Annotated in this window: 106 protein-coding genes and 1 pseudogene (1 of these 107 only partly in view); 62 read left to right on the top strand and 45 right to left on the bottom strand. The window is 72.3% G+C overall.

Annotation, left to right across the window (positions count from 1 at the left end):
- The 3 genes in view from OO68_RS29605 to OO68_RS29595 are tightly spaced (at most 46 nt apart) and all read right to left on the bottom strand, a layout consistent with a single transcriptional unit that may run on beyond the window.
- On the bottom strand, positions 1–113 hold the 5' portion of the coding sequence (locus tag OO68_RS29605; protein WP_033312249.1) for an SRPBCC family protein. 352 nt of this gene lie to the left of the window's left edge; only the first 113 of its 465 coding nucleotides appear in the window; its start codon is at positions 111–113; its stop codon lies beyond the left edge, outside the window.
- A 36-nt stretch (positions 114–149) separates the two neighbouring features.
- Positions 150–1,082, bottom strand: coding sequence for an N-acetylmuramic acid 6-phosphate etherase (gene murQ / locus OO68_RS29600; protein ID WP_033312248.1), 933 nt, complete (start codon positions 1,080–1,082; stop codon positions 150–152).
- Between the two features lie 46 nt (positions 1,083–1,128).
- Positions 1,129–2,064: a MurR/RpiR family transcriptional regulator gene (locus tag OO68_RS29595; protein WP_033312247.1), complete on the bottom strand. Its 936-nt coding sequence runs from the start codon at positions 2,062–2,064 to the stop codon at positions 1,129–1,131.
- A gap of 55 nt (positions 2,065–2,119) precedes the next feature.
- On the opposite strand from OO68_RS29595, the gene OO68_RS29590 reads away from it, so the two are divergent.
- On the top strand, positions 2,120–2,503 hold the full coding sequence (locus OO68_RS29590) for a DUF8819 family protein (protein ID WP_033312246.1): 384 nt from the start codon (positions 2,120–2,122) through the stop codon (positions 2,501–2,503).
- A gap of 7 nt (positions 2,504–2,510) precedes the next feature.
- Positions 2,511–2,798, top strand: a complete 288-nt coding sequence (locus OO68_RS29585) for a DUF4031 domain-containing protein (protein WP_033312245.1) — start codon at positions 2,511–2,513, stop codon at positions 2,796–2,798.
- Here the strand turns inward: OO68_RS29585 and OO68_RS29580 are convergent.
- Together OO68_RS29580 and OO68_RS29575 are read right to left on the bottom strand one after the other, a co-directional pair.
- Positions 2,768–3,847, bottom strand: coding sequence for a GNAT family N-acetyltransferase (locus OO68_RS29580; protein ID WP_245237213.1), 1,080 nt, complete (start codon positions 3,845–3,847; stop codon positions 2,768–2,770). The genes OO68_RS29585 and OO68_RS29580 overlap by 31 nt on opposite strands.
- 10 nt (positions 3,848–3,857) lie before the next feature.
- Positions 3,858–4,520 (bottom strand): HD domain-containing protein, encoded by a 663-nt coding sequence (locus OO68_RS29575; RefSeq protein ID WP_033312243.1) that lies wholly within the window; start codon positions 4,518–4,520, stop codon positions 3,858–3,860.
- Positions 4,521–4,567: 47 nt separating this feature from the next.
- On the opposite strand from OO68_RS29575, the gene OO68_RS29570 reads away from it, so the two are divergent.
- The gene (locus OO68_RS29570; protein WP_033312242.1) at positions 4,568–5,248 is read left to right on the top strand and encodes a maleylpyruvate isomerase family mycothiol-dependent enzyme; all 681 of its coding nucleotides are present in this window, start codon (positions 4,568–4,570) and stop codon (positions 5,246–5,248) included.
- A gap of 102 nt (positions 5,249–5,350) precedes the next feature.
- Entirely contained in the window at positions 5,351–6,043 is a 693-nt protein-coding gene (locus OO68_RS29565) for a copper homeostasis protein CutC (RefSeq protein ID WP_033312241.1), read from the top strand.
- Between the two features lie 93 nt (positions 6,044–6,136).
- On the opposite strand, the gene OO68_RS29560 is transcribed toward OO68_RS29565, so the two are convergent.
- Positions 6,137–6,793 carry a maleylpyruvate isomerase family mycothiol-dependent enzyme gene (locus OO68_RS29560; protein WP_033312240.1) on the bottom strand — a complete coding sequence of 219 codons (657 nt, stop codon included), beginning with the start codon at positions 6,791–6,793 and terminating at the stop codon, positions 6,137–6,139.
- An 88-nt stretch (positions 6,794–6,881) separates the two neighbouring features.
- Entirely contained in the window at positions 6,882–8,921 is a 2,040-nt protein-coding gene (locus tag OO68_RS29555; RefSeq protein ID WP_033312239.1) for a HelD family protein, read from the bottom strand.
- Between the two features lie 320 nt (positions 8,922–9,241).
- On the opposite strand from OO68_RS29555, the gene OO68_RS29550 reads away from it, so the two are divergent.
- On the top strand, positions 9,242–9,430 hold the full coding sequence (locus tag OO68_RS29550) for a hypothetical protein (protein ID WP_033312238.1): 189 nt from the start codon (positions 9,242–9,244) through the stop codon (positions 9,428–9,430).
- A 13-nt stretch (positions 9,431–9,443) separates the two neighbouring features.
- Here the strand turns inward: OO68_RS29550 and OO68_RS29545 are convergent, their stop codons facing one another.
- A complete protein-coding gene (locus tag OO68_RS29545) occupies positions 9,444–11,087 on the bottom strand; it encodes a DNA repair helicase XPB (protein WP_033312237.1) in 1,644 nt (547 codons plus the stop codon).
- 188 nt (positions 11,088–11,275) lie between these two features.
- Here OO68_RS29545 and istB point away from each other — a divergent pair, with 188 nt between their 5' ends.
- Entirely contained in the window at positions 11,276–12,496 is a 1,221-nt protein-coding gene (gene istB / locus OO68_RS29540) for an IS21-like element helper ATPase IstB (RefSeq protein ID WP_245237211.1), read from the top strand.
- On the opposite strand, the gene OO68_RS29535 is transcribed toward istB, so the two are convergent.
- From OO68_RS29535 to OO68_RS29530, 3 genes are all read right to left on the bottom strand, one after another.
- Complete coding sequence (locus OO68_RS29535) at positions 12,477–12,662, bottom strand: hypothetical protein (protein WP_033312235.1); 186 nt, start codon at positions 12,660–12,662, stop codon at positions 12,477–12,479. The two genes, istB and OO68_RS29535, sit on opposite strands and share 20 nt — an antisense overlap.
- Positions 12,663–12,758: 96 nt before the next feature.
- Positions 12,759–12,890 carry a hypothetical protein gene (locus OO68_RS48345; RefSeq protein ID WP_257784341.1) on the bottom strand — a complete coding sequence of 44 codons (132 nt, stop codon included), beginning with the start codon at positions 12,888–12,890 and terminating at the stop codon, positions 12,759–12,761.
- Positions 12,891–13,057: 167 nt separating this feature from the next.
- Positions 13,058–15,598, bottom strand: coding sequence for a helicase C-terminal domain-containing protein (locus OO68_RS29530; RefSeq protein ID WP_033312234.1), 2,541 nt, complete (start codon positions 15,596–15,598; stop codon positions 13,058–13,060).
- A gap of 153 nt (positions 15,599–15,751) precedes the next feature.
- Between OO68_RS29530 and OO68_RS29525 the strand changes: the two genes are divergently transcribed.
- Complete coding sequence (locus OO68_RS29525) at positions 15,752–16,741, top strand: hypothetical protein (protein WP_033312403.1); 990 nt, start codon at positions 15,752–15,754, stop codon at positions 16,739–16,741.
- Between the two features lie 43 nt (positions 16,742–16,784).
- Positions 16,785–17,408: an HAD family hydrolase gene (locus tag OO68_RS29520; protein ID WP_033312233.1), complete on the top strand. Its 624-nt coding sequence runs from the start codon at positions 16,785–16,787 to the stop codon at positions 17,406–17,408.
- Here the strand turns inward: OO68_RS29520 and OO68_RS29515 are convergent.
- Positions 17,387–17,635: a hypothetical protein gene (locus OO68_RS29515; RefSeq protein ID WP_033312232.1), complete on the bottom strand. Its 249-nt coding sequence runs from the start codon at positions 17,633–17,635 to the stop codon at positions 17,387–17,389. The genes OO68_RS29520 and OO68_RS29515 overlap by 22 nt on opposite strands.
- A 164-nt stretch (positions 17,636–17,799) precedes the next feature.
- Here OO68_RS29515 and OO68_RS48340 point away from each other — a divergent pair, with 164 nt between their 5' ends.
- Positions 17,800–18,183, top strand: coding sequence for a cold-shock protein (locus tag OO68_RS48340; RefSeq protein WP_033312231.1), 384 nt, complete (start codon positions 17,800–17,802; stop codon positions 18,181–18,183).
- 5 nt (positions 18,184–18,188) lie between these two features.
- Here OO68_RS48340 and OO68_RS29505 read toward each other — a convergent pair whose 3' ends face one another.
- From OO68_RS29505 to OO68_RS29490, 4 genes are all read right to left on the bottom strand, one after another.
- Positions 18,189–19,037 (bottom strand): 1,4-dihydroxy-6-naphtoate synthase, encoded by an 849-nt coding sequence (locus OO68_RS29505; RefSeq protein WP_033312230.1) that lies wholly within the window; start codon positions 19,035–19,037, stop codon positions 18,189–18,191.
- Positions 19,027–19,737 (bottom strand): futalosine hydrolase, encoded by a 711-nt coding sequence (locus OO68_RS29500; RefSeq protein ID WP_078625540.1) that lies wholly within the window; start codon positions 19,735–19,737, stop codon positions 19,027–19,029. Before OO68_RS29500 ends, OO68_RS29505 begins: the two co-directional genes overlap by 11 nt.
- Positions 19,707–20,180 carry a hypothetical protein gene (locus tag OO68_RS29495; RefSeq protein ID WP_033312229.1) on the bottom strand — a complete coding sequence of 158 codons (474 nt, stop codon included), beginning with the start codon at positions 20,178–20,180 and terminating at the stop codon, positions 19,707–19,709. The genes OO68_RS29500 and OO68_RS29495 overlap by 31 nt, the downstream gene beginning before the upstream one ends.
- A 76-nt stretch (positions 20,181–20,256) precedes the next feature.
- On the bottom strand, positions 20,257–21,690 hold the full coding sequence (locus OO68_RS29490; RefSeq protein WP_033312228.1) for an MFS transporter: 1,434 nt from the start codon (positions 21,688–21,690) through the stop codon (positions 20,257–20,259).
- A 272-nt stretch (positions 21,691–21,962) separates the two neighbouring features.
- On the opposite strand from OO68_RS29490, the gene OO68_RS29485 reads away from it, so the two are divergent.
- From OO68_RS29485 to OO68_RS29470, 4 genes are all read left to right on the top strand, one after another.
- The gene (locus tag OO68_RS29485) at positions 21,963–22,889 is read left to right on the top strand and encodes a DUF3027 domain-containing protein (protein WP_033312227.1); all 927 of its coding nucleotides are present in this window, start codon (positions 21,963–21,965) and stop codon (positions 22,887–22,889) included.
- A gap of 88 nt (positions 22,890–22,977) precedes the next feature.
- Entirely contained in the window at positions 22,978–26,112 is a 3,135-nt protein-coding gene (locus OO68_RS29480) for a sacsin N-terminal ATP-binding-like domain-containing protein (protein WP_033312226.1), read from the top strand.
- Between the two features lie 184 nt (positions 26,113–26,296).
- Positions 26,297–27,205 carry a hypothetical protein gene (locus OO68_RS29475; RefSeq protein WP_033312225.1) on the top strand — a complete coding sequence of 303 codons (909 nt, stop codon included), beginning with the start codon at positions 26,297–26,299 and terminating at the stop codon, positions 27,203–27,205.
- A 216-nt stretch (positions 27,206–27,421) separates the two neighbouring features.
- Positions 27,422–28,267, top strand: coding sequence for a hypothetical protein (locus OO68_RS29470; protein WP_033312224.1), 846 nt, complete (start codon positions 27,422–27,424; stop codon positions 28,265–28,267).
- Positions 28,268–28,273: 6 nt separating this feature from the next.
- Here the strand turns inward: OO68_RS29470 and OO68_RS29465 are convergent, their stop codons facing one another.
- From OO68_RS29465 to OO68_RS29455, 3 genes are all read right to left on the bottom strand, one after another.
- Complete coding sequence (locus OO68_RS29465) at positions 28,274–30,667, bottom strand: HAD-IC family P-type ATPase (RefSeq protein WP_033312223.1); 2,394 nt, start codon at positions 30,665–30,667, stop codon at positions 28,274–28,276.
- A gap of 157 nt (positions 30,668–30,824) precedes the next feature.
- Positions 30,825–31,670: a class I SAM-dependent methyltransferase gene (locus OO68_RS29460; protein ID WP_033312222.1), complete on the bottom strand. Its 846-nt coding sequence runs from the start codon at positions 31,668–31,670 to the stop codon at positions 30,825–30,827.
- Between the two features lie 299 nt (positions 31,671–31,969).
- Positions 31,970–32,245, bottom strand: coding sequence for a DUF2530 domain-containing protein (locus OO68_RS29455; protein WP_078625512.1), 276 nt, complete (start codon positions 32,243–32,245; stop codon positions 31,970–31,972).
- Between the two features lie 116 nt (positions 32,246–32,361).
- Here OO68_RS29455 and OO68_RS29450 point away from each other — a divergent pair, with 116 nt between their 5' ends.
- The gene (locus OO68_RS29450; RefSeq protein WP_033312220.1) at positions 32,362–33,813 is read left to right on the top strand and encodes an NCS2 family permease; all 1,452 of its coding nucleotides are present in this window, start codon (positions 32,362–32,364) and stop codon (positions 33,811–33,813) included.
- Here OO68_RS29450 and OO68_RS29445 read toward each other — a convergent pair.
- Positions 33,783–34,010 (bottom strand): ribbon-helix-helix protein, CopG family, encoded by a 228-nt coding sequence (locus OO68_RS29445; protein WP_051814866.1) that lies wholly within the window; start codon positions 34,008–34,010, stop codon positions 33,783–33,785. The genes OO68_RS29450 and OO68_RS29445 overlap by 31 nt on opposite strands.
- Before the next feature lie 155 nt (positions 34,011–34,165).
- Between OO68_RS29445 and OO68_RS29440 the strand changes: the two genes are divergently transcribed.
- Together OO68_RS29440 and OO68_RS29435 are read left to right on the top strand one after the other, a co-directional pair.
- Entirely contained in the window at positions 34,166–34,603 is a 438-nt protein-coding gene (locus OO68_RS29440; RefSeq protein WP_033312219.1) for a MarR family winged helix-turn-helix transcriptional regulator, read from the top strand.
- Between the two features lie 27 nt (positions 34,604–34,630).
- Positions 34,631–36,010 carry an MFS transporter gene (locus OO68_RS29435; protein WP_033312218.1) on the top strand — a complete coding sequence of 460 codons (1,380 nt, stop codon included), beginning with the start codon at positions 34,631–34,633 and terminating at the stop codon, positions 36,008–36,010.
- 9 nt (positions 36,011–36,019) lie between these two features.
- Here the strand turns inward: OO68_RS29435 and OO68_RS29430 are convergent, their stop codons facing one another.
- Positions 36,020–36,607 carry a Uma2 family endonuclease gene (locus OO68_RS29430; RefSeq protein WP_033312217.1) on the bottom strand — a complete coding sequence of 196 codons (588 nt, stop codon included), beginning with the start codon at positions 36,605–36,607 and terminating at the stop codon, positions 36,020–36,022.
- A 96-nt stretch (positions 36,608–36,703) separates the two neighbouring features.
- A complete protein-coding gene (locus tag OO68_RS29425) occupies positions 36,704–37,225 on the bottom strand; it encodes a GNAT family N-acetyltransferase (RefSeq protein ID WP_033312216.1) in 522 nt (173 codons plus the stop codon).
- 25 nt (positions 37,226–37,250) lie between these two features.
- Here OO68_RS29425 and thpR point away from each other — a divergent pair, with 25 nt between their 5' ends.
- Positions 37,251–37,823, top strand: a complete 573-nt coding sequence (gene thpR / locus OO68_RS29420) for an RNA 2',3'-cyclic phosphodiesterase (RefSeq protein WP_033312400.1) — start codon at positions 37,251–37,253, stop codon at positions 37,821–37,823.
- Positions 37,824–38,039: 216 nt separating this feature from the next.
- On the opposite strand, the gene OO68_RS29415 is transcribed toward thpR, so the two are convergent.
- Positions 38,040–39,032, bottom strand: a complete 993-nt coding sequence (locus OO68_RS29415; protein WP_033312215.1) for an aldo/keto reductase — start codon at positions 39,030–39,032, stop codon at positions 38,040–38,042.
- Between the two features lie 93 nt (positions 39,033–39,125).
- Here OO68_RS29415 and OO68_RS29410 point away from each other — a divergent pair, with 93 nt between their 5' ends.
- Complete coding sequence (locus OO68_RS29410; protein WP_033312214.1) at positions 39,126–39,878, top strand: aminoglycoside nucleotidyltransferase ANT9; 753 nt, start codon at positions 39,126–39,128, stop codon at positions 39,876–39,878.
- Here OO68_RS29410 and OO68_RS29405 read toward each other — a convergent pair.
- Positions 39,866–40,540, bottom strand: coding sequence for a GDSL-type esterase/lipase family protein (locus OO68_RS29405; protein WP_033312213.1), 675 nt, complete (start codon positions 40,538–40,540; stop codon positions 39,866–39,868). The two genes, OO68_RS29410 and OO68_RS29405, sit on opposite strands and share 13 nt — an antisense overlap.
- Before the next feature lie 131 nt (positions 40,541–40,671).
- Here OO68_RS29405 and OO68_RS29400 point away from each other — a divergent pair, with 131 nt between their 5' ends.
- Entirely contained in the window at positions 40,672–41,646 is a 975-nt protein-coding gene (locus tag OO68_RS29400) for a thiol-disulfide oxidoreductase DCC family protein (RefSeq protein WP_033312212.1), read from the top strand.
- Between the two features lie 58 nt (positions 41,647–41,704).
- On the opposite strand, the gene OO68_RS29395 is transcribed toward OO68_RS29400, so the two are convergent.
- A complete protein-coding gene (locus tag OO68_RS29395) occupies positions 41,705–42,172 on the bottom strand; it encodes a MarR family winged helix-turn-helix transcriptional regulator (RefSeq protein WP_051814848.1) in 468 nt (155 codons plus the stop codon).
- 81 nt (positions 42,173–42,253) lie between these two features.
- Here OO68_RS29395 and OO68_RS29390 point away from each other — a divergent pair, with 81 nt between their 5' ends.
- Positions 42,254–42,715: an ester cyclase gene (locus OO68_RS29390; RefSeq protein ID WP_033312211.1), complete on the top strand. Its 462-nt coding sequence runs from the start codon at positions 42,254–42,256 to the stop codon at positions 42,713–42,715.
- Positions 42,716–42,727: 12 nt separating this feature from the next.
- On the opposite strand, the gene OO68_RS29385 is transcribed toward OO68_RS29390, so the two are convergent.
- The gene (locus OO68_RS29385) at positions 42,728–43,501 is read right to left on the bottom strand and encodes a TetR/AcrR family transcriptional regulator (protein ID WP_033312210.1); all 774 of its coding nucleotides are present in this window, start codon (positions 43,499–43,501) and stop codon (positions 42,728–42,730) included.
- Positions 43,502–43,609: 108 nt separating this feature from the next.
- Between OO68_RS29385 and OO68_RS29380 the strand changes: the two genes are divergently transcribed.
- From OO68_RS29380 to OO68_RS29365, 4 genes are all read left to right on the top strand, one after another.
- The gene (locus OO68_RS29380) at positions 43,610–44,569 is read left to right on the top strand and encodes a daunorubicin resistance protein DrrA family ABC transporter ATP-binding protein (protein ID WP_033312209.1); all 960 of its coding nucleotides are present in this window, start codon (positions 43,610–43,612) and stop codon (positions 44,567–44,569) included.
- Positions 44,566–45,384: an ABC transporter permease gene (locus OO68_RS29375; RefSeq protein ID WP_033312208.1), complete on the top strand. Its 819-nt coding sequence runs from the start codon at positions 44,566–44,568 to the stop codon at positions 45,382–45,384. The genes OO68_RS29380 and OO68_RS29375 overlap by 4 nt, the downstream gene beginning before the upstream one ends.
- A 148-nt stretch (positions 45,385–45,532) precedes the next feature.
- Positions 45,533–47,044 (top strand): cellulase family glycosylhydrolase, encoded by a 1,512-nt coding sequence (locus OO68_RS29370; protein WP_033312207.1) that lies wholly within the window; start codon positions 45,533–45,535, stop codon positions 47,042–47,044.
- Positions 47,045–47,271: 227 nt separating this feature from the next.
- On the top strand, positions 47,272–48,879 hold the full coding sequence (locus OO68_RS29365; protein WP_033312206.1) for an alpha/beta hydrolase: 1,608 nt from the start codon (positions 47,272–47,274) through the stop codon (positions 48,877–48,879).
- Positions 48,880–48,965: 86 nt separating this feature from the next.
- Here the strand turns inward: OO68_RS29365 and OO68_RS46955 are convergent, their stop codons facing one another.
- The 3 genes from OO68_RS46955 to OO68_RS29350 form a co-directional block, all read right to left on the bottom strand.
- Positions 48,966–51,158 carry a hypothetical protein gene (locus tag OO68_RS46955; protein WP_167345923.1) on the bottom strand — a complete coding sequence of 731 codons (2,193 nt, stop codon included), beginning with the start codon at positions 51,156–51,158 and terminating at the stop codon, positions 48,966–48,968.
- Positions 51,155–51,838, bottom strand: a complete 684-nt coding sequence (locus OO68_RS29355; protein WP_033312204.1) for an ABC transporter ATP-binding protein — start codon at positions 51,836–51,838, stop codon at positions 51,155–51,157. Before OO68_RS29355 ends, OO68_RS46955 begins: the two co-directional genes overlap by 4 nt.
- Positions 51,839–51,919: 81 nt before the next feature.
- The gene (locus OO68_RS29350) at positions 51,920–52,294 is read right to left on the bottom strand and encodes a hypothetical protein (protein ID WP_157852759.1); all 375 of its coding nucleotides are present in this window, start codon (positions 52,292–52,294) and stop codon (positions 51,920–51,922) included.
- 211 nt (positions 52,295–52,505) lie between these two features.
- Here OO68_RS29350 and OO68_RS29345 point away from each other — a divergent pair, with 211 nt between their 5' ends.
- The gene (locus tag OO68_RS29345) at positions 52,506–53,177 is read left to right on the top strand and encodes a formylglycine-generating enzyme family protein (protein ID WP_106974452.1); all 672 of its coding nucleotides are present in this window, start codon (positions 52,506–52,508) and stop codon (positions 53,175–53,177) included.
- A 59-nt stretch (positions 53,178–53,236) separates the two neighbouring features.
- Here the strand turns inward: OO68_RS29345 and serC are convergent, their stop codons facing one another.
- On the bottom strand, positions 53,237–54,355 hold the full coding sequence (serC, locus tag OO68_RS29340) for a phosphoserine transaminase (protein WP_033312201.1): 1,119 nt from the start codon (positions 54,353–54,355) through the stop codon (positions 53,237–53,239).
- Positions 54,356–54,427: 72 nt separating this feature from the next.
- Positions 54,428–55,777, bottom strand: coding sequence for a glycoside hydrolase family protein (locus OO68_RS29335; RefSeq protein ID WP_033312200.1), 1,350 nt, complete (start codon positions 55,775–55,777; stop codon positions 54,428–54,430).
- A gap of 206 nt (positions 55,778–55,983) precedes the next feature.
- Between OO68_RS29335 and OO68_RS29330 the strand changes: the two genes are divergently transcribed.
- The 18 genes from OO68_RS29330 (at position 55,984) to OO68_RS29245 (ending at position 77,300) form a co-directional block, all read left to right on the top strand.
- The gene (locus OO68_RS29330; protein WP_033312199.1) at positions 55,984–57,003 is read left to right on the top strand and encodes a LacI family DNA-binding transcriptional regulator; all 1,020 of its coding nucleotides are present in this window, start codon (positions 55,984–55,986) and stop codon (positions 57,001–57,003) included.
- Positions 57,004–57,086: 83 nt separating this feature from the next.
- Complete coding sequence (locus tag OO68_RS29325) at positions 57,087–58,430, top strand: ABC transporter substrate-binding protein (protein WP_033312198.1); 1,344 nt, start codon at positions 57,087–57,089, stop codon at positions 58,428–58,430.
- Positions 58,431–58,525: 95 nt separating this feature from the next.
- The gene (locus tag OO68_RS29320; protein ID WP_033312197.1) at positions 58,526–59,518 is read left to right on the top strand and encodes a carbohydrate ABC transporter permease; all 993 of its coding nucleotides are present in this window, start codon (positions 58,526–58,528) and stop codon (positions 59,516–59,518) included.
- 7 nt (positions 59,519–59,525) lie between these two features.
- Positions 59,526–60,368, top strand: coding sequence for a carbohydrate ABC transporter permease (locus OO68_RS29315; protein ID WP_033312196.1), 843 nt, complete (start codon positions 59,526–59,528; stop codon positions 60,366–60,368).
- A gap of 22 nt (positions 60,369–60,390) precedes the next feature.
- The gene (locus OO68_RS29310; protein ID WP_033312195.1) at positions 60,391–63,276 is read left to right on the top strand and encodes an FAD-binding and (Fe-S)-binding domain-containing protein; all 2,886 of its coding nucleotides are present in this window, start codon (positions 60,391–60,393) and stop codon (positions 63,274–63,276) included.
- A gap of 120 nt (positions 63,277–63,396) precedes the next feature.
- On the top strand, positions 63,397–64,533 hold the full coding sequence (locus OO68_RS29305) for a lipid II:glycine glycyltransferase FemX (RefSeq protein WP_033312194.1): 1,137 nt from the start codon (positions 63,397–63,399) through the stop codon (positions 64,531–64,533).
- 161 nt (positions 64,534–64,694) lie between these two features.
- On the top strand, positions 64,695–65,654 hold the full coding sequence (locus OO68_RS29300; protein WP_033312193.1) for an EamA family transporter: 960 nt from the start codon (positions 64,695–64,697) through the stop codon (positions 65,652–65,654).
- 72 nt (positions 65,655–65,726) lie between these two features.
- Positions 65,727–66,329: a DinB family protein gene (locus OO68_RS29295; RefSeq protein ID WP_033312192.1), complete on the top strand. Its 603-nt coding sequence runs from the start codon at positions 65,727–65,729 to the stop codon at positions 66,327–66,329.
- 202 nt (positions 66,330–66,531) lie between these two features.
- Entirely contained in the window at positions 66,532–67,326 is a 795-nt protein-coding gene (locus OO68_RS29290) for a TIGR03084 family metal-binding protein (protein WP_033312191.1), read from the top strand.
- 31 nt (positions 67,327–67,357) lie between these two features.
- Positions 67,358–69,028 (top strand): acyclic terpene utilization AtuA family protein, encoded by a 1,671-nt coding sequence (locus tag OO68_RS29285; protein ID WP_033312190.1) that lies wholly within the window; start codon positions 67,358–67,360, stop codon positions 69,026–69,028.
- Positions 69,025–70,623, top strand: a complete 1,599-nt coding sequence (locus OO68_RS29280) for an acyl-CoA carboxylase subunit beta (RefSeq protein ID WP_033312189.1) — start codon at positions 69,025–69,027, stop codon at positions 70,621–70,623. Before OO68_RS29285 ends, OO68_RS29280 begins: the two co-directional genes overlap by 4 nt.
- An 11-nt stretch (positions 70,624–70,634) precedes the next feature.
- On the top strand, positions 70,635–72,485 hold the full coding sequence (locus OO68_RS29275; protein WP_033312188.1) for an acetyl/propionyl/methylcrotonyl-CoA carboxylase subunit alpha: 1,851 nt from the start codon (positions 70,635–70,637) through the stop codon (positions 72,483–72,485).
- 55 nt (positions 72,486–72,540) lie between these two features.
- Positions 72,541–73,662, top strand: a complete 1,122-nt coding sequence (locus OO68_RS29270; protein ID WP_033312187.1) for an acyl-CoA dehydrogenase family protein — start codon at positions 72,541–72,543, stop codon at positions 73,660–73,662.
- A gap of 39 nt (positions 73,663–73,701) precedes the next feature.
- A complete protein-coding gene (locus tag OO68_RS29265; protein WP_033312186.1) occupies positions 73,702–75,270 on the top strand; it encodes a 4-coumarate--CoA ligase family protein in 1,569 nt (522 codons plus the stop codon).
- Positions 75,267–76,001: an enoyl-CoA hydratase family protein gene (locus OO68_RS29260; protein ID WP_033312185.1), complete on the top strand. Its 735-nt coding sequence runs from the start codon at positions 75,267–75,269 to the stop codon at positions 75,999–76,001. Before OO68_RS29265 ends, OO68_RS29260 begins: the two co-directional genes overlap by 4 nt.
- Positions 75,989–76,600: a TetR/AcrR family transcriptional regulator gene (locus OO68_RS29255; protein ID WP_033312184.1), complete on the top strand. Its 612-nt coding sequence runs from the start codon at positions 75,989–75,991 to the stop codon at positions 76,598–76,600. The genes OO68_RS29260 and OO68_RS29255 overlap by 13 nt, the downstream gene beginning before the upstream one ends.
- 53 nt (positions 76,601–76,653) lie before the next feature.
- Positions 76,654–76,902: a type II toxin-antitoxin system CcdA family antitoxin gene (locus OO68_RS29250; protein WP_031106279.1), complete on the top strand. Its 249-nt coding sequence runs from the start codon at positions 76,654–76,656 to the stop codon at positions 76,900–76,902.
- On the top strand, positions 76,899–77,300 hold the full coding sequence (locus tag OO68_RS29245; RefSeq protein WP_033312183.1) for a hypothetical protein: 402 nt from the start codon (positions 76,899–76,901) through the stop codon (positions 77,298–77,300). The genes OO68_RS29250 and OO68_RS29245 overlap by 4 nt, the downstream gene beginning before the upstream one ends.
- Positions 77,301–77,303: 3 nt before the next feature.
- On the opposite strand, the gene pdxH is transcribed toward OO68_RS29245, so the two are convergent.
- On the bottom strand, positions 77,304–77,972 hold the full coding sequence (gene pdxH, locus OO68_RS29240; protein WP_033312182.1) for a pyridoxamine 5'-phosphate oxidase: 669 nt from the start codon (positions 77,970–77,972) through the stop codon (positions 77,304–77,306).
- A 285-nt stretch (positions 77,973–78,257) separates the two neighbouring features.
- On the opposite strand from pdxH, the gene OO68_RS29235 reads away from it, so the two are divergent.
- Positions 78,258–79,358 (top strand): citrate synthase 2, encoded by a 1,101-nt coding sequence (locus tag OO68_RS29235; protein ID WP_033312181.1) that lies wholly within the window; start codon positions 78,258–78,260, stop codon positions 79,356–79,358.
- Between the two features lie 18 nt (positions 79,359–79,376).
- Here OO68_RS29235 and OO68_RS29230 read toward each other — a convergent pair whose 3' ends face one another.
- The gene (locus OO68_RS29230; protein WP_033312180.1) at positions 79,377–79,886 is read right to left on the bottom strand and encodes an HIT family protein; all 510 of its coding nucleotides are present in this window, start codon (positions 79,884–79,886) and stop codon (positions 79,377–79,379) included.
- A 300-nt stretch (positions 79,887–80,186) separates the two neighbouring features.
- Between OO68_RS29230 and OO68_RS29225 the strand changes: the two genes are divergently transcribed.
- A complete protein-coding gene (locus OO68_RS29225) occupies positions 80,187–80,600 on the top strand; it encodes a RidA family protein (protein ID WP_033312179.1) in 414 nt (137 codons plus the stop codon).
- A 128-nt stretch (positions 80,601–80,728) separates the two neighbouring features.
- Positions 80,729–82,186, top strand: coding sequence for a PAS domain-containing protein (locus tag OO68_RS29220; protein WP_078625511.1), 1,458 nt, complete (start codon positions 80,729–80,731; stop codon positions 82,184–82,186).
- A 22-nt stretch (positions 82,187–82,208) separates the two neighbouring features.
- Here OO68_RS29220 and OO68_RS29215 read toward each other — a convergent pair whose 3' ends face one another.
- On the bottom strand, positions 82,209–82,964 hold the full coding sequence (locus tag OO68_RS29215) for an SIS domain-containing protein (RefSeq protein ID WP_033312177.1): 756 nt from the start codon (positions 82,962–82,964) through the stop codon (positions 82,209–82,211).
- Between the two features lie 270 nt (positions 82,965–83,234).
- Between OO68_RS29215 and OO68_RS29210 the strand changes: the two genes are divergently transcribed.
- Entirely contained in the window at positions 83,235–83,927 is a 693-nt protein-coding gene (locus OO68_RS29210; RefSeq protein WP_020276329.1) for an iron-dependent transcriptional repressor DtxR, read from the top strand.
- Positions 83,928–84,555: 628 nt separating this feature from the next.
- Positions 84,556–85,455, top strand: coding sequence for an alpha/beta fold hydrolase (locus tag OO68_RS29205; protein ID WP_033312176.1), 900 nt, complete (start codon positions 84,556–84,558; stop codon positions 85,453–85,455).
- Positions 85,456–85,682: 227 nt separating this feature from the next.
- Here OO68_RS29205 and OO68_RS29200 read toward each other — a convergent pair whose 3' ends face one another.
- The 3 genes from OO68_RS29200 to OO68_RS29190 form a co-directional block, all read right to left on the bottom strand.
- The gene (locus tag OO68_RS29200) at positions 85,683–87,275 is read right to left on the bottom strand and encodes a hypothetical protein (RefSeq protein ID WP_033312175.1); all 1,593 of its coding nucleotides are present in this window, start codon (positions 87,273–87,275) and stop codon (positions 85,683–85,685) included.
- A complete protein-coding gene (locus OO68_RS29195; protein WP_033312174.1) occupies positions 87,272–88,063 on the bottom strand; it encodes an ABC transporter ATP-binding protein in 792 nt (263 codons plus the stop codon). The genes OO68_RS29200 and OO68_RS29195 overlap by 4 nt, the downstream gene beginning before the upstream one ends.
- A gap of 113 nt (positions 88,064–88,176) precedes the next feature.
- Positions 88,177–88,839, bottom strand: coding sequence for a bifunctional DNA primase/polymerase (locus OO68_RS29190; protein WP_106974451.1), 663 nt, complete (start codon positions 88,837–88,839; stop codon positions 88,177–88,179).
- A gap of 305 nt (positions 88,840–89,144) precedes the next feature.
- Between OO68_RS29190 and OO68_RS29185 the strand changes: the two genes are divergently transcribed.
- Positions 89,145–90,530 (top strand): NsdA family TPR-like regulatory protein, encoded by a 1,386-nt coding sequence (locus OO68_RS29185; RefSeq protein WP_033312173.1) that lies wholly within the window; start codon positions 89,145–89,147, stop codon positions 90,528–90,530.
- A 297-nt stretch (positions 90,531–90,827) separates the two neighbouring features.
- Positions 90,828–92,705 carry a hypothetical protein gene (locus tag OO68_RS29180; RefSeq protein ID WP_403551777.1) on the top strand — a complete coding sequence of 626 codons (1,878 nt, stop codon included), beginning with the start codon at positions 90,828–90,830 and terminating at the stop codon, positions 92,703–92,705.
- Between the two features lie 43 nt (positions 92,706–92,748).
- Here OO68_RS29180 and OO68_RS29175 read toward each other — a convergent pair whose 3' ends face one another.
- A complete protein-coding gene (locus tag OO68_RS29175; RefSeq protein WP_033312171.1) occupies positions 92,749–94,059 on the bottom strand; it encodes an ABC transporter substrate-binding protein in 1,311 nt (436 codons plus the stop codon).
- 117 nt (positions 94,060–94,176) lie between these two features.
- Here OO68_RS29175 and OO68_RS29170 point away from each other — a divergent pair, with 117 nt between their 5' ends.
- Positions 94,177–94,677, top strand: a complete 501-nt coding sequence (locus OO68_RS29170; RefSeq protein WP_033312170.1) for an SCO4402 family protein — start codon at positions 94,177–94,179, stop codon at positions 94,675–94,677.
- A gap of 68 nt (positions 94,678–94,745) precedes the next feature.
- Entirely contained in the window at positions 94,746–95,627 is an 882-nt protein-coding gene (gene purU, locus OO68_RS29165) for a formyltetrahydrofolate deformylase (protein WP_033312169.1), read from the top strand.
- 104 nt (positions 95,628–95,731) lie between these two features.
- Here purU and OO68_RS29160 read toward each other — a convergent pair whose 3' ends face one another.
- Both OO68_RS29160 and OO68_RS29155 read right to left on the bottom strand, forming a co-directional pair.
- Positions 95,732–97,045 (bottom strand): zf-HC2 domain-containing protein, encoded by a 1,314-nt coding sequence (locus OO68_RS29160; protein ID WP_033312168.1) that lies wholly within the window; start codon positions 97,043–97,045, stop codon positions 95,732–95,734.
- Complete coding sequence (locus OO68_RS29155; protein ID WP_033312167.1) at positions 97,042–97,623, bottom strand: sigma-70 family RNA polymerase sigma factor; 582 nt, start codon at positions 97,621–97,623, stop codon at positions 97,042–97,044. Before OO68_RS29155 ends, OO68_RS29160 begins: the two co-directional genes overlap by 4 nt.
- A 361-nt stretch (positions 97,624–97,984) precedes the next feature.
- On the opposite strand from OO68_RS29155, the gene OO68_RS29150 reads away from it, so the two are divergent.
- Together OO68_RS29150 and OO68_RS29145 are read left to right on the top strand one after the other, a co-directional pair.
- Entirely contained in the window at positions 97,985–98,365 is a 381-nt protein-coding gene (locus OO68_RS29150; RefSeq protein ID WP_033312166.1) for an STAS domain-containing protein, read from the top strand.
- 168 nt (positions 98,366–98,533) lie between these two features.
- Positions 98,534–99,046 (top strand): EF-hand domain-containing protein, encoded by a 513-nt coding sequence (locus tag OO68_RS29145; RefSeq protein WP_033312165.1) that lies wholly within the window; start codon positions 98,534–98,536, stop codon positions 99,044–99,046.
- A gap of 91 nt (positions 99,047–99,137) precedes the next feature.
- Here the strand turns inward: OO68_RS29145 and OO68_RS29140 are convergent, their stop codons facing one another.
- Positions 99,138–100,640 (bottom strand): class I adenylate-forming enzyme family protein, encoded by a 1,503-nt coding sequence (locus tag OO68_RS29140; RefSeq protein ID WP_033312164.1) that lies wholly within the window; start codon positions 100,638–100,640, stop codon positions 99,138–99,140.
- A gap of 89 nt (positions 100,641–100,729) precedes the next feature.
- Here OO68_RS29140 and OO68_RS29135 point away from each other — a divergent pair, with 89 nt between their 5' ends.
- The 4 genes from OO68_RS29135 to OO68_RS29120 all read left to right on the top strand — a co-directional run bounded on the left by OO68_RS29135 (position 100,730) and on the right by OO68_RS29120 (position 105,094).
- Entirely contained in the window at positions 100,730–101,926 is a 1,197-nt protein-coding gene (locus OO68_RS29135) for an amidohydrolase family protein (protein WP_033312163.1), read from the top strand.
- Positions 101,926–103,059 (top strand): acyl-CoA dehydrogenase family protein, encoded by a 1,134-nt coding sequence (locus OO68_RS29130; protein WP_033312162.1) that lies wholly within the window; start codon positions 101,926–101,928, stop codon positions 103,057–103,059. Before OO68_RS29135 ends, OO68_RS29130 begins: the two co-directional genes overlap by 1 nt.
- Positions 103,060–103,229: 170 nt before the next feature.
- Positions 103,230–104,174: an acyl-CoA dehydrogenase family protein gene (locus OO68_RS29125; protein WP_078625535.1), complete on the top strand. Its 945-nt coding sequence runs from the start codon at positions 103,230–103,232 to the stop codon at positions 104,172–104,174.
- Positions 104,175–104,617: 443 nt separating this feature from the next.
- Positions 104,618–105,094: an ATP-binding protein gene (locus OO68_RS29120; protein ID WP_033312161.1), complete on the top strand. Its 477-nt coding sequence runs from the start codon at positions 104,618–104,620 to the stop codon at positions 105,092–105,094.
- A 484-nt stretch (positions 105,095–105,578) separates the two neighbouring features.
- Here the strand turns inward: OO68_RS29120 and OO68_RS29115 are convergent, their stop codons facing one another.
- Positions 105,579–106,505 (bottom strand): cyclase family protein, encoded by a 927-nt coding sequence (locus tag OO68_RS29115; protein ID WP_033312160.1) that lies wholly within the window; start codon positions 106,503–106,505, stop codon positions 105,579–105,581.
- Positions 106,506–106,610: 105 nt separating this feature from the next.
- On the opposite strand from OO68_RS29115, the gene OO68_RS29110 reads away from it, so the two are divergent.
- The 3 genes from OO68_RS29110 to OO68_RS29100 all read left to right on the top strand — a co-directional run bounded on the left by OO68_RS29110 (position 106,611) and on the right by OO68_RS29100 (position 109,833).
- Entirely contained in the window at positions 106,611–107,525 is a 915-nt protein-coding gene (locus OO68_RS29110) for an SDR family NAD(P)-dependent oxidoreductase (protein WP_033312159.1), read from the top strand.
- Between the two features lie 110 nt (positions 107,526–107,635).
- Positions 107,636–108,784: an acyl-CoA dehydrogenase family protein gene (locus OO68_RS29105; RefSeq protein ID WP_033312158.1), complete on the top strand. Its 1,149-nt coding sequence runs from the start codon at positions 107,636–107,638 to the stop codon at positions 108,782–108,784.
- Entirely contained in the window at positions 108,784–109,833 is a 1,050-nt protein-coding gene (locus tag OO68_RS29100; RefSeq protein WP_033312157.1) for a Zn-dependent alcohol dehydrogenase, read from the top strand. The genes OO68_RS29105 and OO68_RS29100 overlap by 1 nt, the downstream gene beginning before the upstream one ends.
- On the opposite strand, the gene OO68_RS29095 is transcribed toward OO68_RS29100, so the two are convergent.
- On the bottom strand, positions 109,823–110,872 hold the full coding sequence (locus OO68_RS29095; protein ID WP_051814847.1) for a GlxA family transcriptional regulator: 1,050 nt from the start codon (positions 110,870–110,872) through the stop codon (positions 109,823–109,825). The two genes, OO68_RS29100 and OO68_RS29095, sit on opposite strands and share 11 nt — an antisense overlap.
- A gap of 71 nt (positions 110,873–110,943) precedes the next feature.
- On the opposite strand from OO68_RS29095, the gene OO68_RS29090 reads away from it, so the two are divergent.
- Positions 110,944–112,245: an MFS transporter gene (locus tag OO68_RS29090; protein ID WP_033312395.1), complete on the top strand. Its 1,302-nt coding sequence runs from the start codon at positions 110,944–110,946 to the stop codon at positions 112,243–112,245.
- Between the two features lie 20 nt (positions 112,246–112,265).
- Here the strand turns inward: OO68_RS29090 and OO68_RS29085 are convergent, their stop codons facing one another.
- Complete coding sequence (locus tag OO68_RS29085; protein ID WP_033312156.1) at positions 112,266–112,733, bottom strand: hypothetical protein; 468 nt, start codon at positions 112,731–112,733, stop codon at positions 112,266–112,268.
- A gap of 247 nt (positions 112,734–112,980) precedes the next feature.
- A pseudogene (locus OO68_RS29080) lies at positions 112,981–113,250 on the bottom strand (IS200/IS605 family accessory protein TnpB-related protein); the annotation flags it as partial.

The following is a 113,250-nucleotide window of genomic DNA, read 5'->3' as shown; positions in this document are numbered from 1 at the left end:
CTTGTGACCCCGCTGAGCATGCGCTCCATACCCCCGAGGTCCGTCAGGGCCTCCCACACCACACCCTGCCCGGCGGCGATCCGCCGCTCCACGACGACACCTCTGCTGCTCATGCCCCCATGAAAGCACCGGGGTCTGACAACCGCCCCTCAGACGTGCGAGTCGAGCGCCGCCCGCAGGTGCCCGCCGGACTCCTCCAGCAGTCGGGCGGCCGTCGGGCCGTCGACGTCGGCCAGGAGGGCGAGGATCGCGTTCTTGACCTCGCCGTCCGTGGCGGTCAGGGCCCGCTCGATGTCCTCCTCGGCGGCTCCGGTGGCGAGGGCGACGATGCGGTGGGAGCGGGCCCGGAGCTTGTCGTTCGACGCGCGGACGTCGACCATCAGGTTCCCGTAGGTCTTGCCCAGCCGGATCATCGTGATCGTCGAGAGCATGTTGAGGACGAGCTTCTGCGCCGTGCCGGCCTTCAGGCGGGTGGAGCCGGTGAGCAGTTCGGGGCCCACGACGATCTCGATGCCGTGGTCGGCGGCGGCCGCGAGCGGGCTGCCCGGGTTGCAGGCGAGGCCGATGGTGAGGGAGCGGCGGGCGCGGGCGTGTTCGACCGCGCCGATGGCGTACGGGGTGCGGCCGGAGGCGGAGATGCCGACCACCGTGTCGTCGGGGGTCAGGGCGAGGGCCTTCAGGTCCGCCTCGGCCAGTTCCCGGGAGTCCTCCGCGCCCTCCACCGAGGTGACCACGGCGTCCCGGCCGCCCGCGATCAGGCCCACGACCCGGGAGGGGTCGGTGTTGAACGTGGGCGGGCACTCGGAGGCGTCCAGGACGCCCATCCGGCCCGCCGTGCCCGCGCCCGCGTAGACCAGGCGGCCGCCCCGGGCCATCCGCTCGGCGACGGCGTCGATCGCGGCGGCGATCTGCGGCAGCCGGGCCGCGACCGCCCCGGCCACGGTGGCGTCCTCGCCGTTCATCAGCCGGGCGATGTCGAGGGTGGGCAGCCGGTCGATGTCCGCGAGTTCCGGCCGGAAGGCCTCGGTGGTCAGGGACTCCAACTCGGTCCTGAGGTCACGGGGGCTGGAGGTGGAGGTCATGGACGGCTCTTTCCGTGTCTTTCCGGTGCTGGGCGGGGCGGCTGCCTCAGGAACGGTGCCGGTGGGCCAGCGCCTCGTACGAGGCCGACAGCGCCGGCGCCGCCGTCTCGTACGTCCGCTGCGCCACCCCCACGAACAGGCAGTCCACCACGAGGAGCTGCCCCGTCCGGGACGACATCGCCGCCGGACGCAGCTCGCTCTCGCGTGCGGTGGACGTGGTGAGGACGTGGTCGGCGTACTGCGTGACCGGGCCGTCCGGGCGGCCGGTGATCGCCACCGTCGTCGCGCCGCGCTCGAAGGCGACCCGCAGAGGCTCGATGACGTCCCCCGTCGACCCGGAGTGGGTGACGGCGACCGCGACATCGCCCGCGCGCAGTTGCACGGCGTTGGTGACGGCGAGGTGCGGGTCGCTGTGGGCGTGGGCTATGAGCCCTATGCGCAGCAGCTTCTGTGTGAGGTCCTGGGCGACCAGGCCGGACGCTCCGACGCCGTACACGTCGGTGCGGCGGGCCGTGGTCAGGGCGGCGACGGCCGCACCCAGTTGGACGGTGTCGAGGCCGGCGGCGGTGTCGGCGAGGGTCTGCTGCTCGTCGTAGGCGAGCTTGGCGACCACGTCGGCGATCGGGTCGTCCACCGCGATGTCCGTCGTGATGGCCGGGGCGCGGCCCGACTGCTGCTGAGCGGCGAGGCCGGCGAGCGCCAGGCGCAGGTCCCGGTAACCCGGATAGCCCAGCAGGCGGGCGGTGCGTACGACGGTCGCCTCGCTGGTGCCGGTGAGCTCGGCGAGGCCGGTGACCGTGAGGGCCGCGCAGCCGGCCGGGTCGCCCGCGACGGCCTCGGCGACGCGCTGCATGGAGCGCGTCATCGAGGGTCCCAGCGTGCGGACCTTGGCCGCGAGGGCGGCGGGGGCGGGCGGGGCGCCGCTCGCCCCGGAGGAGCCGCTCCGCTCGCGGGCGAAAATTTCCTTCACGTCTCGGGTCACGATTGAAAGATATTTTCGGGGCGGCGGCGGGGTCAAGAGTGCGCACAATGGGTGCATGGAACCCATCAGCCCCCTGGAGCAGGCGCTGCACGCCGCGCGCGCCCTCGTGCTGGCCGACCTCGTCGCGGGCCGCGTCGCCGACGCGGATGTCGTGTCGCTGGTCGAGGAGTCCGTCAAGGAGCGCCGGTGGTGGGTCGAGCAGTGGCCCGAGGGCGCGCGGTACGTGGCCGGTCTGGTCGCGCAGGACGTCCAGGACGCCCTGCTGGAGCGGTACGGCCGCTGGCCGCTGTGCCCGGTGTGCGGGGCCGGCGAGCCGCACGCGCTCGACGTGGAACCGGAGTTGGGGCCCGACCCGCACTGGGTGTGCAGCGAGGCGGGCGTGAAGGTCGCCGCGGTGGGATCGCTGGGCGAGGCCATCGGCGGGCCGGCGTCCTCGTGAGGCCTTCGTGACGATCTACGTCGACCCGCCGACCTGGCCCGGCCACGGCCGCATGTGGTCCCACCTCGTCAGCGACGTCTCCTACGACGAGCTCCACACCTTCGCCGCGCGCCTCGGCGTCCCCCGCCGGGCCTTCGAGCGCGACCACTACGACATCCCCGACGAGCGGTACGCCGACGTGGTGGCCGCCGGGGCCGTGGAGGTCAGCAGCCGCGAGGTGGTGCGGCTGCTGTACGCGGCGGGGCTGCGGCGGCCCAAGGGGCGCTATCCCTCGCGGGGTTCGCGCAGCTCGTAGGTCAGGAGCTCGGGGTCCTCGGCGACCTGGGTGAAGCCGGCCCGCGCGAGCACGTTCTGCGAGGGCTGGTTGCCCCGCTCGACGTTCGCGACCACGGTCCGCACCTCGTCCCGCTCCAGCGCCCAGGCCGACAGCGTGCGCAGCGCCTCGGTGGCGTAGCCGTGGCCGCGGGCGCCCTCGACCAGGTCGTAGCCGATCTCGACCCGCCCGGCCTCGTCCGGGACGCCGTGGAAGCCCATCGCGCCGAGCGCGCGGCCGTCCTCGCGCCGGACGAGCACGTACATGCCCCACTCCGGCCGGTGGACCCCGTCCTCGTACTGCTTGTACACCAGCCCGGCGCCGACCCGGGTGCCCTCGACCGGGCCGCCCTCGATCCACGCGAAGCCGCCGTCGCCGACCGTGGACAGGTCGGTGGCCGCCGCGGGCGTGACGCCCTCCAGGGTGAGCCGCTCGGCGTCGATCACCAGGTTGTTGTTCCAGCGCCACTCGGTGAGCGGGACGCGGCCTGGCAGTTCCCCGCGGCCGGTGGCCCACAGCAGGGTCGGCCACGGGGTGGGGCCGGGCTGGACGTGCGGGAAGAGCCGGGTGAGCACGAAGTCGCACAGCTCGGGCGCCGGTTCGTACGACAGGCCCAGCCCCTCGCAGATGTCGTGCGTGTGCAGCAGCACCTCGACCACGCCCATCGCGGCGAACCCCTCACGGTTCGCGCTGCGGAACGGGTACGGGTGGAAGGCCCGCACGTGCCGCGGGGCGGTACGGATCGCGGCCGCGAGCAGGGCCCCCGTCGTGCGGATCACCCGCAGCACGTCCGCGTTGCCGGTGTTCTCCTCCATCGACAGCTCGAACGGCGACCACCCGTCCTGCTCCCGCCCCGCCAGCTGCCCCGCGTACGCGATGAGGACCTCGGCGGTGTGCACCGCCGTCTGCCGGCAGTCCCAGTCGAGCCGCCCCGCCCGTACGCCTTCCCACTCCCACTCGGCGACCGCCCCCAGCAGGCTCACGCACTCGGCGACGGCCTGCTCCACCTGTTCCGCTCCCGTTGTCCACATGGTGGGGAGGCTACGAGGCGTCCTGGGGCGGGAGCGACAGCATTTCCAGCTCGGCGGTGAGGTTGTAGCGGGCCGTGGCCTCCCACTCGGTGGTGCCGTGCGGTGTCCTGAACAGGCGCGGGAGGTCGAGGAGTTGGCGCAGGATTGCGGCGCGGCCCTCGCGGAAGGCGTCGCTGGGGACGAAGTGGTACTCCTCGCGGACGGCCGCGGTGTAGGCGGCGTACGCCGACGGGGGCGAGGCGAGGATGGCGAGGTCGGCGTCGCACAGGACCTGGCCGTCGGGGTCGTCGTCGGCGGGGTCGTGGGTGACGGTGAGGCGGACCAGGCGGGCCACCTCGGCGGTCTTCGCGTCGGGAACGCCGGCCTCGGCGAGGGCGCGTTCGGCGAGGCGGGCCGAGCGCTCCTCGTTCTCGGAGCGGTCGGGCAGGTAGACCGCGTCGTGGAACCAGGCGGCCAGCCGCACCACGTCCGGGTCGTCCGCGTACCGCTCCAGCTCGTCGACGCGGTCGAGGACCGCCGTGAGGTGCCCGACCGTGTGGTACCGGCGCTGGGGCTCCTGCCAGCGGGTGAGCAGGGCATCGGCGTACGGCGCCGGGTCCGGGCCGCCGGCCGGGCCCCGGGCCGCTTCCAGGGTGCGGGCGAAGCGGGTGCGCAGGGAGTCGAGATCGGCCATGGGGGCATTCTCCCGCCGAGCGGGGTCGGGCACCTAGCGTGGGGGGCATGACGACACCTGCTGATGTTCCTGACGTACGGGACCCCGAGCAGCCCGGGCGGCTGCTGACGATCGAACGTGACGTGCTGATCCCGCTGCTGCGGGACCGGGCCGGGGAGGACTTCGCGCTGCCTGTCGCCGCGTGCCCGGGCTGGACGGTGCGGGACGTGCTGGCGCACTGCTCGGCCGCGCTGACCCGGGTGGCGGAGGGCAGGTTCGAGGAGGGCGTGTTCTCACCCGAGTCCAACGACCGGGACATCGCGGACCGGGCCGACTGGAGCGACGCGCAGGTCCTCGACGAGCTGGAGCGGGGGATGGGCGCGGCCGGGCCCGCGATCGCCGGGGCCGGCGGCAGGCTGGACGGCCTCGCCCTGGGAGAGTGGGTGCACGCCGAGGACGTCCGCGAGGCCCTCGGCGAGCCGGGGGCGTACGGCGGGGCCGGGCTGCCGGACGCGCTCGCGCTGCTCGCCCGGATCACCCGCGAGCGGGGGCACGTGCCGCTGCACGCCGACCTCGACGACCTGGACGAGCCGCTGCGACTGGGGGAGAGCGGCGGGGAGCGGCCCCCGGGCCGTTTCATCGGGGACGGGCCGACGCTCGTACGGCTGTACACGGGGCGGCCGGTGGACGGGGCGCCGGCGTTCGAGCTGGCCGGGGTGGAGGCGAAGGAGCTCAACATCTACGGCTGAGCGGGGCCCGGGGGCTTCGGATTCCGCGGGAGTGGGCAGCGTAGTCTTTGATTGGACTAGACCTGTCGCCGATCGCCGACGCCCATCCGACGAAGGGGCCCCATGAGCAAGCGTGCAGTCCTGGAGGTGATCGCCCTCGGCGTCGAGGACGCGGTCGCCGCCCAGGCGGGAGGCGCGGACCGCCTTGAGCTGGTCACCGACATGGCGGCCGACGGGCTCACGCCGTCGGCCGCCACCGTCGCCGGGATCCGGCGTGCGGTCGACATCTCCCTGCGGGTGATGATCCGGTTGGCGGACGGGTTCGCGGCGGGGGATGTCGACCGGCTCGCCGATACGGCCGCAGAGCTGCGGGAGGCCGGGGCGGAGGAGTTCGTGCTGGGGTTCCTCGACGCAGGGGGTGCGGTTGATCTGGCCGCCGTGGAGCGGGTGGTCGCGGTGCTGGACGGATGCCCCTGGACGTTCCACCGGGCCATCGACCGGGCCGCGGACCGGGACGCCCTGCGCAAGCAGTTGGACGGGATGCCGGGGCTGGACACGTATCTGACGGCCGGGGCATCGGGTGGGGTCGATGAGGGGCTGCCTGTGCTGCTCGCGGAGGCCGGGCGGGGCGGGGAGCCCGGGTATGAGCAGCGGTTGCTCGTGGGGGGTGGGTTGCGGCTCGATCACGTCCCGGTGCTGCTGAAGGCCGGGGTCGACGGGTTCCACATCGGCGGGGCGGCCCGGCCGGGGGGCTGGGACGAGCCGGTGTCCGCGGAGGCTGTCGCGGAGTGGCGGGCTGCGCTGGACGGCTCTTGAGGGGGCTGCCCGACTCGGCGAGGGCCGACTGGGTGCGCGGCCCGGCCCGAGGGGGCGCGGCTGCGCCCACCCGGGCCGCCCTCAGTTCGCTCCTCAACCCGAGCGCAGGCGGGCGCGCAGGACGGCCACACCGTCCCCCTCAAGGTCCTCACAGGCCGCTGCACGGCCTGCCATGCCCATCACCAGTGAGAGGGTCGGCCCCCGGAGCAGATCCCCGGAGCCGGTGCTGAACGGTCCATCAGTGGCCTCGACCCGCAAGCCCGCGATGGCAGTGTTGCTGGAGACGGTGAAATCGCGACCGGCGAAGAACCGGGCCACGGCGGTCGTCGTGGCCACGGGGGGCGTCCTCACGAGCCCCAACGGCCGACGGATGTCCTCGCTGTGGACGACGATTTCGCCCAGCCAGGCCGCAGTATGTCCGCTCGGCCCGGCAGGCCCGTCGACGACTTCGCGAAAGCGCCGCAAGGTCTCTTCAGGTGTGGCGCCACGGTGCTGTGCGAGTCGTCGGTCGTTGTGCAGACCGGAGTCGAACCGAGCGGCCACCATGCTCAGCAGCCACCGCCACATCCTCGTGCTCGCCCCCGCCGTGAGATGGGCTACGACCTCCTCGACGGTCCAGCGTTCGCACAGTGATGCTTTCGCCCACTGAGCATCGCTGAGCCCGACGAGGTCTTGAGCGAGCGCGGACCGCTCGACTCGGATCGCCCTTTCCAGAGCTTCCCGGGTTTCCAGAACGTGTGGTTCAGCCATGGGGCGGCCTCCAGAGAACGGATGTCCTGCATCAGACTCCTGCCGCCGCCCGAACTCATCGGCCGCGTCCACGGGGCGCGTGGCGCGGCTAAGCCAGCTGGTCCGGCAGCGGGGCCATGTGGGTCACCGTCAGGCCCGATACCGCCCTCGTCAGGGCCACGTACAGGCGGCGTAGGCCCGTTCGTTCGTCCGGCTCGCCGTCGACGACTGCCCGGGGGTCGTCCAGGACCACGTAGTCGTACTCCAGGCCCTTCGCCAGGGACGCCGGGACCAGGGTCAGGCGGGTGTCCTGGGTGGTCTCCTCGCCGGGGCCGAGATAGGGGATGCCGGCCTCCGTCAAGGCCTCGGCCAGTTCGGGCACGCGGGCGTCCGCCGCGATCAGGCCCGTCGAGCCCTCGTGGCGCAGCGACTCGCGGCAGGCCTCGACCACGTCCTTGGAGCCGGAGACCGGCCGGACCTCGAAGTGGCCCGGGTTCTCGCGGATCGACACCACCGGGGTGAGCCCCGGGGCGATGTGCGGGAGCAGCCGGGAGGCGTAGGTGATGACGTCCGTCGGGACACGGAAACCGGCCGTCAGTTCCTCCACCAGGGCGTCATGCTTGCCGAGGTGTGCCAGTGCCTCCTGCCAGCTCCGGGTCGCCCAGGGCGTCGTGCCCTGCGCCAGGTCGCCGAGGACGGTGGCGCTGCCGGTGGTGCAGCGGCGGCCGACCGCCCGGTACTGCATGGGGGAGAGGTCCTGCGCCTCGTCGAGGACGACGTGGCCGAGGGAGTGCGTGCGCTGGATCAGGTCGGTGGCCTCGTCGATCAGGACGGCGTCCGCCGTCGACCACTTGGCCGACTTCACACTGCGAGCCGGCTTCGCCCAGAGGATCGCCTTCTGCTCGTCCTCGTCGAGGATCCCCTCGGCGTGCACGGCGAGGAACTCCGCGTCCGACAGCAGCCGCAGCACCAGCTTCGCCGGGTCGACCGCCGGCCAGACCGCCTTCACCGCCGCCTTGACCGCGCTGTTGCGGGCGACCGCGTCCTGCACCCGGTCGTCCGGCGCCTCACCCGACCGTTCCATCTGCACCAGCACGGCGTGCGCGATGCGCTGCGGCAGGGCCTCGCGGGCAGCGCCGTAGCGGATGTCGCGGTCGAGCAACTCGCGGACGAGCTCCTCCAGTTCGTAGGCCGGGACCCGCCAGCGGCGGGAGCCGCGCACGACCACGACCGGCTCGGTGGGCATCGTGACGTGCGAGTAGAGCGCCCTGCGCAGCACCCGCGCCAGCCGGGCGTCGCCCTTGACGACGGCGGCCGTCGCGTCGTCCGTGCCCTTGATCTCGACGTGGGCGACGAGGTCGTCGACGGTGGCCTGCTGGACGGCCAGCTCGCCCAGCGCGGGCAGGACTTGCTCGATGTAGTGCAGGAAGGACCGGTTCGGGCCGATGACCAGCGTGCCGGTACGGGCGAGCCGCTCACGGTGGGCGTAGAGGAGGTAGGCGACCCGGTGCAGGCCGACGGCGGTCTTCCCGGTGCCCGGGCCGCCCTGCACGCACACCGTGCCGGAGAGGCCGGACCGGACGATCTCGTCCTGCTCGGGCTGGATCGTCGCGACGATGTCCCGCATCGGGCCGACGCGCGGCCGCTCGATCTCCCGCTGGAGGAGCTTGCTGGTTCGGGCCGCCTCCGCCGGGTCCGACAGGTGCTCGTCCTCGTACGCCGTGAGGTCGCCGCCCGTGTAGCCGAAGCGGCGGCGCAGCGCGATGTCCATCGGGTCCTTCTTGGAGGCCCGGTAGAACGGCTGCGAGACCGGCGCGCGCCAGTCGATGACCATGGGGTCGCCGTCGTGGTCGTGTACATGGCGGCGACCGATGTAGAAACGCTCCCCCTCCGCGCCCTCCGCCGCTTCCGCGCCCGGCGCGTGCAGGTAGTCGAGCCGGCCGAAGAACAGCGGGGTGCCGCTGAGGTCGGCCAGTGCCTTGATGCGCTCCTCGATCTGGTGGGCCAGCGCCTCGGCGTTGACCCAGTTCGCGGTGACGTCGCTGATGTCGAGGGCCTCGACGCCCTCGCGCATGGCGCGCAGGGCGGAACGGGACGCGGAGAGGTGGGAGCGCTCACGCGCGAGCGGGTCGTCGACGGGCGTGGACAAGGGGGTGCCTCCGGAGGGACCTGCTGAAGAGTGGGTGGTGAGATGCCGGCCGGTTTCCGTCCGGTCGGCGGCACTCCGTGAGGGAGGCGGGCAAGAGCGGAGATCCTAGAGGAGCGGGGCGCCGACCGCGAACGGTTTTTCTCCGCCCCTCCTCTTCTTCTCTCCCTCTTCTTCTCTTCCCCCTCTCTTCCCTCATCCCCTAGGGGACAGGGCCCTCCTCCCTGAGGGGGCCGGGTCGGTCCACGGGCGTACGCGGAGCACCGCACAGTTCGGTCCAGAGACCGACGCAGGCTTTACGGGCGAAAACGCACCATGGAGACATGAGCGCAGCAACCATCTCCCCCGCCCCGGCACCGGGCCGCCCGCCCGGCGCCACCGCCGTGGTCGGCAGTCACCGCCACCGCCTCGGCGATGCCCTGCGCGCCGTCAAGGTCTTCGCGGGCGCCGCCTTCGACGTGGTCGTCCTCGGTCAGTACGGAGAGGAAGTCGGCGTCGTCCGCCGCAAGTGAGCGGACCGGCCCGTCAGCTCTCCGCCAGCAGCTCGTCCGCGTCCATGATCCGGTACGCGTAGCCCTGCTCCGCCAGGAAGCGCTGGCGATGGGCCGCGAAGTCCTGGTCGATGGTGTCCCGGGCGACCACGGAGTAGAAGTGAGCCTGGTGGCCGTCGGACTTGGGGCGCAGGACCCGGCCAAGGCGCTGGGCCTCCTCCTGCCGGGAGCCGAAGGTGCCCGAGACCTGGATGGCGACCGTCGCCTCCGGCAGGTCGATCGAGAAGTTCGCGACCTTGGACACCACGAGCACGCTGATCTCGCCCTCGCGGAAGGCGTCGAAGAGCTTCTCCCGCTGCGCGTTCGACGTCTCACCCTTGATCACGGGCGCGCCCAGATGCTCCCCGAGCTCGTCGAGCTGGTCGATGTACTGCCCGATGACGAGGATCTGCTGCCCGGCGAACTTCCGCACGATCGCCTCGGTCACCTTCCGCTTCGTCGCGGTCGTCGCGCAGAAGCGGTACTTCTCCTCCGTCTCGGCCGTGGCGTACGCGAGCCGCTCGGAGTCGGTCAGATTGACCCGGACCTCGACGCAGTCGGCGGGCGCGATGTAGCCCTGTGCCTCGATCTCCTTCCACGGCGCGTCGAACCGCTTGGGGCCGATCAGGGAGAACACGTCCGACTCGCGGCCGTCCTCGCGGACCAGGGTGGCGGTCAGGCCGAGCCGCCGCCGCGCCTGGAGGTCGGCGGTGAACTTGAAGACCGGCGCGGGCAGCAGGTGCACCTCGTCGTAGACGATCAGCCCCCAGTCCCGCGAGTCGAACAGCTCCAGGTGCGGGTAGACGCCCTTCCGCCGGGTCGTCAGCACCTGGTACGTGGCGATCGTGACGGGCCGGATCTCCTTCTTCGTCCCGCTGTACTCGCCGATCTCGTCCTCGGTGAGCGACGTCCGCTTCACCAGCTCGTGCTTCCACTGCCGGGCCGAGACGGTGTTCGTGACGAGAATGAGGGTGGTCGACTTCGCCTGCGCCATCGACCCGGCCCCGACCAGCGTCTTCCCGGCGCCGCAGGGCAGGACGACGACGCCCGAGCCGCCGTGCCAGAAGTTCTCGACGGCCTGCTTCTGGTACGGCCGGAGCGCCCAGCCGTCCTCGGCCAGCTCGATCTGGTGCGCCTCGCCGTCGACGTACCCGGCGAGGTCCTCGGCGGGCCAGCCCAGCTTCAGCAGCGTCTGCTTGATCTGCCCGCGCTCGGAGGGGTGCACGACGACCGTGTCCGGGTCGATACGGGCGCCGACCAGCGGCGTGATCCGCTTCGACCGCAGGATCTCCTCCAGCACCGGGCGGTCGGTCGTGGTCAGCACCAGCCCGTGCGCCGGGTGTTTGGACAGGGTGAGACGGCCGTAGCGGTCCATCGTCTCGGCGATGTCCACGAGCAGCGCGTGCGGCACCGGGTAGCGGCTGTACTGCACGAGCGCGTCCACGACCTGCTCGGCGTCATGCCCCGCCGCCCGCGCGTTCCACAGGCCCAGCGGGGTCACGCGGTAGGTGTGGATGTGCTCCGGCGCCCGCTCCAGTTCGGCGAACGGGGCGATGGCCCGGCGGCAGTCGTCGGCCTGCTCGTGGTCGACTTCCAGGAGCAGGGTCTTGTCTGACTGGACGATCAGCGGACCATTCACGCGGCACCCTTTCTGTGGCCGGAGGGCTCGGACGGCTCGACAGCGCGATGCCTCGGCCAAACGTCCAGTGTGCCTGATCGACCGCGTCAGGTGGTGTGATCTGCGCGCCCGGTCGTACTGAATGCCTATTCATCCCAACGTGTGGTGTGAATTCAGTTTTTCCGGTGCGGCCCCGAAGAATGGCGCAGGTGCAGAACCCGACGACCACCACCCTCGGATACGCTCTGTTCGCCACCCGCTGGCTCCAGGCCCCGCTGTACTTCGGGCTGGTGGCGGCCCAGGGCGTCTACGTCTACAAGTTCTTCAAGGAGCTCTGGACCTTAATCCTGATGTGCGTGAGCGGGCACGCCACCGAGACGTACGTGATGCTCGCGGTGCTCAAGCTGGTCGACGTCGTCATGATCGCCAACCTGCTGATCATGGTGATCGTCGGCGGCTACGAGACGTTCGTCTCGCGCATCGGCCTCCAGGGCCACCGTGACCAGCCGGAATGGCTCTCGCACGTCAACTCCAACGTGCTGAAGGTCAAGCTCGCCACGGCGATCGTGGGCATCTCCTCCGTGCACCTGCTCCAGATGTTCGTGGACGTCCACCACACCTCCCGGCACGCCCTGCTGTGGGGGACGGTGATCCACATGGCGTTCATCGCCTCGGCCGCGATCCTCGCCTACATGTCGGGCCCGATGGTCGCCCACACCGACCGCGCCCACACCGACCGCGCGCCGGCCGCGCCCGCGCAGGCCCCCGACCACGGAAGCCGGCAGCACACGGAACCGGAATCCGAGAGGCACCGGGCCGCCGCCATCCCCCCGCAACCCGCCCCCGACACCGACGCCGAAGCCCGGATCCATGCCGCCGGGTTCCCGGCGCGCAAGGTGCTGGAGGAGTTCGACCAGCAGCATCCCCGCGGCTTGGACCGGGACGTCCTCGCGCGGCTCGGCAAGGCGGACTTCGTCGACGCCCGGCGGAACGTGGTCTTCGTCGGGCCGCCCGGCACCGGCAAGACCCACCTGGCCGTCGCCCTGGGCATGCGGGCCTGTCAGGCCGGGCACCGGGTGTTGTTCGCGACCGCCGCCGAGTGGGCCGCCCGGCTCGCAGGCGCCCGGGCCGCCGGCCGGCTCGACGCGGAGCTGGCCGCTCTCGACGATCACCCCCTCCTGATCGTCGACGAGGTCGGCTACACGCCCCTCGACGCGGCGAGCGCGGGCCTGTTCTTCCAGCTCGTCTCGCATCGCTACGAGCGGGCCTCGCTGATCGTGACCAGCGACCGCCCGCTCGGCCGCTGGGACGAGGTCTTCGGCCCGTCCGCCCCGGCGCTGACGGACCGTCTCGCCCATCACGCCGAGATCGTGCGGCTGGACGGCGACAGCTACCGGACGCGCCGCGCTGCTACAGCGTGGGCAGACTGACGTTCTGGACGAGCGGGCCTTCGATGGAGACCCCCTCGGTGACCAGCGGCTCCACCGCGGTGACCGGCAGCGGCAGGGGCGGCGGAGCGGCCGCGGCGGCGGAGGGCGCGAGCACCCCCACGATCGCGGCGGCACAGACGGCGACGGCGGGAAGGTTCTCACGCATGAGGACGGCAGGGCCTTTCCAGGACTGAGGGACGGGACACCGCAGCGCGGGCCGGTCCGGAGCGCCCGGCCCGGCCCGACGGGTACGCGGGGCGGATCAGATCTGCGGTGTCTCCAGGACGAGGCCGGCGACATCGATGCTCACCGCGGAGGCCGGGGTGGCGAGCCCCCCGAACGTCATCAGGGCGGCGGTGGCGAGGACGGCGGCGACGCGACGGACAACGCGCATGCGGAGGACTTCCTTTCGGCGGAGCTCACAGGACACCCGGTGGCTGCCCCCGCGCACCCGGCGTGATGCGGCACGCCCGGGAAGGTCGCCCGAGCGTGGGACATCCCCGGCGTGGCGTGCATGAACGCCCGCCTGCACCCGAACGGGTGACGCGGGCCGAGCCGCCGTCAGCCCGCGTCGTCGGCGAGCTCCGCGACCCCGGTGATCCGGTGCAGCGGATACGTGCGGACCTCGTCCGCGGTGTGGTCGTACGCCGTGACGAAGCCGCCCTCGACGCGGACCGGCGCGATGACCCGCTGGCTGGCGGCCCCCTCGGCGTTGACGTAGCCGATCCACAGGGCCTCGCCGGTGAGGACGGCGGCCTGCATGGTGGCCAGGGTCTCGGCGGCGCCGGTGCGGGGCAGCTCGCCGTTGCCCGCCGGGGCCGTGCCGGGCTTGCGCGGGGTGGTGGAGGCGAGGTCGCCGGCCCGGATGGCGCGCAGCGCGGCCGCCAGGAGGGTGTCGTCGGGGACCGGCGGGCCGTCCGGCACCGGCTCGGGCGCGGTGCGCGGCGGGGTGCGGTGGGCGAGGGCGCGGGTGATCAGCACGTCGCCCTCGGCGGACTCGGCGGCCGGCGCGAACCCCATCGCCCGCAGGCCTTCCAGCAGCCCCGCCGGGTCGGCCTGCGCGGCCAGCACGGTCGGGGCGAGCCGGCGCAGCCCGAGGCCGGCGGCCCGCTTGTCGGCGAGGATCTCGCTGAGCACCGCGTCGTCGTCGCAGCGCACGTAGGCCGAGGCCGCGCCGACGCGCAGATGGCCGTGCCGGCGGGCCACGTCGTCGATCAGGTACGCCAGCGGCTGCGGCACCGGCGTGCGGGAGTGCGCGGCGAGGAAGGCGTGCAGGTCGGAGGCGGCCTGCCCGGCGTCCAGCGCCCGCCGCACCGAGCCGGGCGTGAACCGGTAGACGGTCGCCCCGCCCTTGGACTCGACGTCCGCCAGCACCCCCAGCATGTCCGCGAGCGGCCGTTGCAGGGGCCCGGGCGCCACGGCCGTCAGGTCGGCCTGGAGCAGCACGTGGTCCAGCGGCTCGGGCAGCAGCGGCGCGAGCAGCCGGGCCGCGGCGGCCGAGGCGACGGCCTGCTCGGCGGGGGAGAGGGGAGCGAGCGGGGCGGGGCGGTGATGGTGGTGGACGGGCAGCTTGTCCCCCGGCCCGGAGGGCTCCCCCTCCGGGCCCGGCGCGGGAGCCGCGGGCGCGCCCAGCAGCGCCCGGCCCTGGGCCGACAGCGCGCCCCGGCCCGTGACACCCAGCAGCTCCGCCTCGGACAGGGCCCACTCGGCGAGCCGGCCGCGCAGGTCGTCCTCGCGCCGGTCGCCGCGCAGGGGCCGCTCCCAGCGCAGCCGGGCCAGCACCGTCCCGGCGACCGGAGCGGCGCCCTCCGGCAGCCCGGCCAGCAGCGCCAGCACCCGGTGCCGTACCTCGGGCGCCGCCGAGCGGTCCAGGCCCGGCCCGAGGGCCGACAACGTACGGTCCTTGGCGTCCCGCCCGCCCACCAGACCCGCCGTGCGGGTGGCCGCGAGCCAGGCCGTGACCAGCCGCGACCAGCGCTCGGCGGGCGGCTGCTCCAGCCACTCGTCATACGCCGGGGTCGCCGCGTACCGCTCGTCGGCCTCGCCGTCCGAGGCGATCAGGCCCGCCGCGTACGCCAGCTCCACCCAGAACGCGGCGGCCGGCTCGGGCACGTCCAGGGCGACCGCGGTCCGCTTGAGGTCCCGCACGCTCAGCCCACCGGCCCGCAGCACCGCCGGCCCGCCCTCGTCCCAGTCCTTCAGCAGCTCCTCGACGGTCGCGAGCGCGGTGTACGCCTGCCCGGCCGCGGCACTGTCCACAACCTGTGGACGATGGACGGCGGCCGCCTCCACGACCGGCGGCACGGGCTCGGGCGCGCGGTGCGCCAGGCCCCGCCGCAGGTGCAGGGCCACCTCGCGCGGCAGGACGACCGTCCCGGGCGCCGTCGGCAGCAGCAGGCCGCGGTCCAGCAGCCAGCGCAGCCGGGGCGCCGGATCGTGCGTGACCTGCCCGTACGGCGGTCCCCACACCAGGCGTTCCAGCACGTCGAGTGAGTCGGCAGTGGCGTCGGCCAGCAGCGCGGTCATCCGGGCCCGGTCCGTGAACAGTCCGGCCAGGGCGGTCACCGCGGAGACGGAGTCGTGCGTCGAGGCCAGTCCGGCGGCCGTGACGATCTCCTGGATCCGGCCCGGTGACATCCCGGCGGTGCCCTCCTGCACGGTCGGGCCGAGCCCGGTCGGTGAGGGGTGCTGCGGCGAGGGGGCCAGCAGCTCACGCGCCGTGCGGACCAGCCGCAGCCGGTCGTCGTCGCCCCACACCAGGGCCTGCTCGCGCAGCAGGCCGAGGGCGTGCGGCAGGGCCGCGACGACGGCCGGGTCGGCGTCGTCCCCGGCCATGAGCCCGAGCAGTTCGCCGTAGGTCGCCGGGTCCGCCGCCACGGCCAGCGCCTGCGCCGTCTGCAGCGCGAACCGGTCCAGCCGCTCCAGGGCCCGCACGACCGAGGCGCGGGTGCCGGCGCGGGTCGCGAGCTGGGTGAGGTCGGTGGGGACGGGCGTGATGAGATCCGGGCGGCTGCGCAGGAGCGCGCCCAGCGCGGCGTCGCCCCGCGCGCGGAGCGCTTCCGCGAGGGAGCGGGGGGCCGGGGGCCTGTCCTCGGTGCTCATCCGGTCCACGGTAGCGGGTCGCCCACGGCGGCCGGGCCGACTGTGAGCGGCCTCGCCCCCCGAACGCGGGACGGGCTTTTGGCCGCCCCGCCGGTCCTCGCGGTACCGTCGTGCGACGGCGTCACGCAACGCACCCGCCCCGGAGGGGACTTCGTGGGGATTGAGAGCGACCAGGTCGTTTACGAGTATCTGAGCCGCGTCGGCGACGTGGCCCAGCAGCGGCAGTTGTCGTCGGCCACCCGTATGCGACTGGTCGCGGACCTGCGCAACGAGATCGACAAACGCCGTGCGAAGGCCACCGTCGACTCGCCCGCGGCCGTCCGCCGCATCCTGTCCCGGCTGGGCAGTCCCGACGACATCGTGACCGCAGCGGCGGGCGGCACGGCCGGTGAGCCGTACGGCGCCGCTCCCGCCTCCGTCCCCGTGCAGCGTGAGGCCGAACCGCAGGAGCGGGCGAAGGGCGTCATGCGCCGCGTCGTACCGCGTCCCCGCCCGGGGCGGTCCGCCGAGGAGCCGCAGCCCGCGCCCTCCGACGGCCCGGCCCCGCCGCATCTGGCCGCCGGGCACGAGCTGGGTGACAGTGCGGTCCAGCCGGACTGGTGGCGGGTGGACAGCAGCCCCTTCGGCGTGGGCGACGAGGTGCCGGGCTTCGTGGGCGGCGTGGAACTGCCGGAACTGCTGAAGCCCCCGGCGCCGCGGAAGGCGGTGAAGGAGAAGCCGCACGCCGAGGAGGCGGAGCCGGTCGTCGAGGCGGCGGAGGTGGCCGGGAAAGAGGGCCGCAGCCGTCTTCCGCGCCTTCCCGCCGGGAACTGGAGCAACCCGCTCCTGCTGGTCGCCGCGGGCCTGCTCGTCGCCGGGGCCGTGCTCGGCAACTGGTTCGTCCTCCTGCTCGGCTGGCTCATCGCCTACGCGTCCCGCCGCCTGACCCAGGCCGAGACGAAGTGGGCGGTCGTGGTCCTGCCGGGCCTCTCCGTGGCCGGGGGCCTGGTGTGGCTGTGGGGCCGGATGAACGGCCGCTGGGGCGACCCCATCGCCGAGGGGCACATGAACGCCGCGGTGGCCGAGACCTGGCCCTGGGTGGTGCGGGGCGCTGCGATCGCGTCGGCCCTGTTCCTGGTGTGGCGTTCACAGCGCTCGCGCTAGCCCGCCACGGCCGGACGTCTGCCGTTCACACCGCCTGGGCACAATGGCCCATATGGCACTCACCGTCGGCTTCGACCTCGACATGACCCTCATCGACTCCCGGCCCGGCATCCGCGCCTGCTACCAGGCGCTGTCCGAGCGGACGGGGACGTACATCGACGCCGACCTGGCGGTCACGCGGCTCGGGCCGCCGCTGGCGGAGGAGCTGATCAACTGGTTCCCGGCCGAGGACATCGCGGCCATGGCCGACCTGTACCGGGAGATGTACCCGGCCATCGCCATCACCGCGACCCCGGCGATGACCGGCGCCCGCGAGGCCATCGCGGCCGTACGGGAAGCCGGCGGACGCGCGATAGTCGTCACCGCCAAGTACGAGCCCAACGCCAAACTGCACCTCGCCCACCTGCGCATCGAGCCCGACGCGGTCATCGGCGACCTGTGGGCCGAGCAGAAGGCGGAGGCGCTGCGCGAGCACGACGCGGGCGTCTACGTCGGCGACCACGTCGGGGACGTGCGCGGCGCCCGCACCGCCGGGGCGCTCTCGGTCGCGGTGGCCACCGGCCCCTGCCCTGCGGAGGAACTGCGCGCGGCGGGCGCGGACGTCGTCCTCACCGATCTGACGGAATTCCCGCGGTGGCTTTCGGACTACCGTCCCGCGCGCGCCTGACGGCGTCCCGCCGCCACGGAACGCAGCACTCCCGCGCCGGCCATCAGGAATCCGACCGCCATGAGCATGCTCAATCCGAACATGTACGTCGGAAAGGGCGACGTCCCGAGGAACAACGGGGCGACCGTGACCAGTGTGGCCAGGGCGCCGATGAAGAAGACGACGGCTCCGGCACGGACCAGGCGGTCACCGGGAGCGGCGGAATTCGTTTGGGTTTTGTCACGCACCCGACCAGGGTAGTTCCCAGCGCGAAGGAACAACCGGGTGACGTCTTGTCACCGGCTGCAAGAGCATTAGCCTGGGTACCGGCGGGTCCGTACGACCCGCCCGAGTGCTATCAAGAGCCGTTTCCAGAAGCAGTTTTCCGACGAGTACGAGGACGAGGACAGACGTGCCTACCGGCAAGGTCAAGTGGTTCAACAGCGAGAAGGGCTTCGGCTTTCTCTCCCGCGACGACGGCGGTGACGTCTTCGTCCATTCCTCCGTCCTCCCCGCCGGAGTCGACACGCTCAAGCCCGGTCAGCGCGTGGAGTTCGGCGTCGTCGCCGGACAGCGCGGCGACCAGGCACTGTCCCTGGCGATCCTGGACCCGACCCCGTCCGTCGCCGCCGCGACCCGCAAGAAGCCCGACGAGCTGGCCTCGATCGTCCAGGACCTGACGACGCTCCTGGAGAACATCACGCCGATGCTGGAGCGGGGCCGCTACCCCGAGAAGACCGCAGGCAAGAAGATCGCCGGCCTGCTGCGCGCGGTCGCCGACCAGCTGGACGTCTGAAAGCCTCAGGGAAAACGCAGCGCGTCCGGGCCGAGGGGCGGTACGAGCCCTTCGGCCGCCGCGCGGGTGAGCAGCCCGCGCACGGCCGCGTAGCCGTCCTCGCCCAGTTCCGCGGTGAACTCGTTGACGTACAGCCCGATGTGCTGGTCGGCGACGGCCGGGTCCATCTCCTGGGCGTGCTCCATGACGTACGGCCGGGACACCTCGGGGTCGTCCCAGGCGGCGCGCACGGACGTGCGGATGGAGTCGGCGAGCAGCCGCAGCTTCTGCTCGCCCAGCGACCGCTTGGCGATGATCGCGCCCAGCGGGATCGGCAGCCCGGTGGTGTGCTCCCAGTGCTCGCCCATGTCGGCGAGCTTGTGCAGCCCGTAGTTGCGGTACGTGAAGCGCGCCTCGTGGATGACGAGGCCCGCGTCGACCTTGCCGTCCCGCACGGCCGGCATGATCTCGTGGAACGGCATGACGACGATCTCGCCCACCCCGTCGGCCAGGGTGTCCGCGGCCCACAGCCGGAACAGCAGATACGCGGTCGACTTCTCGCTCGGCACGGCGACGGTCCGGCCCGTGAGGTCGGTGTCCGCCTCCCGCGTCAGCACCAGCGGCCCGCAGCCCCGCCCCAGCGCGCCCCCGCAGGGCAGCAGGGCGTAGTCGTCGAGGACGTAGGGCAGCACCGCGTACGACACCTTCAGCACGTCGAACTCGCCGCGCTCGGCCATGCCGTTGGTGACGTCGATGTCGGCGAAGGTCACGTCGAGGGCGGGGGCGCCCGGCAGGCGGTCATGGGCCAGGGCGTCGAAGACGAAGGTGTCGTTAGGGCAGGGCGAGTAGGCGATCTGCAGCTGCTCAACTGTCATGCCGGTTCCAACTCTCCAGTACGGGCGTGAGCTTCCCGAACCCCTCGGTCAAGGCTGCCAGAGCCTCCGGGATGCGCCAGGCGGCGCGGTCCCGCGGCCCGACGGGATTGGAGATCGCCCGGATCTCCAGCACGGGCACCCCCTGCGCGGCGGCGGCCTCGGCGACCCCGAAGCCCTCCATGGCCTCGGCGAGGGCGGTGGGGTGCCGCTCCCGCAGCGCGGCGGCCCGGGCGGCCGTCCCGGTGACGGTCGACACCGTGAGCACGGCCCCGGCCCGGGCCCCGGCGGCGTCGGCGGCCCGCCGTACGAGATCCGCGGGCGGCTGATGCCTGACGGTCCCGAAACCGAGCTCGGTGACCGGCACGAACCCGTCCTCGGTCTCCGCCCCCAGATCGGCCGCGACGATCCCGTCGGCGACCACCAGCGACCCCACCGGCGCCGCGGGCTGGAACCCGCCCCCGATCCCGGCGGACACGACGAGACGGTAGGGCTCGCCCCGCAGGGCGGCGGCGGTGAGCGCGGAGGCGGTGGAGGCAGCCGCCAGAGCGGGCCCGACACCGACGGCGATCACCTCGATGCCGCTGTCACCGGGGCAAGCCCTGGCCACCGCGTCCCGCTCCACAGGGACAGCAGTGGCCACGAGGACCCGGCCGAGCCCAGCGGCAGCGATCAGGCGTCCTTCTTGAGCTTGAAGTTCCAGAGGCCCGACGCGTCCTTGTCGCCCTCCTTGATGGAGACGAGCGTCGAGTTGCCCTGCGCGCCGTACTGGGCGTTGAAGAACACGCTGCCCGGGATCGTGCGGTAGGTCTTCTTGCTGGAGTCGGTCAGCGGCTGACCGTTCATCAGGATCGTCCAGCCCTTGTCGGCGATCTCGGGGTCGACACCGAAGCGCACCGTCTCGTCGGGGTCGACGGAGATGCTCTTGATGCCCTTGTCCTTCAGGCACCCGGCGAGATCGGACTGCTTCAGGGCGTCACCCTCGCCACCGCAGGTGGCCTCGGAGTTCACCGAGTCGCTGCCCACGGTGACCGTGGCCATCGGCGTCGGCTTGTCACAGGCCGACAGGACGAGCAGTCCGGCGGATACGACGCCGGCGACGGCGACGGCGCGGCGGCGTCGCACAACGGATTGCAGCGTGTTCATGGGCGAAGGCTATCGGGCCCGCCCGCCGCACCGCCCACGCGGGGTACGGCTCCCGCACAGTTCCATCAGAAGGGCCCTACGCCACCCGCGCCCGCCCCGGGCTCCCGCGCCGGGCCGAGCCGAGCAGCCCCCGGACGGTCGTCAGCCACCCGGTGCCGACGATCGCGGCGCCCACCGCCAGCCCGGCCGTGCCGTTCAGCGGCATCACGATGCCGACCGCCCCGCCCAGCACCCAGGACATCTGGAGCAGGGTCTCGGAGCGCGCGAAGGCCGACGTCCGGACCAGTTCGGGCACGTCCCGCTGGATCAGCGCGTCCAGGGAGAGCTTGGCCAGGGCCTGGGCGAACCCGGCGATCGCGGCCAGGCCGGCCACCAGGATCGCGCCGAAGAACACCGCGGCCGTGATCGCCGCGCCCGCCACGCAGGCCACGACCGTCACGATGATGATCTCCGGCGCCCGGGAGCGCAGCCACGCCCCGACGGCCGTCCCGAGCGCGTTGCCCACGCCCGCCGAGACGCCCACTATCCCCAGCGACACCGCGGCGCTCTGGCCGGAGATCGGGTGCTCGCGCAGCAGGAACGCCAGGAAGAAGATCAGGAACCCGGTCAGGCAGCGGATGGCGGCGTTGGCGGCCAGCGCGTGGGTGACGGCCGGGCCGACCGTGCGCAGCCCGGGGCGCTTGACCGGCTGCCGGTGCGGGCCGTGCAGGTGCTGCTCGTCCGCCGCCAGCAGGGCGCGGTCCTCGCCCTTGGCGGAGTCGACCTTCGGCGGCAGCGTGAACGACAGGATCGTCCCGGCCACGAACAGCACGAAGGCGCCGTACAGGGGGTAGCGCGGCCCGATCTGCTGGAGTCCGGCGCCGATGGGCGCGGCGATCCCGGTGGCGAGGAGACCGCCGAGGGTGACGCGCGAGTTGGCCTTCACCAGGGAAAAGCGCGGTGGCAGCAGCCGGGGCACCACGGCGCTTCTGACCACGCCGTACGCCTTCGACGAGACGAGGACGCCGAGCGCGGCCGGGTACAGCTCCAGGCCGCCGCTGACGACCGCGCCGGACAGGACGATCGCGAGCAGCGCCCGGGCCAGCATCGCGCCGGCCATCGCGGCGCGGCGGCCGTGCGGGACCCGGTCGAGGAGGGGGCCGATCACGGGCGCGAGGAGGGTGAAGGGCGCCATGGTGATGGCGAGGTACAGGGCGACGCGGCCGCGGGCCTCGTCGGTGGGCACGGAGAAGAAGACGGTGGAGGCGAGGGCGACGGTGATCATGACATCGCCGGCGCCGTTCACGCCGTGCAGTTCGATCAGCTTGCCGAGGCCGGACTCGCCGGCGCCGTGCGCGTGGGTCGCCTTGCGGATGCCGCGGGCGGTGCCGGTCACGGGGAAGTGCAGGGCACGGCCGACCGCACGGAGGGAGCCGCCCAGACGGCCCGGTCCGTTCAGTCGGCTGCTTCCCTTGACCCCTTTCGACCCACCGGTCCCGGTGGCGCCCGGGGGTGTCTTCGCGGCTGCCACGTCGTCATAGTGCCCCGATAAGGCTGTGGGTAGTGCCATTACCGCTTGTATAGGGCCTGTGGGGTGACTGTCCGGGGCACCGGCTCGTGGCCCGGTGAACGGCGCAACAGGACCGTCGGTGTACGCGACGTGGGGCGGAAGGGTAGCGTGCGTATCTCAGCCATCCCGCAAAATGGATGAAGGATGTCGACGCGGTCCCCCGGTCCGCTCCGTCCGCCCCCGCGCTGGGAGTGGCGCACTCGTGAGACGGCGTATGGAGAGAAGCGATACCTGTGAGCGCAGCGACAACGCGAAGCCGCACCCCTGACCGTCTGTGCGCCGAGGCCGTCGACCTCGCACGCGCCGCAGCCGAGGAGGCCGCCGCGCCGGGAATCGTCGGGGAGCACGTGGGCGTGGTCTCCGAGGGGGACCGCGTGGTCACCCACTTCTTCCAGTGCCTGGAGCTCGGCTACCGCGGCTGGCGCTGGGCCGTGACGGTGGCCAGGGCGTCCCGCGCCAAGATCGTCACGGTGGACGAGGCGGCCCTGCTGCCCGGACCGGACGCGGTGCTGGCCCCCGAGTGGGTGCCGTGGAGCGAGCGGCTGCGTCCCGGCGACATGGGGCCGGGCGATCTGCTGCCCACCGACGCCGAGGATCTGCGGCTGGAGCCGGGTTACACGGGCGAGGACGAGCCGGCGCCCAAGTCGCCTGTGTCGCACGAGCTGGCCGACCTGGTGGAGGCGGAGGACGCGGACCTCACCGCCGGCTCCCCGTCCGGTTTCACCGTCGCCCCCTCCCGCGGCTCGATCCCGGCGGTCGCCGAGGAACTGGGCATGCGCCGGGCCCGCGTCCTGTCCCGCTACGGCCTGCACACCGCGGCCGACCGCTGGGAGGAGGCGTTCGGCCCCAAGACGCCCATGGCGCAGGCGGCCCCCGCCGCCTGCGTCAGCTGCGGCTTCCTCGTCCCCATCGGCGGCTCCCTCGGCCAGGCCTTCGGCGCCTGCGCCAACGAGTTCTCCCCGGCCGACGGCCGCCTCGTCTCCCTCGCCTACGGCTGCGGCGGACACTCCGAGGCCGCCGTCATGCCCCGGCCGCCCCAGCCGGCCGCTCCGGTCATCGACGAGACCCGCGTCGACCCGTTCCCCCTGCGCCCGTCCCCGGACTCGGGCTCGGTGACCCCGACGGCGGACCAGGACACGGAGGAACTGGGCCACTCGTAACCCCGGCCGTCCGCGTCGGGCGGGCGCACGGTGGGTGCTCCCCAGGCGGTACCTTCATCCTCACGTCCACGAGGAGAAGGAACGGAACGTGAGCAGCAAGTTCGTGCGGCCCGCCGCCGAGGGGGCCGATCCGTTCGGTACCGCCCGTCTGCGGCGCGGTGTCCTCGACGCCTGGGCCACCAGCCCCGCCCGGTTCCGTGAGGACGCCAACGCCGAGGAGGACCTCGTCCTCGGCGGCTACCGGGACCGGCTCGTCGTGGAACTCGCCCAGAACGCAGCCGACGCCGCGGCCCGGGCCGGGGTGCCGGGGCGGCTGCGGCTCACCCTGCGCGACGGGGTGCTCGTCGCCGCCAACACCGGCGCCCCGCTGGACGCGGCCGGGGTCGAGTCGCTGTCCACACTGCGGGCGTCCGCCAAGCGGGACACGCGGGACACGTCCTCCGTGGGGCGGTTCGGTGTCGGCTTCGCCGCCGTGCTCTCCGTCACCGACGAGCCCGCCGTCGTCGGCCGGCACGGCGGTGTGCGGTGGTCGCTCGCCGAGGCCAGGGCACTGGCCGCGGAGACCGCCCGGCACAGTCCCGGCCTCGGGGACGAGGTCCGGCGCCGCGACGGCCACGTCCCGCTGCTGCGCCTGCCGTACGCCGCCGAGGGCACCGCCCCCGCCCCGTACGACACCGCCGTCATCCTGCCGCTGCGGGACGCGGCCGCCGCCGATCTCGCCGAGCGGCTCCTGCGGGCCGTCGACGACGCCCTGCTGCTCACCCTCCCCGGACTCGAAGAACTCGTCGTCGAGATCGACGGGGAGAGCCCGCGGACCCTCACCCGCCGCACCGACGGCGCCCTCACCGTCGTCGACGACTCCGCCCACGGCGTCACCCACTGGCGCACCGCCGCCGCCCACGGCCCCCTCACCCCCGACCTCCTCGCCGACCGGCCCGTCGAGGAGCGGCTGCGGCCCCACTGGTCCGTCACCTGGGCCGTGCCCGTGGACAGCGACGGCAGCCCGGCCAGGCCCCGCACCAGCGCGGTCGTGCACGCCCCCACCCCGAGCGACGAACCGCTCGGCGTCCCGGCCCTGCTCATCGCCTCGTTCCCGCTGGACTCCACCCGCCGGCACGCCGCCCCCGGCCCGCTGACCGACTTCCTCGTCCAGCGCGCGGCCGACTCCTACGCCGAACTCCTCGGCGCCTGGCGGCCGGTCACCACCGGGATCATCGACCTCGTGCCCGGCCCGCTCGGCAGGGGCGAACTGGACGGCGCCCTGCGCCAGGCGATCCTGGAGCGCCTGCCGCGCACCGCGTTTCTCCCGCCCGCCGTCGAGCCCCACGCGGAGGACGGCGACGAGGTGCCCGAGTCGCTGCGGCCGCGGGACGCCGAGGTCGTCGAGGGCGCGGGCGCGGACACCGTGCGGGTGCTCGCCGAGGTGCTGCCCACCCTCCTGCCCGCGGGGCTGGAACGACGCGCCGAGCTGCGGACCCTGGGCGTCGCCCGCGTCCCGCTGACCGACGCCGTCGACCGGCTGGCCGGTCTGGAGAAGGCCCCCGGCTGGTGGCGGCGGCTCTACGACAGCCTGGCCGGGATCGACCCGGACCGCCTTTCGGGGCTCCCGGTGCCGCTCGCCGACGGCCGGACGACCATCGGGCCCCGGCAGGTCCTGCTGCCCGGCGCGGAGGCCGGGCGGACCGACCCCGAGGTGCTGGCCCGGCTCGGCCTCAAGGTCGCCCACCCGGACGCAGCCCACCCCCTGCTGGAGAAGCTCGGCGCCCTGCCCGCGACCCCGCGGGCCGTCCTCACCACCCCGCAGGTCCGGGCCGCCGTCGCCGCGTCCCTGGACGACGACGGCGGGATCGACTGGGAGGAGGACTCCCTCGACGCCGACGAACTGGCCGACACCGTGCTCGCCCTGGTGCGGGACGCCGCCCTGGAGCCCGGTGACGAGCCCTGGCTGGGCGCGCTCGCCCTGCCCGACGAGGACGGCGAACCGGCCCCGGCCTGCGAACTCGTCTTCCCCGGCGGCCCGTTCGCCCAGGTCATGCGCGAGGGTGAACTCGCCTTCGTGGACGCCGAGCTGGCCGGGAAGTGGGGCGAGCAGCCGCTGGCCGCCTGCGGTGTCCTGGTGAACTTCGCGGTCGTCCGCGCCACCGACGTCGTCCTCGACCCGGACGAACTGGAGCCCCGCGAGGGCGATTTCGCCGAGCCGGACGACGCGGGACTGCTGGACGCCGTCGACGTGTGGTGCGAGGATATCCTCGACCGCTTCCCGGACAGCCCCGTGCCGCCGGTCGCCACCGAGATCGTCGCCGTCCGGGACCTCGACCTCGTGGACGAGGACAAGTGGACGCAGGCCCTGACGCTGCTGTCCCGGCCGCCCCTGCGGGACGCCATCGTGCAGCCCGTGCGGATCCTGCTGCCCGACGGGACGCACGAGGTCGTCCGGCCGTACACCGCGTGGTGGCTGCGCGGGAACCCCGTCCTCGACGGCCGCCGCCCGGCCGGCCTGCGGGCCTCCGGCGGCGACCCGCTGCTGCGCGGGCTCTACGACGAGGCCGACGCGACCGGGTTCGAGGACGAACAGGTGCTGCGGGCGCTGGGGGTGCGCACCTCCGTCGCCGCGCTGCTGGACGAGCCCGGCGGCGCCGCCGAACTGCTCGACCGGCTCGCCGACCCCGAGCGGGAGGTGACGGGAGCCCAACTGCACGCCCTGTACGGGGCGCTGGCCGAGCTGGACCCGGAGCAGGTGACCCTGCCGGACGACCTGCGGGCCGTCACCGACGGCCGGGTGGAGGTCGTCGACGCGGCCGACGCCGTGGTGTGCGACTCGCCCGACCTGCTGCCGTTCACCGAGGGCGTCCCGCTGCTTCCCGTACCGCCGTCCCGCGCCGCCGAACTGGCCGAACTGTTCCAGGTGCGGCGGCTCAGCGAGTCCGTCACCGGGGAGGTCACCTCCGAGGGCGCCGAGCACGACGTCCCGGAGCCGGTGCGGGTGCTGCTCGGCCGGCGGACCCCGTCCTCCTACGTGGAGCACGAGGAACTCGTCGTCGACGGCGTGGAGATCGACTGGCGCCTCACCGGAGACGGCGTCCTGCACGCGGCCACCCTGGAGGGTGTCGCCGCGGGACTCGCCTGGGCGGCGGGCCAGTGGCCGCGACGGTTCGAGGTGGCGGCCCTGCTGGAGGACCCGTCCCGGACGGAGGAGCTGGCGCGGGACCGGTGGTTCGACTGAGCCGTTCGGCCGATCCGGGGCCGGCGTACGGCCGTCGGTGAAAACTCCCGCACAAATTTTTCACCGGTCGTACAACCAAGCGCATTCCTCAGGAATCTGATCACGTGAGTCAACAGACTCCACGATCACTTGGGCCCCGAGAGCCGACGACGAGCACCGGGGCCCCTCTCCACCTGGAGAACGCATGCGTATCCGAGCCACCGTGGCCGCCGTCACCGGCGCCCTGGCCCTTTCCGCCCTCGCCGTCCCGGCCGCGCAGGCCGCGGAGCCGAAGGTTCCCGCGGACATCGCCGCCGCGAGCGAGGTCCTCCACGCCGACTCCGGCCGGTCGGCCTTCGCCGGCGCCGTGGACGGCGAGGCGATCGCCCTGAACGCGACCTTCTCCTCGGTCAAGGTCAACAACGGCAAGAACATCGCCGTCGGCACCACCAACCTGGTCAAGGTTCCCGTCTCCTTCACCCTGACCCACGGTCAGGAAGTGGACATCCACGCCGCGGACTTCTTCGCGGGTGTCGAGCTGTACCGCGGTGCCTCCTTCGAGGAGACGGCGTTCTTCTTCGACAGCAACGACGCGACCTGCACGGACTCCTCCGCGACCGTCGCCAGCTGCAAGGCCACCGTCGAGATCGACCCGTTCGCGCTGCTGAACGAGGACGCCGGCTCCTGGAAGGCCGCCGCGTTTGCGGTCGCGTTCAACGGCGAGGACCCGGAGAACCCGAACCTGGACAACGTGGGTGTCGCGGTGAAGGACCCGACGAACTCCTTCAAGCTCCAGCGCTACTCCAAGCTGACGGTCAACGCCTCGCCCGAGCCGGTGAAGAAGGGCAAGACCATCACGGTCACCGGCAAGCTGTCCCGTGCCAACTGGGACGACAACAAGTACCACGGCTACACCAACCAGTCGGTCAAGCTGCAGTTCCGCAAGAAGGGCAGCGACACCTACACCACGGTGAAGACCATCAAGTCCAACTCCACGGGCGAGCTGAAGACCAGCGTCACGGCCTCGACGGACGGCTACTTCCGCTACTCCTTCGCGGGCACCACGACCACCCCGGCGGTCAACGCCGCGGGTGACTTCGTCGACGTGCGATAACACCACGCAGCGACCGTCCACGCGACGGCGCCGCCGGTCCTGGAGCCATGCCGGGGCCGGCGGCGCCCCTTTTCGGTGCGCCGATGTCACGCATGTGTCAAACGTTGCGGATGAGACGGCAAAAGCCGGTTCGCGCCCTGCAACCCCGCGGGGCATTCGTGGATCTGATCGCGTGAGTCAACAGACTCCTAGATCACTTCTCCACCTGGGGAACACATGCACATCCGAGCCACCGTGGCCGCCGTCGCCGGCGCCCTGGCCCTCGCCGTGCCGGCTGCCCAGGCCGCGGACGCCCCGTCCGGCAAGCAGGCCTTCAGCTCCGCCGCGGCCGACGCGGGCGCGGCCACCACCGCGTCGACCCTCGACGTCACCTTCTCCGACATGAAGGTCAACAGCGGCAAGAACATCGCCGTCGGCACCACCAACGTGGTGAGCGTGCCGGTCACCTACACCGTGACCCACGCCGCGGACCTCGACACCGGCTCCGACAACTTCGCCACCGGCCCCCTGATCTACCACGGCTCCTCGACGGACACCGCGGACAACCTCCTCATCAGCGACGACCCGGCGACCTGCACCGCCGCCTCGTCCACGGTCCTCAACTGCAAGGGCGTCATCACCATCCGCCCGGCCGACGGCGACCTGTTCAACTCCGACGCCGGCACCTGGGGCGCCGGTGCCCTCGCGGTCACCAGCGACGGCGCCGAGAAGATGCAGGGCGGCCTGGGCGCCACCAAGGTCCAGCGCTACTCCAAGCTGACCGTCAACGCCGGTCCCGAGCCCGTCTACAAGGGCAAGACGATCACGTCCACCGGCAAGCTGTCCCGCGCCAACTGGGAGGACAACGCCTACCACGGCTACACCAACCAGCCGGTCAAGCTCCAGTTCCGCAAGGCGGGCACCAGCACGTACACCACGCTCAAGACGGTGTACTCCGACCAGTACGGCAACCTGAAGGCCACCGCCACCGCCCAGTACGACGGCTACTGGCGCTTCAGCTTCGCCGGCACGACGACCACCCCGGCGGTCAACGCCACGGGCGACTACGTCGACGTGAAGTAGCTCCGGCTACGCGGGAAAGCGGCGGTCCACCCACCTCCACGACAGTTCCAGGGCGGCCGCCGCCACCGCCGCGATGCCGACGGCGATCCACGGCATCGTCATCCCCACCAGCTTCAGCGCGAAGAAGTGCTGTAGCCACGGCACGACCAGCACCACCAGGAACGCCCCGGCCATCGAGGCGACCAGGGCGATACGCCACCAGGTGTACGGGCGGGCGATGATCGCCAGTACCCACATCGAGATCAGGAACAGCGTCAGCGTCGCCGCACTCGTCTCCGCGTCCAGCGCCCCCGGCCCCGTGTAGTGCCCCCGGGCGAGGAGGTACGTCGCGAAGGTCGCCACCGCCGCCACGACCCCGCCCGGGATCGCGTACCGCATGACCCGCCGTACGAAGTTCGGCTTCGCGCGCTCCTTGTTGGGCGCGAGCGCCAGGAAGAACGCCGGGATGCCGATGGTCAGCGTCGACAGCAGGGTCAGGTGGCGCGGCAGGAACGGGTACTCCACCTGCGAGCACACCACCAGGACGGCCAGCAGCACCGAGTAGACCGTCTTGACGAGGAACAGCGTCGCCACCCGCGTGATGTTGCCGATGACCCGGCGCCCCTCGGCGACCACCGACGGCAACGTCGCGAAGCTGTTGTTCAGCAGCACGATCTGCGCGACCGCCCGGGTCGCCTCCGATCCGGAGCCCATCGCCACGCCGATGTCGGCGTCCTTCAGGGCGAGCACGTCGTTCACCCCGTCGCCCGTCATCGCGACCGTGTGCCCGCGCGACTGCAGCGCCCCCACCATGGTCCGCTTCTGCTGCGGGGTGACCCGCCCGAACACCGTGCCGCCGTCGAGGGCCTCGGCCATCCCGTCCTGCAGGGCGGGCAGCCGGCGCGCGTCCACGGTCGTGCCGGACAGGCCGAGCTTGGCGGCGACCGCGCCGACCGAGACCGCGTTGTCGCCGGAGATGACCTTGGCCCGGACGTTCTGGTCGGCGAAGTAGCGCAGCGTGTCCGCGGCGTCCGGCCGCAGCCGCTGCTCCAGCACGACCAGGGCGACCGGCTTCGCCCCCTTCGCCACCTCGGGATCGTCCAGGTCCCGCTCGACCCGGGCGAGCAGCAGCACCCTCAGGCCCTGCTCGTTCAGCCGCCCGGTCTCGGCCAGGGCCGGATCGTCCTCCGCCAGCAGCACGTCGGGCGCGCCCAGCAGCCAGCGGCTCGACTGCCCGTCGTCCTCGGTGAACGCGGCGCCGCTGTACTTGCGGGCCGAGGAGAACGGCAGCGCCTCGGTGCAGCGCCAGTCCTCGACGGCCGGGTAGGTGTCGATGATCGCCTTCAGGGAGGCGTTGGGCCGCGGGTCCGACGCGCCCAGCGCCCCGAGCACCTTGCGTACGTACGTCTCGTCGGCGCCCTGGAGCGGCCGCAGCTCGGTGACGTCCATGCCGCCCTCGGTGAGGGTGCCGGTCTTGTCGAGGCAGACCGTGTCGACCCGGGCCAGCCCCTCGATCGCCGGCAGTTCCTGCACCAGGCACTGCTTGCGGCCGAGGCGGATCACGCCGATGGCGAAGGCGACCGAGGTGAGCAGGACGAGCCCTTCGGGGACCATCGGGACGATGCCGCCGACCGTGCGGGCGACGGAGTCGTCGAAGGCGTTCTCCTTCACGAACAGCTGGCTGACGACCAGGCCGATCGCGGTCGGGACCATCATCCACGTGACGTACTTGAGGATCGTGGAGATGCCCGACCGCAGCTCGGACTGGACGAGGGTGAAGCGCGAGGCCTCCTCGGCGAGCTGGGCGGCGTAGGCCTCGCGGCCGACCTTCGTCGCCTGGAACGCCCCGCCGCCCGCCACCACGAAGCTGCCCGACATGACCTGGTCGCCGGGCTGTTTCACGACCGGGTCGGCCTCGCCCGTGAGCAGCGACTCGTCGATCTCCAGACCGTCGGCCTCGACACAGACCCCGTCGACGACGACCTTGTCGCCGGGGCCGATCTCGATCAGGTCGTCCAGCACGATCTCGGACGTGCTGACCTGCGCGGCGGTCCCGTCGCGGCGCACGGTCGGCCTGACCTCGCCGATCAGCGCGAGCGAGTCCAGCGTCTTCTTCGCCCGCCACTCCTGGACGATCCCGATGCCGGTGTTGGCGAGGATCACGAACCCGAAGAGGCTGTCCTGGATCGGCGCGACCACCAGCATGATCAGCCACAGCACGCCGATGATCGCGTTGAAGCGGGTGAAGACGTTCGCACGGACGATGTCGACGGTGGACCGGCTGCTGCGCACCGGCACGTCGTTGACCTGCCCGCGCTCCACCCGTTCGGCGACCTGAGCACCGGTCAGGCCGGTCTCGCGGGAGGTGACCGTCGCCGGCCGTGCGGAGTCGGGCCGGGCACCCGCGTCGAGATGCGTCATGCATTCGACGGTACGTGCGGATTTGCCGCTTCACCCGCCGAATGCGGCGAAGATCCGACCTGGGGACGACGGACTTCGTGCCGTGGTCGTACGGCAGTTGTACGCCGTCGGAACGCCGTCGGACCCCGGTGCCAGGTCCCGGCGCCGCGCCCCGGTGTCAGCCCGCCCGGCGGGCTGTGAACAGCAGGTACTCCCACTCCAGGACCGTGCCGCCGGAGCCCGAGCCCTGGTCGGCGTCGCGGGCGAGGTCCACCAGGGCGCCGTCCAGGGCGGCGGCGCGGTCGGGCTCGCCGGCGATGTTCTTGTAGACGCTGATGGTCGGGCCGTAGCGCTCCTTGAAGTAGTCGCGGAACATCTCCGGCGTCGCGAAGCGGTCGATCCGGACCGTGCGGCGTTCGGCGCTGATGTCTGTGACCCGGTCGCCGAGGAGGGCGCGGACGTGGTCCTCGTCCCCCCACAGCGGGGGCGGCTGGGCTCCGGGCGGGGGCGGGGGCGCGTACGGCTTCATGGCGGCGAACATCCGGCCGATGAAGCCCTGAGGCGTCCAGCTGAGCAGCCCGATGGTGCCGCCGGGGCGGCAGACCCGGACGAGTTCACCGGCGGCCTGCTGGTGGTGCGGGGCGAACATGACGCCCACGCAGGACAGCACGATGTCGAACTCGGCGTCCCGGAAGGGCAGGGCCTCGGCGTCGGCCTCCTGCCAGGTGAGGTGGGCACCCTGCTTCTCGGCCACCCGCCGGCCGGCCTCGAACAGCTCGGGGGTGAGGTCGGAGGCCACCACGTCCGCGCCGGCCAGGGCCGCCGGGATCGCGGCGTTGCCGGAGCCGGCACCCACGTCCAGCACCCGCAGTCCGGGGCGCACCCCGCAGGCCTCGACCAGGACCGGTCCCAGCTCGGGGATGACCTCGGCGGCCAGGGACGGGTAGTCGCCCTGGGCCCACATCGCCCGGTGCTTGGACTTCAGGGCACGGTCCGCCTCGACCGCGCTGTTCTGCATCGTCATCGCTGCGCTCCTCACCGGTCCGGCGGCTCGTCCCGCGCGACGGTTTCGAGCGTTCGCCGCCATCTCCTGAGCGTAGGGAGGGGGTGGGCGGGTGTCTCGTCGGAGCCTGCGGGTGCGTGCGGCTTTGCCTTCCGCCGGGTGGTGGGTCGGGGCCGCGCCGGGGGGTGTCCGTCCTCGGAACGGCGCGATGGGATTGCGTGCCGACTGACTGTTCGTCGACGCGCCAACCGCTGCGGGCGGACACCCCCCGACACGGCCCCTCGCGTCGTGCGGCGGCTGCGGGCCGGCGGTTGTTGCGGCTACTGGGGCGTGGGGGACGCCGTCGGGTCCTGGGCCGTCGCCTGCTTGATCGCGGCGTCGCGCTTGCGGACGTACCAGATGCCGATCAGTCCCAGTCCGGCGCCGGCCAGGCAGGTCCACACCCACCAGGTGTGGCCGTGGTCGTCGAACCAGCCGTAGAAGGGGAGCTGGACCAGGAAGAGGACGAACCACAGGATCGTGCCGCCGATGATGGTGGCGACCACGGGGCCCTCCAGGGGCTCCGGCGCCTCGTGTCTGGGGGTCCACTTCGCCATGGGGACAGCTTACGAGGAGATCGGGTCTACGCGCGGAGATGGCCGATCGCGGTCTCATATGTTCATACTGAAACGGTTTGTGTCTGACCACTTCTCTTCGTAGGAAACACCAACACATGTCCTCCTCGGCTCCTGCCAAGGTCCCCGCCCCTCAGCAGCCGGGAGCCGGGCCCACGTTCGGTGCACTCGACCGCTTCTTCCGGATCTCCGAGCGGGGCAGCACCCTGTCCCGTGAGGTCCGCGGCGGTCTCGCCACCTTCTTCGCGATGGCCTACATCATCGTGCTGAACCCGATCATCCTCGGCAGCGCCAAGGACATGTACGGTCACCAGCTCGACAACGGGCAGCTGGTCACCGCGACGGCCCTCACCGCCGCTCTCACCACCCTCCTCATGGGCGTCATCGGCAATGTGCCGATCGCCCTCGCCGCCGGGCTGGGTGTGAACTCCGTCGTCGCCCTCCAGCTCGCCCCGCGGATGTCCTGGCCGGACGCGATGGGCATGGTCGTCCTCGCCGGGTTCGTGGTCATGCTGCTGGTGGCGACGGGGCTGCGCGAGCGTGTCATGAACGCCGTGCCCTACGGGCTGCGCAAGGCCATCTCCATCGGTATCGGCCTGTTCATCATGCTGATCGGGCTCGTCGACGCGGGCTTCGTCTCCCGGATCCCGGACGCCGCGCAGACCACCGTTCCGCTCCAGCTGGGCGGTGACGGTCACCTGAACGGCTGGCCGGTCCTCGTCTTCGTCCTGGGTGTCCTGCTGACCCTCGCGCTCATCGTGCGCAAGGTCTCCGGCGCGATCCTGATCTCGATCGTCGCCATGACGGTCCTCGCGGTCGCCATCAACGCGGTCGCCACGGTGCCCAGCTGGGGCCTGACCACGCCCACGTGGCCGGGCAACCCGGTCGCGAGCCCCGACTTCGGGCTGATCGGGCAGGTCAGCCTGTTCGGCGGCTTCGACAAGGTCGGCGTGCTGACCGGGGTGCTGTTCGTCTTCACCGTGCTGCTGTCGTGCTTCTTCGACGCGATGGGCACGATCATGGGCGTCTCCGACGAGGCGAAGCTGACCGACGGCGAGGGGCAGATGCCCGGCATCAACAAGGTGCTGTTCGTCGACGGTCTCGCGGTCGCCGCCGGCGGTGCCAGTTCCTCGTCCGCGACGACCGCTTTCGTCGAGTCCACGGCCGGTGTCGGCGAGGGTGCCCGGACCGGTCTCGCCAACGTCGTCACCAGCGGCCTCTTCGCCGCCGCCCTCTTCTTGACGCCGGTCGCCACGATGGTCCCCTCCCAGGCGGCCACCCCCGCGCTGGTCGCGGTCGGCTTCCTGATCCTGGCCGGGTCGGTCAAGGAGATCGACTGGGCGGACTACACGATCGCCGTCCCGGCCTTCGTGACGATGCTGATGATGCCGTTCACCTACTCGATCACCAACGGCATCGGCATGGGCTTCGTCACCTTCGCGGTGCTGCGGCTGGCGGCCGGGCGGGGCCGTGAGGTGCCGTCGGCGATGTACGCGGTGGCGGCGGTCTTCGCGTTCTACTACCTGATGCCGGCGCTGGGTCTGACCTGATCCTCGTCCTCGGAGTCGGAGGATCCGTAGAACCTCTCCGTCTCCTCGACGGCGGCCTGGAACCGCTGGTCGAAGTCGTGTCGAATGAGCGTCCGGACGACATAGTCCTGGACGCTCATTCCGCTCTTCGCGGCATGGTGCCGGAGCCGTTCGAGCAGGTCGTGGTCTATTCGCAGGCTGAGCACACTGGTCCCCATGGGCACGAGGGTCGCGGCACCGTTCGGTGCGGTGCGCGTGGTTCCGTCGCCCTATCACCCATATGAGTGATGTCACGCTTCAGTGGCGGGCGTCACGGACCGTCCGGCGTGTTACCGCTGGTCTTTAGCGAGAGTAATGAGTTACGCTAAAGAACATGCCGGACCTCAGCCATGGCGACGACGTAGCCGCCGTGAACTCCCTCCGATCCGCAGTGATGCGGCTGTCCCGTCGGCTCAAGCACCAGCGGGTCGACGAATCGCTCAGCCCCACCGAGATGTCGGTGCTGGGCACCCTGTCCCTGTGCGGCAGGGCCACGCCGGGCGAGCTCGCCCGCAAGGAGCACGTCCAGCCGCCGTCGATGACCCGCATCGTCGCCCTGCTGGAGGCCAAGGGCCTGGTCCGGCTGGAGCCGCACCCCGAGGACCGGCGCCAGAAGGTCGTCACACGCACCGAGCAGGCCGAGACCATGCTCGAGGAGAGCCGCGCCAAGCGGAACGCGTTCCTGGCGACGCTGGTGGAGAACCTCGACGAGGACGAGTGGGCGAAACTCCGCGCCGCCGCCCCCGTGCTGGAGAAGCTCGCGCACCTGTAAGTCGTATGCAGCAAGGAGGCGAACCCTTTGAGTTCGGGAACCGGAGCAGCTTCCGCCCCCGCACCTGATCCCCACGACTCCCCGCCCGCTCCCGACGCACCCGCCTCCGCCCGGCCCGCCCGCAAGTCCTCGATGTTCTCCTCCCTGAAGGTGCGGAACTACCGCCTGTTCTTCATGGGGCAGGTCGTCTCCAACATCGGCACCTGGATGCAGCGCATCGCCCAGGACTGGCTGGTGCTCAGCCTCACCGGCTCCTCCGCCGCCGTCGGCATAACGACCGCGCTGCAGTTCCTGCCGATGCTGCTCTTCGGCCTCTACGGCGGCGTCCTCGTCGACCGGCTGCGCAAGCGGCCCACGCTGCTCGTGACGCAGACCTCGATGGCGCTCACCGCGATCGCCCTGGCCGTCCTCACCCTCACCGGGCAGGTCCAGGTGTGGCACGTGTACGTCGCCGCGTTCGCCGTCGGACTCGCCACCGTCGTGGACAACCCGGCCCGGCAGTCCTTCGTCTCCGAGCTGGTCGGCCCGGGGCAGCTGCAGAACGCCGTCAGCCTGAACTCGGCGAACTTCCAGTCCGCCCGGCTGGTCGGCCCCGCCGTCGCGGGCCTGCTCATCACCGGCGTCGGCACCGGCTACGCCTTCCTCTTCAACGGCCTGTCCTTCATCGCGCCGCTCACCGGCCTGCTGCTGATGCGCGCGCGCGAGCTGCACGTCGTGGAGCGTGCCCCGCGCGGCAAGGGACAGCTGCGCGCAGGCGTGCGTTACGTCACCGGCCGCCCGGAGCTGATCTGGCCGATCGTCCTGGTCGGCTTCGTCGGCACGTTCGCCTTCAACTTCCCCGTCTACCTGTCGGCCTTCGCGGACGACGTGTTCCAGGCGGGGGCGGGCGCCTACAGCATGTTCAACACGCTGATGGCGGTCGGCTCGGTCGCGGGCGCGCTGCTCGCCGCACGGCGGGGAACGGCCCGGCTGCGGCTGCTGATCATGGCGGCCATGGCCTTCGGCGCCCTGGAGATCCTGGCGGCGACGACCCCCACGCTGTGGATGTTCGCCCTGCTCATGGTCCCGCTGGGCCTGTTCGGCATGACCGTCAACGTCACGACGAACACCAGCATCCAGATGTCCACGGACCCGGCCATGCGCGGCCGTGTCATGGCCCTCTACATGATGGTCTTCCTCGGCGGCTCGCCGGTCGGCGCCCCGATCGTCGGCTGGATCACCGACACGTACGGCGCGCGGATCGGCCTCGCGGCCGGCGGCGCGGTGGCGGTGCTCGCCGCGGCGGTGATCGGCCTGGTCCTGGCCCGCGTCGGCAACCTGCGGCTGTCGGTGGGCTGGCACCGGGGGCACCCCCGCGTGCGGTTCGTGCCCCGGGAGCAGCAGGAGGCACTTGCCCCGGCGGCGTAGGGGACGGCTTCAGTCCCGGGGGAACTCACCGGTCTCCAGGACGAGCCCGACCACGGTGCCCGTCAGGTCGATCTCGTCCCCGAAGTCCAGGCTCAGCTCGCCCCGGTACTCGCCGTCCTTGGGCTTGGTGTGCAGATGCCAGCGGCCGGTGTACGGATCCACGATCAGGTACACCGGCACACCGGCGGCGGCGTAGGCGTCTTTCTTGGGGCCGTAGTCGTTGGCGCCGGTCTTCCTGGAGATCACCCCGGCGACGAACTCGACGTCCTGGTAGCGCCACAGGCCCTTGGCGTTCTTCGCCGCGCCCTCCGTCATCACGGTGATGTCGGAGGCGAAGCCGTTGAGGTGGCCCGGGTAGTCGACGCGTACGTCGGACTTCACGCGCTTGCGCGGGTACTTGCTGCGCAACTGGTCGTAGATGTCCGCGATGATGTCCCAGTGGGTGTCCCGCTGAGGCGCCATGAAGATGTTCCCCCCGACGATCTCGACCTTGTAGCCCTCGGGGACCGGCATCGTCTCCACCCACTCGAACATCGTGTCGAGGGTGAGTTCACCGCTGCTGTCGGCCATCTCGATCCTGTCTGCAAGGACGGTCATCGTGGCGCTCCTCCCCGGCCGCACTCGCGGATGGAGCCGGCCGCGCAGTACAACGATACGCACGGTGACCTGGACACGCCCGGCTCCGGGGGCCGCCTATACCCGCCGGGCCAGCAGCTGGCCGGGCCAGTGGTTCTCGCCGACCGTGAAGGCCTCGGTGCGGGTGAAGCCGTTGGACTCGTAGTAACGGACGAGCTTGCCGTCGTCGCCGGCGTAGCAGTCGACGCGCAGGAGGGAGATCCCGGCGCGGCGGGTCTCCTCGGCGGCGTGGGCCAGCAGGGCGCTGCCCACACCGTGCCCCTTGAAGCGGCGGTCGGAGGCCAGCCAGTGGATGTAGCGCTCGGGTTCGCCGGGTGGCGCGAGGTCGGACAGGTAGGCGCCCGCCGAGCCGGTGAGGGTGAGGGTGCCGGCCGGGACGCCGTCGGCGTCGGCCATGTACACGCTGCCTTCCGTCATGTACCGGCGGACCGACTCCACCGTCTTCGGGCTCTGGGACAGGGGCTGCGTCCCCCACTGCCCCGTGCGCCCCTGTGAGACCAGCCACTCCACACAGCTGTCGAGCATGCCGAGTATCGCGGGAATGTCGTCGGGCCCGCCGTCCCGGATGGTGATCCGCATGGCCTCATGGTGCCAGGCTGGCCCCATGAGACTCTTCGCGGCCGTGCTGCCCCCTGACGACGTCTGCCGTGAACTCGGCGATGTGGTCGACTCGTTGCGCGCGCTGCCCGGGGCCGACGGCATGCGCTGGACCGGCCGTCCCGGCTGGCACTTCACTCTCGCGTTCTACGGTGAGGTCGACGACGGTGTCGTCCCGGAGCTGGCGGAGCGGCTGGAGCGGGCCGCGCGCCGGACCGAGCCGTTCTCGCTGGCCGTGCGGGGTGGCGGGCAGTTCGGGCACGGGAGGGCGTTGTGGGCGGGGGCCGAGGGGGACCTGGCGGCCCTCCGGCTGCTGGCCGAGCGGGCCGAGGCGGCCGCGCGCAAGGCCGGGGTGCCGATGGGGGAGCACCGGCGGTACAAGGCCCATCTGACCGTGGCGCGGAGCAGGGAGGCGAGGGACGTGCGGGCGTTCCTGGACGCGCTCGCGGGATTCACGGGCCGGAGCTGGAGCGTGCGGGAGCTGTGCCTGGTGCGGAGCATTCTGCCGACGTCGGGGGTTGCGGGGGAGCAGCCCCGGTACGAGGCGGTCGGGCGCTGGCCGCTCGGGGGAGCCGGTTAGGCTCGGTGTCGTGGACCCGAAAACCCGCAACCGGATCATGGCCGGTGTGCTTGTGCTGATGTTCCTCGTCGTCGCCTTGGCTTCCGTGCTCGGGAGGTAGGGCGGCGGGGGCTGCGGTCGGTTGTTTCTTCGGCATCAGGCCGGTGGGGGCTGGTCGCGCAGTTCCCCGCGCCCCTTGAGGGGCGCGGGGGCTTCCGCGCCCCTCAAGGGGTGGGACTACCAGGCGAAAGCCTCCGGGCTCGGGCCCGGGCCCGGGAAGATGTCGTCCAGGGCGGTCAGGAGGTCCTCGGACAGTTCCAGCTCGGACGCGCGGACGGCGGAGGCGAGCTGTTCGGCGGTGCGCGGGCCGACGATCGGGCCGGTCACGCCGGGGCGGGTCAGCAGCCAGGCCAGGGCGGCCTCGCCGGGCTCGATGCCGTGCTTGTCGAGCAGGTCCTCGTAGGACTGGATCTGTGCGCGCGTGGCGGGGTCGTTGAGCGCGTCGGCCGCACGGCCGGACGCGCGGCGCTTGCCCTCGATCTCCTTCTTGAGGACGCCGCCCAGCAGACCGCCGTGCAGGGGCGACCACGGGATGACGCCCAGGCCGTACTCCTGCGCGGCCGGGACGACCTCCATCTCGGCGCGCCGCTCGGCGAGGTTGTACAGGCACTGCTCGCTGACCAGACCGATGGTCCCGCCGCGCCGGGCAGCGATCTCGTTGGCCTGGGCGATCTTGTAGCCGGGGAAGTTCGACGAGCCGACGTAGAGGATCTTGCCCTGCTGGACCAGGACGTCGATCGCCTGCCAGATCTCGTCGAAGGGGGTGGCCCGGTCGACGTGGTGGAACTGGTAGACGTCGATGTAGTCGGTCTGGAGCCGCTTGAGGCTGGCGTCCACGGCCCGCCGGATGTTGACCGCGGAGAGCTTGTCGTGGTTGGGCCAGGCCGGGCCGTCGGCGCCCATGTTGCCGTAGACCTTCGTGGCGAGGACAACCTTGTCGCGGCGTCCCTCGCCCTGCGCGAACCAGTTGCCGATGATGCTCTCGGTGCGGCCCTTGTTCTCGCCCCAGCCGTACACGTTGGCGGTGTCGAAGAAGTTGATGCCTGCGTCCAGCGCCGCGTCCATGATGGCGTGGCTGTCGGCCTCGTCGGTCTGGGGGCCGAAGTTCATGGTGCCGAGGACGAGCCGGCTGACCTTGAGTCCCGTGCGTCCGAGCTGCGTGTACTTCATGGTCCCCAAGCCAACGTCTTGAAGTGCGCTCCAAGCAAGCACGAAATCCGGGCCGGTACGGTGACCACGACACGACACGGAGGTCGAGCGCATATGTCCGAGCAGCCGCACACCGGCCACCTCGTGCAGCTCCTCCAAGCCACCTTCGGTGACTCCCTCCTCGGCGTCTACCTGCACGGCTCCGCCGCCCTCGGCGGCCTGCGTCCGCACAGTGACGTGGACGTCCTGGCCGTGGTGCGGGAGCCGACCGGTCATGAGCAACGCCGTCTGCTCGTGGAGGAGTTGCTGAAGGTCTCCGGGATGGGGGAGGGGCTGCGGCCCGTCGAGCTGACCGTCGTCGTGCAGGACGGTGTACGGCCCTGGCGGTATCCCCCCGCCTGCGAGTTCCTGTACGGCGAGTGGCTGCGGGAGGACTTCGAGCGCGGGCGGACCCCGGCCCCCGGGCCGAACCCCGACCTCGCCCCCGTCCTCACCATGGTGCTGCTCGCCGACGCTCCGCTGCTGGGGCCCGGGCCCGCCGAACTGCTCGACCCGGTTCCGGCCGCCGACCTCCGGCGGGCGATCGTCGCCGGAGTGCCCGAGCTGATGGAGGAACTCGCGACCGACACCCGGAACGTACTGCTCACCCTGGCCCGCGTGTGGAGCACCCTCGGCACCGGAGACATCCGGTCCAAGGACGCCGCCGCCGCATGGGCCGCCGCCCGGCTGCCCGCCGGGCACCGGCCGGTCCTCGCCCGTGCCCGGGCCGTCTACCTCGGGGAGGAGGACGAGGGGTGGGGCGGCCTCGACGTCCGGTCCTGTGCGGAGTACCTGGTCCGGGTGATCGGGGAGAGCTACTCCTCGTAAGGACCGGCCAGGTCCCAGCCCTGGTGCATCGCCTCCGCGAAGGCCGCCGCGATCTTGTGCTCGCCACTCGCGTTGGGGTGGGTGCCGTCGTAGGTGTCGGTGGTGACGTCGTACGACGTCGGGGGCGAGGCCAGGAGGACGGGGGAGCCGGGCTCGTCGAGGTCGGCTGCCGTCTTGGCGAGGAGTTCGTTGAAGCGGGCGACCTCGACGGCGAAAGCCGCGTCCGTCCGGGCGCGCACGTTCGGGGTCACCGGCAGCCACACCATCCGCACCCGGCGGTTCGCCGCCCGTGCCTCGGCCGCGAAGGCCCGGACGTTCTCCGCGGTCTGCTCGGCGTTCGTGTAGAAGCCGAGGTCGATCAGGCCCAGGGAGACCAGGAGGATGTCCGCGCGGTACGACCGCACCGCGTCACCGATCAGCGGCGCCATGTGCTGCCAGCCCTCGCCCCAGCCGGCCAGGTGCGCGCGCGGGAAGTCCGGTTCGGCGTAGGCGTACGACACCGGGGCCTCGGCGAGCTTGTCGTAGAGCGTCTCGCGCGGCCCGACGAGGGTGAAGGGGCCGCCGTAGGAACGGCACAGGTGCTGCCACAGCCGGTAGCGCCACGTGTGTTCGCCCGTGCTCCCGATCGTCATGGAGTCACCGACGGGCATCAACCTGAGCATCCGCTCATCATGAACGATCAGGTCGCCCGGCGGGGTGTGAGTCGGGCCACGCCCGGTGTCCGGCCCGCTCCTTGATCCCCCGCCCCGGTGAACCGCCGCTGAAGCGCCGGGCGGGATGGCAGGCTTGGGGCATGCGCAGACCGTTCGCCCTTCTCGCCGCGGCCCTCCTCACGGGCGCCTTCGCCGTGCCCGCCTCCGCCGCCGACGGCGACGAGAAGTTCACGATCAAGGACCCGCGCATCACCGAGTCCAGCGGGCTGGCCGCCTCGCGGCAGCACCCCGGCGTCTACTGGACGCACAACGACAGCGACGACGGGGCGTACCTCTACGCCGTCGACGGCGCGACGGGCGAGACGGTCGCCACGATCACCATGTCCGGCGTGGGCAGCCCGCGCGACGTCGAGGCCGTCTCCATCGGACCGGACGGCCAGATCTACGTCGGCGACATCGGCGACAACCTCGGTGGCACCTGGCCGTACGTGTGGATCTACCGGCTGCCCGAGCCGAAGAACCTGCGCGACCAGACGATCAAGGCCACGCAGTACGTCGTGAAGTACTCCGACGGCGCGCGGGACGCCGAGTCGCTCGTCGTGCACCCGAAGACCGGCCGCGTCTACATCGTCGACAAGAACGAGAAGGGCGGGCACCTGTACGAAGGCCCGGCCCGGCTCTCCCCGTCCGGGTCGAACACGTTCAAGCCCGTCGCGGCCGTCCCCGACCTGGAGGCCACCGACGCCACGCTCTCCCCGGACGGCGAACACCTCGTCGTACGCAGCTACTTCGGCGCGATCGCGTACGACTGGAACGGCGGGAAGATCAAGAAGAAGGAACGGCTCGGCGTGCCGTTCCTGGGGCAGGGGGAGTCCGTCACCTACACGGCGGACGGCAAGAAGCTGATGTACGGCGCCGAAGGGGCGGAGAGCCCGGTGGAGCCGCAGGACGCCCCGGGCGGTGGCGGGTCCGACTCGGCTTCGGGGAGCGGGAGTTCGGCCACGTCCGACGGCGGGGGAGACGGGTTGAGCGGCAACCTCAAGACCGGCGCGATCGCCGCGGGTGCCGTGCTGATCGCCCTGTTCGGCCTGCGGCGGCTGATGCGCAGAGGCTAGCCCTCCCGCGTCCCGGGCATGGCGCCGCGTCCCGGGGCTACGGCCCTCGCGTCCCGGGCTACCGCCCCCGCAGCCGTGCTGCCTGCGCGGATCCCACCTCCGTGGAGCGGCGCAGGTAGCGCTCGATCACCCGGAGTTCCTCATCGCCGAACTCGGCGAGGAGTGCGGCGAAGGCGTCGCCGGGGGCGTCCCACGCGGCTTCGGCCTCCGGTGCGCGCCGGGCGGTGAGCGACACACGGGTCCGTCTGCGGTCGTGAGGGTCGGGCCTCCGCTCCACCAGCCCGGCCCGTTCCAGCCGGTCGACGAGCCGCGTGGCCGAACCCGAGGTGAGGCCGGTCAGTTCGGCGATCTGCCCCGTGGTGAGGGGCTCGGGTTCGAGACCGAGCAGGCTCACGCACTGCAGATCCGTCGGATGCAGTCCCAGCCGGTCCGCCATGGCCTGGTTGAAGAGGCTGTACGCGGCGTGCTGCCGCCGGGCGGCCACGGCGACGGCGGCGATCAGGCCCTCGCGATTCCCGATTGACACGGCTCGGCACCCTCTCCTTCAATTCACTGCATCACGCAGATACTTCGTGACGCAGATAATACTCCACCGAAGGAGCGCAGCATGAGCACCCTGTCCGGCGAGCGGATGAGCGAGCTGTACGGTCACTGGACCGCGTTATGGCGTGGTGACTTCACCCGGGCCGGCGAGATCCTCGATCCCGGCTTCGTCGTGCACCAGGCGCGGCCCGACGGCAGCGACTCGGAAGCGGTGACGGGTCCGGCCCGGCTGCTCCCCGAGATCGAGCAGACCATGGCGGTGTTCGGGGACATCGTCCTCACCGTGGACCTCGGGCCGATCGTCCAGGGCGACCTGATCGCGGCGCGCTGGACGCTCCGCGCCCGCTACGCGGGCGGCCTCGACCACGCCACGGCCCCGGTCGGAACCCCTGTCGCCTTTAGCGGCCATGACATCCTGCGGGTCTTCGGCGGCAGGTTCGTCGAGTACTGGACCTGCACCGATGTCCTGGCCGGCCTCGCGCAGCTCGGCGCCGTCTCCGGCCCCAACGGCCCGGCCCGGTCCTGACGTCCCGGGCCCCTACGCCCTGCGCGCCGCGACGAGGACCTCCAGCCCGTCCAGGATCCGCTGGAGCCCGAACTCGAAGTGGTCGAAGTCCGTGCCGAAGGCGTCCTCGGAGAGTGATGCCATGACCGGGTAACGGCCCGACGCCATGGCCTTCTCCAGCATCGGCACCTGCGCCTGCCAGAACTCGGCGTCCGTCAGGCCCGTCCGGCGCTCCGCCTCCTGCTCGTACAGCTGCGAACGCGCGGCCCCCACGACGTACCCGTCGATCATGATGATCGCCGAGACCAGTTCGGGGTCGCTCAGCCCCATCGGGCGGATCAGGGACAGCACCTTCTCCATGCCGTCGAGGGCGCTCGGGCCGAGGATCGGGCGGGACTGGTTGACCTGGAGCAGCCAGGGGTGGCGGCGGTAGAGGGCCAGGGTCGAGCGGGCCAGGGCCTCCAGGGCCGCGCGCCAGCCGCCGTCGCCCGGGTCGGCCGGGTTCTCCGAGGGGCGCTGCACCCGGTCCAGCATGAGGTCGAGCAGCTCGCTCTTGCCGGGCACGTACCGGTACAGCGACATGGTGCCGGTGCCGAGTTCGGCGGCGACACGGCGCATGGACAGCCCTTGAAGCCCCTCGGCGTCTGCGATCTGGACGGCCGCCTCCACGATCCGGTCCAGGGTCAGACCCGGTTTCGGACCGCGGCTGGGGCGGCGGCCGGTGTCCCACAGCAGTTCGAGGGTGCGGGTGATGTCGCCGCTGCCGCTGGTTTCCGTACCGCCCGTGCCACTCGTGCCGCTCGTCATGGAGCCCAGCTTAGGTCCCCGCGAAAAAACTGGGTACGGCGTACGCGTAATCGGGTACGCTGTACTCAGTTCGGGCCGGCGGGGCACGGACGCACGGGAGGGGGCGGCATGGACGGATACGCGGTGCGGGCCGAGGCGCTGGAGAAGCGGTACGGCGAGAAGCGCGCGCTCGACGGCTTCGACCTGGCGGTGCGCGAGGGGACGGTGCACGGCCTGCTCGGGCCGAACGGGGCGGGCAAGACCACTGCCGTCCGCATCCTGTCCACGCTGATCCGGCTGGACGGGGGCAGGGCGACGGTCGCCGGTCTCGACGTGGCCCGGCAGCCGCGCGAGGTCCGGGCCCGGATCGGGCTCACCGGCCAGTACGCGGCGGTGGACGAGGTGCTCACCGGCCGGCAGAACCTGGAGATGTTCGGCCGCCTGTTCCACCTGGGCGGGAAGCGGGCCCGGCTGCGGGCGACCGAGCTGCTGGAGCAGTTCGACCTGACCGACGCCGGCGACCGGGGCGTCGCCAAGTACAGCGGCGGCATGCGGCGCCGCCTCGACCTCGCGGCGTCCATGATCCTAGCCCCGGCCGTCCTCTTCCTCGACGAGCCGACGACCGGTCTCGACCCCCGCAGCCGGGGCGAAGTCTGGGACTCCGTACGGGCGTTGGTGGCCGGCGGCACGACCGTGCTGCTGACCACGCAGTACCTGGAGGAGGCCGACAAGCTCGCCTCGCACATCACCGTCATCGACCAGGGGCGGGCCATCGCCGACGACACCCCGGACGGGCTGAAGAACCTGGTCGGCGGCGACCGCATCGAGGTCGTGGTCGCCGAGCGGTCCGAGATCCAGCGCGTGGTGAAGGTCGTCGCCCGGGTCACGGACGGCGAACCCGAGGCCGACGAGACGGAGTTGCGGGTGCACGCCCCGGTCGCCGACCGGGTCACCGCCCTCACCGAGGTCGCCCGGACCCTCCAGGACGAGGGGGTCCGCGTCGAGGACATCGGGCTGCGCAGGCCGAGCCTCGACGACGTGTTCCTGCGCCTGACCGGCCACCGCACCGAGAAGGAGTCCGCGGCATGAGCGCCACCGACCTGAGCACACCCGGCATGCGGGGCGCCGCCTACTGGCTCCTCGCCGACTGCTGGAACATCGTCCGCCGCGGCCTGACCCACTACCAGCGCCAGCCGGTCAACATCGCCTGGCAGCTGGGCTTCCCGATCATGTCCGTGCTGCTCTACGGCTATGTCTTCGGCAGCGCCATGAAGGTGCCGGGCGGCGGGGACTACAACGACTTCCTGATGCCGGGCATGTTCGCGATGACCATGGCGTTCGGCTTCATCAACACCGCGACCGTCGTGGTCTACGACTCCACCAAGGGCGTTATCGACCGCTTCCGCTCGATGCCGATGGCCTCCTCGGCCGTGGTGGCCGGGCGCGGGGTCACCGACATCATCGTCGCCTGCGCCGAGTTGGCGATCATGATGCTGACCGCGCTCGCCATGGGCTGGCGGCCGGACGGCGGCGTGGGTTTCCTCGGCGCGTTCGGGCTGCTGCTGTGGCTGCGCTTCTCGCTGATCTGGATCGGGGTGTGGCTGGGCCTGATCGTGCCCAACCCGGAGGCTGCGGGCGGCCTCTTCGCGGTCGCCTTCCCCTTCACGATGATCTCCAGCATCTTCGTCGCGCCGCAGCTCATGCCCGACTGGCTCGGCTGGGTGGCGGTCTGGAACCCGATCTCCTCCACGGCGGCGGCGACCCGCGAGCTGTTCGGCAATCCGGTCGGCGGCGACACCTGGGTCGAGCAGCACGCGCTGCTGATGGCCGGGGTGTGGCCGGTGATCCTGACGGCGGTCTTCCTGCCGCTGGCCGTACGGCGGTTCAAGAAGCTGAGCCGGTAGCGGTCGCAGAGGCCGCGCACCTCCCAGGGTCTTGACGTGCTCATGTTGCGTCAGTTCTCTGGGAGGTGCGCGGCATGATGGGAGCGCTCCCAGTCAGTTCCGGGTGCCGTGCCTCACCGTCCCCGGAGGACCGAGAGGAAGCAGCCACATGTTCCGCACTCTGCGCAGAGCGCTGTGTGTTGCCGCGGCGCTCCTGTTACCGCTGGCCGGCGTGCAGTCGGCACGGGCCGATGCCGCCGACGAGGCCGCCGGCGCCGGCTACTGGCACACCAGCGGCCGGCAGATCCTGGACGCGGCCGGGAAGCCCGTCCGTATCGCCGGAGTCAACTGGTTCGGCTTCGAGACCGCCAACCACGTCGTCCACGGCCTGTGGGCCCGCGACTACAAAAGCATGATCGACCAGATGAAGTCGCTGGGCTACAACACCATCCGCATGCCCTACAGCGACGACATCCTCAAGCCCGGCACCATGCCGGACAGCATCAGCCACGACGGCAAGAACACGGACCTGCGCGGGCTGACCTCCCTCCAGGTCCTGGACAGGATCGTCGCCTACGCGGGCCAGTCCGGCCTGAAGATCGTCCTGGACCGGCACCGGCCGGACGCGGCGGGCCAGTCGGCGCTCTGGTACACGGCGTCGGTCCCCGAGTCGACGTGGATCACCAACCTCAAGGAGCTGGCGGCGCGTTACAAGGGCAACTCCACGGTGATCGGCATCGACCTGCACAACGAGCCCCACGACCCGGCCTGCTGGGGCTGCGGCGACACCTCCCGCGACTGGCGCCTCGCGGCCCAGCGCGCGGGGAACGCGGTCCTGTCGGCCAACCCCGAGCTGCTGATCATGGTCGAGGGCGTGCAGTCGTACAACGGCACGAACGGCTGGTGGGGCGGCAACCTGATGGGCGTGGCCCAGTACCCGGTCCAACTGGACGTCCCGAACCGGCTGGTGTACTCGGCGCACGACTACGCGACCTCGGTGGCCCAGCAGTCCTGGTTCTCCGACCCGTCCTTCCCCGCCAACATGCCGGGGATCTGGGACAAGTACTGGGGCTACATCTTCAAGCAGAACATCGCCCCGGTGTGGCTCGGCGAGTTCGGTACGACGCTCCAGCCCTCGGTGGACCAGAAGTGGCTGGCCGAGCTGGTGAAGTACCTGCGCTCGACGTCCGCGTACAGGGCCGACGGCTTCCACTGGACATTCTGGTCCTGGAACCCCAACTCCGGTGACACCGGCGGCATCCTGAAGGACGACTGGCAGACGGTCGACACGGTGAAGGACGGGTACCTGGCGTCGGTCAAGGCCCCGGGCTTCGACCCCGGCCCCGGCCCGGGCGGTCCCGGCGACCCCGGAGGCGGCAACGCCACGTGCTCCGCCGCGTACACGCTCGGCGGCGACTGGGGCGGCGGGTTCAACGCCGAGGTGAAGGTGACCAACACGGGCACGCTGCCCCTGAAGTCCTGGAAGGTGACGTGGACGTGGAGCGGCTCGCAGAAGGTCACGAACATGTGGAACGCGACGCACACCCAGAACGGAGCGACCGTCACCGCGCTCAACGCGGCGCACAACGGGAGTGTCCCGGTGGGAGGTTCGACGAGCTTCGGCCTCGGTGGTGCGCCAGGGGGCGGAGGTGCGACGGGGGTGAGTTGCACGGCGACGTGACCGCGCGGTGAGTGGGGCGCCCGGTGTCCGCCGGGCGTACCCATGCCGGGGGTGTGTCCGGATTGCCGGAACTCCCCCTATCTGAGGGGTGCCTGTGAGCAGGCTATGACTCGATTCGGTCAAGTCTTGGTCGAATCCGTACGTGTGCGGCGCGCTCTTCCGAAACGATGCGGCACGGCCCGTGTCACTCACGGGCCCGACCCCCCTCACCGTTGCGAGAGAACTCCATGAGAAGAAGCGCAGCCGTACTGTGCGGCGTCACGGTCGTCCTGGCCGGGACGCTCGCCGCCGCCCCCGCCAACGCCGGGGCGGCCCACTCCGCGAACACCGCCGCCCTGACGACCGCCGCGGCGAAGATCACATGGAAGAAGTGCGGTACGGACGACGCCCCGACGCTCCAGTGCGCGTCGTTGAAGGTGCCGCTCGACTACGCGAAGCCGCGGGGGAAGCAGATCACACTGGCGCTGTCCCGTGTGCCGCACACCGCCCCGAAGTCCCAGGGCCCGCTGCTCGTCAACCCCGGCGGCCCCGGTGGCAGCGGTCTGTCGCTGGCCCCGTTCGTCGCGTCGTCCCTGCCCAAGGAGGTCGCGGCCCAGTACGACGTCATCGGCTTCGACCCGCGCGGAGTGGGCGAGAGCCAGCCCGCCCTGGACTGCAAGCCGGGCCACTTCGACCCGGTCCGCCCCGACTCCGTACCCAGCACCCCGGCGCTCGAGAAGGCCAATCTCGCGCGCGCCAAGTCCTTCGCCCAGGCCTGCGGCACGAAGTACAAGGACGTCCTGCCGTACATCGACACGGTCAGCGCCGTGAAGGACATGGACTCCATCCGCAAGGCCCTCGGCGCACCGAAGATCAACTACTTCGGCTACTCGTACGGCACCTACCTGGGCGCGGTCTACGCCAAGCTGTTCCCCGAGCGGGTGCGGCGCCTGGTGCTGGACTCGATCGTCGACCCGACCGGCGTCTGGTACGACGACAACATCCAGCAGGACTACGCCTTCGACAAGCGCCACAAGGCGCTCATGGCGTGGATAGCCAAGTACAACGGCACCTACAAGCTCGGCACCGACCCGAAGAAGATCGAGGCCAAGTGGTACGCCATGCGGGCGGCCCTGGCCAAGAAGCCCGCGGGCGGCAAGGTGGGCGCCTCCGAGCTGGAGGACATCTTCCTGCCCGGCGGCTACAACAACGGCTACTGGCCCACGCTCGCCCAGACGTTCGCGGCCTACGTCAACGACCACGACACCGCCGCGCTGGTCGAGGCCTACGACAACATCGCGGCGATCGACGCCTCCGGCGACAACGGCTACAGCGTCTACACCTCCGTGCAGTGCCGTGACGCGTCCTGGCCGCGCGACTGGAAGCAGTGGCGCAAGGACAACTGGGCGGTGTACGAGAAGGCCCCGTTCATGGCCTGGAACAACGCCTGGTACAACGCACCGTGCGCGTTCTGGCCGACGAAGACGCTGAAGCCGGTGAACGTCTCCAACAGCAAGCTCCCGCCGGTGCTGCTGTTCCAGGCGACGGACGACGCGGCCACGCCCTACCAGGGCGGTGTCACCATGCACCGGCTGCTGAAGGGCTCCAGCCTGGTGGTGGAGCAGGGCGGCGGCAACCACGGCATCACGCTGAGCGGCAACGCCTGCCTCGACAAGCACCTCGCCACGTACCTGACCAACGGCAAGGTTCCGCACGGCAGCGGCGTGGCCGATGCCGTCTGCAAGAAGAACCCCGACCCGAAGCCGCAGCCGGCGGCGCAGGCGCCGAGCACGCCGCAGCCCGCCGTCGCGGCGGTGGGTGAGGGCCTGCGGGGGATCCTGGGGTTCAACCGGTGAGTTCTGCCGGCTGAGCATCGACCGATGTGACAGGAGAGGCGCCCGGGGTTTCCCGGGCGCCTCTCGCGCGCGAGGGCCCGGGCCGGTCAGTCGGCGCCCGGTCTCCAGCTCCTGGCCCGGGCGACCACTCCCTGGCCTCCCGCGAGGCCGACGCAGACCGCAAGCAGCGTGCTCCCCGCCACCGTCACCGCGGTGAGCTCCGGAGCCCAGCGCGCCCCGCCCGTGGTGACCATCGGATATCCGAGGACGGCGGACACGACGGCACCGGCGCAACCGGCCACGCCGATCGGCACGGACAAGTACCACAGTGCGGTGGACCGGAACACGCGTGGGTCTCCCGCCAGGACGCCGACGGGAGCGAGCCGGCTGCCGAAGGCCTGGAACTCCGCCAAGGCGCTGAAGGCGGCGGCGAGTGCGGCCATGAGCATGCCCGCCAGGCCGAGCAGAGTCACCCAGTTCGCGATGGTCTCGTCCAGCAGCGCGCCACCCAGCTGCGCGCCCGCGAGGACGTTGACCAGGGGCGCCGTGCCCAGATGGCGGTAGGCCGCTTCCCGGACCGTGCCGGCGGCCGACGCGTCACCCGGGCGGGAGATCACCACGAGTTTGACCTCGGCGATGCCGCCGCGTCCACCCGTCGTGGGGATGTCGCCGGTGGCGACGCGCAGGTCCGGCGTCCCGGTCTCCCAGCGGCCCAGCTCGCTCAGCCGCCGGTCACCGTCGCGCAGGACGGTGGACCGGGAGGACGGGCAGGGGAGCTGAACGGCCTTCCAGCTCGCACAGGGACCGGTGAGCACGGCCGGCTCCCGGCGGTCCGGGAGCAGCGCGAACACAGCGCGGCCCTCTCCCAGGTCCGCTTGGAACGCCTTGATGTGCGAGGCCGGCTGGATACGGCTTCTGACGATCAGGACGCTGTCCCCCAGGGCGTCGAAAGTCTGCCTGGCCTCGGTGGCCGCCACCGTGGTCCGGCTCACCCACAGCTGCACCTGGCTGACCAGCCCCAGGCCCACCACGACGGCGACGACCAGGCGCGCGATGACTCCCGGGTACGCGTGCAGCCAGCGGCCGGCGATGAGCCCACCCGGATACTGCTTCGCGATGGACCGGCCGGCCAGCCGGCGCCCGAGGGCCGTCATCGCCCAGGCGATCAGCGAGGGCAGGGTCGCGAGCGTCAGGACGATGCCGATCGCGTACTGCACGATGCTGACGCGGTAGTCCGGAGCCAGCGGCCCGAGATCGACCGGCATCGCCAGCACGAGGCCGAGCGCGCACAGCACCGCGTAACGCCGCTTCACCCGGCCCTCGGTCAGCGTCCGGGGGGAGCGGCCGTCCCCCTTTTTCCGGTGCAGCAGCACCGAGGCAACCAGCACTCCGGCCGCCGCGCCGGCCGCGCCGAGGAGGACGGCCGGCAGCCAGGCGCGAACGGCCGCCGCCGAGAGCGTGTAGCCGGTGAGCGGAACGGCGACATCGGTGTACGCCGCCGCCAGGAGCGGCACCGTCCCGATCAGGGCACCTGCCCCCACCGGCCACAGGGCTTCGCCCGCGCACACCAGGGCCCGGTGCCGCCACGTGCCGCCGAGCGCGTCGAGCAAAGCCGTACGACGGTCGCGTGCGGCGGAACCGGAGCGCAGGGCCACCACGGTCAGGACGGCGGCCGGAAGGCCCAGGAAGCCGAGGACGGCCGCCATGAACGCATCGGCGTCGACCACGCCGATCGAGTCCCCGAACGGTGTGGGATCGGGGTCGCCGAAGCCGGAGATCTCCATCGTCTCGTCCCACTCAGGGGATTTGGCGGCCGTCGGTCTGACGTAGACCAGGCGCTCCGAGGGAGAGGTGAGACCTTCGGCGGAGATCCTCCCGGCGTCCCGTCCGTAACGGTCGGAGATCCCCTCCCGCTGCCCTGCCGCCGCGAGCGCCGGGGAGAGCACGGCCTCCCCCGGCCGCGGCCAGGCGGACAGGCCGGGGGGCGGCGGGGCACCGGGGGTCAGCGGTTCGACGAAGATGACACTGTGCTGAAGGCCGCCGACCGTGTCACCGCTCTCCCGCCAGTGGGCGACAGCACGCTCTCCCGGGAACTTGCCGGTGAACCGGGGTGCTCTCGCCTGGGCGTGGCTCTGCTCCGCGCTGTCCGCCGCCATGGTGATGACGGTCGTGCCGGCGGTGCAGCACAGGAACGCGGTGGCCAGGGCCAGCGCGAGACTACGCAGCCGGTGCCCCGGACCGCCCTTGGAGGCTCGTAGCCCCATGGCCATCAGCTGCCGTGTGAGGCCTCGCCCGTTCATCCGCCCCACGTCGGAGCCCCCATGCTGATCCGCCCGTCCGTGATCCGTGCGACGCGCTCGGCGCCGAGTGCCACGTTCTGGTCGTGCGTGACGAGCAGCAGCCCGCAGCCCCATCGGGAGGGCAGCGAGTAGAGCAGCTGACTGACCCGATCGCGGTTGTCGTCATCGAGTGCGCCGGTGGGTTCGTCGGCCAGGATCAGGGAGGGCCTGTTGACCAGGGCCCGGGCGATCGCCACCCGCTGGCGCTCCCCGCCGGACAGCGATCCCGACGCCACCGAGGTGTCCGGGATGCCGAGGTCGTGAAGGAGTTCTTCGGCGGCGCTCCGGCCGCGGGAGCTTCGCACTCCGCCCAGCATGGCGGCGAGCATGACGTTCTCCAGAGCCGTCAGCTCCGGGAGCAGTTCGCCGAACTGGAAGACCATGCCGATGTGGCGTGACCGGTGGCGTGCTCTGGCGCCGGCCCGCAGGGAGGTGACGTCCGCGCCCGCCACCTCGATGGTCCCGCTGTCCGGGCTGATGAGCCCCAGGACGCACGAGAGCAGCGTGCTCTTCCCGCTGCCGCTGGGTCCGGTCAACGCGACGGACTCGCCCTCCGCGATGGTGAGATCGACGCCGCTGAGCAGCACACGGTCGGCCAGTTCGAGCCGGACGTCACGCAGGTGGAGGACGGGATTGCGCACAGGAGTTCCTTGCGAGGAAGGCAGTGGTCGAACACGAGAACGCGCCCGTCGCCATGACGGCGACGGGCGCACGGAAGTCGCTCAGATCCGGTAGGCCCAGGAACCGCACGCGTCCGGCTTGGCGAACTGCTGCTCACAGACGCGGATCTTGTTGAGGATCGCGCCCTCGCCGGTCCTCACGCAGTTGTCCGGTCCGGCGCCGTTCTTGTCCCAGAGGTGACTCGAATCGTTGTCGTAGACGCGGAAGTACTCGCCTTCCACCGCGTTCGTGTCGGCCTCCATGTCGCAGACGCGCAGGCGGCGGTCACCTTCGAAGCCCTTGGCGTTGTCGTCACCCTGCCAGGCCTCGATGTAGGCGAACGCCGGGCTGCTGCCGACGCTCACGCCGAGGGCGAGAGTCGCGCCGGCCACCGCGAGGGCGAGGCGCCCGGCCCTACTGGTTATTCGAGTCATCATCTGTTCCGTCCCTCCCCCGGAGGATCGATTCCTCCAGGACTTCACCCGTACTGCCCAGGGCCCCCGGCCCGGAGCGAAAGGATCATGACAGGCCGCCCACCGGTTGTCCACTTGATAGGTTCACAACATCCCTGGGCAGCCCGTGACTTGGAGCGGCCGACGGCCACCCGGGGTACCAGGGCTCGGCGTTGGGGGCGATGTGCCGAACGACTTGCGGACGGTCCCGGCGGGCTCTGTCACGCTGTCCGACCGGCGGACCGAGCGCAGCTGGACGGTCGAGGTGGCGTCGTTCCGCATGTCGGCGGTGCCGGTCACCCAGGCCTGGTACGCCGAGGTCACCGGGGAGCGTCCGAGCGCGGCCCGGGGTGAGCTGCTGCCCGTGGAGGGCGTGTCCTGGTGGGACGCGATCCGGTTCTGCAACGCCGCGTCCCGGCGCGAGGGACTGACCCCCGCGTACGAGGTGCGGCCGGGGGACGGGGAGGCCGGCTGGGACACCACCGCCGACGGCTACCGGCTGCCGACCGAGGCCGAGTGGGAACACGCCTGCCGCGCCGGCGGCACCGGCCCCCGCTACGGCCCGCTCGACGAGATCGCCTGGTACCGCGGCAACGCGGACGACCGCATCCACCCCGTGGGCGGCAAGCAGCCCAACGCCTGGGGCCTGTACGACATGCTGGGCAACGTGTGGAACTGGTGCTGGGACCTCTACGACGCCGAGGTCTACGGCACCTACCGGGTGCTGCGCGGCGGCGGCTGGTCCGACGAGCACTGGAGCTGCCGCGCCTCGGTACGCCGCCGGAGCCACCCGACGTTCCGGATCGACGACGTGGGGTTCCGCGTGGCGCGCTCGACGCCGGCTGCCACGGGCGCGCGGCCGGTCTGAGCACGAGCGAGGGGCGCCCCGCACGAGCAGGGCGCCCCCAGGTCACTCAGGCGAGAAGGTCAGAGCTTCTCGATCACGTAGTCGACGCACTTGGTGAGCGCCTCGATGTCCGCCGGGTCGATCGCCGGGAACATCGCGACGCGCAGCTGGTTGCGGCCGAGCTTGCGGTACGGCTCGGTGTCGACGACGCCGTTGGCGCGCAGGACCTTGGCGACGGCGGCGGCGTCGACCTCGTCGGTGAAGTCGATCGTGCCGATGACCTGCGAGCGCTTGGCCGGGTCCGTGACGAACGGGTTGGCGTACTTGATGTCCTCGGCCCAGCCGTAGAGCGTGCGGGCGGAGGTCGCCGTGCGCCGGACCGACCAGTCCAGGCCGCCCTGGCCGTTGATCCACTCCAGCTGCTGGTTCAACAGGAAGAGGGTCGCGAGGGCCGGCGTGTTGTACGTCTGGTTCTTGCGGGAGTTGTCGATCGCAGTCGGCAGCGAGAAGAACTCCGGGACGTGGCGGCCGGACGCGTGGACACGCTCCGCGCGCTCGATCGCGGCCGGGGAGAAGACGCCGATCCACAGGCCGCCGTCGGAGGCGAAGGACTTCTGCGGGGCGAAGTAGTAGACGTCCGTCTCGGCGATGTCGACCGGCAGGCCGCCCGCGCCGGAGGTGGCGTCCACCAGGACCAGGGAGCCCTCGTCGGCACCGGCCACGCGCTTGATCGGCATGGCGACACCGGTCGAGGTCTCGTTGTGGGTGAACGCGTAGACGTCCACGCCCGCCTCGGCGACCGCCTCCGGGTGGGTGCCCGGGTCGGCGGAGATGACGTCCGGCTCGGCCAGCCACGGGGCGAGCTTGGCGGCCTTGGCGAACTTGGAGGAGAACTCGCCGAAGCTGAGGTGCTGCGACTTGTTCTCGATCAGGCCGTGGGTCGCCACGTCCCAGAACGCGGTGGAGCCGCCGTTGCCGAGGATCACCTCGTAGCCGTCGGGGAGCTGGAACAGCTCGCTGATGCCTTCGCGCACCTGGCCGACCAGGTTCTTGACCGGAGCCTGGCGGTGGGAGGTGCCGAGCAGGGACGTGCCGGTGGCGGCCAGGGCGTCCAGCGCCTCCACCCGCACCTTGGAGGGGCCCGCGCCGAATCGACCGTCGGCGGGCTTGATGTCAGCAGGAATCTGGATCTCAGCCACGCAGGGGAGCGTAGCCGTTTCCAGAAACCTGGGCGAAACGTCGTCCGTCGGGTGAGACGGGGTGTGGACAGGTCAGTGCGCCGGCGGGCCGGGCCAGACGGCCGAGGCGTCGTCGCGGTGCGGGTCCGGCAGCCGGAGGGGGCGGACGGCGACGGGGCGGGCCACGCCCTCGGTGGTGGCCGTCCAGGGAGCGGGGCGGCCGGAGTAGCACAGGGTCGTGAGGACGAAGACGCCGTCGGCGTAGACCTCGACGTACTCACCGACGGTGAGAATGCGCAGCGAGACGGCGGGTTCCTGTAGGCGGCTCTCGCCGAGCGGGGTGCCGTCGGGGCCGGTGACCCAGAGTTCCTTGCCGTCGCAGCCGACCGTGAGCGCGGGCCGGTCCCGGTCGGAGACATGCGTGCGCAGGGTGATCTCGGTGCGGCCGCAGAGGCCGACGTCGCCGACCGCGTGCAGGAGGGCCTCGTGCGTCTCCCCGCCGAGCCAGGGGTCGAGGCCCGGCCACCACTCCAGGCGCGGTGCCGAATCCGCCGGCACGGCAAGGGACTTGGGCTGGGCGAGCATGCCGCGGCAGCGCTCGCCGGTGTCGCTGAGCCCGACGCGGCGCGGGGTGGTGTGCAGCACGACGCGTGAGCCGTCGGGGGCGGCGACGACGCGCGGGGCGTACGCGCCCGTCGGGCCGAGCGGGCCCCGGCGGGTCCACGGGCCACGCAGGCGCGGAGCGGTCCACGCCTCGAAGCCCCGGGTGGCGCCGATGGAGCCGAGGAGCAGCCAGCCGCCGTCGTCGAGGCGTTCGAGGACCGGGCACTCGAACTCGTCGACGTCGCCGGGGGAGACCAGCGGCGGCTGGACGGTCCAGTGCTCCAGGTCGTCGGAGGTCGCCCAGGCGACGCACCCGCTGACCTCGACGGGCAGGGACGCGTCGGCGGCGCAGACCACCATCACCCAGCCGTCGGACTCGTCGTCGCGCACGACGAAGGGGTCGCGCCAGCCCATGCGTTCGCCGGTGCGGTACCAGCGGCCGTCCGCCTCGACGACCGGCCCCGTGCCGTGGCGGCGCCAGCCGGTGCCGTCGGTGCGCTCGGAGCGGGCCAGGCCGATCGACTGCAGGGGCCAGCCGTCCGGGGTGAGTCCGGAGACGGCGGTGTAGAGCATCGCCATGCCGGGCTCGTGCGGGAAGGCGTGCATGGTCCACACCGCCTGCTGGTCGAAGCGGCCCGGCAGGCCGTTGCCGAAGGCCGTGCCCTGCGGCTCCCAGCGGACCAGGTCGGCGGAGGTGGCCCTGCCGTACGAGGTCTCCATGCGCAGGTGGTCGAACTCCGCCGTCCACGGGCCCTGGAGGTGCAGCACGGTGTAGGTGCCGTCCGCGTGGCGCAGGAGGTCGAAGTCGTTCACGCAGAGACCGGGCGGCGCGTATCGCATGGACAGGTCCTGTCTGCCGGCAGCGGCACTCAAACGTGTGCGCTGTGATCTTGCTGGGCGGAGTTCCTCTGAGAGTCAGCCGAAGTAAATCTGAACGCAAACGCTTGCGCAACCAGGTGTGCGGGTTTACGGTCTCGTCACTCCCCTCCCGCCGACGTGCTCCGGACCCCCGGCCACGCGGCGCGCACCCGAACAAGGAGCGTCCCGTGACGGTCAGCATCACCGATGTCGCCGAGGCCACCGGGGTCTCGGCGTCCACCGTGTCCCGCGCCCTGCGCGGCCGTCCGGGAGTGTCGGAGGAGATGCGGGCCCGGATCGTCGAGGTCGCCGCCGAACTGGGCTACACCGCCTCGCGCTCGGCCTCCAGCCTGGCCAGCGGACGCACCTACACCATCGGCGTCGTCGTCCCGTACGTCGGCCGCTGGTTCTTCGGCACGGTGCTGGACGCGGCCGAGAAGGTCTTCAGCGCCGCCGGCTACGACGTCCTGCTGTACAACCTCGGTTCACCGGAGGCGCGCAAGCGCTTCTTCACCAAGCTGCCGATCCGCAAGCGGGTCGACGCCGTGCTGTCCCTGCTGATCCCGGACCCGGAGGAGGCCGCCGCCCTGTGCTCCCTCGGTGTTCCGCTGGCGACCACGGTCGGCGGCGCCCGGCCCGGTTTCACGGTGGTCGGCATCGACGACCGGGGCGGCGCGGAGAACGCCGTACGGCACCTGGTGAACCTGGGACACCGACGGATCGGCATGATCTCCGGCGCCAGCGAGCCGCTGCACTGGACCACGCCCCTCGACCGCCGGCAGGGCTACCTGGACGTGCTCGCCGACGCCGGGATCGAGCCCGACGCCGCCCTGGAGGCCGACGGCGGTTACACGGTCGAGGGCGGTGAGCGGGCCATGACCGAGCTGCTGGCGCTGCGCCACCCGCCGACCGCCGTGTTCGCCCAGTCCGACGAGATGGCGATGGGCGCGCTGCGCGCCCTGCGCCGGCACCGGCTCAGGGTTCCCGAGGACGTCTCCGTGGTCGGCTTCGACGATCACGAGCTGTCCGAGGTGGTCGGGCTGACCACCGTGGCCCAGCCGGTCGCGGCCCAGGGCCGGGAGGCGGCCCGGCTGCTGCTGGCGCGCCTGGAGGGACCGAACACCGTGTCGCCGCGCCCCGTCGAGATGCCCATCCGCTTCATCCTCCGCGAGACCACCGCCCCGCCGCACACCGGCCGGCAGCGGTAGCCCCACCCCCACCTGTTCCGCCCTCCCCCCCCGACCTTCCCCACGCCCGCGCACCCACCGCACACCCGCTCGGAGGCACCACCATGATCACCGGCCACGGAAAACACCGCCGTACGGGCCTGACGGCCCTCGCCCTGCTGCCGCTGGCCGCACTGGCCGCCTGCGGCGGCGGGGGCGGCGGCACCGACACCTCCGCCGAACAGGGCAGCGGCAAGGGCACCATCAGCGTCTGGGCCCACCAGGGCCAGGCGAGCGAGACGGCCGCGCTGCAGAACGCGGTGAAGTCCTTCAACTCCTCGCAGAACGCCGTCAAGGCCGAGCTGAAGCTGATCCCCGAGAACGACTACACCAAGACCATCACCGCCACCGACGCCTCCGAACTGCCGGACGTGCTGGAGTTCGACGGCCCGACGATGGCGAACTTCGTCTACAACAGCAAGCTCGCCCCGGTCGACGGCCACGTCTCCGCCAAGACCCTCGGCAACGCCACGGACGCGATCAAGGCGCAGGGCGAGATCGGCGGCAAGCACTACGGCCTGGGCATGTTCGACGCCGGGCTCGGCCTGTACGCCAACAAGAAGCTGCTGGACGCGGCCGGCGTGAAGTACCCGACGAGCGTGGACGACGCCTGGACCGCCGAGGAGTTCGGCAAGGCCCTGGGGGCGCTGAAGGGCGAGGACTCCGACGGCAAGGTCCTCGACATATCCGAGCAGTACGGCCTGGCCTCCGAGTGGGGCACCTTCGGCTTCTCCCCGGTCGTCTTCTCGGCCGGCGGCGGGCTGCTGAAGGACGGCAAGGCCGAAGGCGCCCTCGACAGTCCGAAGGTCGTCTCCGCGATGAAGACCTTCCAGTCCTGGAAGACCTACGTCGACCCCAACACCGACGGCAACGCCTTCGCCCAGGGCAAGGTGGCGCTGAGCTGGGTCGGCCACTGGAACTACCCCGCCTACAGCAAGGCCCTCGGTGACGACCTCGTCGTCCTGCCGCTGCCGGACTTCGGCAACGGCCCCAAGACCGGCCAGGGCTCGTGGGCCTGGGGCATCGGCGCCGACAGCAAGAACGGCAAGGCCGCCGGCACCTTCCTGGACTACCTGCTGAACGACACCAACGTCGGCGCGATGACGAAGGCCAACGGCGCAGTGCCCGCGACCAAGTCCGCCCTCGCCAAGAGCGAGCTGTACAAGAAGGGCGGCCCGCTCCAGCTCTTCGCCGACCAGCTGGCCAAGCCCTGCGGCGACAGCGACATCACCTCCTCCTGCGTCGCCGTCACCCGCCCGGTGACCGCCGGATACCCCACCGTCACCGCCAAGTTCAACACGGCCCTGAACTCGATCTACGGCGGCGCCGACCCCGAGGAAGCCCTGCGGAAGGCCGCCCGCGCCATCGACAGGGACTTCACCGACAACGCCGGCTACGAGATCCCGTAACCCGCAGGACGTATCGGCCCGGGCGGGCCGCCGTCGACGTGGTGACACAGCCATGGACCGACCGCGCCCGCCCCGCCGGGAAGAGGACCCCTGTCGTGAAAACCGTGGAACCCGCGCACGCCGCGGCCCCAGGCCGGGCGCAGGCCGTCTCGTCCGCGTCCCCCGCCAAGCCCCCGCGTCCCGCGCGCGGCAACCGTGACCGGCTGCACGGGCTGCTGATGGCCGCCCCGGCCGTCGGCGGGCTGATCGCCTTCGTCGGCATCCCGTTCGGCTACGCCGTGGTGCTCTCCTTCTACAACGTCCGCCTCGGCTCACCGCTGGAGCCCGCGTTCTTCGGCGTGGAGCACTACCGGCGGCTGTTCACCGACCCCGATCTGTCCGGCCCGTTCCTGCGGGCGCTGCTGAACAACCTGACCTTCGCCGTGGTCGTCGTACCGCTCCAGACGGGTCTCGCGCTGGCGCTGGCGATCCTGCTCAACCGCAAGCTGAAGGCCATCGGCGTGTTCCGGTCCTTCTTCTTCATGCCGGTGGTCTTCCCGATGGCGCTGGTCGCCGTGATCTGGCGGCTGATCCTCGCCCGAAGCGAGCAGGGCATGCTCAACTCCGCGCTGGACGTTGTCACTTTCGGCAACTGGGGTGCCTTCGACTGGCTCGGCGACGGCCTCACCGCGATGGGCTCGATCATCGTGCTGTCGGTGTGGCAGGGCGTCGGCTTCCAGATGGTCATCCTGCTGGCCGGACTCCAGCAGATCCCGGGCGAGCTCTACGAGGCCTCCCAGCTGGACCGGGCCTCGCGCTGGCAGCAGTTCCGGCACGTCACCCTGCCCGGCATCCGCGGCACCCTCGTCTTCGTCGCGATGCTGACCTCGGTGCTGTCCTTCCGGGTCTTCGACCAGGTGTACATCCTCATCCGCGGCGGCGGCCTGGACGAGGACGCCACGCGCACGGTGATGTACCAGGCCGTCACCACGGCCTTCGACCAGAACAACATCGGCCAGGCCTCGGCCGTCACGGTGGTGTTCTTCCTGATCGTCGTCGCCCTGACCATCGTCCAGCGCCGCGTCGTCCGGCCCGACAACGAGGACTGACCCACCCATGGCCATGACCCGTACGCCCGTACGCCGTGTCCTCGACTACACCGTCCTGAGCGTCCTGGCGTTCGTCTTCGCCCTCCCCGCGCTCTACCTCTTCCTCGGCAGCCTCAAGCCGTCCGACGAGGTCCTCAACGGCCTGTCCGGCTTCCTGCCCACCCACCTCTCCTTCGACAACTACGCGGCCGTCCTCGACAGCCTGAACTCCGACAGCACCGGCTACTTCTGGCAGTTCATGGGCGTGTCGGTGCTGCTGTCGTTCGTGGTCGTGACGGGCGGGCTGATCGTCAACTCGATGGCGGCCTACGGGCTGACGCGGCTGAAGTGGCGGGGGCAGAACGCGGTGTTCACCCTCGTCCTGCTGCTGATGCTGATCCCGTTCGAGTCGGTGGCGGTGCCGCTGTTCTACATGTTCAACGGCCAGCGCAACACCCTGTTCATCCAGGCGCTGCCGTTCGTCGCCAACGCCTTCGCGATCTACCAGTTCCACACGTTCTTCAAGAAGATCCCGCCGAGCATCGAGGAGGCGGCCCGGCTGGACGGGGCGGGCCCCTGGCGCACCTTCTTCGCGATCATCGTGCCGATGTCCCGGCCGGTCTTCGCCTCGGTCGCGATCCTCACCTTCCTGATCCAGTGGGGCTCCTTCCTGTGGCCGGTGCTGATGGTGTCCGACCCGGCCGTGCGCCCCCTGCCGCTGGAGATGAGCGTCTTCCAGGGCCAGCAGCCCCCGGACTGGGGCCAGATCCTCGCCTTCGGCGTGCTGCTGGTGCTGCCCGTGCTGATCGTCTTCGCGTTCTTCCAGCGCTGGTTCGTGGAGGGTGTGGCCAGCTCCGCCGTCAAGGGCTGAGGCTCCGGGGCATGCTGGACGCATGACGGATCTCGAAGCGCGGTTGCGTGCCGTCGTCCGGGGTGACGTCGGGTTCGACGTCACCTCCCGGGCGCTGACGACCATGGACGCGTCCAACTACCGGCGGGTCCCGGTGGGCGTGGTCGCTCCGCGTGACGCCGACGACGTGGCGGCGGTGCTCGCGGTGTGCCGGGAGCGCGGGGTGCCCGTGGTCGCCCGGGGCGGAGGCACCTCCATCGCCGGGCAGGCCACCGGCACCGGTGTCGTCCTGGACTTCACCCGGCACATGAACCGGCTGGTCGCCCTGGATCCCGAGGCGCGGACGGCCGTGGTGCAGCCGGGGCTGGTGCTGGACCGGCTCCAGGAGGCCGCCGCCCCGCACGGCCTGCGGTTCGGCCCCGACCCCTCCACCCACAGCCGTTGCACGCTCGGCGGCATGATCGGCAACAACGCGTGCGGCTCGCACTCGGTGGCGTGGGGCACGACCGCGGACAGTGTGCGGGAGCTGGACGTCGTCACCGCGCGGGGCGAGCGGCTGCGGCTCGGGCGGCACTGGGCGGGGGCGCCGGACGGGCTGCGCGCCCTGGCCGAGGAGGAGTCGGCGCGTCTGCGCACCGGCTTCCCCGACCTGCCCCGCCGCATCTCCGGCTACGCCCTGGACGCCCTGCTGCCCGAGCGGGGCGCCGATGTGGCCCGCTCCTTCTGCGGTTCGGAGGGCACCCTCGGCGTGCTGACGGAGGCGGTCGTACGCCTCGTCGAAGCGCCCCGCGCGCGGGCGCTGGCCGTGCTGGGCTACGCCGACGAGAGCGCTGCGGCGGAGGCCGCGGCGGGGCTCCTGCCGCTCCGGGCGCTGACCGTGGAGGGCATGGCGGCGGACCTGGTGCCGTCCCCGGAGGCGCTGCCGCGGGGCGGGGCCTGGCTGTTCGTGGAGACCGGCGGGGAGTCGGAGGCCGAGGCACGCGCGCGTGCGGAGGCGATCGTGCGGGCCGCCGACATCGTGGACGCGCTCGTGGTCACCGACCCGGCGGGGCAGCGCGCGCTGTGGCGGATCCGGGAGGACGCGAGCGGTACGGCGACCCGGATGCCCGACGGGACCGAGGCGTGGCCGGGCTGGGAGGACTGCGCGGTGCCGCCCGCCCGGCTGGGGGCGTACCTGCGGGACTTCCGGTCGCTGATGGCGGCGCACGGGCTGCGCGGCACGCCGTACGGGCACTTCGGGGACGGCTGCATCCACGTCCGGATCGACTTCGACCTGCTCACCGAGGCGGGAGTCGCCCGTTTCCGCCGCTTCTCGGAGGAGCTCGCCGAGCTGGTGGTGGCACACGGCGGCTCACTGTCCGGGGAGCACGGGGACGGGCAGGCGCGGGCGGAGCTGCTGCCGAAGATGTACGGGGCCGAGATGGTGGGCCTGTTCGAGCGGGCCAAGGGCGTGTGGGACCCGGACGACCTGCTCAACCCCGGGATGCTCGTCCGCCCCGCGCCCCTCGACTCCGGCCTGCGCTTCTCGGTCCTGCCCCGCGAACCGGTCGACGTCGCCTTCGGTTATCCCACCGACGGCGGCGACTTCCCGGCCGCGGTGCGGCGCTGCGTGGGCGTCGCCAAGTGCCGTACGACGTCGGTGTCCGGCCCGGGCGTCATGTGCCCGTCCTTCCGGGCGACGGGCGCGGAGGAGCACTCCACGCGCGGGCGGGCCCGGCTCCTGCACGAGATGCTCGCCGGTGAGGTGGTGACGGACGGCTGGCGCTCGACCGAGGTCCGGGACGCGCTGGACCTGTGCCTGTCCTGCAAGGGCTGCCGGTCGGACTGCCCGGTCGGGGTCGACATGGCCACCTACAAGGCGGAGTTCCTGCACCACCACTACGCCGGGCGGCGCCGGCCCGCCGCGCACCACTCCATGGGCCGGCTGCCCGTGTGGCTCCGGGCGGTGGCCCGCACGCACACGGCGTGGCTGGTCAACGCCCTGGCAGCGGTACGGCCCGTCGCGTGGGCGGCGAAGCGGCTGGGCGGCATCGCGCCCGAGCGGGAGCTCCCGCGGGTGGCCCGGCGGACGTTCAGCCGGTGGTGGGAGCGGCGGCGGGCGCACCGCCCGGCCCCGCAGGGCGACGTGGTCGTCCTGTGGCCCGACACCTTCACCGAGCACCTCTCCCCGGCCGTGGGCCGGGCGGCCGTACGGGTCCTGGAGGCGGCCGGGCTGCGGGTGGCGCTGCCGCCGACCGTGCACCTGGCGAAGCCGCCCGTGGGGGACGGCAGGACCGTCGCCCTCGACCCGCTGACCCTGCTGCGCGGCCGGGGGCGGGTCTGCTGCGGGCTGACGTACGTGTCGACGGGCCAGCTGGACCGGGCCCGGGCCGTCATGCGCCGCACCCTGGACCTGATGGAACCGGTGCTGGAGACCGACGCGCCGGTCGTGGTCCTGGAGCCGAGCTGCGCGGCTGCCCTGCGCACGGACGTCCCCGAGCTGCTGCACGACGATCCGCGCGCGGCCCGTCTGGCGGCGAAGGTCCTCACCTTCGCAGAGACGCTGGAGCGCCACGCCCCCGGCTGGAGGCCGCCGCGCGTGTCCCGCCCGGTGGCCGGGCAGACCCACTGCCACCAGCACGCGGTGCTCGGCGACGCCGCCGACCGCCGGCTGCGGGAAGCGGCCCGGCTCACCGGCGAACTGAGCGGCGGCTGCTGCGGTCTCGCGGGGAACTTCGGCTTCGAGAAGGGCCACTACGAGGTGTCCGCCGCCTGCGCGGAGGAACAGCTCCTGCCGTCCGTCCGGGACGCTCCCGACGGCACGGTGGTCCTGGCGGACGGCTTCTCCTGCCGCACCCAGCTCCGGCAGCTGGCGGACGTACGGGGCAGGCATCTCGCGGAGGTGCTGGCCGAAGCGCTCGACGAGAACCCCGGGCGCGACGGCACGTGAGGCGTTCGGGCCACGGGAGGGCGGACCCGAGTGTCTGAACCGGGGGCGGGCCGAAGCCGCTCCTAGGCTCGCGGAACCAGCCACCGCCCGTCGAGGGCCGCTGCTCGAAGGAGCCCGCGCATGAGCGTCCGCGTCCAGCCGATCACCCGTGAGGAGCACCTCGCGTTCGTCACGGCTCGCCCCTCCGCGAGCCACACCCAGGTGCCCTCCTGGGGCGAGGTCAAGCCCGACTGGCGGGCGGAGAGCCTCGGCTGGTTCGACGGCGGCGGACAGCTCGTCGGCGCGGGCCTCGTGCTGCTGCGCCCCCTGCCCGGGCCGCGCCTGCCCGGGCTGCCGCGGTACCTCGCCTACCTTCCCGAGGGCCCGCTGATCGACTGGCAGGAGCCCGGCCTCGAACGGCTGCTGGAGCCCATGCTCGCGCACCTGCGACGGCGGGGCGCCTTCGCGGTGCGGATGGGCCCGCCGGTCGTGGTGCGCCGCTGGAGCGCCGACGCGGTCAAGGCGGCCATCGCGGACCCGGCCGCCCGGCGGCTGCGCGACGTGCGGGCGACGTCGTACGAACCGCGGGCCGGCCGGGTCGCCGACAGCCTGCGCCGGATGGGCTGGCGCCAGTCCGAGGCGTCCGGCGAGGACGGCTTCGCCGCGGGCCAGCCGCGCTACGTCTTCCAGGTGCCGTTCGCCGGCCGGTCGCTCGAGGACATCCACAACGGCCTGAACCAGCAGTGGCGCCGCAACATCAAGAAGGCCGAGAAGGCCGGGGTGAAAGTCGTGCGCGGCGACCTGGAGGACCTGAAGGCCTTCCACGAGCTGTACTGCGAGACCGCCGAGCGGGACCGCTTCGTCCCGCGCCCGCTGCCGTACTTCCAGCGGATGTGGAGCGCGCTCACCGCCGAACACCCGGACCGCATGCGGCTCTACCTCGCCCACCACGACGGCGACGTGCTCGCCGCCGCCACGATGCTGACCGTCGGCGACCACGTCTGGTACTCCTACGGTGCCTCCACCGCCCGCCGCCGCGAGGTTCAGCCGAGCAGCGCCGTGCAGTGGCGCATGATGACCGACGCGCACGAACTCGGCGCCGCCGTCTACGACCTGCGCGGCATCACCGACACCCTGGAGGAGTCCAGCCACCTGCTGGGCCTGCTGCGCTTCAAGGTGGGCACCGGCGGTGAGGCCGTCGAGTACCTCGGCGAATGGGACTACCCGCTCAACCGGCTGCTGTACAAGGCGCTGAACCTGTACCTCGCCCGCCGCTGACATCTCACAGCACGAGACAGAGGCAAAATGGGTTCACGCACCTGACAGAGTCCATTACCCTGGACTGTGCAGTGCATCGGGCTGTACATAGAGTGTATTCCGGTGTACGCACCGCACACGCGCAGCACCCCTGACACCGATCCCGAGCACAGGACCCGCCAGTGACCACGCCGGAGACCGCCACCTCGCCCTCGTCCGCGACCGCCGACGCCACCGCACCGGCCCCCGGCCCGGGTCGGCTCGGCTCCCTCGGACCCGTGGGCCTGGTGCTCGCGGGCGGGATCTCCGTGCAGTTCGGCGGTGCCCTGGCCGTCACGCTCATGCCCAGGGCGGGCGCCCTCGGCGTCGTGGCGCTGCGCCTGCTGGTCGCGGCCGTCGTGCTGCTCCTGGTCTGCCGCCCGCGGCTGCGAGGCCACTCGCGCACCGACTGGGGCACCGTCGTCGTCTTCGGCATCACCATGGCCGCCATGAACGGCCTCTTCTACCAGGCCGTCGCCCGCATCCCGCTGGGTCCCGCGGTGACGCTGGAGGTCCTCGGCCCGCTCGCCCTCTCGGTCTTCGCCTCCCGCCGCGCGATCAACGTCGTCTGGGCGGCGCTGGCCCTCGGTGGCGTCTTCCTCCTGGGCGGGGGAGGCTTCAGCGGCCTCGACCCCACAGGAGCGGCCTTCGCCCTGGGGGCCGGCGCCATGTGGGCGGCCTACATCGTCTTCAGCGCCCGTACGGGCCGCCGCTTCCCGCAGGCGGACGGCTTGGCGCTGGCCATGGCGGTGGGAGCGGTGCTGTTCCTGCCCCTGGGCATCGCCGAGTCGGGGGCGAGGCTGCTCGACCCGGTGACGCTGGGCCTGGGCGCGGCGGTCGCCCTGCTCTCCTCGGTGCTGCCCTACACGCTCGAACTCCTCGCCCTGCGCCGCCTGCCCGCCTCCACCTTCGCGATCCTGATGAGCCTGGAGCCGGCCATCGCCGCGACGGCCGGCTTCCTCATCCTCGACCAGGCCCTCAGCGCCGCCGAGGCAGCCGCGATCGCCCTGGTCGTCGCGGCGAGCATGGGCGCGGTGCGCACCCAGGTGGGCGGCGGGCGCAAGAAGCGCGCGGCGCTGGAAAGCACCGGCCTGGAGGGCTGAGTCGCCCCGCGAGAGGAGCGGCCGCCCGTGCGGTCCGGCCAGGCTGTCAGTGCCGGGTGCCACACTGCGCGCATGACCACACCGGACCCGAAGGCCGACCTCCTCCGCTACCTCCAGGACGCTCGTGACGCCCTGCTGTGGAAGCTCGACGGGCTTTCCGAGTACGACATCCGCCGCCCCCTGACACCGACCGGCACCAACCTGCTCGGGCTGGTCAAACACACCGCCGGAGTGGAGCTGGGGTACTTCGGCGACACCTTCGGCCGGCCCTTCTTCGGCGAGGACCCGCCGCCCTGGTGGTACACGCAGGACGCCGAACCCGAGGCCGACATGTGGGCCACCCCCGACGAGTCACGTGAGGACATCGCCGGGCTGTACCGCCGGGCATGGGAACACGCGGACGCCACGATCGCGGCGCTTCCGCTGGAGGCGACCGGTCACGTCCCCTGGTGGCCCGAGGAGCGGCGCGAGACCACGCTGCACCACATCATGGTGCGCGTGATCGCCGACACCTGCCGTCACGCCGGTCACGCCGACATCGTGCGCGAACTCATCGACGGCGCGGTCGGCCTGACGCCGGGCAAGGACAGCATGGGGCCGGGCGACCGGGCCGGGCGGGAGGCCCACCGGCGCAGGCTGGAGGAGGCGGCGCGGCAAGCGGACGCGGCCGGCTGAGCGCTGAGGCGCCGGACGGGGCACGGGTGAGCCCTGGCGGAGCCTCACCGTCCCGCCTGCCCCGCGGCGCCCGGCACGCTTCCCCGGCTCTCGGCCACCGCAACAATTCATGCAAGCACGCTTGATTGTTTCTGATACCGCTGCCATGCTCCTCAGCACGCCGCACCACCCCGCACACCGCCGTGCCCCGAGGGGAGCGCCCGTGTCCGATCCGACCTCCGTGATCGACGATCTGCACGAGGAGAGCGAGGAACTCGACCGTCTCGTGGCCGGGTTGTCCCCGCTGCGCTGGTCGCTCACGACCCCCGCGCCCGGCTGGACCGTGGCCCACCAGATCGCCCACCTCGCCTGGACCGACCGCTCGGCCCTGCTCGCCGTCACGGACGCCGACGGCTTCCACGCACTGGTCGAGAAGGCCCTCGCCGCGCCCGGCTCCTTCGTCGACGAGGGCGCCGAAGAGGGCGCGGGAGCCCCGCCCGGCGAGCTGCTCGCCCGGTGGCGTGCCGGGCGTACGGCACTGGAGGACGCCCTGCGGGCCGCCCCGCCCGGCGCGCGCTTCCCCTGGTACGGCCCGCCCATGTCGGCCGCCTCCATGGCGACGGCCCGGCTCATGGAGACCTGGGCCCACGGGCAGGACGTGGCCGACGCCCTGGGTGTGGTGCGCCCGCCCACCGACCGGCTGCGGCATGTGGCCTGGCTCGGGGTGCGGACCCGGGACTTCGCCTACGGCGTGCACGGCCTCACCCCGCCCGCCGACCCCTTCCGCGTCGAACTGCGCGCCCCCTCGGGCGACCTGTGGACGTACGGCCCCGAGGACGCCGCGCAGCGCGTCACCGGATCCGCACTCGACTTCTGCCTCCTGGTCACCCAGCGCGCCCACCGCACCGGCCTCGCCCTGCGCGCCGACGGCCCCGACGCCGACCGCTGGCTCGGCATCGCCCAGGCCTTCGCGGGCCCGCCCGGCGGTGGACGCCCGCCGAAGGGGTCCTCCTCGTGACGCCCGAGCGCAGCGGCGAGGAGGCGGCCTCGTGACGACCCTCCGCATCGGCAACGCCTCCGGCTTCTACGGCGACCGCTTCGACGCGATGCGCGAGATGCTCACCGGCGGCGAACTCGACGTCCTCACCGGTGACTACCTCGCCGAGCTGACCATGCTCATCCTCGGCCGCGACCGCCTCAAGGACCCGGCCGGCGGATACGCCCGCACCTTCCTGCGGCAGCTGGAGGACTGCCTCGGTCTCGCGCACGAGCGGGGCGTCCGGATCGTCACCAACGCGGGCGGTCTCAACCCGGCCGGACTCGCCGACGCCGTACGGCGGTTGGCCGGCCGGCTGGGCATCCCCGTGCGCGTCGCCCATGTGACGGGCGACGACCTCACCGCCGCCTACCCCGGCAGCATCGCCGCCCACGCCTACCTCGGCGGCTTCGGCATCGCGGAGTGCCTGCGGGCGGGCGCCGACGTCGTCGTCACCGGCCGGGTGACGGACGCCGCCCTCGTCACCGGGCCGGCCGCCGCCCACTTCGGGTGGAGCCGAGCGGACTACGACCGGCTCGCGGGCGCCGTCGTCGCCGGGCACGTTCTGGAGTGCGGGGCCCAGGCCACCGGCGGCAACTACGCCTTCTTCCGGGAAGGCGACGTCCGCCGCCCCGGCTTCCCGCTCGCCGAGCTGTACGAGGACGGCGGCTGCGTCATCACCAAGCACCCCGGCACCGGCGGCTTCGTCGACACCGGCACGGTCACCGCGCAGCTGCTGTACGAGACGGCCGGTGCCCGGTACGCGGGGCCGGACGTCACCGCCCGGCTGGACACCGTACGGCTGAGCCAGGACGGGCCCGACCGGGTGCGCATCGAGGGCGTGCGCGGAGAGGCACCGCCGCCCGCCCTCAAGGTCGGGCTCAACCGGCTCGGCGGCTTCCGCAACGAGGTCGTCTTCGTGCTCACCGGCCTCGACATCGAGGCCAAGGCCGCCCTGGTGCGGGACCAGATGGAACCCGCCCTCGGCAAGGTCGCCGACGTGCGCTGGGAGCTCGCCCGCACCGACCGCGCCGACGCCCCGAGCGAGGAGACCGCGAGCGCGCTGCTGCGGCTCGTCGTCCGGGACTCCGACCAGGAGGCCGTCGGTCGGGCGCTGAGCGGGGCGGCCGTAGAGCTGGCACTCGCCAGCTACCCCGGCTTCCATGTGTCGGCACCACCCGGAAAGGGCTCGCCGTACGGGGTCTTCGAGGATGTGTACGTCCCTCATGGTGGCGTCGACCATGTGGCCGTCCTCCATGACGGGCGCCGGGTCCCCGTGCCGCCGGCCCACGACACGGCCGTACTCGACGAGGTGCCGCAGCCGCCGCTCCCCGCGCCGCTCCCGCCCGGGCCGGTCACCAGGGCTCCCCTCGGCCTCGTCGCGGGCGCCCGCAGCGGGGACAAGGGCGGCAACGCCAACGTCGGGGTGTGGGCCCGCACGGACGACGCCTGGCGCTGGCTCGCCCACGAGCTGACCGTCGCCCGCTTCCGGGAGCTGATCCCCGAGAGCGGCGGACTGACCGTCGTACGGCACGTGCTGCCGAACCTGCGCGCCCTCAACTTCGTCGTCGAGGGGATCCTCGGCGCCGGCGTCGCCGCGCAGCACCGCTTCGACCCGCAGGCCAAGGCCCTCGGCGAATGGCTGCGCTCCCGCCACCTGGAGATACCGGAGGCCCTGCTGTGACCGTCCTGACCTCCGCCCTGGACCCCAACGACCCGGAGTACCGGGCCAACCGCGAGGCCATGCTCGGCAAGCTCGCCGGACTCGACGCCGAGCACGCCAAGGCCCTCGCGGGCGGCGGCGAGAAGTACGTCGCACGGCACCGGGGGCGCGGCAAGCTCCTCGCCCGCGAGCGCATCGAGCTGCTCCTCGACCCGGACACGCCGTTCCTGGAGCTGTCCCCGCTGGCCGCCTGGGGCAGTGACCACACCGTCGGCGCGTCCCTCGTCACCGGCATCGGGGTCGTGGAGGGCGTCGAGTGCCTGATCACCGCCAACGACCCCACCGTGCGCGGCGGGGCGAGCAACCCCTGGTCGCTGAGGAAGGCCCTGCGCGCCAACGACATCGCCCTCGCCAACCGGCTGCCCGTGATCAGCCTGGTGGAGTCCGGCGGCGCCGACCTGCCGTCCCAGAAGGAGATCTTCATCCCCGGCGGCGCCATCTTCCGCGACCTCACCCGGCTGTCCGCCGCCGGCATCCCGACCGTCGCGGTCGTCTTCGGCAACTCCACCGCGGGCGGCGCCTACGTCCCCGGCATGTCCGACCACGTGATCATGGTCAAGGAGCGGGCGAAGGTGTTCCTCGGCGGCCCGCCGCTGGTGAAGATGGCGACCGGGGAGGAGAGCGACGACGAGTCCCTGGGCGGCGCCGAGATGCACGCCCGCACCTCGGGCCTCGCCGACCACTTCGCCGTCGACGAGCAGGACGCGCTCCGGCAGGCCCGGCGCGTGGTCGCCCGCCTCAACCACCGCAAGGCGTACGGGGATCCGGGCCCCGCCGAGCCGCCCAAGTACGACGCGGAGGAGCTGCTGGGCATCGTCCCCGGCGACCTCAAGAGCCCCTTCGACCCGCGCGAGGTCGTCGCCCGCATCGTCGACGCCTCCGACTTCGACGAGTTCAAGCCGCTGTACGGGACGAGCCTGACCACCGGCTGGGCCACGCTCCACGGCTACCCCGTCGGGGTGCTGGCCAACGCCCGGGGCGTGCTGTTCAGCGAGGAGTCCCAGAAGGCCGCGCAGTTCATCCAGCTCGCCAACCAGCGCGACATCCCGCTGCTGTTCCTGCACAACACCACCGGCTACATGGTCGGCAGGGAGTACGAGCAGGGCGGCATCATCAAGCACGGCGCGATGATGATCAACGCGGTGAGCAACTCGAAGGTCCCGCACCTGTCCGTCCTGCTGGGCGCCTCCTACGGGGCCGGGCACTACGGCATGTGCGGCCGCGCCTACGACCCCCGCTTCCTCTTCGCCTGGCCCAGCGCCAAGTCGGCCGTCATGGGCCCGCAGCAGCTCGCGGGCGTGCTGTCGATCGTCGCCCGCCAGTCCGCCGCCGCCAAGGGCCAGCCCTACGACGAGGAGGCGGACGCCGCGCTGCGCGCCATGGTCGAGCAGCAGATCGAGTCCGAGTCGCTGCCGATGTTCCTGTCGGGGCGGCTCTACGACGACGGCGTCATCGACCCGCGCGACACCCGCACCGTCCTCGGCCTGTGCCTGTCCGCGATCCACACCGCCCCCTACGAGGGCGCCCGCGGCGGCTTCGGCGTCTTCCGGATGTGAGGAAACCCTCAGTGATCACTTCTGTGCTGGTCGCCAACCGGGGCGAGATCGCCTGCCGCGTCTTCCGCACCTGCCACGACCTGGGCATCCGGACCGTCGCCGTGCACTCGGACGCCGACGCGAACGCCCTCCACGCGCGCGTGGCCGACGTGAGCGTACGACTCCCGGGGGAGACCCCCGCCGACACCTACCTGCGCGGCGACCTGATCGTGAAGGCCGCCGTCGCCGCCGGAGCGGACGCCGTGCACCCCGGCTACGGCTTCCTCTCCGAGAACGCCGCCTTCGCCCGGGCCGTCCAGGACGCGGGCCTGGCCTGGATAGGACCGCCCCCGTCGGCGATCGAGGCGATGGCGTCCAAGACCCGCGCCAAGCAGCTCATGGACATCCGGCCCCTCACCGAGGTCACCGAGGCCGACCTGCCCGTGCTGGTCAAGGCGGCGGCGGGCGGCGGCGGCCGCGGCATGCGCGTCGTACGGCACCTGGCGGACCTGGACGCCGAACTGGCCGCCGCCCGAGCCGAAGCGGCGAGTGCCTTCGGCGACGGCGAGGTCTTCGTCGAGCCGTACGTGGAGAACGGCCGCCACGTGGAGGTGCAGATACTCGCCGACACCCACGGCACGATCCGGGCCCTCGGCACCCGCGACTGCTCCCTCCAGCGCCGCCACCAGAAGGTGATCGAGGAGGCCCCGGCACCCGGCCTGTCCGCCGCGCTCGACGAGGAGGTCCGCGCCCTCGCCGTACGGGCCGCCCGGGCCGTCGACTATGTGGGCGCCGGAACGGTCGAGTTCCTCGTCGCCGGCGGCCACGCGCACTTCCTGGAGATGAACACCCGCCTCCAGGTCGAACACCCCGTCACGGAGGCCGTGTTCGGCATCGACCTGGTCGCGGAGCAGATCCGGATCGCCGAGGGCCACCCCCTGGCCGCCGAACCGCCCCGCGCGCGTGGTCACGCCATCGAGGCCCGCCTGTACGCCGAGGACCCCGCCCGCGACTGGTCCCCGCAGACCGGCACCCTGCACCGCCTGTCCGTCCCCGGGCCCGTCCGCCTGGACACCGGCTACACGGACGGCGACGACATCGGCGTCCACTACGACCCCATGCTCGCCAAGGTGGTGGCCCACGCCCCGACCCGCGCGGAGGCCCTCCGCCGACTCGCCACAGCCCTGGAACGCGCCGAGATCCACGGCCCCGTCACCAACCGCGACCTCCTGGTCCGCTCCCTGCGCCACCCCGAGTTCACCGCGGCCCGCATGGACACCGGCTTCTACGACCGCCACCTGCCCGGCCTGACCGAACCGCGCCCCGACCCGCACGCCCCCCTGGCCGCCGCCCTCGCCGACGCCCGGGCCCGCTCCCGCCCCGGCTTCGGCGGCTGGCGCAACGTCCCCTCACAGCCGCAGACCAAGCGCTACCTGATGGCGGGCGAGGAGCACGAGGCCCGCTACCGGCACACGAGGGAGGGCCTGGAGGCGGACGGAGTACGGGTGGTGCACGCCGACAGCGGTCTCGTGATCCTCGACGTGGACGGAGTGCAGCGGAAGTACGAGGTCGCCCGCTACGGAGACCACGTCTACGTCAACACCACGGCCCTGACCGCCCTGCCCCGCTTCCCCGACCCCACCGCCCAGCACGCCCCCGGCTCCCTCCTGGCCCCCATGCCGGGCACGGTCGTCCGCGTCGCCGACGGTCTGACGGCGGGCGTGCCCGTGAAGGCGGGCGAGCCCCTCCTCTGGCTGGAGGCGATGAAGATGCAGCACAAGGTCACCGCACCGGTGACGGGAACGCTGACGGCTTTGCCGGTCACCCCCGGTCAACAGGTGGAGCCGGGCTCACTGCTGGCGGTTGTGACAGAGACCTCTTAGGGGCGCGGGGAACTGCGCGACAAGCCACATCCGGCCCGCACCGAAAGGACTCCCCATGGACACCGAAGACCACAAGGCGCTCCGGGAAGCCGTAGCCGCACTCGGCAAGCGCCACGGCCGCGGAGGCGACACCGAGCAACTCTGGTCCGACGCAGGCAGACTCGGATACCTAGGAGTCAACCTCCCCGAGAAGCACGGAGGCGGCGGCGGAGGAATCTCCGAACTCTCCATCGTCCTCGAAGAACTCGGCGCGGCCGGCTGCCCCCTCCTCATGCTCGTCGTCTCACCGGCCATCTGCGGCACGGTCATCGCCCGCTTCGGCACGGAACAACAGAAACAGGCGTGGCTCCCCGGCCTCGCAGACGGCACCCGCCGGATGGCCTTCGGCATCACCGAACCCGACGCCGGCTCCAACAGCCACCGCATCACCACCACGGCCCGGAAAGACGGCACCGACTGGCTCCTCACCGGCCGCAAGGTCTTCATCTCCGGCGTGGACATCGCGGACGCGACCCTCATCGTCGGCCGCACCGAAGACGCCCGCACCGGCCGCCTCAAGCCCTGCCTCTTCATCGTCCCGCGCGACACCCCCGGCTTCACCCGCCGCCCCATCGACATGGAACTGAACGCCGCGGAGAAGCAGTTCGAACTGGTCCTGGACGACGTACGGCTGCCCGCCGACGCCCTGGTCGGCGACGAGGACGCGGGCCTGCTCCAGCTCTTCGCCGGTCTCAACCCCGAACGCATCATGACGGCAGCCTTCGCGATCGGCATGGGCCGCCACGCCCTCGCCCAGGCCATCGGGTACGCCCGCGACCGCACCGTCTGGAACACCCCCATCGGCGCCCACCAGGCCGTCGCCCACCCCCTGGCGCAGGCGCACATCGAACTCGAACTCGCCCGCCTGATGATGCAGAAGGCCGCCGCCCTCTACGACGCCGGCGACGACATGGGCGCCGGAGAGGCCGCCAACATGGCCAAGTACGCCGCCGGAGAGGCCTGCGTGAAGGCCGTCGACCAGGCCGTGCACACCCTCGGCGGCAACGGACTCACCCGTGAGTACGGCCTGGCCCGGCTGATAACGGCCGCGCGCGTGGCTCGTATTGCCCCGGTGAGCCGGGAGATGATTCTCAACTACGTCTCCCACCAGACCCTGGGCCTGCCCAAGTCGTACTGAGGACCCTGAGACGGCCCGCGCCGCGAGGAGGAACCCGCCATGTTCCGCAGCGAGTACGCAGACGTCCCGCCCGTCGACCTGCCCATCCACGACGCGGTCCTGGCCCGGGCCGCCGAGTTCGGCGACATCCCGGCGCTGATCGACGGCACGGACGGCACCACCCTCTCCTACGAGCAGGTGGACCGTTTCCACCGGCGCGTCGCCGCCGCCCTCGCCGAGGCCGGTGTCCGCAAGGGCGACGTCCTCGCCCTGCACAGCCCCAACACCATCGCCTTCCCGACCGCCTTCTACGCGGCCACGCGCGCGGGTGCCACCGTCACCACCGTGCACCCGCTCGCCACCGCCGAGGAGTTCGCCAAACAGCTGCGGGACTCGGCGGCCCGGTGGATCGTCACCGTGTCACCGCTGCTGGACGTCGCCCGCCGGGCCGCCGAACTCGCGGGCGGCGTACGCGAGATCTTCGTGTGCGACAGCGCGAGCGGCCACCGCTCCCTGATCGACATGCTGGCCTCGGCGGCCCCCGAACCGCAGATCGCCATCGACCCCGCCGAGGACATCGCGGCCCTGCCGTACTCCTCCGGGACCACCGGCACCCCCAAGGGCGTGATGCTCACGCACCGGCAGATCGCCACCAACCTCGCCCAGCTCCACCCGGCGGTCCCCGCCGGCCCGGGCGACCGCGTCCTGGCCGTGCTGCCCTTCTTCCACATCTACGGCCTCACCGCCCTGATGAACGCGCCCCTGCGGCAGGGCGCCACCGTCGTCGTCCTGCCCCGCTTCGACCTGGAGCAGTTCCTCGCGGCCGTCCAGAACCACCGCATCACCGCCCTGTACGTGGCCCCGCCGATCGTCCTGGCCCTCGCCAAGCACCCGGCCGTCGCCCAGTACGACCTGTCGTCCCTGCGGTACATCATCAGCGCCGCTGCACCCCTGGACGCCCGGCTCGCCGCCGCCTGCTCCCAGCGCCTCGGCCTGCCGCCCGTCGGCCAGGCCTACGGCATGACGGAACTGTCACCCGGTACCCACGTCGTCCCCCTGGACGCCATGGACGACGCCCCGCCCGGAACCGTCGGCAAACTCATCGCCGGCACCGAGATGCGCATCGTCTCCCTCGACGACCCCGGCAAGGACCTCCCCGCCGGCGCATCCGGCGAGATCCTCATCCGCGGACCCCAGATCATGAAGGGCTACCTCGGCCGCCCCGACGCCACCGCCGCGATGATCGACCCCGACGGCTGGCTGCACACCGGCGACGTGGGGCACGTGGACCCCGACGGCTGGCTGTTCGTCGTCGACCGCGTCAAGGAACTCATCAAGTACAAGGGCTTCCAGGTGGCCCCCGCCGAACTGGAGGCCCTGCTCCTCACCCACCCGGGCATCGCCGACGCCGCCGTCATCGGCCGGTACGACGACGACGGCAACGAGGCCCCGCACGCCTACGTCGTCCGCCAGCCGTCCGCCGCCGGCCTCACCGAGGCCGAGATCATGATGTACGTCGCCGAACGCGTCGCCCCCTACAAGCGGATACGCCACGTCACCTTCATCGTCGGCGTCCCCCGCGCGGCCTCCGGCAAGATCCTCCGCCGACAGCTCAGGGAGAGCGCATGACGCTGATCGCCCGCACCCGCGCGCGAGCCGTGGAAACCCTGACCCTCGACTCCCCGCACAACCGCAACGCCCTCTCGGCGGCCCTCGTCGGCGACCTGGCCGACGCGCTCACCGCCGCCGGCAAGGACCCCGGCGTCCGAGCGATCGTCCTCACCCACACCGGCAACACCTTCAGCGCGGGCGCCGACCTCAAGGACCCTCCCCACCCCGAGGCCCTGGTCGCCCTGCTGCGGCAGATCGTCGAGCTGTCCAAGCCGGTCGTCGCCCGGGTCACCGGCCACGTCCGCGCGGGCGGACTCGGCCTCCTGGCCGCCTGCGACATCGCCGCCGCCTCCACGGACGCCACCTTCGCCTTCACCGAGGTCCGCATCGGAGTCGCCCCCGCGGTCATCTCCCTGCCGCTGCTGCCCCGCACCGTCCCCCGCGCACTGGCCCGCCACTACCTCACGGGCGAACGCTTCGATGCCCCGGAGGCGGTGGCAACGGGCCTGCTCACGACCTGTGACAGCGATGTCGACACGGCCCTCGACCCCATCCTCGACGGTCTGCGCCGCTCCGCCCCCGACGCCCTGGCCGAGACGAAACGGCTGCTCACGGCTAGGGTGCTGGAAGCCTTCGACCGGGACGCGGACGCCCTGACCGCGCTCTCGGCCCGGCTCTTCTCCTCCCCGCAGGCCCGCGAGGGGATGACGGCCTTCCTCGAACGACGGGATCCGGCATGGGTGGTGTGAGCACGGCCGACCGTGCGGAGAGAGTCCCCAAGCAGGACCGCAGCCGGGCCACCCGGCAGCGGCTCCTCGAAGCCGCCGTGTCCTGCCTCGCCGAACACGGCTGGGCGGGCTCCACCGTCTCCGTCGTCGCCGAACGCGCCGGCGTCTCCCGCGGCGCCGCCCAGCACCACTTCCCGACCCGCGAGGACCTCTTCACGGCGGCCGTCGAATACGTCGCCGAGGAACGCTCCACCGCCCTGCGCGCCCTGTTCCCCGAGGGCGCGGCAGGCGACCGGCACGCCGTCGTCGCCGCCCTGGTCGACCTCTACACGGGGCCGTTGTTCCGCGCCGCCCTCCACCTCTGGGTCGCCGCCTCCAACGAGGAGCAGCTGCGGCCCCGCGTCACCGAACTCGAATCCCGGGTCGGCCGCGAGACCCACCGCATAGCCGTCGACCTCCTCGCCGCCGACGAAACCGTCCCCGGCGTCCGCGAAACGGTCCAGGGCCTCCTCGACATGGCCCGCGGCCTGGGCCTCGCCAACCTCCTCACCGACGACGCGGCCCGCCGGGAGCGGGTGGTGGCCCAGTGGGCGGGGCTGCTGGAGGAGACGCTGGGCTGAGGGGCTGGTGGCAGCACGGACGCGGAGTGTGCATACCGCGGTATGCTCGGAGTATGGCGGACACGACGCGCATCACGGTGACACTGCCGACTGACCAGGTCGCCGAACTCAGGAAGCTCACCGACAACGTCTCCGGCTATGTCGCCGAGGCGGTGGCACGCCAGCTGCGGCATCAGTTGCTCGGCGCCGACCTGATGCGTCACCAGGAGGAGCACGGGGCCTTCACCGAGGAGGAACTGGCCGAGGCCCGCTCCAGGATCTTCGGCACTGCGGATGCCGGCGGATCGGCGAGTGCGGCGTGATGGAGCACGTCGAGACGGTTGTCCTGGACTCTCAGGGGCTCTCCGCCTGGATCGCCCAGGATCGCAAGATCCTGGCGATGTTCCAGGTTCTCCACGCCATGGGCGCCGATTTCGTCATCGGCGCCAACACCATCGTGGAAGTCAGTCATGCGCGCGTGAACATGCCCCGTCTGCAGTGGGCGCTCTCCCGCGTCAAGGTCGAGCCGGTGACCGAGGGCGCCGCGAAAGCGTCCGCGGAACTGCTGAAGGCCGCCGGGCTGCACGGCCACAAGTACGCGATCGACGCGACCGTCGCCGAGGTGGCACTGCGGCAGCCGGGCCCGGTGGCCGTGCTGACGTCCGATGTCGACGACATGGCGCGGCTGTGCGGCGACCGAGTCCGGCTCATCGGCATCTGAACCTCACGGACTGAGCCGCTCCACCCGCCAGCTCCCGTCCGGCCGCTCCACGTACCGCAACCGGTCGTGCAGCCGGTTCTCGCGGCCCTGCCAGAACTCCACCGTCTGCGGGGCCACCCGGAAACCGCCCCAGTGCGGGGGCACCGGCACCTGCTCGCCCTCCGGGTAGCGCGCGGCCAGCTCCGCGTACGCGCCGTCGATGTCGGCCCGGGTGGAGATCACCGAGGACTGGGCGCTGGCCCACGCGCCCAGCTGTGAGCCGTGCGGGCGGGTGCGGAAGTACGCCGCCGTCTCGTCCCGGCCGGTGCGCCGGGCGATCCCGCTCACGATGACCTGCCGCGCCATGGGGTGCCAGGGGAACAGCAGCGAGACGAAAGGGTTCTCCGCCAGGTCACGGGCCTTGCGGGAGTCGTAGTTGGTGTAGAAGACGAAGCCCTGCTCGTCGAAGTGCTTCAGCAGCACCGTGCGGGAACTCGTCCGCCCCTCGGCGTCGGCCGTCGAGACGATCATGGCGTTCGGCTCGAACAGCCCGCCGTCCGTCGCGGCCTGCTTGAACCAGCGCGCGAACTGCTCGACGGGCGTGGCGGCGAGCTCGGTCTCGGAGAGCCCCTCGGCCCGGTACTGCTTGCGCATCGAGGCCAGATCGAAGGGGACGTCGTCGCGGTCGGTCACCCGGTCATCTTGCCGTACGGACGGTGTCCTTCGTCACTGCGTGGCACTGAGTGCCGCGAACCCTCCCCAACGATGGCACTCGGAGATATCGTTTCGGTGCCGTTCCGGTTGGGTGACCGTAGGCCGGACGGGGCATCACAGGGGCAGCCGGCCAGGACCGCGAGTCGCCGTACCCGACCGTGGATCCCCCGGACGGCCGCCCGCTGCGCAAGCCGACTGACACATGGTTCGTACGTCCCACCCCACCACACACCATCTGTCACTTCCACCACGAGGAGCCGCCTGATGTCCGACTTCGTACCCGGGCTCGAAGGAGTCGTCGCGTTCGAGACGGAGATCGCCGAACCGGATAAGGAGGGCGGCGCACTCCGTTATCGGGGCGTCGACATCGAGGACCTCGTCGGCCACGTCTCGTTCGGCAACGTCTGGGGCCTGCTCGTCGACGGCGCCTTCAACCCCGGACTGCCGCCCGCCGAGCCCTTCCCCATCCCCGTGCACTCCGGCGACATCCGCGTGGACGTCCAGTCCGCCCTGGCCATGCTCGCGCCCGTCTGGGGCCTGAAACCCCTCCTCGACATCGACGCCGAGGAGGCCCGCGAGGACCTGGCCCGCGCGGCCGTCATGGCCCTGTCCTACGTCGCCCAGTCCGCCCGCGGGCAGGGCCTGCCGATGGTTCCGCAGCGGGAGATCGACAAGGCGCAGTCCGTCGTCGAACGCTTCATGATCCGCTGGCGGGGCGAGCCGGACCCCAAGCACGTGGCGGCGGTGGACGCGTACTGGACCAGCGCTGCGGAGCACGGCATGAACGCGTCCACGTTCACGGCCCGTGTGATCGCCTCGACCGGCGCGGACGTCGCGGCGGCGCTCTCCGGCGCGGTGGGCGCGATGTCCGGCCCGCTGCACGGCGGCGCCCCCTCCCGCGTCCTCGGCATGATCGAGGAGATCGAACGCACGGGCGACGCTGAGGCTTACGTCAAGAACGCGCTCGACAAGGGCGAACGCCTCATGGGCTTCGGCCACCGCGTCTACCGCGCCGAGGACCCGAGGGCGAGGGTCCTGCGCCGCACGGCCCGCGAGCTGGGGGCACCGCGCTTCGAGGTCGCCGAGGCCCTGGAAAAGGCGGCCCTCGCGGAACTCCACGCCCGCCGCCCCGACCGCGTCCTGGCCACCAACGTCGAGTTCTGGGCGGCCATCGTCCTGGACTTCGCCGAGGTCCCCGCGCACATGTTCACGTCCATGTTCACCTGCGCCCGCACGGCCGGCTGGTCCGCCCACATCCTGGAGCAGAAGCGCACGGGCCGCCTGGTCCGCCCCTCGGCCCGCTACATCGGCCCGGGCACCCGCGACCCCCACGACATCGAGGGCTACGGCGACATCGCCCACTGATCACCCCACCCGACGGCCTCACCCGCCCCCGGGTGGGGCCGTCGGCGTGCCCCGCCCCGAGAGCCGGTCCAGTTCCTCCCCGACGGCCTCCCGCAGCGGCTCGTGCCGATCCCCGAGGGCGTACCGCTCCTCGCCCCACATCTCCCGCGGGTAGAGCCACACGGGCCGCCGCACGAGCTCCGCGGGCTCCCAGTCGTACCGCGGCCACACATGCGCGTGCAGAAACCCGTCGGCGTTCCCGAGGATCTCCAGATTGACCCGCCGGAACCCCGTCTCCACCCGCCGGCAGGCCCGCTCGACGGCTTCCCCCAGCCGGTCCAGGTCGGCCAGGAACGCCAGCCGCCCGCTCCGCGGCAGCTCGGACAACCGCTGCACCGCGGGATCATCGGTCAGCAGCACCGAGTAGCCGGGCAGGAACTGCACGTCCCCGATCACCGCGAACCCGGACTCCAGCCGCCGCATCACCGCCGGGTTCTCACCCCGCAGGGCGCTCCCGATACGGTCCTCGCGCCACGGACTCACGGTCATCGCCCCCGGGAAGACGCCGAAAAACGCAGACGACCCGCGAGTCTGGTTCCTCCTGGGGAGGAGCCGGCCGGACGTACCGGCGACTCGCGGGTCGGGTGACTGCTGGAGATTGGGCCGGCTGCGCGCTTCACTCACGCGCTGGTCCGGCACCGCACTGTGTGTGGTGTCGGGCCGCTAGCCCGCAGCCACCTCACGCGTCCGGTTCTCATACATCTGCCGAACCACCTCCCTTCTCGTGTACCTGGAACCCTAAGAAACCGATCGGCCTCGGATCAACCGTTTTTTTGAGACCTTGACTCCATGACGCGACGGCAGGCGATTCTCAGTGGTTCGGTGTTCGAGGAGCGGATCGGGTATGCCCGGGCCGTCGTGGACGGGGACTGGGTGCATGTGTCGGGGACGACCGGGTTCGACTACGCGGACATGACGATCTCCGAGGACGTGGTGGAGCAGGCCGAGCAGTGTCTGCGGAACATCGGGGACGCCTTGGAGAAGGCCGGGTGTTCGTTCGCGGACGTCGTGCGGGTGCGGTACCTGCTGCCGGAGCGGGAGGACTTCGAACCGTGCTGGCCGGTGCTGCGCGCGTGCTTCGGCGACGTGCGGCCGGCCGCGACGATGTTGGTGTGCGGGCTGGCGGACCCCCGGATGAAGATCGAGATCGAGGTGTACGCGCGGCGGGGGAGCGGCGACGGAGCCCTGTCGTTGATCGACTGAAGGCATCGGGCGGCTGACGGTCCGGCCTGCCGGGCCGCCTCCGGACCGTTGACGTGGGGATTGCCGCCGTACAACGATTCCTTCAATGTTGTGGGAACTCGGTGTGCGCTGGGTCACGTTCCAGTTGAATGATTGCAAGGAGCGAACCGACGTGCCGTACGTGCGGACGCAGCCTGCAGGGGGTCCAGGTGAGTGCTTCCCGGCGTAGTGGGACCACCGACGAGCTGGGGCCGGACGAGCCCGAGCGGGAGAGTTCGGATGGTTCGGATCTGCTTGCCGCTTTGCTGGACGGCATGGACGCGGCGCTGTGCGCGTTCGACGCCGACGGAGTCGTGACGCACTGGAACCGTGAGGCCGAGCGGATTCTGGGCTGGGGCGCGGACGAGGCCGTGGGGCGGCGTGGTCTGGCCGGGTGGGCCGTGCGCAGTGCGGACGCCGAGGAGGTCGAGGGGCGGCTGCTGTCGGTGATGCACGCGCCGGGGCGGCAGGTGCACGAGTTCGCCCTGCTGACGAAGGACGGCGGGCGGGTGCTCGTGCGCACGCAGTCGGCGGCGGTGCGCGGCCCCGACGGCAAGCCGGCGGGGGTGTACTGCGCGTTCAGCGAGGTGCACGCGCAGATCGATCTGGAGCGCTCGATCGCGCTGAGCGAGGCCCTGTTCGAGGACGCCAGCTGGGGTGTCGTGCTGGTGGACGTCGATCTGCGGCCGGCCGTGGTGAACGCGCACGCGGCCCGCGCGCTGGGCACGGGCCGTACGTCGGTGCTGGGGCGGCCGCTCGGGGAGCTGCTGTCGCACGGCGTGGAGGAGCTGGAGAGCGCGCTTCAGCATGTGCTGGCGGAGGGTGCGCCGCCCGCGCCCGCCGAGGTGTGGGTGAGCGTGCGCGCCAAGGAGGGCGAGCAGCGGCGGTGCTGGCGCAGCGGCTTCCTGCGGCTGGCCTCGCCACTCGCGGAGGAGCCGGTTCCGCTGGGTGTGGGCTGGTTGTTCCAGGACGTGACGGAGGCCAAGCAGGCCGAGCAGGAGGCGTCCCTGCTGCGCTTCCGCACGCAGCAGCTGCACCGCGCTTCGCGGGCCGCCGCCGAGTGCGAGGACCCGGCGGAGGCGGCGACGGTCCACCTGGACTTCGCCCTGGCCGGTTTCGCCGACCACGGGCTGATCGACCGGGTCGCCGGCGGGGCGCTCACCGACGCGGAGGCCGAGGGGCCGGTCCGGCTGGTCCGGGTCGCCGCCACCCCGTCCGGTGCGCCGGGCCCGAGCAGGCTGGCCGGTCAGGCGGGGCTGCCCGTCCGCTACGCCGAGGGGCATCCGGCCCTGCAGTGCGTGGAGCGGGTGGGAGCTCTGCGTGCGAGCGCGGGCGCCGCCCGGCCCGAGGCGGCCCGCGAGTGGGCCCTGGCCCGCCAGTGGCCCCCGGACGCGGTCCACGCCCTGTGCGCGGTGCTGCGCAGCCGGGGCCGGACCCTGGGCGTCGTGACGTTCCTGCGGGGCGCGGGCCGCAGTGCCTTCGAGCGGTCCGACGCGATGTACGCGGAGGACGTGGCGGTGCGGATCGCTTCGGCGCTGGATCTGGCGGAGCTGTCGGGCGAGGACTGAGGGGCGCCCGCCCCCGGTCCGGTCAGTGCCGGTAGAAGATCCGGTCGCGGTACTGCTCCATCACCCGGGCGTTCCAGTCGTGGCCGCCGTCGACGTTCCCGGAGCGCAGCAGGGGCGGCTCGATGCCGCGGTCGGCCAGGGCGGTGGCGGTCGTCGCCATGACGGCCTGGAGGAGGGCCGAGGTGACGACCGTCGAGGCGGGGGCGAAGGGGGCGGGGATGTCGTCGTGGGTCAGTTCCGCGTCGCCGACCGCGATCTTCGAGTCGAGGACGAGGTCGCAGTGGTCCTTGAGGTACGTCCCGGAGGCGTGCCTGGACTTCGTCTCCGAGGCGTAGGCCACCGACGTCACGCCGATGACCTTGACGCCCAGGGCGCGCGCGTTCATGGCCATCTCGACGGGCAGGGCGTTGCGCCCCGACAGGGAGATGATCAGGAGGGCGTCGCCGGCGCGGAGCGGGGAGCTGTCGAGGACGGCGCTCGCGAGGCCGTCGACGCGTTCCAGGGCGGAGCCGAGGGGCGCGGGCATGACGTCCACGCCGACGACTCCGGGTACGGCGAGCAGGTTCATCAGGGCGAGGCCGCCGGCGCGGTAGACGAGGTCCTGCGCGGCGAGGGAGGAGTGCCCGGCGCCGAAGGCGAAGAGCCGGCCGCCGTCGGCGACGGTGTCGGCGAGGAGCGTCCCGGCCGCGGCGATGCTGTCGGCCTCCTCGTCGCGCAGCCGCCGCAGCAGGCCGATCGCGGCGTCGATGAACTGGCCGGCCGGCGCGCGGTCGCTCATACGGGGTCCCTTCAGGCTGGCCTCGCGGCTCGTGTCGCGCATCACGGTGCGGTCTGGACCAGTGCGGTGTCAATACGGTCGTGAGGGGCATGGGCCGAGTGCCGGGAAGCGCCCGAAAGAGAAGTCCGTACCCTTGCGGACGGCCGGGTAATCTCCGGCTTTCCCTCCCGCGGCACGGTTGTCGGTGGTATCCGGCAGAATTGGGTGCAGGGCCAGCGCACACGCCGGTGAGCCGTCCAGCCTCCGGCAGATCTCATTCGAGGGGCACGTATGTCCGGACTGATCGACACCACGGAGATGTATCTCCGCACCATCCTCGAGCTGGAGGAAGAGGGTGTGGTCCCCATGCGCGCCCGTATCGCCGAGCGGCTGGACCAGAGCGGGCCGACCGTCAGCCAGACCGTGGCGCGCATGGAGCGTGACGGTCTGGTGTCCGTCGCGAGCGACCGGCATCTGGAGCTGACCGACGAGGGCCGCCGGCTGGCGACGCGTGTGATGCGCAAGCACCGCCTCGCCGAGTGTCTGCTCGTCGACGTGATCGGTCTGGAGTGGGAGCAGGTCCACGCCGAGGCGTGCCGCTGGGAGCACGTGATGAGCGAGGCCGTGGAGCGCCGTGTCCTGGAGCTGCTGCGGCATCCGACGGAGTCGCCGTACGGCAACCCGATCCCGGGTCTGGAGGAGCTCGGCGAGAAGGACGGCGCCGACCCCTTCCTGGACGAGGGCATGGTGTCGCTGGCCAGTCTCGCCCCGGGCGCCGAGGGCAAGACGGTCGTGGTGCGCCGGATCGGTGAGCCGATCCAGACGGACGCGCAGCTGATGTACACGCTGCGGCGGGCGGGCGTGCAGCCCGGCTCGGTGGTGAGCGTGACGGAGTCGGCGGGCGGGGTGCTGGTGGGCAGTGGCGGCGAGGCGGCCGAGCTGGAGTCGGACGTCGCGTCCCACGTGTTCGTCGCCAAGCCCTGAACCGGTCCGGGCGGACCCGGGCCTGATCCGGCCCGGGTCCCCGAGGCCTGAGCCGGGCGGCCGGCTTCGGCCAACTCCCGTTGCACAGGGGGTTCTTGTGGCGTTGGCGTGATCCGGACCGAATCCGGGACCCACTCCGTCGAATGGCAGCGCTCGTACGCTTCCCGTGCGACGCTGTCGCGTGAGGCATATGACCTGAGGGGCTCTGGGCCGTGGCCCGACAGCGATGTCGCCCGGCCGGGGAGGGGGCGGGAGGATGTGCCGTGGAGATGTGGAGGGCCCCGGCGCCGCGTGGCGCCGGGGCCTGTCCTCCCCTGTGCTGACCCGGAGCCCCGAGCTCTCAGGGTCATTCCCCTCGGACCGGTTTCCCCGAGCGGTCCGCCTCCCGCTGAAGATCTCCCCGCGGCAGCGGCGATCAATCCCCGGGAGTGGTCACTCGAACGAGGGGTGTTGCGGGCGAGAACCCCATTCTCGAATGCGCTTTCGATAGTCTGCGGGCGGCGCACGGCACACTTGCACCGACAGGTACGGCAACCAGCACGGCAGAAGGCACAGCAGGCAGAACACGGTTCACAGGACCGGCCGGCTCAGGGAGCCGGGTCCGCGCGAAGCTTGGGGGGTGCCAGACATGGCGCGACGCATCGACGTGACCGGGACGGGCGGCGTACGCCTGGCGGCCTGGGAGTTCGGGGACCCGCCCAAGACCGAACCGGCGCAGGACGGGCAGGGGGCGCACGACGGGCACACCGCGCCGGAGGGCTCTCCCAGCGTGCTGTTACTGCACGGCCTCATGGGCCGCGCCTCGCACTGGGCGTACACCGCCCGCTGGCTCTCCGCGCGCTACCGCGCGGTCGCCCTCGACCAGCGCGGCCACGGCCGCAGCGACAAACCCCCGCAGGGCTCCTTCACGCGTGACGCCTACGTCGACGACGCCGAGGCCGCCCTGGAGCAGCTCCGCCTCGCCCCGGTCGTCCTCATCGGCCACGCCATGGGCGCGCTGACCGCCTGGCAGCTCGCCGCCAGGCGTCCCGACCTGGTCCGCGGCCTGATTATCTGCGACATGCGGGCCTCCGCGCTCGGCGCCGCCTCGCAGCGCGAGTGGGACCAGTGGTTCAAGGCCTGGCCGCTGCCGTTCGCCACGCTCGCCGACGTCCGCAAGTGGTTCGGCGAGGACGACCCCTGGGTGGAGCGGCCCAATCCGGCCCGTGGCGAGTTCTACGCCGAGGTGATGGCCGAGTCCCCGGACGGCTGGCGCCCGGTCTTCGAGCCGGAGCAGATGCTCCGCTCCCGGGAGACGTGGGTGTACGACGCGCACTGGGAGGAGCTGGCCCAGGTCCGCTGCCCCACCCTCGTCGTGCGCGGCCTGGACGGCGAGCTGGGCCGTGCCGAGGCCCAGGAGATGGTCCGGGTCCTGCCCCGCGGCCAGTACGCGGAGGTCGCCGACGCGGGCCACCTGGTCCACTACGACCAGCCGGAGGCCTGGCGCGCCGCGATCGAACCGTTCCTGGACTCGCTGGGCGACGACTGACGGGGGCCTCCGCCGAACGCGTCCCCTCTTGCCGACGGCGGTCCTCGGTCGGGCGCGTGCCCCGTTGCTGACGGCGGGCCTCTGGCGCCCTGGCCGACCGGTCGGAGGCGGCCGCGCGTTGCCCTCTCGCCCGACGGCAGGCCTCCGCCGGGCGCGTCACCCATGGCTGCCGGCAAGCCCCTGGCGGCCCACCCCCGGCCGATGGTCGGCGAAGCGGCGGCCGCCCGTCACCCCTTGCTGACCGCCGCCAGGATCTCCGGCAGGCGCCGGGCCGTCTGCGGGGCGGCCAGTTTCAGTCCCGCCGCCGTGAGCGCCGCCCCGTACGCCGTGCCCACCGGCAGCAGCAGCCACGTGAAGGCGTCGCCGTCGGCGCTCACGTTCAGCCAGATCGTGAGCGCGATGACGGGCGCGCACAGCAGGGCGGCCGCCATCATCCCGCCGAAGATGGAGATCCAGGCGAGCCCGGTCTGCCCGGGGGCCACGTTCTTGTAGCCCTCCTGCGGGATGGAGTAGGGGAAGCGGGCGGACGTCCACGCCCCGGTCGCGAGCATCGCGCCGAGCAGCGCGAAGGACAGCCCCAGCGCCTCGGGCAGCCGCCGCCAGTCGCCGAGCATGGCCGTCGTCAGGACCGTCACGAGCGTGGCGTAGGGCAGCGTGATCAGCAGCAGGGCGTACGCCCGGGCGCGCAGTTCGACGTAGGCGTCACGCGTCGAGGAGATCGTCATCGCGACGATCCAGAACGCCGAGGTGTCCTGTCCGAACTGGTTGTACATCTGGATGCCGAGCATCCCGGCGGCGAAGCACGCGAAGTACACCGACCCGGTGCCCTGCCAGGCGTTGAACACCGGCACGATCAGCCCGATGGCCAGCGACGTCACCCAGGCGGCCTTGGTCTTCGGGTCGCGCCACACGTACCGCAGGCTGCGCTCCATGACCGTGCCCGTACGGCCCGTCGGCAGCAGCCGTGCCAGCCCGGCCGACGACCGCTCCTTGGCGGCCGACTCGGCGCCCGGCAGGGTGGAGCCGTCGGGCGAGGTCATCAGCCGGGTCAGATGCCGTGACCAGAGCGCGAGCAGCGCCGCCAGCGCCCCCGCCGTCAGCGCCAGTTGCGCGGCGGCGAGACCGTACGAGCCCTCACTCACCGCGTGCACGGCCCCGATCGCCGACGCGGGCGGCACCCACTGCAGGATCCCGGCCGCCGGGTCGAGTTCGCCGAGCCCCGACGCCCCGATGCGCTGCGCGCCGAAGTTCACGATCTGCGCCCCGATCGCGATGACCAGCCCGCTGAGCACCGCGAGGTCCCGCCCCTTGCGGCTGGTCAGCAGCCGGACGTTCGCGGCGGCGACGGCCCGCGCGAGCGCCACGCACACCAGCAGCGCGAGCACGACGGCGACGGCACCGACGGCGAACGCCGCCCCGCCCCGCGCGACCGCGATCACCGAGCCGGCCAGCAGGCAGAGCGTGAACAGCGGCCCGATGCCCACCAGCGAGGCCGTGAGCAGCGCCCGCACCAGCGGCCGGGGCCGCAGCGGCAGCATCACCAGCCGGGTCGGGTCGAGGGTCTCGTCACCACTGGGAAAGAACAGCGGCATCACCGCCCACCCGAGCCCCAGCACCGCCACCGCCAGCACGACCACCGACTCGGCGTGCGCGTGCCCGCGCAGCGCGATCAGGCCGATCAGCTGGAGCGCGGCGAACAACAGGGCGAAGACGGCCGAGGTGATGTAGGCGGCCTTCCGCCCGCCGGACTGCCGCAGCCCGTTGCGCAGCAGCGACAGCTTCAGCCGGACGAAGACGGGGGTGATCGCGTCGGTGCTCACCGGGCCCCGCCGCCCAGCCAGTCGAGATCGGACCCGGCGTCCCGGCTCTGCGCGCCGACGAGTTCGAGGAACGCCCGCTGCAGCGAGGGCGCGTCCCCGCGCACCTCGGCGAGCGTGCCGGTGGCGCGGATCCGCCCGGCGGCCATGACGGCGACCCAGTCGCACAGCGACTCGACGAGCTCCATGACGTGGGAAGAGAACACGACCGTGGCGCCCGAGGCCGTGTACCGCTCCAGGACGCCCCGGATGGTCTGCGCGGAGACGGGGTCGACCCCCTCGAACGGCTCGTCCAGGAACAGCACTTCGGGATTGTGGAGGAGAGCGCTGGCCAGCCCGATCTTCTTGCGCATGCCGGTCGAGTAGTCGACGACCAGCTTGTGCTGTGCCCCGGCCAGATCGAGGACGTCGAGGAGCTGTGTGGCCCGCTTGTCGACCTCGGCACCGGGCAGCCCGCGCAATCGCCCGCTGTACGCCAGCAGTTCCCGCCCGGAGAGCCGCTCGAAGAGCCGCAGTCCCTCCGGCAGCACCCCGATCCGCGCCTTCACCTCGACGGGGTCCTGCCACACGTCGTGCCCGACCACCTCGACGGTCCCGTGATCGGGTCTGAGCAGCCCGGTCACCATCGACAAGGTGGTGGTCTTCCCGGCCCCGTTCGGTCCGACGAGCCCGATGAACTTGCCCGCGGGCAAGTCGAGATCGACTCCGGCGACAGCGACCTGCTGCCCGAACCGCTTCCAGAGCCCCCGCACCCGCACAGCGCTGGATCCCACCGCGCCTCCCTCCGTCACCTTGCACCCTACGGCGGGGGAACGCCCTTCTTTCAGGGGCGCGGGGAACTGCGCGATCAACCACGACGAAGCCGCAGCCGCCGACGAGGAGGAACCACGCAGACGATCAGGCGCTACCGATCCCTACCGCACGCATAGGCCAACGGCGAGATCAACTCCTCCGCATCCGGCAGCCACCGATTCGCCGGAGTCGGCCGGCAGGCCCACTGCACGGCCCCACGGGACCCGAACCGTGTAGGCGGCGCAGCCACGTACGCCCCCTCACCCAGCACCGTCAGATCCAGCGACGACACCGACCACCCCAGCTTCCGCACCAGGTCGGGCACCTTCACCCCGGCCCCCGGCAGCACGAAGAACTCCATCCGCCGGTCCGGCGTCAGCGTCACAGGGCCGAGCGTCAGCTCCATCCGCTCCATGCGCGCGAGCGCCAGGAACCCGGCGGTCTCCGGCAGCGAGATCGCGTCGAACGTCCGCCCCGTCGGCAGCAGGATCGACGCGGTCGGCTGCTTCTGCCACATCCGCCGCGCGACCGTCGCACTGCCCGTCGCCTGCGTCGCCCAGTCCGGGCGCGCCGGGTGCGACCCGGGCGCCGGGCACGCCGCGTCACCGCAGGAGCAGCGCTGGCTGCCGTCGACGGCTTCCAGCCAGGTGCCGGGGAACACGTCCCAGTGGCGCTCCTCGGCGTAGCGGACAGCGGTCTCCAGCAGCGATTCCCCGCGCTGCTTCGGGATCTGAGCGGCTTCGGTGCCGGCGATCGTCTCTTCCACGATGAACACAACTCTGGTCGTCACCAGGGGTTACGCCCGCCCGTGTGCGCGGGGGAGAGCATCGCCCCTGTTCGCGGGGCGCATGGGTGCATGTGCGGGGGCGCGCAGGAGGATCCGTCGCGGAGCTGGGTAGCCACGAGAGGGGCCGGCAACTGCCGTTACCCCGGCATTCCTCACATGCCTCGCATTTTCGCCTGGTCGGCGGGGCATTGATCTTCACGGCCGGATCTTCTCGCCGGGACGTGAGGGGTTCGGCCGCGGAAGACACGTCAACTCGGTGCGTGGGCAGGCACCGCAGCCTCAGGGGGTACGCCATGGCCGCAAGGCCGCTCGTCGCCCGGCAGCCGAACGAACGGCTGCAGGCGCTCATCCAGGAAGCCGGATGCTCCAACGCCGGCCTGGCCCGCCGGGTCAACATGTGCGGTGCCGAGCACGGCCTCGACCTGCGCTACGACAAGACGTCGGTGGCGCGCTGGCTGCGCGGGCAGCAGCCGCGGGGCCGGGCCCCGGCGATCATCGCCGAGGCGCTGGGCCGCAAACTCGGCCGTACGGTCACGATCGACGAGATCGGCATGGCCAACGGCAAGAACCTCGCCTCGGGCGTGGGCCTCCAGTTCTCGCCGACGGTACTGGGGGCCATCGAGCAGGTCTGCGAGCTGTGGCGCAGTGACGTGGGGCGGCGGGACTTCCTGTCCGGTTCCTCCGTCGCGGCGTCCGCGCTGGTCGAGCCCAGCCGGGACTGGCTGATCTCCGCGCCCGACGCGCAGGTCTCGCGCTCGGCGGGGCCGCGGGTGGGCCAGTCCGACGTGCAGGCGGTGCAGGCCATGACCCAGGCGCTGGTGGATCTCGACCACCAGTACGGCAGCGGGCATGTGCGGCCGGTCGTCGTGCACTACCTCAACAGCGTGGTCTCGGGGCTGCTGGCGGGGTCGTACCGGGAGGCGGTCGGGCGGGACCTGTTCGCCGCGGTGGCCCGGCTGACGGAGCTCGCCGGGTACATGGCCGTCGACACCGGCCAGCCCGGCCTGGCCCAGCGCTATTACATCCAGGCGCTGCGGCTGGCGCAGGCCGCCGGGGACCGCGGCTACGGCGGGTACGTCCTCGCGGCCTCCATGAGCCACCTCGCCGCGCAGCTCGGGAACCCGCGGGAGATCGCGCAGTTGGCGCGGGCGGCGCAGGAGGGGGCGCGGGGGCGCGTGTCGCCGCGGGCGGAGTCGATGTTCCTGGCGGCGGAGGCGCGCGGGCACGCCCTCATGGGCGACGTGCGCGCCGCCCAGTCCGCGGCGGGGCGCGCGGTGAGAGCCCTGGAGGCGGCCGACCCGGCGGCCGGGGACGACCCGGTGTGGATCGCACACTTCGACGAGGCCTACCTCGCCGACGAGTTGGCCCACTGCCACCGGGACCTCGGGCAGGCCGAGGCGGCGGCCCGGTGCGCGCAGGAGTCGCTGGCCGGGCATCCCGAGACGCGGGCGCGCCGACGGGCCATCGGATATGTGCTGTTGGCCACGGCGCAGGTGCAGCAGCGCGAGATCGAAGAGGCGTGCACCACCGGCATGAAGGCCGTGGAACTGCTGGAGGGCCTGCGCTCCAACCGGGGCGCCGAGTACCTGGAGGACTTCCAGCAGCGGCTGGAGCCGTACCGGGACGAGGCGGTGGTAAGGGAGTTCGGGGCACGGCTCGACCTGCAGGCGGCTGCGTGAACACAGGGTCTGCGGATGCGTGAACGTGCGGGAAACGGCTGCCCGGGGCGAGGGAGGTGACGTGGGCAACGTGCCGTGAACCGCCGGTGTTACCGCGCTCACAGGGCGGGCGGTCGGGCCCTGTGCTGCGTGGCACGGGGCTCTGGGGACCCGGTAGCGTGACCCGACGATTCACAAGGTCCCCCATTAGTAGGAGTCCCGGTGACGCAGAGTGGACAGGGCGAGGAGCCCTCGGCGCGCCCCGCGCGCGAAGGCATCGTGCTGCCCTCCGACGGTGGCGAGCCCCTGCTGCCGGGCATGACGGGCGGACCGGGTGACGCCCCGGGCCGTCGGCCCGTCCCGCCCACGGCGGGCGGACCGCAGGCCTCGGCCCCCGCGGAGGGGCAGACCTGGGGCCAGCCGTGGGGCCCCGGCCAGGAGCAGACGCCGCCCCCGCCGCCGGGCCAGACCTGGCAGTCCCCGCCCCAGCAGTGGAGCGCGCCGGAGCCGCCGGCGTGGGACGCGCAGGCCCCGGGCGCACTCCCGCCGGAGGGCGGCCGGCCCGCGAACCCCTACGCCGGCCCGCCGGCCGGGTCCGGCCCGTACGGCACGGCCCAGCCGCCCGCGGGCCACACCGGCTACGACCCGTACGGCGCCACCGGCGCGGGAGCCCCGCTGCCCCCGGAGGGCTCCGGCACCTATGGCGCCCCGGCCGGGGGCGCGGCCCAGCCGGGGCCGGGTGGGCAGGAGCCTCAGGGAGGCTCCGGGTACGGGTATCCGCAGGGGCCCGGACTGCCGTCTGCCGCGGGTGGCCACGGCGCCCCCGCCGCGGGCGCAGCCCAGCCGCAGCCGGGGTCCGGTGCGCAGGGGGCGGGTTTGCCGTCGGCCGCTGGGGCGTACGGCAACCCGGGCGGGGGAGCCCAGCCGCAGCAGGGGACCGGTGCGCAGGGGGCGGGTTTGCCGCCGGCCGCTGACGCCTACGGCACCCCGGGCGGGGGAGCCCAGTCGCAGCAGGGCGCCGAGGCGTACGGCGGCGGTCTGCCGCCGGTCTCCGGTGCGTACGGGGGCACCGGCGGGGGCGCCCCCCTGCCTCCGCCCGCCGACGAGGGGGCCACCCAGTACATACCTCCCGTCCCCGGGGACGGGGCCGCCGCGGCCACGCAGTACCTGCCGCCCGTCGCGCCGTCCGCCGACGAGGGGGCGACGCAGTACATACCCCCGGTGGGCCCGGGGGCGCTGCCGCCCGAGATGTCTTCCGGGGAGGACCCCGAGGCGACGCGGTTCCTCGGGACCGGGCCCCGGACCGGGGCGGGAGCCGGGCCGCTGCCGGCCGCCTCGCATCCGGACGCCGAGGCCACGCAGTTCATCGCGCCGGTGCCCGGCGGGGACAAGCAGCCGCTCGCCGAGTTCGACAACCTCTTCCGCAGTCAGGGCGGCGCCGAGAGCCCCGCCGGGGCCACGCAGCAGATGCCCCGCGTCGAGCAGCCCCGGCCGCAGCCCTCGTACGCCGCTCCCCACACTTCCCAGGGCCCGCCCGCCGGAGGCCGGTCACGCGGTGGCCGTACCGGCTCGCGCGTACCCGTCATCGCCGCCGTCGGCATCGGCATCGCCGTCCTCGGCGTGGGTGCGGGCGCGCTGCTCGCCGGTGGCGGAGACGGTGGTGACGACGACGGTGGCGGCAAGAAGACCGTGGCCGCCTCCGCACCCGCGTCGGACGGCTCCGCCTCCCCGTCCGCCGACCCGGCCCGGGCCCAGGCGGTCGAACTGGACAAGTTGCTCGCCGACAGCGGCAACAGCCGCTCCACGGTGATCAACGCCGTCGCCGACGTCAAGGGCTGCGACAACCTCGCCGAGGCCGCCAAGGACCTGCGGGACGCGGCCAAGCAGCGCACCGGGCTGGTCACCCGGCTCTCCGGCATCGAGGTCGACCAGTTGCCCGGTCACGCCGCGCTGACCACCGCCCTCACCAAGGCCTGGCAGGCCTCCGCCTCGGCCGACAACCACTACGCGGCCTGGGCCGACCAGACCGCCGGCAAGAAGGGCTGCAAGAAGGGCCAGGCCCGGCCCACCGGCCAGACCCAGGCCGGCAACCGCGCCAGCGGCGTCGCCAGCGCGGAGAAGGCCAAGGCGGCCGGGCTGTGGAACGGGATCGCGAAGAAGTACGGCCTGACCGAGCGGCAGCCGACGCAGCTGTGACGGAGGTGGCCCGGGCGGGACGTGAACGGCCGGGCGGGGACGCTCAGTAGTTCACGTCGGTGTTCTCCAGCGTCCTCGTCGTGTCGACGAAGCCCTTGCGCGCCGAGACCAGCCGTCCCTCCCGCACCACCTGGAGTGTCACGTTCGCGTTGACCAGGCGCGGGAAGCCCACGGCGGCGAGCTTGTCCTGGAACCGCCATCGCAGCGTCGGAGTGAGGCCGCCCGTGGTGACCTTCAGACCGTCGTCCAGGGTCTCCGCCACCGTGTCGGCGGACACCTCGCCGTCGCCGAGCGACTCGACGACCTGCCGGAACACCGTGTAGGCGATCCACGTGGTCTGCACCCCGGCGTCCGCGGGGTCGATGCGGTTGTCGCCGAAGGCCTGCTCGCGGATCACCCGCTTCATGCCGTCCCAGCGCGGATCGCTCGCCACCGGGTACCAGCCGGTGATGTACGAGCCCTCGTAGGGGCCCGACGCCCCGCCGGTGGCGTCGATCACCGTCTGGTCGACGCTGCCCAGCACGGTGGCCGTCCGCACCTCGGGGTAGTCCTCGCGGGCGCGCCGGAAGGAGTCCATGAAGGTGCCGTTGCGGTCCCCCAGGGCAGGCACCACACACCCCTGGTCCGCCCTGTCGTTGCTCGTCGTGCGCAGGGCGCGCTCGGCCTGGCCGTCGTACTCGGTGGCGTCCTCCGCCGCCCGCTGGTCGTGCGAGGCCCGGTGCCCGCCCGCTTTCAGTCCGGAGTCGAGCAGCGGGGGCAGCTGGTCGCCCGCGATGGTGTCGGGCCGGATCAGCGCGACGGGCCCGCACTCGGCCAGGGCACTGCCGAGACCGGCCAGCAGCGCGGGCTGGCCGCCGTTGACGGGGTACGACAGGGGGCTGGTGAACTCGGCGTTGGTTGCGCCGTAGCCGCCTATGTAGGGGATGCCGGCGCCCTCCAGCGACGGGAAGAAGGAGTCCGCGTACTGGCTGTAGGACCCGACGACCGCCACCACGTTCTCCTTGGCGGCCCGCCGGGCGCACTTGGCGGCGGCCACGCTGTCGTTGTGGTCGTTGCAGGTCAGCACGTTGAGCTTGCGGCCGTTGATCCCGCCCTGGGCGTTGATCCAGCGGGCGTAGGCCTGGGCGAAGGCGGGCATGCCGGGCTTGTTGGTGGCCTTGGTGCTCTGCGGAGCCCAGGTCATGACGGTGATGGTGTCGGCCCCGGCATCCCCCGTGGTGCCGGGGACGACACCGCACCCGGCGAGGAGCGACGCGCACGCGACCGCCGTGCCCGCGGAGAGGACGCCTTTTCTGGCGTGACGGGTGAGGAGGCCGGGGAGGAATGTGCTGCGGGTGCGTCGCCTGCCGGTCATGGTCCTGCACGATTCCGCCACACGGCTAACCCGTGAGTGATCTCCGGTCAACAATGGGTGACGCGCAGGTGAATTACGGGGGCCGGTGTGACCGATGTGGAGGGGAACGTACGATCGATGACCGTGCAAGCTTCGGAGAACTCTTCCCGTCGTGGCCGTCGCTCATCCACCATGGGCGGCATGCCTGTCAACGACATGCCGTGGTGGCGCTGGCGCAGCAACGTGCGCTCGGCCCTGCACATGCTCTCCGATCCCGGGTTCCAGCGGGACGTCTGGCTGGCCGGCGTGGACGGCTACGGCGACGTGACCGACGCGGTGTACCGGCTGGTCGAGGACACCTGGCTGGACCACTGGTCCGCCGAGAAGTACGTCGGCACGATCTTCCGCGACGCCCAGGAGGCGGCCCTCGTCGACACCGCGGTGCTGCGCGTGCTGCGGATCATGCACCAGGTCGGGCCGGACGCCCCGGTCGCCGCGTACCTGGAGCACGAGGCGTGGCCGGAGGCGGTCCGGGCGGCCCGCGAGGCGCATGTGCGGCTCGCGGCCGGTGACGGCGAGGAGCCGGACACGGCGCCGCGCAGCCTGGACGTGCTGCAGATCATGACGAGGTCCGCCTAGAACCCGTCGCCGGTCCGCACAGCGGGACGATTGCCGGCGGTGTCGTCCCCTGTGGGACCCTGTCCTGCATGAACGAGCAGTCCACCAGCGCCGCGGTCCCGGCCGATCAGTACGTCCTCACCCTCTCCTGTCCGGACAGGAAGGGCATCGTGCACGCCGTGTCGAGCTATCTGTTCATGACCGGCTGCAACATCGAGGACAGCCAGCAGTTCGGCGACCACGACACGGGGCTGTTCTTCATGCGCGTCCATTTCTCGGCGGACGCGCCGGTGACCGTGGACAAGCTGCGGGCCAGCTTCGCGGCCATCGGCGACTCGTTCCAGATGGACTGGCAGATCCACCGGGGCGACCAGAAGATGCGCATCCTGCTGATGGTCAGCAAGTTCGGGCACTGCCTGAACGACCTGCTGTTCCGCGCCCGTACCGGCGCGCTGCCGGTGGAGATCGCCGGAGTGGTGTCGAACCACACGGACTTCGCCGAGTTGGTGGCGTCCTACAACGTCCCCTTCCACCACATTCCGGTGACGAAGGACACGAAGGCCGACGCCGAGGCGCAACTGCTGGGGATCGTGCGCGACGAGGGCGTGGAGCTGGTCGTGCTCGCCCGGTACATGCAGGTGTTGTCGGACGACCTGTGCAAGGCGCTGTCGGGGCGGATCATCAACATCCACCACTCGTTCCTGCCGAGCTTCAAGGGCGCGAAGCCGTATCACCAGGCTCACGCCCGGGGGGTGAAGCTGATCGGTGCGACGGCTCACTATGTGACGGCCGATCTCGACGAGGGGCCGATCATCGAGCAGGAGGTCGAGCGCGTCGGGCATGACGTGACGCCCGAGGGGCTGGTCGCGATCGGGCGGGACGTGGAGTGCCAGGCGCTGGCGCGGGCCGTGAAGTGGCATGCCGAACGGAGGATTCTGCTCAATGGGCGGCGGACGGTGATTTTCGCCTAGTAGCTCGGGTTGTCCTGTTTCGTGGCGGGTGCGGGTTGTGTGTGGTTGTTCGCGCCCACGCGGCGGAGCCGCATGTCAGACGGAGTCCCGCGCCCCCAAAAACCTCACATCCTGCTCAGTGATGCTGCCGCGAACAGGACGTCCCTGATGGCCTCCCTGTCGCCCACCTGGCCCGCCGCCGCCTCCTGCGGGGGGACATGGCCGGCGGCCAGGCGGCAGAACTCGACGCCGTCCAGGGCCACGTGGGCCACCTCGTGCTCGGCGGAGCCCTTCGCCGCGGGGGAGTCGAGGGGGATCAGCCACTCGCCGCCACCCGAGCCCTCGATCTCCAGGCGCAGGCTGCGGCCCGGCTCGCCCGCCGCGACCAGATGGCGATGGTGGGCGGGGGAGGCCAGGCCGGCCCGGCGGCGGTGGGCCAGGGCCGTCGGCAGCATCCGGGCCGCCAGGTCGATCATGCGGTGCAGATGGCGGGGCGAGGGCGGGTCGTAGGGGTAGTCGACCGCGTCGGCGATGTCCTCCGCGTGCACCCAGCACTCGAAGGCGCGGTCGAGCATCGCGTCGTGCAGGGGCAGTTCGAAGTCGCCGTACGACACCGGCATCTTCCCCGCGCCGCCGCCCGTGAAGGACACCGTGCGCACGAGGCTGTGGCTCTGCTCCCGCCAGGGCGCGCGGACGAACCGGGTGGGCGGGAAGTGGGAGGCGCGCCAGAACGCCTCGGTGCGGGCCGCCGGGGTCGGCTTCCGGGACGGGACGTCGCCCAGCGGGTCGTCCAGGCCGAGCGCGACCGCCACCAGGCCGTCGACGCTGAGCAGATGCGCGATGACCCCGGCGACGGTGGTGCGGCGGCTCGTCGCAGCGTCGGAGCGGAACCAGCGCAGCCGTACCGGTGCGTGCCACTCGGCGTCGCCGAAGTCCTGCAGCAGGGCGTCCAGTCGCGCGGTCTCGGCGTCGTACGCGGCGGCCCAGTCCGGTACCGGGATGCGCGGCGGGCGCCGCTCCAGGCAGGTGTCCAGGACACGGGTGCGCAGACCCGGGTCCAGGTCGAGGCTCTCCGGGCGTTGCAGCAGGCCGACCGCCTCGCGCAGCCGCCGGGCCTCGTCGGCGCAGGAGCCGCAGTCGCCGAGGTGCTCCTCGACGGCCGTGGCCTCCTCGGCCGAGCAGGCGGCGAGTGCCCAGGCGCCGAGCAGGGCCTTCAGCACGGGGTGTCCGAGGGCGGGCGGCGGTGGCGTGACGCCGAGGTCCGCCGGCGCGGGCAGCGGCAGCCCGCTGTCCTCGACGGAGGCGCGGGGCATGGGTATCCGCGGCGGGCCACCGGGCACCGGGGTGTCATCCTTCCCCTCCGGGCCGTTCTCCCCCTCGTGGCCGCTCTCCCCGTCGTCGTCGCCGTCGTGCGCCTCGAAGCGTTCCGGCCCGTTCACACCGCACCCCCGTATCCGGGCGGTGCGCCCGGTGCCTCGGTGTCGTGGGCGGTGGAGAGCAGTTGCAGGCCCAGGCGCAGCCGGCGGCGGGCCTCGTCCTCGGTGATGCCGAGGTCGGCGGCGGTCTGGCGGTAGTCGCGGCGCTGGAAGTAGGCCCGCTCCAGGGCCGAGCGCAGCGGGACCGGCATGGACTGGACGATGTAGTCGGCGCGGGCCGCGACCGAGGCGCGGCGCACCTTGTGCTCCAGTTCCTCCGCGGTGCCGGAGCCTTCGCGGGCGAGGGCGGCGGTCTCGGTGGCGCGCAGCCGCTGCACCGCCAGCCGGTGGGTCAGCGTGGCCACCCAGGTGCGCAGCGGGCCCTGCTTGGGGTCGTAGGAGTCGGGGTGCTCCCAGACGTGGATGAAGACCTCGCGCGTGATGCCGTCGGCGGCGCGTTCGTCGCCGAGCACGCGGTGGGCGAGGCCGTGCACGAGGGAAGCGAACCGGTCGTAGAGCTCACCGAGGGCGGCGGCTTCGCCGCGGGCGAGCCGCTGCTGCATCTTGCGGTCCCAGCGAGGCGGTACGTCCTTTTTCGCCATGCGGCCCCCTCACCCCCTGCTCGTGTCCCGCGCCCGTGCTCTGTCCAGCCTGTCCCCGGCGTCTCCTCGAATGTAGTCGGCACGTCCGCTCACGCACGCCCCTTTGTGGCAATGTGCGCCCCCCGACCGGCCCCAGGTGGTAGGGGGTGCGGCGGCTCGTCCCGCACGCCTTTGGGCTCGCGCCTACCCCACCGTCCTCCGATCAGACCTGACAGAAGAGGATCGAACAGGATCGAAGCCGACTAAAACAAGCCTCTTCCGCGGGGGATCCGTTTTCCGGGTTGTGTTTCAGGGAACTGCCGCTGGGCAGCCGCGCTGCAAGGAAGCGTAGGGACTGCTTCCGTTTTGGCGAGCGAGGGGCGTGGTGGTGACCTTCATAGTGACCGGCGGCGAGCAGGGCGAATGGGCCGTGCTCCAGGTGTCCGGCGAGCTCGATCTGGTGACCTCACCGGTGCTGCGTCAGCGCGTGCACGACGTGGTGGCCGAGGGGCACCACTGTCTCGTCCTGGATCTGTCCGAGGTGTTCTTCTGCGACTCCAGCGGCGTTGGCGTGCTCATCGCGGCCCGCCGCCTGATCCGCTCCTGTCAGGGCCGGCTGCGCCTCGTGCTGCCCGCCCGGGGTGCGGCCGACGGGTCCCACGTCAACCGGGTCCTCGGCGCGCTGGGCGTCCGCAGGCTGTTCGACGTGTACGGCGATGTGGACGCGGCCCTCGGCGACGAGGGCGAACCCCTCTCCGCGTGACGTCGCGATGACGCACGGTAGACGGAGTGTTGCCGTTCCGACACGCCGTTGTCCCGGAATTCCCCCGGTCTTGGCACAAGTGACGTTTTCCCGCGCCCGAACGGCTCCCTCCGTCGTACGCTCCGACCGAGACGCACCCCACCCGACGTAAGGCGGCCCGAAAGAGACATGGTCAGCAGCGAGTACGAGCGCAGGATCGCCGCCCGGTTCGCCACCTTCGACCAGGACGGCAACGGCTACATCGACCGCGAGGACTTCTACGGCGCGGCCAAGGCGCTGCTCACGGAGTTCGCCGTGACGGCCCGGTCCGACAAGGGGCAGGCGCTGTACGGCGGCGCCGAGGCCTTCTGGCAGGGCATGGCCGGGATGGCGGACCGCGACGGCGACCAGCGCATCACGCGCCAGGAGTTCGTCAACGGCGCGGTCAAGCGTCTGCGCGACAATCCCGACCGGTTCGCCGAGATCGCCCGCCCCTTCCTGCACGCGGCCCTGGACGTCGCCGACACCGACGGGGACGGCGCCTTGACGGTCGAGGAGGCGGGTCGCGTCCTGAAGTGCCTCGGTGTACCGGAGGACCTCGCCGGGCCGGCCGCCGCCGCGCTCGACGCGGACGGTGACGGCAAGGTCGGCGAGGCCGAGGTCGTCCCCGCCTTCGCCCGCTACTTCACCGTGCCCGAGTAGGGCCACGCGTCCGCGCCGCGGAGGTTGTTCTCGGGCGGGCGGCTGCGGGCCGTCCGTGGTTGTTCGCGCAGTTCCCCGTGGCTCTGAAGGGTCACGTGGGGGAGTAGCGGGCGCGGAGTTTGTACTTCAGTACCTTTCGCAGGGTTTCGCCCCGTGGGAGGGCGTCCACGATCTCCAGCCGCTCCGGGAGCTTGTGCACCGACAGTCCCTCGGCGCGCAGGAAGGCGGTCAGGGTGTCGAGCGTCAACGCCTCGGTGTCCGGGGGCTGTTCCACCACCGCGCACACCAGCTCCCCGCGCGCCGCGTCCGGCAGTCCGATCACCGCGACGTCCCCGACCGCCGGATGCCGGTGCAGCAGGTCCTCGATCTCCTGGGCCGAGATGTTCTCGCCCTTGCGGATGATGACGTCCTTGAGCCGGCCGGTGAGGACCAGGTGCCCGGTCTCCGTCAGGTGTCCGAGGTCGCCTGTGCGCAGGTAGCCCTCCTCGTCGAAGGCCTCCGCCGTCTGCCCCGGGTCCAGATACCCCCGGCACACGGCCTCCCCGCGCAACCGCACCTCGCCGTCCACGACCCGGATCTCCATCCCCTCCGGCGGCCGCCCCTCGGTCGCCGCCAGCAGCTCGGGAGTGTCGTCCGGGTCGCCCATGGTGATCATCGGCACCTCGGTCATGCCGTACCCGTGGGTGAGCTGCACGCCCATCTCCCGCACCACGGCGTGGTACAGCTCCGGCGGATTGGGCGCCCCGCCGCCCGCCAGCAGCCGCAGCGACGGCACCACCGGCTCTCCCGGCTGCTTGCGCTGCTCCGCCAGGAACATTGAGTAGAACGCCGTCGACCCGCCCGCCATCGTCACCCCGTGCGCGCGGTACGCCGCCAGCGCGTCCGGCAGCGCGAACTGCTCGAACAGCACCGCCGGGAAGCCGTACAGCAGCAGCATCACCGTGTAGTCGGGTCCGCCGATGTGGGCGTACGGGAAGGCGATCGAGCCCACGTCGTCCGCCGAGGGGCGCAGCGCGTGCGCCAGGCAGGAGCCGCCCGCGAGCAGTGAACGGTCCGTGTGCAGCACGCCCTTGGGGTCGGAGGTCGTACCGGACGTCCAGTAGATCCAGCGGACGGCGGTGCCGTCGGAGGGCGGGGGAGGCAGGAGGGACGGATCGCCGTCGGGCAGGTCGTCGTAGGCCTCGAAGACGCCCCTCGCGCCCAGCCGCCGGGCCATCGCGCCGTGGTCGAAGCCGCGCCAGGTGCCGGGCACCGCGAAGAACTCCGCCTTGGACTCGCGCAGGGCGAAGCCGACCTCGCGGTCCCGGTAGAAGGGGATCACCGGCGTCTGCACGGCGCCGAGCCGGGCCAGGGCGAAGGACAGCACGGCCGTCTCGATGCGGGTGGGCAGCTGCCAGGCGACCACCGTGCCGTGGCGCACACCCATGCCGTACAGCCCGGCCGCGACCCGCTCGGCACGCGCGCGCAGCGCCCCGAAGGCCAGCGACCGGTCGTCCTGGAGGAAGAGCGGGCGGTCGGGCGTGAGGGCCGCGCGGCGGGTGACCAGGTCCCACAGGGTGCGGGACGAACTCAGGGTGTGCGGGGTCTCGTTCACGACTGCCCCCTGCTGCTTGGCTGACGGGTCGTCAGGTGGGATGCTATCTGACGCTGCATCAGATAAGTACCGTCCGGCGGAGGGGACCCATGGCGACCGAACTGCCCCGCATCATCAGCGTCGACGACCACGTGATCGAGCCCGCCCACCTCTTCGACACCTGGCTGCCGGCCAAGTACCGCGAGCGCGGCCCGAGGCCGCTGACCGCCGGGATCGGTGAACTCGCCTACGTCGGCGGCAAGTACCGGATCACCATGGACCCGGACGGCCAGCCCACCGACTGGTGGGTCTACGAGGATCTGAAGTTCCCGTACAAGCGCAACATCGCCGCCGTCGGCTTCGACCGGGACGCGATGACCCTGGAGGGCATCACCCGCGAGGAGATGCGGCCCGGCTGCTGGGACCCGAAGGAACGCCTGAAGGACATGGACCTCAACCACGTCGAGGCGAGTCTGTGCTTCCCCAGCTTCCCGCGCTTCTGCGGCCAGACCTTCGCCGAGGCGCACGACAAGGAGGTCGCTCTGGCCTGCGTGCGGGCCTACAACGACTGGATGGTCGAGGAGTGGTGCGGCGACAGCGGCGGGCGGCTCATCCCGCTGTGCCTGATCCCGCTGTGGGACATCGGCCTGGCCGTCGCGGAGATCCGCCGCAACGCCGCACGAGGAGTGCGGGCGGTGACCTTCTCGGAGATCCCCACCCACCTCGGGCTGCCGTCCATCCACTCCGGCTACTGGGACCCGTTCTTCGCGGTCTGCGAGGAGACCGGGACGGTCGTGAACATGCACATCGGATCGTCCTCCCAGATGCCGGCCGCCTCCCCGGACGCACCGCCCGCCGTCCAGGCCTCGCTCAGCTTCAACAACGCGATGGCCTCGATGATGGACTTCCTCTTCAGCGGGGTCCTGGTGAAGTTCCCGCGCCTCAAACTCGCCTACTCCGAGGGCCAGATGGGCTGGATCCCGTACGCCCTGGAGCGCGCCGACGACGTCTGGGAGGAGCACCGCGCCTGGGGTGGCGTCCGCGACACCGTCCCCGAGCCGCCGTCGACCTACTACTACCGGCAGATGTTCTGCTGCTTCTTCCGCGACAAGCACGGCGTGGCCTCGATCGACGTGGTCGGCCGGGACAACGCCACCTTCGAGACCGACTACCCGCACGTCGACTCGACCTTCCCGCACACCAAGGAGGTCGCCCTCGACCACGTCAAGGGCCTCGACGACGAGACGGTGTACAAGTTGATGCGCGGCAACGCCATCCGGATGCTGGACCTGGACCTCGACCGCTGATGGACCTGTCGTACACGCCCGAGGAGGAGGAGTTCCGGGCCCGGCTGCGGGAGTGGCTCGGGCGCACGCTCCCCGGTCTCCCGCCCAGGCCGTCCCCCGACGACTGGCCGGGTCGGCGGGCGTACGACCTCGGCTGGCAGCGCAGGCTGTACGAGGCCGGATACGCCGGCGTCCACTGGGACGCCACCCCGAGCGTCCGCCTGATCTTCCTGGAGGAGACCGAGAAGGCCGGAGCGCCCTACGTGGGTGCCAACTTCGTGGGCCTGCTGCACGCCGGGCCGACCATCGCCGCCGAGGGCACGGACGCCCAGCGGGCGCGCTGGCTGCCGCCGATCCTGCGCGGCGAGGAGGTCTGGTGCCAGGGCTTCAGCGAACCGGAGGCCGGGTCCGACCTCGCGGCCCTGCGCACCCGCGCGCGGCGCGACGGCGACGACTACGTGGTGACCGGCTCCAAGATCTGGACCTCGCACGCCGAAGTCGCCGACTGGTGTGAGCTGTTGGTCCGCACCGGCCCGGCCGCCCCGAAGCACCGCGGCATCACCTGGCTCGCCCTGCCCATGGACGCGCCCGGCATCACCGTACGGCCGCTGCGCACGCTCGCCGGGCCCGCCGAGTTCGCCGAGGTGTTCCTGGACGAGGTGCGGGTGCCGGTGGCCAACCGGGTCGGGGACGAGGACGACGGCTGGCGCGTGACCATGGTGACGCTGTCCTTCGAGCGGGGCACGGCCTTCGCGGGCGAGGTCGTCGCCTGCCGCCGGGTCCTCGCCGAACTGGCCGTCGAGGCCCGCAAGAACGGTCGCTGGGACGACCCGGCCCTCAGGCGCCGGCTGGGCAGGCTCAACGCGGAGTTCCGGGCGCTGTGGCGGCTCACGCAGTGGAACGTGAGCGCGGCCGAGGCCTCGGGCGGAGTACCGGACACGGGCGGCTCGGTCTTCAAGCTCCGTTACTCGCACGCCCGCCAGGAGCTCTACGACGCCGCCGCGGAGGTACTGGGCCCCGACTGCCTCGACCTGGACCGGCCGTGGACCCCCGACCGGCTCTCCGCCCTGGCGTACACCATCGCGGCCGGCACCTCGCAGGTCCAGCACAGCATCATCGCCGAGCGCATCCTCGGCCTGCCGAAGGGACGGTGAGCGCCGTGCGGTTCCGGCTGACGGACGACCAGCGGGCACTGCGGGACGGGGTGCGCGAGGCGCTGGCACGGCGGTTCGACGGCCGGGCGCTGCGGGCGGCGGTGGAGGAGGCCGACGGGGGCGGTGCTGCCGATATGGACGGTGCCGCCGGTATGGACGGTGCCGCCGGTATGGGCGGTGCCCGTACCGGCGGTGCGCAGCCGGGGCGTTCCGGGGCGGGCGGGGGTGGTGCGGGCGTGGCCCGTGCGGCAGCGGCCGGTGGCGACGGCGGGAGTGCGGGGGCCGGGCGTGCCGGGGGTCCTGGGGGGACCGCCCGGACAGCTGCGGGGCGTGCGGCCGGGGCGCCGCGGCTCGACCGGGGGCTGTGGCGGGCCCTCGGCGACCTCGGGTTCTTCGACCTGCGGGTGCCGGAGACGGACGGCGGGGTCGGACTCGGGCTCGCGGAGGCCGTGTTGGTGTTCGAGGAGGCGGGGCGTGCGCTGCTGCCCGGGCCGCTCGTCGCCACCCACCTCGCGGCCGGTGCCGTACCGGGTGCGGCCACCGGGGAGACGGTGGTGGCGGCCGTGGACGGCGGGCTCGTGGAGTGGCTGGCGGAGGCGGACGCCGTACGCGGGGACACCACCGGGGCCGTGCCGCTGCGCTCGCTCGACCCGCTGACGCCCCTGCACCGCGTGCCCGCCGGGCGGCCCGACCCCGACCCCGTCGCGATCCTGCTCACCGCCGCCGAGCAACTCGGCACGGCCGGCCGCGTCTGCGAACTGGCGGCGCAACACGCCCGGGCGCGCGAACAGTTCGGACGGCCCATCGGTGCCTTCCAGGCGGTGGCGCATCTCTGCGCGGGGATCTTGGTCCGCGCGGAGACGGCCCGCGCCGCGGTGTACGCGGCCGCCGTGACCGCCGACCCGGCCGACATCGCCGCGGCCCGGATCCTCGCCGACGAGGCCGCCGTGCGCGGCGCCCGCGACTGCCTCCAGGTACACGGCGGGATGGGCTTCACCTGGGAGTCCGAGGTCCATCTGCATCTGAAACGCGCATGGGTTCGAACCCAACGTGCGGGCGGAATCACTGAGAGTGAGGAGCTGCTCGCGGCGGCTCTGACGCCAGAGACGGCCTGACGGGCCGTCTGGCTGCGGTATCGCCGGAACCACTCCTGGGGATGTCATGGATCGTGGCATACCGGAATTACGGAGCGTTGATACCGGCTTGTGTCCTCAGCGTGACTCGTTACGGCCTGGAGTCGATTGCCCGCTCCGGTACCTTGTGTCGAATGCGAGTGGCTCCGAGCGCAGTGCGACCCCGTGGCGCCGCCTGTTCGACTGCCCGCGGCGAGCGTCGCACAGTATGCCGCACGGGTACTCCTTCGCGCTGGAATATGCCCGAAGCGCTTGTTGGCGTGACTGTACGTCAACCATGCTGTCCCACAAGGGATTCACGTTGCGTGATCCTTGTCCCGGCCGTTGTTCTGGCCATGCAGAAAATGGCTACGATCGTGGCCCTCGTGAGGCGCGAGCCTAAGTGTCCGCCGGTTCGGATGGTGTGAGCGGTGCAGGTGCTTCAAGTGCAGCTGGAGATCCGGCCCGACCCCGCAGAAGTGGGGCGGGCCCGGCGGTGGGCCCGCTCCCGCCTGGCCGGGTCCGGCATACAGGCCGACGAACCCCTCGCCGAGACGCTGATCCTGCTCGTCTCCGAGCTCGTCACCAACGCCGTGGTGCACACCGGCCGTCCCGCCGTCCTGCGGCTGTCCCTGCCGCACGTGGTGACGGAGGAGGCCACGGTCCGTCTGGAGGTCGCGGACCGCAGCGGCCGGGCCCCCGTGCCCCGGTGCGCCGGCGACGACGCGACCGGCGGCCGGGGCCTGGCGCTCGTCGACGGCCTCGCCGACCGCTGGGGCTGGAGCGTCGAGGCCACCGGCAAGCGCATCTGGTGCGAGGTGGACCGGTGCGCGAAATCCCCGGACCTCACGGCGTCGTGCGGAGGCGGCGCGGTGGCGTGCGGCGGGGCGGCTTACGAGGGGCTGGCGTACGAGGCGGTTTAGCGCCACCGCCCGTTGCAGCCGGGCGTGGTGTACGGCGGCACATGCCGCGGGTTCGTGCGGCGGGGCCGGGGCACGGATGCACGGCGGGTCGGCGGCTTTCGGCAAGGCATGCGGCGATGCGCCGGGACGTGCTTCCGTGCGCGCCTGCGGCAAAAGCCGCCTAAGGGACATTTCTCCGAACTCCTGTTGACGCGTCGTGACCGTTTGCTCACGCTGGTGGGCAGCGATTCGCCGTGAGGGGACGACGAGGGCTTCGGTGGACGGCAGCCCTCGGCGAGTGTGAGTCGTGATTCGGCGTCGGCTCCCTACAGGGGCGGGGAGCCGGGGCGGGAGCGCCGGAGTCGGGTGGCGGCGCGCGCTGCCGTGCTCGGGGCGGGCAGCGCGGCGCCGCCATCCAGCTGGAGCGGATGGCGGCCCGGCCGGTGCTGCGGGTGGCGGCCCGGTCGCACCGGTCCGCCGGGCGTCTGGCGGCGGGACCGGGGGCCTACAGGACGGCGACGGGAGCCACCGGAGAGCCGGTCGCCCCGGTGAACGGCTCCGGGGTCGCGGTCAGCAGGAACGCATACCGCCCGGCTTCTCCACAGGCTGTGGACAACTTTTCGAGATTCCAGTTCTGGCCCTGTGGCATGCCCATCTCCACGAGATCGAGGGCGTGCACCGGCAGCCAGAGATCCTCCACCTCGGGCGGGAACACCTCGAAGGTCAGGGTGTCGTTGGCGACGGCCGCGACATCGCGCGCGTGGAACCACTCCGGTGTCCGGATCGACAGCCCCGGCGAGGGGTACGCGTAGCCGTGCCGGTCCCCGGCCAGGCACGCCTGGATCTGCCCGGTCCGCACGAGCACGATGTCCCCCGCCCGCACCCGCGTGCCGGCCAGTTCCTCGGCGGCGTCCAGGTCCTCGGGCGTGACGGCGTACCCGCCGTCGAGCCGGTCCGTGCCGCGGGCCCGGGCGACGTCCAGCAGCACCCCGCGCGAGACGACGTGCCGGACCGTGCCGATGCCGCTGAACCCGGCGCCGCCGTGTGCGGTGACGGTGTGGGCGGAGCGGCCGTTGTAGAGCCGGCCCGAGTGCGAGACGTGGGGCAGGGCGTCCCAGTGGGTGGCCGCCTGGAGGCCCATGGTCACGACGTCGTCGCTGCACGCGACCGTGCCCGGGCCGAAGATCTCCTGGTTGATCTGCACCATGGCGTGCAGGGGGTTGACGCGGCCGGGGATCATGCCGGTCTGCACGCCGTCCTGCTGGAGGGGCAGTGCGAGGGGGACGCGCCGGCCGGTGCGGACGGTCGCCGCGGCCTGTCTGACGACCTCGTCGGTGATCAGGTTCAGGGTGCCGATCTCGTCGTCGGCTCCCCAACGGCCCCAGTTGTTCACGCGCTTGGCGATGTCGTGGAACGCGTCCGGCAGCGACATGAGTCCTCCGCGGGGCTTGTCTTTCCGTATCTGACGGGTCGTAGAATTCGGGGGATCGTAAATCTAACGGTCCGTCAGAAACCGTGGCGCGGGAAGGGGCCGGGCGTGGGGAACTTCTTGGCAGGCAAGGTCGTCGCCGTCACGGGTGCCGGGCGGGGCATCGGCCGCGCGGTGGCGCTCGCGGCGGCGGACGAGGGGGCGAAAGTCGTGGTCAACGACTACGGCGTCGCGGTCGACGGGGGTTCGCCGACGAGTGAGGTCGCCCAGGCCGTGGTCAAGGAGATCGAGGCCGCGGGCGGGGAGGCGGTGGCCGTCGCCGACGACATCTCCACGATGGCCGGCGGGCAGCGGGTCGTCGAGGTGGCGCTGGCGTCGTACGGGCGGCTGGACGGTGTGGTCTGCGTGGCCGGGATCCTGCGCGAGCGGATGCTGTTCAACATGACCGAGGAGGAGTGGGACCCGGTCGTCGCCACCCATCTGAAGGGCACGTTCACGGTGTTCCGGGCGGCCTCCGCGGTGATGCGCAAGCAGCGGGCCGGGACGCTGATCGGCTTCACCAGCGGCAACCACCAGGGGTCCGTCTCCCAGGCCAACTACAGCGCCGCCAAGGGCGGGATCATCTCGCTGGTGCGCAGCGCCGCGCTCGGGCTGCACAAGTACGGGGTGACCGCGAACGCGGTGGCGCCGGTCGCGCGGACCCGGATGTCGGCCGGGGTGCCGATGGAGCTGGCCGAGATCGGGGAGCCGGAGGACGTCGCCGCGCTGGTGGTGTACCTGCTGTCTGACGCCGCCTCCCGGGAGGGGATCACCGGACAGGTGTACACGGTGGCCGGGGCGAAGATCGCGGTGTGGGCGCAGCCGCGGGAGCTGCGGGCGGCGTATGCCTCCGGCGGGTGGACGGTGGAGCGGATCGCGGAGTTTCTGCCCGGGTCGGTGGGGGTGGATCCGATGCCCTTGCTGGAGCGGGTGCGGGAGATGGAGAGGGCGGCGGGGCGGGGGGAGCGGCCGAACGCCCAGTAGTTCGGGGAGTGGGGTGGATGGGCGGGTGCGGGTGGAGTGTGGCCGTTCGCGCAGTTCCCCGCGCCCCTTGGGGGATTCGCCCCTGCGGCGCCGGTGAGAGGAGCACCCTGATGGACTTCGACTTCGGGCCGGAGGGCGACGCGTTTCGCAGCGAAGCTCGTGACTGGCTGGCCACGCACGTCAAGGGCGAGACCGACCGCCGCACTTGGGAACGGACTCTCGGTGCGGCCGGGTGGATCGGGATCGGGTGGGACGGGGACGGGTACGGCAATCGCCGGGCCACCCTCACCCAGCAGGTCGTCTGGGCCGAGGAGTACGCGCGGTCTGCGGCGCCCCCGCGCTCCGGGCACATCGGGGAGAACCTGCTCGCGCCCACGCTCCTCGCCCACGGCACCGACGAGCAGAAGTCGCGGTTCCTGCCGCCGATCGCCGCCGGCGAGGAACTCTGGTGCCAGGGTTACAGCGAACCCGGCGCCGGATCGGACCTGGCCGGGATCCGTACCGCGGCCGTGCGCGAGCCGGACGGCCGTACGTACCGCGTCACCGGGCAGAAGATCTGGACGTCGCTCGCGCACGAGGCGGACTGGTGTTTCGTGCTGGCCAGGACCGGACCCGGATCGGTACGGCACCACGGGCTGACCTTCCTCCTCGTCCCCATGGACCAGCCCGGCCGGATCGAGGTCCGCCCCATCCGCCAGATGACGGGCACCAGCGACTTCAACGAGGTCTTCTTCGACGGCGCGCACGCCGAGCACGTCGTGGGCGGCGAGGGAAACGGCTGGCGCGTCGCCATGAGCCTGCTCGGCTTCGAACGGGGTGTGTCCACGCTGGCCCAGCAGATCGGGTTCGCCGAGGAACTGGCGGGCGTGGTGCGCGCCGCCGTCGCGTCGGGCGCCGTGCGGGATCCCGTCGTACGGGAACGGCTCGTGCGGCAGTGGGCCGAGCTGCGGACGATGCGCTGGAACGCCCTGCGCACGCTGGGGGGTTCCGGTGACGCGGGTGCCCCGAGCGTGGCCAAGCTGCTGTGGGCCGGCTGGCACCAGCGGCTCGGGGAGCTGGCGGTGCTGGTGCGGGGCGCGGGGGCGGCCGTGGGCCCCGCCGACTGGTCTGCCTCCGAGCCGTACGAACTGGACGCCTCCCAGCACCTGTTCCTCTTCTCCCGGGCCGACACGATCTACGGCGGCTCGGACCAGATCCAGCGCACGATCATCGCCGAGCGGGTGCTCGGCCTGCCCAGGGAGCCCAAGGGGGCCGTGTGATGCGAGGCGTGATCTTCGACGGGAAGCAGGTCCGGGTCGTGACGGACCTGGAGGTGCGCGAGCCGGGGCCGGGCGAGGTGCGGGTCGCGATCTCGGCGGCAGGGCTGTGCCACAGCGATCTGTCGGTGGTGGACGGGACCATACCCTTCCCCGTGCCTGTGGTGCTGGGCCATGAGGGGGCCGGGGTCGTGGAGGCGGTGGGTGGGGGCGTCACCCATGTCGCGCCCGGTGACCATGTGGCACTGTCCACCCTGGCGAACTGCGGTACGTGCGCCGAGTGCGACCGGGGCCGGCCGACCATGTGCCGGCAGGCCATCGGACGCCCGGGCCGGCCGTTCCGCCACGACGGCTCGCCGGTCCACCAGTTCGCGTCCAACTCTGCGTTCGCCGAGCGCACGGTCGTCAAGGCCGTCCAGGCGGTCCGGATCCCCGACGACATCCCGCCGGCCTCGGCGGCGCTCATCGGATGCGGGGTGCTCACCGGGGTGGGCGCCGTGCTGAACCGGGCGCGGGTGGACCGCGGCGACAGCGTCCTGGTCATCGGGACCGGCGGCATCGGCCTGAACGTGCTTCAGGGGGCCCGGCTCGCGGGTGCCGGGCGGATCGTGGCCGTCGACGCCAACCCGGCGAAGGAGGAGGCGGCACGCCGGTTCGGCGCGACCGACTTCCTGACGTCCGCCGAGGGCGTGCGCGAGCTGCTGCCCACGGGCGTGGACCACGCCTTCGAGTGCGTCGGCCGCGTCGAGCTGATCCGGCAGGCCATCGACTCCCTGGACCGGCACGGCCAGGCGATCCTCCTCGGTGTCCCGCCCGCCACGGCCGAGGCGTCCTTCCGCGTCTCCTCGATGTACCTCGACAAGTCCATCCTGGGCTGCCGCTACGGCTCCTCCCGGCCCCAGCGGGACATCGCCCTGTACGCGGGGCTGTACCGCCGGGGGCGCCTCCTGCTCGACGAACTGGTCACCCGGACCTACCCGGTCGAGGACTTCGAGAAGGCGGCGGCGGACGCTGAGGCGGGGCGGGTGGCGCGGGCGGTGCTCACCTTCTGAGGGCGGTGGTCACCATTTGAGGGCGGTCCTCACCTTCTGAGGCGGCGGTTTCCTTCTCCGCACGGAAGGTGCGCCGGTAGGCGGTGGGCGTGACACCGAGGGCCGCCTGGAGGTGCTGGCGCATCGACTGGGCCGTGCCGAAGCCCGCCTCCCGCGCCACCTGGTCGACGGAGCGGTCGGTGGACTCCAGGAGCTGCCGGGCCCGCTCCACGCGCTGCTGGGTGAGCCACTGGCCGGGGCTGACGCCGGTCTCCTCACGGAAGCGGCGGGTGAAGGTGCGCACCGACATGGACTCCTGCGCCGCCATGTCACGCAGCTGGATCGGCTCGTGGAGACGGCCCAGGGCCCAGGCGCGGGCCGAGGTCGTGGTCGCCTGCTGCGGGTCGGGCACGGGCCGGTGGATGTACTGCGCCTGACCGCCGTCGCGGTGCGGCGGTACGACCGTGCGGCGTGCCACCTCGTTGGCGACGGCCGTGCCGTGGTCGCGGCGCACCATGTGCAGGCACAGGTCGATGCCGGCCGCGACGCCGGCGGAGGTCAGGACGTCGCCGTCGTCGATGAACAGGACGTCGGGGTCGACCCGGATGTGCGGGAAGAGCCGCTGGAAGCGGTCGGCGTCGGCCCAGTGCGTGGTGCCGGGGCGGCCGTCGAGGAGACCGGCGGCGGCGAGGACGTAGACGCCGGTGCAGATCGAGGCGAGCCGGGTGCCCGGGCGGATGTGAGCCAGGGCGGCGGCCAGTTCGCCGGTGAGCACGCCCTGCTCGAAGACCGGGCCGAGTTCGTACGACGCCGGAACGATCACGGTGTCGGCGGTGGCCAGGATCTCGGGGCCGTGCTCGACCTGGACGGCGAAGTCGGCGTCGGTACGCACCGGGCCCGGCGGGCGGACCGAGCAGGTGACGACGTCGTACAGCAGGCGCCCCCGGGCGTCCCTGGGGCGGCCGAAGATGCGGTGCGGGATGCCCAGCTCGAAGGGAAGCAGCCCGTCGAGGGCGAGGACGACGACCCGGTGCGGGCGGAACTCCGGCTCACGACTCATGGCCCGATCCTAACGAATGCTGGCCTTCGGGCCACTCGATGGAGCGCGCCGCAGGTCGGAAGCTCTATGTCGTGACCCAGACAACCGAAGCAGCGGCTGTGCGGCAGCCGCCGAAGCCGACCCGTGGCCGGGTGCACCGTGCCTGGTTCGTCGCCGCCGTCACCTTCGTGACGATCATCGGAGCCGCCGCCTTCCGTTCCGTGCCGGGCCTGCTCATCGACCCGCTGCACGACGAGTTCGACTGGTCGCGGGGCACCATCGGCGCCGCTGTCTCGGTGAATCTCGCGCTGTACGGTCTGACGGCCCCGTTCGCGGCGGCCCTGATGGACCGCTTCGGCATCCGCCGGGTCGTGGCGGTGGCGCTCACCGTGATCGCGGCCGGCTCCTGGCTCACCGTGTGGATGACCGCGGCCTGGCAGCTGATGCTGTGCTGGGGCCTGCTGGTGGGTCTCGGCTCCGGCTCCATGGCACTGGCCTTCGCGGCGACCGTCACCAACCGCTGGTTCACCGAACGGCGCGGCCTGGTCAGCGGCATCCTCACCGCCGCCTCGGCCTCCGGCCAGCTGATCTTCCTGCCCCTGCTGTCCTGGATCATCGACCGGTACGACTGGCGCCCGGCCGCCGTGACGGTCGCGCTCGCCGCGCTCGCGGTCGTCCCGTTCGTCTGGCTCCTGCTGCACGACCACCCCGCGGACGTGGGCCAGAAGCCGTACGGCGCCACCGAGTTCGTGCCGAAGCCGCCGCCCGTCCCCGGCGCCGCCCGCCGGGCCGTGACCGTCCTGCTCTCCGCCGTACGCACCGGCCCGTTCTGGCTGCTCGCCGGCACCTTCGCGATCTGCGGCGCCTCCACCAACGGCCTGATCCAGACCCACTTCATCCCCGCGGCCCACGACGAGCACATGCCCGTCCAGGCCGCCGCGTCCCTGCTCGCGGTCATCGGCGTCTTCGACGTCGTCGGCACGATCGCCTCCGGCTGGTTCACGGACCGCTTCGAGTCGCGCCGCCTGCTGGCGGTGTACTACGCGCTGCGGGGCGTGTCGCTGATGTTCCTCCCGCTGCTGCTGGGCCCCGCGGTCCACCCGCCGATGATCTTCTTCATCGTCTTCTACGGCCTCGACTGGGTCGCCACCGTCCCGCCCACCCTCGCCCTGTGCCGCGAGCACTACGGCGAGGACAGCGCGATCGTCTTCGGCTGGGTCCTCGCCTCCCACCAGGTCGGGGCGGCCGTCGTCGCCTTCCTGGGCGGCGTCGCGCGGGACGCCTTCGGGTCGTACGACGTGGTCTGGTACGCGTCGGGGGCGCTGTGCGCGGCGGCGGCGCTGATGGCGCTGGTGATCCGGCGCCGGGCGGGCGGCGAGCCGGCCGCGGCCTGAAGCGGCCGGACGTCCGGTCTTCAGCCCTCGGTCCGGCGCGCGCGGCCCGCCCGGGCGGCATTGCGGATCCTCTTCGTCCGGCCGCCCTCGGCGAGGATGTCGAGGGCATCGGGGCCCGCTCCGGCCGCCGCCTTGAGCTGGAGCCAGTCCGAGGACGCCAGCAAATCCTCTGAGCTCCACGGCAGTTGAAGGGAAACGGCTCGGAACAGGGACCACTCCTTCAGGCGCCGGACCAGGAAAGGCCGCCGGGTCACCACCCGGCCCACGGCCGCTGCCCACTCCTCCCAGGCGGGTTCCGGCCACAGTTGTGCGGCCCGGCGGTCGAGGTGCCGCACCACCGCAGCCTCGGCCATCACCCGGTCCGGGTCGCCGAGGACCCTGCCGACCAGCGCCATCTCGTCCGCTTCGGCGACCTGTTCCAGCTCGACCAGATACGCGGCGAAGCGGGCGTGCTCGGCGGGTTCCTGCGGGCTGTCCTCGGTGTTCACGGCTCTGCCTCTCTGGTCCGACGTGGCGCTCCGCCCGGTCGGCCTATTCTGAATGCGGCCACCGCACCGCCTTCAAAGGTGAGTTGATGACACTCGGCATGGTCCTCGGTGACGTGATCGTCGTGACGTCGCGCGTCCGCTCACGTTCGATCTTCCGAGGAGTCTGCCGTGTCCACGATCCACTGGGTCGAGGCTCGACCGTTCCTAGAGACTGAGCGGGAGTGAGTCCTGGTGCCAGGGCTCATGCTCAGCCGGACATCCCGAACTCACTCCGGTGAGCAGGGGGCGGTGCCGTCCGTCGCCGGATCGGGTGCCCAAGGGCGCGCCTGCCGATCGCCACGGCGGCCGCGTCGTGGCGGGTGGTTTTGCGATTCTTGGTGCTGAGGGGTTTCTGCCAGTGCTGGGCACCCCAGCGGCTGGTGTAGGCGGGGTCGACGGCGACGATGGTGATGCCGAGTTCGGCCGCCATCGACACAAGCCGGGCCCGCAGCCGGGCGGTGGGCATGCCGGAGATCAG

Origin of the sequence: Streptomyces iakyrus, assembly GCF_000717055.1 — a bacterium.
Lineage (GTDB): Bacteria > Actinomycetota > Actinomycetes > Streptomycetales > Streptomycetaceae > Streptomyces > Streptomyces iakyrus.
The sequence above is the reverse complement of the archived record's forward strand: the minus strand, read 5'-3'. Positions and strand labels throughout refer to the sequence as shown.

Bases quoted from the DNA above. Each gene is read 5' to 3' on its own strand.
- OO68_RS29335 (WP_033312200.1), bottom strand. From the start codon at position 55,777: ATGCGATACGCGCCGCCCGGTCTCTGCGTGAACGACTTCGACCTCCTG.
- purU (WP_033312169.1), top strand. From the start codon at position 94,746: ATGAACGAGCAGTCCACCAGCGCCGCGGTCCCGGCCGATCAGTACGTC.
- OO68_RS29310 (WP_033312195.1), top strand. From the start codon at position 60,391: ATGACGGATCTCGAAGCGCGGTTGCGTGCCGTCGTCCGGGGTGACGTC.
- OO68_RS29235 (WP_033312181.1), top strand. From the start codon at position 78,258: ATGTCCGACTTCGTACCCGGGCTCGAAGGAGTCGTCGCGTTCGAGACG.
- OO68_RS29105 (WP_033312158.1), top strand. From the start codon at position 107,636: ATGGACTTCGACTTCGGGCCGGAGGGCGACGCGTTTCGCAGCGAAGCT.
- OO68_RS29520 (WP_033312233.1), top strand. From the start codon at position 16,785: ATGGCCCATATGGCACTCACCGTCGGCTTCGACCTCGACATGACCCTC.
- OO68_RS29295 (WP_033312192.1), top strand. From the start codon at position 65,727: ATGACCACACCGGACCCGAAGGCCGACCTCCTCCGCTACCTCCAGGAC.
- OO68_RS29185 (WP_033312173.1), top strand. From the start codon at position 89,145: ATGGCCGCAAGGCCGCTCGTCGCCCGGCAGCCGAACGAACGGCTGCAG.
- OO68_RS29430 (WP_033312217.1), bottom strand. From the start codon at position 36,607: ATGACCGTCCTTGCAGACAGGATCGAGATGGCCGACAGCAGCGGTGAA.
- OO68_RS29530 (WP_033312234.1), bottom strand. From the start codon at position 15,598: ATGAGCACCGAGGACAGGCCCCCGGCCCCCCGCTCCCTCGCGGAAGCG.
- OO68_RS29460 (WP_033312222.1), bottom strand. From the start codon at position 31,670: ATGACGATGCAGAACAGCGCGGTCGAGGCGGACCGTGCCCTGAAGTCC.
- OO68_RS29130 (WP_033312162.1), top strand. From the start codon at position 101,926: ATGGACCTGTCGTACACGCCCGAGGAGGAGGAGTTCCGGGCCCGGCTG.
- OO68_RS29325 (WP_033312198.1), top strand. From the start codon at position 57,087: ATGATCACCGGCCACGGAAAACACCGCCGTACGGGCCTGACGGCCCTC.
- OO68_RS29155 (WP_033312167.1), bottom strand. From the start codon at position 97,623: ATGGCGAAAAAGGACGTACCGCCTCGCTGGGACCGCAAGATGCAGCAG.
- OO68_RS29465 (WP_033312223.1), bottom strand. From the start codon at position 30,667: ATGACGCATCTCGACGCGGGTGCCCGGCCCGACTCCGCACGGCCGGCG.
- OO68_RS29175 (WP_033312171.1), bottom strand. From the start codon at position 94,059: ATGACCGGCAGGCGACGCACCCGCAGCACATTCCTCCCCGGCCTCCTC.
- murQ (WP_033312248.1), bottom strand. From the start codon at position 1,082: ATGACCTCCACCTCCAGCCCCCGTGACCTCAGGACCGAGTTGGAGTCC.
- OO68_RS29425 (WP_033312216.1), bottom strand. From the start codon at position 37,225: ATGCGGATCACCATCCGGGACGGCGGGCCCGACGACATTCCCGCGATA.
- OO68_RS46955 (WP_167345923.1), bottom strand. From the start codon at position 51,158: ATGAACGGGCGAGGCCTCACACGGCAGCTGATGGCCATGGGGCTACGA.
- OO68_RS29305 (WP_033312194.1), top strand. From the start codon at position 63,397: ATGAGCGTCCGCGTCCAGCCGATCACCCGTGAGGAGCACCTCGCGTTC.
- OO68_RS29575 (WP_033312243.1), bottom strand. From the start codon at position 4,520: ATGGCCGATCTCGACTCCCTGCGCACCCGCTTCGCCCGCACCCTGGAA.
- OO68_RS29590 (WP_033312246.1), top strand. From the start codon at position 2,120: ATGGAACCCATCAGCCCCCTGGAGCAGGCGCTGCACGCCGCGCGCGCC.
- OO68_RS29115 (WP_033312160.1), bottom strand. From the start codon at position 106,505: ATGTCGCTGCCGGACGCGTTCCACGACATCGCCAAGCGCGTGAACAAC.
- OO68_RS29400 (WP_033312212.1), top strand. From the start codon at position 40,672: ATGCGCAGACCGTTCGCCCTTCTCGCCGCGGCCCTCCTCACGGGCGCC.
- OO68_RS29450 (WP_033312220.1), top strand. From the start codon at position 32,362: ATGTCCTCCTCGGCTCCTGCCAAGGTCCCCGCCCCTCAGCAGCCGGGA.
- OO68_RS29370 (WP_033312207.1), top strand. From the start codon at position 45,533: ATGTTCCGCACTCTGCGCAGAGCGCTGTGTGTTGCCGCGGCGCTCCTG.
- OO68_RS29410 (WP_033312214.1), top strand. From the start codon at position 39,126: ATGTCCGAGCAGCCGCACACCGGCCACCTCGTGCAGCTCCTCCAAGCC.
- thpR (WP_033312400.1), top strand. From the start codon at position 37,251: ATGAGACTCTTCGCGGCCGTGCTGCCCCCTGACGACGTCTGCCGTGAA.
- OO68_RS29215 (WP_033312177.1), bottom strand. From the start codon at position 82,964: ATGAGCGACCGCGCGCCGGCCGGCCAGTTCATCGACGCCGCGATCGGC.
- OO68_RS48345 (WP_257784341.1), bottom strand. From the start codon at position 12,890: ATGCGCGTTGTCCGTCGCGTCGCCGCCGTCCTCGCCACCGCCGCCCTG.
- OO68_RS29350 (WP_157852759.1), bottom strand. From the start codon at position 52,294: ATGATGACTCGAATAACCAGTAGGGCCGGGCGCCTCGCCCTCGCGGTG.
- OO68_RS29445 (WP_051814866.1), bottom strand. From the start codon at position 34,010: ATGGGGACCAGTGTGCTCAGCCTGCGAATAGACCACGACCTGCTCGAA.
- OO68_RS29415 (WP_033312215.1), bottom strand. From the start codon at position 39,032: ATGAAGTACACGCAGCTCGGACGCACGGGACTCAAGGTCAGCCGGCTC.
- OO68_RS29100 (WP_033312157.1), top strand. From the start codon at position 108,784: ATGCGAGGCGTGATCTTCGACGGGAAGCAGGTCCGGGTCGTGACGGAC.
- OO68_RS29220 (WP_078625511.1), top strand. From the start codon at position 80,729: ATGATTGCAAGGAGCGAACCGACGTGCCGTACGTGCGGACGCAGCCTG.
- OO68_RS29145 (WP_033312165.1), top strand. From the start codon at position 98,534: ATGGTCAGCAGCGAGTACGAGCGCAGGATCGCCGCCCGGTTCGCCACC.
- OO68_RS29230 (WP_033312180.1), bottom strand. From the start codon at position 79,886: ATGACCGTGAGTCCGTGGCGCGAGGACCGTATCGGGAGCGCCCTGCGG.
- OO68_RS29315 (WP_033312196.1), top strand. From the start codon at position 59,526: ATGGCCATGACCCGTACGCCCGTACGCCGTGTCCTCGACTACACCGTC.
- OO68_RS29405 (WP_033312213.1), bottom strand. From the start codon at position 40,540: ATGCTCAGGTTGATGCCCGTCGGTGACTCCATGACGATCGGGAGCACG.
- OO68_RS29470 (WP_033312224.1), top strand. From the start codon at position 27,422: ATGCACATCCGAGCCACCGTGGCCGCCGTCGCCGGCGCCCTGGCCCTC.
- OO68_RS29570 (WP_033312242.1), top strand. From the start codon at position 4,568: ATGACGACACCTGCTGATGTTCCTGACGTACGGGACCCCGAGCAGCCC.
- OO68_RS29135 (WP_033312163.1), top strand. From the start codon at position 100,730: ATGGCGACCGAACTGCCCCGCATCATCAGCGTCGACGACCACGTGATC.
- OO68_RS29210 (WP_020276329.1), top strand. From the start codon at position 83,235: ATGTCCGGACTGATCGACACCACGGAGATGTATCTCCGCACCATCCTC.
- OO68_RS29455 (WP_078625512.1), bottom strand. From the start codon at position 32,245: ATGGCGAAGTGGACCCCCAGACACGAGGCGCCGGAGCCCCTGGAGGGC.
- OO68_RS29095 (WP_051814847.1), bottom strand. From the start codon at position 110,872: ATGAGTCGTGAGCCGGAGTTCCGCCCGCACCGGGTCGTCGTCCTCGCC.
- OO68_RS29475 (WP_033312225.1), top strand. From the start codon at position 26,297: ATGCGTATCCGAGCCACCGTGGCCGCCGTCACCGGCGCCCTGGCCCTT.
- OO68_RS29505 (WP_033312230.1), bottom strand. From the start codon at position 19,037: ATGACAGTTGAGCAGCTGCAGATCGCCTACTCGCCCTGCCCTAACGAC.
- OO68_RS29375 (WP_033312208.1), top strand. From the start codon at position 44,566: ATGAGCGCCACCGACCTGAGCACACCCGGCATGCGGGGCGCCGCCTAC.
- OO68_RS29170 (WP_033312170.1), top strand. From the start codon at position 94,177: ATGACCGTGCAAGCTTCGGAGAACTCTTCCCGTCGTGGCCGTCGCTCA.
- OO68_RS29385 (WP_033312210.1), bottom strand. From the start codon at position 43,501: ATGACGAGCGGCACGAGTGGCACGGGCGGTACGGAAACCAGCGGCAGC.
- OO68_RS29365 (WP_033312206.1), top strand. From the start codon at position 47,272: ATGAGAAGAAGCGCAGCCGTACTGTGCGGCGTCACGGTCGTCCTGGCC.
- OO68_RS29440 (WP_033312219.1), top strand. From the start codon at position 34,166: ATGCCGGACCTCAGCCATGGCGACGACGTAGCCGCCGTGAACTCCCTC.
- OO68_RS29495 (WP_033312229.1), bottom strand. From the start codon at position 20,180: ATGAACACGCTGCAATCCGTTGTGCGACGCCGCCGCGCCGTCGCCGTC.
- OO68_RS29535 (WP_033312235.1), bottom strand. From the start codon at position 12,662: ATGCGTGAGAACCTTCCCGCCGTCGCCGTCTGTGCCGCCGCGATCGTG.
- OO68_RS29390 (WP_033312211.1), top strand. From the start codon at position 42,254: ATGAGCACCCTGTCCGGCGAGCGGATGAGCGAGCTGTACGGTCACTGG.
- OO68_RS29265 (WP_033312186.1), top strand. From the start codon at position 73,702: ATGTTCCGCAGCGAGTACGCAGACGTCCCGCCCGTCGACCTGCCCATC.
- OO68_RS29560 (WP_033312240.1), bottom strand. From the start codon at position 6,793: ATGGCTGAACCACACGTTCTGGAAACCCGGGAAGCTCTGGAAAGGGCG.
- OO68_RS29565 (WP_033312241.1), top strand. From the start codon at position 5,351: ATGAGCAAGCGTGCAGTCCTGGAGGTGATCGCCCTCGGCGTCGAGGAC.
- OO68_RS29380 (WP_033312209.1), top strand. From the start codon at position 43,610: ATGGACGGATACGCGGTGCGGGCCGAGGCGCTGGAGAAGCGGTACGGC.
- OO68_RS29125 (WP_078625535.1), top strand. From the start codon at position 103,230: ATGGGCGGTGCCCGTACCGGCGGTGCGCAGCCGGGGCGTTCCGGGGCG.
- OO68_RS29180 (WP_403551777.1), top strand. From the start codon at position 90,828: ATGACGGGCGGACCGGGTGACGCCCCGGGCCGTCGGCCCGTCCCGCCC.
- OO68_RS29580 (WP_245237213.1), bottom strand. From the start codon at position 3,847: ATGTGGACAACGGGAGCGGAACAGGTGGAGCAGGCCGTCGCCGAGTGC.
- OO68_RS29255 (WP_033312184.1), top strand. From the start codon at position 75,989: ATGGGTGGTGTGAGCACGGCCGACCGTGCGGAGAGAGTCCCCAAGCAG.
- OO68_RS29270 (WP_033312187.1), top strand. From the start codon at position 72,541: ATGGACACCGAAGACCACAAGGCGCTCCGGGAAGCCGTAGCCGCACTC.
- OO68_RS29260 (WP_033312185.1), top strand. From the start codon at position 75,267: ATGACGCTGATCGCCCGCACCCGCGCGCGAGCCGTGGAAACCCTGACC.
- OO68_RS29205 (WP_033312176.1), top strand. From the start codon at position 84,556: ATGGCGCGACGCATCGACGTGACCGGGACGGGCGGCGTACGCCTGGCG.
- OO68_RS29225 (WP_033312179.1), top strand. From the start codon at position 80,187: ATGACGCGACGGCAGGCGATTCTCAGTGGTTCGGTGTTCGAGGAGCGG.
- OO68_RS29550 (WP_033312238.1), top strand. From the start codon at position 9,242: ATGAGCGCAGCAACCATCTCCCCCGCCCCGGCACCGGGCCGCCCGCCC.
- OO68_RS29250 (WP_031106279.1), top strand. From the start codon at position 76,654: ATGGCGGACACGACGCGCATCACGGTGACACTGCCGACTGACCAGGTC.